General features: G+C 47.3%; 97 protein-coding genes, 9 tRNA genes, 3 rRNA genes, 1 pseudogene and 2 riboswitches (2 of these 112 running past the window's edge). Of the genes and pseudogenes, 94 read left to right on the top strand and 16 right to left on the bottom strand.

The features are described 5' to 3' along the window. The 29 genes from M1D71_RS22985 to yajC form a co-directional block, all read left to right on the top strand. On the top strand, positions 1-87 hold the end of the coding sequence (locus M1D71_RS22985) for a Spo0B domain-containing protein (protein ID WP_458123824.1). 654 nt of this gene lie to the left of the window's left edge; 87 of the gene's 741 nt are visible here — the last part of the coding sequence; its start codon lies off the left edge, out of view; it ends in the stop codon at positions 85-87. A 17-nt stretch (positions 88-104) separates the two neighbouring features. After that, entirely contained in the window at positions 105-1,415 is a 1,311-nt protein-coding gene (gene obgE, locus M1D71_RS22980; protein WP_458123823.1) for a GTPase ObgE, read from the top strand. Positions 1,416-1,641: 226 nt separating this feature from the next. After that, positions 1,642-2,079: an ACT domain-containing protein gene (locus M1D71_RS22975; protein ID WP_017692625.1), complete on the top strand. Its 438-nt coding sequence runs from the start codon at positions 1,642-1,644 to the stop codon at positions 2,077-2,079. Between the two features lie 58 nt (positions 2,080-2,137). Beyond that, on the top strand, positions 2,138-3,424 hold the full coding sequence (locus M1D71_RS22970) for a homoserine dehydrogenase (RefSeq protein WP_458123822.1): 1,287 nt from the start codon (positions 2,138-2,140) through the stop codon (positions 3,422-3,424). Positions 3,425-3,539: 115 nt separating this feature from the next. Then, a complete protein-coding gene (thrC, locus tag M1D71_RS22965; RefSeq protein ID WP_036673546.1) occupies positions 3,540-4,610 on the top strand; it encodes a threonine synthase in 1,071 nt (356 codons plus the stop codon). Continuing rightward, a complete protein-coding gene (thrB, locus tag M1D71_RS22960; protein WP_458123821.1) occupies positions 4,607-5,575 on the top strand; it encodes a homoserine kinase in 969 nt (322 codons plus the stop codon). The genes thrC and thrB overlap by 4 nt, the downstream gene beginning before the upstream one ends. Continuing rightward, positions 5,572-6,444 carry a prephenate dehydratase gene (pheA, locus tag M1D71_RS22955; protein WP_458123820.1) on the top strand — a complete coding sequence of 291 codons (873 nt, stop codon included), beginning with the start codon at positions 5,572-5,574 and terminating at the stop codon, positions 6,442-6,444. Before thrB ends, pheA begins: the two co-directional genes overlap by 4 nt. Positions 6,445-6,592: 148 nt before the next feature. Further along, complete coding sequence (gene ilvE / locus M1D71_RS22950; RefSeq protein WP_458123819.1) at positions 6,593-7,477, top strand: branched-chain-amino-acid transaminase; 885 nt, start codon at positions 6,593-6,595, stop codon at positions 7,475-7,477. A 195-nt stretch (positions 7,478-7,672) separates the two neighbouring features. Further along, positions 7,673-9,292: a LysM peptidoglycan-binding domain-containing protein gene (locus M1D71_RS22945; RefSeq protein WP_458123818.1), complete on the top strand. Its 1,620-nt coding sequence runs from the start codon at positions 7,673-7,675 to the stop codon at positions 9,290-9,292. A gap of 540 nt (positions 9,293-9,832) precedes the next feature. Further along, positions 9,833-11,385: ribosomal RNA gene (locus M1D71_RS22940) — 16S ribosomal RNA — on the top strand. 367 nt (positions 11,386-11,752) lie between these two features. Beyond that, positions 11,753-14,679 (top strand): 23S ribosomal RNA (locus M1D71_RS22935). An 81-nt stretch (positions 14,680-14,760) separates the two neighbouring features. Further along, positions 14,761-14,877, top strand: a 5S ribosomal RNA gene (rrf, locus tag M1D71_RS22930). The 16S, 23S and 5S rRNA genes sit together here with 9 tRNA genes alongside, the layout of an rRNA operon. Positions 14,878-14,961: 84 nt before the next feature. After that, positions 14,962-15,037, top strand: a tRNA-Asn gene (locus M1D71_RS22925). 4 nt (positions 15,038-15,041) lie between these two features. Next, positions 15,042-15,113, top strand: a tRNA-Glu gene (locus tag M1D71_RS22920). 7 nt (positions 15,114-15,120) lie between these two features. Further along, positions 15,121-15,196: transfer RNA gene (locus tag M1D71_RS22915), tRNA-Val, on the top strand. Positions 15,197-15,217: 21 nt separating this feature from the next. Continuing rightward, positions 15,218-15,291: transfer RNA gene (locus tag M1D71_RS22910), tRNA-Met, on the top strand. A 27-nt stretch (positions 15,292-15,318) separates the two neighbouring features. Beyond that, a tRNA-Asp gene (locus M1D71_RS22905) sits at positions 15,319-15,396 on the top strand. 24 nt (positions 15,397-15,420) lie between these two features. Further along, positions 15,421-15,495, top strand: a tRNA-Gly gene (locus M1D71_RS22900). Between the two features lie 6 nt (positions 15,496-15,501). Next, a tRNA-Arg gene (locus M1D71_RS22895) sits at positions 15,502-15,578 on the top strand. 16 nt (positions 15,579-15,594) lie between these two features. Beyond that, positions 15,595-15,673 (top strand) — tRNA-Leu (locus M1D71_RS22890). A 7-nt stretch (positions 15,674-15,680) separates the two neighbouring features. Next, a tRNA-Pro gene (locus M1D71_RS22885) sits at positions 15,681-15,754 on the top strand. Between the two features lie 201 nt (positions 15,755-15,955). After that, the gene (locus M1D71_RS22880) at positions 15,956-16,648 is read left to right on the top strand and encodes a BofC C-terminal domain-containing protein (RefSeq protein ID WP_458123817.1); all 693 of its coding nucleotides are present in this window, start codon (positions 15,956-15,958) and stop codon (positions 16,646-16,648) included. 228 nt (positions 16,649-16,876) lie between these two features. Further along, positions 16,877-17,380, top strand: a complete 504-nt coding sequence (gene ruvC / locus M1D71_RS22875; RefSeq protein ID WP_017686765.1) for a crossover junction endodeoxyribonuclease RuvC — start codon at positions 16,877-16,879, stop codon at positions 17,378-17,380. Then, on the top strand, positions 17,377-17,991 hold the full coding sequence (ruvA, locus tag M1D71_RS22870; RefSeq protein WP_036616866.1) for a Holliday junction branch migration protein RuvA: 615 nt from the start codon (positions 17,377-17,379) through the stop codon (positions 17,989-17,991). The genes ruvC and ruvA overlap by 4 nt, the downstream gene beginning before the upstream one ends. Positions 17,992-18,046: 55 nt before the next feature. Continuing rightward, positions 18,047-19,057, top strand: a complete 1,011-nt coding sequence (gene ruvB / locus M1D71_RS22865; protein WP_458123816.1) for a Holliday junction branch migration DNA helicase RuvB — start codon at positions 18,047-18,049, stop codon at positions 19,055-19,057. A 72-nt stretch (positions 19,058-19,129) separates the two neighbouring features. Further along, a complete protein-coding gene (locus M1D71_RS22860) occupies positions 19,130-21,232 on the top strand; it encodes a SpoIID/LytB domain-containing protein (protein ID WP_458123815.1) in 2,103 nt (700 codons plus the stop codon). A gap of 7 nt (positions 21,233-21,239) precedes the next feature. Next, on the top strand, positions 21,240-22,268 hold the full coding sequence (queA, locus tag M1D71_RS22855; protein ID WP_458123814.1) for a tRNA preQ1(34) S-adenosylmethionine ribosyltransferase-isomerase QueA: 1,029 nt from the start codon (positions 21,240-21,242) through the stop codon (positions 22,266-22,268). A gap of 35 nt (positions 22,269-22,303) precedes the next feature. Beyond that, a complete protein-coding gene (gene tgt, locus M1D71_RS22850) occupies positions 22,304-23,440 on the top strand; it encodes a tRNA guanosine(34) transglycosylase Tgt (RefSeq protein WP_036616872.1) in 1,137 nt (378 codons plus the stop codon). Between the two features lie 67 nt (positions 23,441-23,507). Beyond that, positions 23,508-23,822 carry a preprotein translocase subunit YajC gene (gene yajC / locus M1D71_RS22845; RefSeq protein WP_458123813.1) on the top strand — a complete coding sequence of 105 codons (315 nt, stop codon included), beginning with the start codon at positions 23,508-23,510 and terminating at the stop codon, positions 23,820-23,822. A gap of 123 nt (positions 23,823-23,945) precedes the next feature. Here the strand turns inward: yajC and M1D71_RS22840 are convergent, their stop codons facing one another. Next, positions 23,946-24,338 (bottom strand): TIGR04086 family membrane protein, encoded by a 393-nt coding sequence (locus tag M1D71_RS22840; RefSeq protein WP_017686772.1) that lies wholly within the window; start codon positions 24,336-24,338, stop codon positions 23,946-23,948. A gap of 227 nt (positions 24,339-24,565) precedes the next feature. Between M1D71_RS22840 and M1D71_RS22835 the strand changes: the two genes are divergently transcribed. After that, entirely contained in the window at positions 24,566-25,279 is a 714-nt protein-coding gene (locus tag M1D71_RS22835; RefSeq protein ID WP_458127331.1) for a YetF domain-containing protein, read from the top strand. A 2-nt stretch (positions 25,280-25,281) separates the two neighbouring features. Here the strand turns inward: M1D71_RS22835 and spoVB are convergent, their stop codons facing one another. Then, entirely contained in the window at positions 25,282-26,904 is a 1,623-nt protein-coding gene (gene spoVB / locus M1D71_RS22830; protein ID WP_458123812.1) for a stage V sporulation protein B, read from the bottom strand. A gap of 228 nt (positions 26,905-27,132) precedes the next feature. On the opposite strand from spoVB, the gene M1D71_RS22825 reads away from it, so the two are divergent. From M1D71_RS22825 to M1D71_RS22800, 6 genes are all read left to right on the top strand, one after another. Continuing rightward, positions 27,133-27,372, top strand: a complete 240-nt coding sequence (locus M1D71_RS22825) for a post-transcriptional regulator (protein WP_036617497.1) — start codon at positions 27,133-27,135, stop codon at positions 27,370-27,372. A gap of 91 nt (positions 27,373-27,463) precedes the next feature. Beyond that, complete coding sequence (gene secD, locus M1D71_RS22820; RefSeq protein ID WP_458123811.1) at positions 27,464-28,714, top strand: protein translocase subunit SecD; 1,251 nt, start codon at positions 27,464-27,466, stop codon at positions 28,712-28,714. Beyond that, entirely contained in the window at positions 28,704-29,612 is a 909-nt protein-coding gene (gene secF, locus M1D71_RS22815; RefSeq protein ID WP_458123810.1) for a protein translocase subunit SecF, read from the top strand. Before secD ends, secF begins: the two co-directional genes overlap by 11 nt. Positions 29,613-29,685: 73 nt before the next feature. Continuing rightward, positions 29,686-30,645: a cation diffusion facilitator family transporter gene (locus M1D71_RS22810; protein WP_458123809.1), complete on the top strand. Its 960-nt coding sequence runs from the start codon at positions 29,686-29,688 to the stop codon at positions 30,643-30,645. 40 nt (positions 30,646-30,685) lie between these two features. Continuing rightward, positions 30,686-33,094 carry a single-stranded-DNA-specific exonuclease RecJ gene (recJ, locus tag M1D71_RS22805; protein ID WP_458123808.1) on the top strand — a complete coding sequence of 803 codons (2,409 nt, stop codon included), beginning with the start codon at positions 30,686-30,688 and terminating at the stop codon, positions 33,092-33,094. 37 nt (positions 33,095-33,131) lie between these two features. Further along, a complete protein-coding gene (locus tag M1D71_RS22800) occupies positions 33,132-33,644 on the top strand; it encodes an adenine phosphoribosyltransferase (RefSeq protein WP_145324024.1) in 513 nt (170 codons plus the stop codon). 155 nt (positions 33,645-33,799) lie between these two features. Here M1D71_RS22800 and uraA read toward each other — a convergent pair whose 3' ends face one another. Next, complete coding sequence (gene uraA / locus M1D71_RS22795; RefSeq protein ID WP_458123807.1) at positions 33,800-35,116, bottom strand: uracil permease; 1,317 nt, start codon at positions 35,114-35,116, stop codon at positions 33,800-33,802. A gap of 374 nt (positions 35,117-35,490) precedes the next feature. On the opposite strand from uraA, the gene M1D71_RS22790 reads away from it, so the two are divergent. The 16 genes from M1D71_RS22790 (at position 35,491) to M1D71_RS22715 (ending at position 53,848) form a co-directional block, all read left to right on the top strand. Then, positions 35,491-37,668, top strand: coding sequence for a RelA/SpoT family protein (locus M1D71_RS22790; RefSeq protein ID WP_145324020.1), 2,178 nt, complete (start codon positions 35,491-35,493; stop codon positions 37,666-37,668). Between the two features lie 12 nt (positions 37,669-37,680). Beyond that, entirely contained in the window at positions 37,681-38,142 is a 462-nt protein-coding gene (dtd, locus tag M1D71_RS22785) for a D-aminoacyl-tRNA deacylase (protein WP_458123806.1), read from the top strand. Positions 38,143-38,217: 75 nt separating this feature from the next. Further along, complete coding sequence (locus M1D71_RS22780; protein WP_458123805.1) at positions 38,218-38,385, top strand: hypothetical protein; 168 nt, start codon at positions 38,218-38,220, stop codon at positions 38,383-38,385. 238 nt (positions 38,386-38,623) lie between these two features. Then, the gene (locus M1D71_RS22775; RefSeq protein WP_458123804.1) at positions 38,624-39,130 is read left to right on the top strand and encodes a type 1 glutamine amidotransferase domain-containing protein; all 507 of its coding nucleotides are present in this window, start codon (positions 38,624-38,626) and stop codon (positions 39,128-39,130) included. A gap of 104 nt (positions 39,131-39,234) precedes the next feature. Continuing rightward, a complete protein-coding gene (locus tag M1D71_RS22770; RefSeq protein WP_458123803.1) occupies positions 39,235-39,681 on the top strand; it encodes a hypothetical protein in 447 nt (148 codons plus the stop codon). 475 nt (positions 39,682-40,156) lie between these two features. Further along, positions 40,157-41,425 (top strand): SEC-C metal-binding domain-containing protein, encoded by a 1,269-nt coding sequence (locus M1D71_RS22765; RefSeq protein WP_458123802.1) that lies wholly within the window; start codon positions 40,157-40,159, stop codon positions 41,423-41,425. A gap of 286 nt (positions 41,426-41,711) precedes the next feature. Further along, positions 41,712-41,876 carry a hypothetical protein gene (locus tag M1D71_RS22760; protein ID WP_458123801.1) on the top strand — a complete coding sequence of 55 codons (165 nt, stop codon included), beginning with the start codon at positions 41,712-41,714 and terminating at the stop codon, positions 41,874-41,876. A gap of 140 nt (positions 41,877-42,016) precedes the next feature. Next, positions 42,017-43,270 carry a histidine--tRNA ligase gene (hisS, locus tag M1D71_RS22755; RefSeq protein WP_017686789.1) on the top strand — a complete coding sequence of 418 codons (1,254 nt, stop codon included), beginning with the start codon at positions 42,017-42,019 and terminating at the stop codon, positions 43,268-43,270. Between the two features lie 214 nt (positions 43,271-43,484). Then, positions 43,485-45,263: an aspartate--tRNA ligase gene (aspS, locus tag M1D71_RS22750; protein ID WP_458123800.1), complete on the top strand. Its 1,779-nt coding sequence runs from the start codon at positions 43,485-43,487 to the stop codon at positions 45,261-45,263. An 18-nt stretch (positions 45,264-45,281) separates the two neighbouring features. Next, positions 45,282-46,040: a tRNA threonylcarbamoyladenosine dehydratase gene (locus M1D71_RS22745; RefSeq protein WP_336765245.1), complete on the top strand. Its 759-nt coding sequence runs from the start codon at positions 45,282-45,284 to the stop codon at positions 46,038-46,040. 432 nt (positions 46,041-46,472) lie between these two features. Next, complete coding sequence (locus M1D71_RS22740; RefSeq protein WP_458123799.1) at positions 46,473-47,771, top strand: NCS2 family permease; 1,299 nt, start codon at positions 46,473-46,475, stop codon at positions 47,769-47,771. Between the two features lie 79 nt (positions 47,772-47,850). Next, a complete protein-coding gene (locus tag M1D71_RS22735; protein ID WP_458123798.1) occupies positions 47,851-49,665 on the top strand; it encodes an ABC transporter ATP-binding protein in 1,815 nt (604 codons plus the stop codon). A gap of 153 nt (positions 49,666-49,818) precedes the next feature. Then, positions 49,819-50,484, top strand: coding sequence for a TetR/AcrR family transcriptional regulator (locus M1D71_RS22730; RefSeq protein ID WP_458123797.1), 666 nt, complete (start codon positions 49,819-49,821; stop codon positions 50,482-50,484). A 21-nt stretch (positions 50,485-50,505) separates the two neighbouring features. Beyond that, positions 50,506-51,333, top strand: a complete 828-nt coding sequence (locus tag M1D71_RS22725) for a DUF4097 family beta strand repeat-containing protein (protein WP_458123796.1) — start codon at positions 50,506-50,508, stop codon at positions 51,331-51,333. A 20-nt stretch (positions 51,334-51,353) separates the two neighbouring features. Further along, positions 51,354-51,524 carry a hypothetical protein gene (locus tag M1D71_RS22720; RefSeq protein ID WP_458123795.1) on the top strand — a complete coding sequence of 57 codons (171 nt, stop codon included), beginning with the start codon at positions 51,354-51,356 and terminating at the stop codon, positions 51,522-51,524. Between the two features lie 143 nt (positions 51,525-51,667). Then, complete coding sequence (locus tag M1D71_RS22715; protein WP_458123794.1) at positions 51,668-53,848, top strand: HelD family protein; 2,181 nt, start codon at positions 51,668-51,670, stop codon at positions 53,846-53,848. A 124-nt stretch (positions 53,849-53,972) separates the two neighbouring features. On the opposite strand, the gene M1D71_RS22710 is transcribed toward M1D71_RS22715, so the two are convergent. Both M1D71_RS22710 and M1D71_RS22705 read right to left on the bottom strand, forming a co-directional pair. Further along, a complete protein-coding gene (locus M1D71_RS22710; RefSeq protein WP_458123793.1) occupies positions 53,973-54,875 on the bottom strand; it encodes a DMT family transporter in 903 nt (300 codons plus the stop codon). Then, complete coding sequence (locus tag M1D71_RS22705) at positions 54,872-55,615, bottom strand: SDR family NAD(P)-dependent oxidoreductase (RefSeq protein WP_458123792.1); 744 nt, start codon at positions 55,613-55,615, stop codon at positions 54,872-54,874. Before M1D71_RS22705 ends, M1D71_RS22710 begins: the two co-directional genes overlap by 4 nt. 136 nt (positions 55,616-55,751) lie before the next feature. On the opposite strand from M1D71_RS22705, the gene M1D71_RS22700 reads away from it, so the two are divergent. Genes M1D71_RS22700 through crcB (M1D71_RS22685) form a run of 4 tightly spaced genes read left to right on the top strand, consistent with a single transcriptional unit; the run spans position 55,752 to position 58,780 of the window. Beyond that, positions 55,752-56,639, top strand: coding sequence for a LysR family transcriptional regulator (locus M1D71_RS22700; protein WP_458123791.1), 888 nt, complete (start codon positions 55,752-55,754; stop codon positions 56,637-56,639). A 42-nt stretch (positions 56,640-56,681) separates the two neighbouring features. Further along, positions 56,682-57,989, top strand: coding sequence for a replication-associated recombination protein A (locus tag M1D71_RS22695; RefSeq protein WP_458123790.1), 1,308 nt, complete (start codon positions 56,682-56,684; stop codon positions 57,987-57,989). Between the two features lie 33 nt (positions 57,990-58,022). After that, positions 58,023-58,424, top strand: a complete 402-nt coding sequence (gene crcB, locus M1D71_RS22690; protein WP_458123789.1) for a fluoride efflux transporter CrcB — start codon at positions 58,023-58,025, stop codon at positions 58,422-58,424. Beyond that, positions 58,421-58,780 (top strand): fluoride efflux transporter CrcB, encoded by a 360-nt coding sequence (gene crcB / locus M1D71_RS22685; RefSeq protein ID WP_458123788.1) that lies wholly within the window; start codon positions 58,421-58,423, stop codon positions 58,778-58,780. Before crcB (M1D71_RS22690) ends, crcB (M1D71_RS22685) begins: the two co-directional genes overlap by 4 nt. A gap of 131 nt (positions 58,781-58,911) precedes the next feature. Here crcB (M1D71_RS22685) and mnmA read toward each other — a convergent pair whose 3' ends face one another. After that, the gene (mnmA, locus tag M1D71_RS22680) at positions 58,912-60,036 is read right to left on the bottom strand and encodes a tRNA 2-thiouridine(34) synthase MnmA (RefSeq protein WP_145323983.1); all 1,125 of its coding nucleotides are present in this window, start codon (positions 60,034-60,036) and stop codon (positions 58,912-58,914) included. Between the two features lie 321 nt (positions 60,037-60,357). On the opposite strand from mnmA, the gene cymR reads away from it, so the two are divergent. After that, complete coding sequence (cymR, locus tag M1D71_RS22675) at positions 60,358-60,777, top strand: cysteine metabolism transcriptional regulator CymR (protein ID WP_076212458.1); 420 nt, start codon at positions 60,358-60,360, stop codon at positions 60,775-60,777. 362 nt (positions 60,778-61,139) lie between these two features. On the opposite strand, the gene M1D71_RS22670 is transcribed toward cymR, so the two are convergent. Next, complete coding sequence (locus tag M1D71_RS22670; protein WP_458123787.1) at positions 61,140-61,514, bottom strand: hypothetical protein; 375 nt, start codon at positions 61,512-61,514, stop codon at positions 61,140-61,142. A 132-nt stretch (positions 61,515-61,646) separates the two neighbouring features. Here M1D71_RS22670 and M1D71_RS22665 point away from each other — a divergent pair, with 132 nt between their 5' ends. The 14 genes from M1D71_RS22665 (at position 61,647) to M1D71_RS22600 (ending at position 77,546) form a co-directional block, all read left to right on the top strand. Further along, on the top strand, positions 61,647-62,798 hold the full coding sequence (locus M1D71_RS22665; protein ID WP_458123786.1) for a cysteine desulfurase family protein: 1,152 nt from the start codon (positions 61,647-61,649) through the stop codon (positions 62,796-62,798). 164 nt (positions 62,799-62,962) lie between these two features. Beyond that, positions 62,963-63,484, top strand: coding sequence for a PRC-barrel domain-containing protein (locus M1D71_RS22660; protein WP_458123785.1), 522 nt, complete (start codon positions 62,963-62,965; stop codon positions 63,482-63,484). Positions 63,485-63,494: 10 nt separating this feature from the next. Then, the gene (locus tag M1D71_RS22655; protein WP_017686815.1) at positions 63,495-63,704 is read left to right on the top strand and encodes a hypothetical protein; all 210 of its coding nucleotides are present in this window, start codon (positions 63,495-63,497) and stop codon (positions 63,702-63,704) included. Positions 63,705-63,998: 294 nt separating this feature from the next. After that, positions 63,999-65,066: an AI-2E family transporter gene (locus M1D71_RS22650; RefSeq protein ID WP_458123784.1), complete on the top strand. Its 1,068-nt coding sequence runs from the start codon at positions 63,999-64,001 to the stop codon at positions 65,064-65,066. A gap of 435 nt (positions 65,067-65,501) precedes the next feature. Then, the gene (gene alaS, locus M1D71_RS22645; protein WP_458123783.1) at positions 65,502-68,123 is read left to right on the top strand and encodes an alanine--tRNA ligase; all 2,622 of its coding nucleotides are present in this window, start codon (positions 65,502-65,504) and stop codon (positions 68,121-68,123) included. 129 nt (positions 68,124-68,252) lie between these two features. Further along, positions 68,253-68,513, top strand: coding sequence for an IreB family regulatory phosphoprotein (locus tag M1D71_RS22640; protein WP_017686818.1), 261 nt, complete (start codon positions 68,253-68,255; stop codon positions 68,511-68,513). 125 nt (positions 68,514-68,638) lie between these two features. Next, on the top strand, positions 68,639-69,055 hold the full coding sequence (gene ruvX / locus M1D71_RS22635; protein ID WP_145323974.1) for a Holliday junction resolvase RuvX: 417 nt from the start codon (positions 68,639-68,641) through the stop codon (positions 69,053-69,055). A 12-nt stretch (positions 69,056-69,067) separates the two neighbouring features. After that, positions 69,068-69,367 carry a DUF1292 domain-containing protein gene (locus M1D71_RS22630; RefSeq protein ID WP_017686820.1) on the top strand — a complete coding sequence of 100 codons (300 nt, stop codon included), beginning with the start codon at positions 69,068-69,070 and terminating at the stop codon, positions 69,365-69,367. Further along, complete coding sequence (locus tag M1D71_RS22625; RefSeq protein ID WP_458123782.1) at positions 69,368-69,682, top strand: DUF1292 domain-containing protein; 315 nt, start codon at positions 69,368-69,370, stop codon at positions 69,680-69,682. It abuts the gene before it with no gap. Positions 69,683-69,757: 75 nt separating this feature from the next. Beyond that, positions 69,758-70,798 carry an endolytic transglycosylase MltG gene (gene mltG / locus M1D71_RS22620; RefSeq protein WP_458123781.1) on the top strand — a complete coding sequence of 347 codons (1,041 nt, stop codon included), beginning with the start codon at positions 69,758-69,760 and terminating at the stop codon, positions 70,796-70,798. Between the two features lie 14 nt (positions 70,799-70,812). After that, positions 70,813-71,742, top strand: a complete 930-nt coding sequence (locus M1D71_RS22615; protein WP_458123780.1) for a peptidase U32 family protein — start codon at positions 70,813-70,815, stop codon at positions 71,740-71,742. A gap of 17 nt (positions 71,743-71,759) precedes the next feature. Continuing rightward, positions 71,760-73,088 carry a peptidase U32 family protein gene (locus tag M1D71_RS22610; protein ID WP_458123779.1) on the top strand — a complete coding sequence of 443 codons (1,329 nt, stop codon included), beginning with the start codon at positions 71,760-71,762 and terminating at the stop codon, positions 73,086-73,088. A 235-nt stretch (positions 73,089-73,323) separates the two neighbouring features. After that, on the top strand, positions 73,324-75,612 hold the full coding sequence (locus M1D71_RS22605) for a methyl-accepting chemotaxis protein (RefSeq protein ID WP_458123778.1): 2,289 nt from the start codon (positions 73,324-73,326) through the stop codon (positions 75,610-75,612). Between the two features lie 236 nt (positions 75,613-75,848). Beyond that, positions 75,849-77,546: a peptidoglycan D,D-transpeptidase FtsI family protein gene (locus tag M1D71_RS22600; protein WP_458123777.1), complete on the top strand. Its 1,698-nt coding sequence runs from the start codon at positions 75,849-75,851 to the stop codon at positions 77,544-77,546. Here M1D71_RS22600 and M1D71_RS22595 read toward each other — a convergent pair. Then, positions 77,525-78,721, bottom strand: a complete 1,197-nt coding sequence (locus M1D71_RS22595; protein ID WP_458123776.1) for an AI-2E family transporter — start codon at positions 78,719-78,721, stop codon at positions 77,525-77,527. The two genes, M1D71_RS22600 and M1D71_RS22595, sit on opposite strands and share 22 nt — an antisense overlap. A 174-nt stretch (positions 78,722-78,895) precedes the next feature. Between M1D71_RS22595 and M1D71_RS22590 the strand changes: the two genes are divergently transcribed. Continuing rightward, positions 78,896-80,299 carry a polysaccharide deacetylase family protein gene (locus tag M1D71_RS22590; RefSeq protein WP_458123775.1) on the top strand — a complete coding sequence of 468 codons (1,404 nt, stop codon included), beginning with the start codon at positions 78,896-78,898 and terminating at the stop codon, positions 80,297-80,299. Positions 80,300-80,394: 95 nt separating this feature from the next. Here M1D71_RS22590 and ilvD read toward each other — a convergent pair whose 3' ends face one another. The 3 genes and pseudogenes from ilvD to M1D71_RS22575 all read right to left on the bottom strand — a co-directional run bounded on the left by ilvD (position 80,395) and on the right by M1D71_RS22575 (position 83,811). Beyond that, positions 80,395-82,080 (bottom strand): dihydroxy-acid dehydratase, encoded by a 1,686-nt coding sequence (ilvD, locus tag M1D71_RS22585; RefSeq protein WP_036616973.1) that lies wholly within the window; start codon positions 82,078-82,080, stop codon positions 80,395-80,397. A gap of 317 nt (positions 82,081-82,397) precedes the next feature. Continuing rightward, positions 82,398-82,640: pseudogene (locus tag M1D71_RS22580) on the bottom strand (KGG domain-containing protein); the annotation flags it as partial. Between the two features lie 130 nt (positions 82,641-82,770). Further along, on the bottom strand, positions 82,771-83,811 hold the full coding sequence (locus tag M1D71_RS22575) for an acyltransferase family protein (protein ID WP_458123774.1): 1,041 nt from the start codon (positions 83,809-83,811) through the stop codon (positions 82,771-82,773). Between the two features lie 223 nt (positions 83,812-84,034). On the opposite strand from M1D71_RS22575, the gene M1D71_RS22570 reads away from it, so the two are divergent. The 6 genes from M1D71_RS22570 to mgrA all read left to right on the top strand — a co-directional run bounded on the left by M1D71_RS22570 (position 84,035) and on the right by mgrA (position 89,309). Beyond that, a complete protein-coding gene (locus tag M1D71_RS22570) occupies positions 84,035-85,000 on the top strand; it encodes a sugar kinase (protein WP_458123773.1) in 966 nt (321 codons plus the stop codon). An 88-nt stretch (positions 85,001-85,088) separates the two neighbouring features. Continuing rightward, on the top strand, positions 85,089-85,754 hold the full coding sequence (locus tag M1D71_RS22565; RefSeq protein ID WP_105407210.1) for a bifunctional 2-keto-4-hydroxyglutarate aldolase/2-keto-3-deoxy-6-phosphogluconate aldolase: 666 nt from the start codon (positions 85,089-85,091) through the stop codon (positions 85,752-85,754). Between the two features lie 90 nt (positions 85,755-85,844). Next, a complete protein-coding gene (locus M1D71_RS22560; RefSeq protein ID WP_458123772.1) occupies positions 85,845-86,609 on the top strand; it encodes an alpha/beta fold hydrolase in 765 nt (254 codons plus the stop codon). Positions 86,610-86,673: 64 nt separating this feature from the next. Next, on the top strand, positions 86,674-87,441 hold the full coding sequence (locus M1D71_RS22555; RefSeq protein ID WP_458123771.1) for an HAD family hydrolase: 768 nt from the start codon (positions 86,674-86,676) through the stop codon (positions 87,439-87,441). A 41-nt stretch (positions 87,442-87,482) separates the two neighbouring features. After that, positions 87,483-88,223, top strand: a complete 741-nt coding sequence (locus tag M1D71_RS22550; RefSeq protein ID WP_458123770.1) for an NAD-dependent protein deacylase — start codon at positions 87,483-87,485, stop codon at positions 88,221-88,223. 78 nt (positions 88,224-88,301) lie between these two features. Next, complete coding sequence (gene mgrA, locus M1D71_RS22545) at positions 88,302-89,309, top strand: L-glyceraldehyde 3-phosphate reductase (RefSeq protein ID WP_458123769.1); 1,008 nt, start codon at positions 88,302-88,304, stop codon at positions 89,307-89,309. A gap of 67 nt (positions 89,310-89,376) precedes the next feature. Here mgrA and M1D71_RS22540 read toward each other — a convergent pair whose 3' ends face one another. Then, entirely contained in the window at positions 89,377-90,351 is a 975-nt protein-coding gene (locus M1D71_RS22540) for an AraC family ligand binding domain-containing protein (RefSeq protein ID WP_458123768.1), read from the bottom strand. 153 nt (positions 90,352-90,504) lie between these two features. On the opposite strand from M1D71_RS22540, the gene M1D71_RS22535 reads away from it, so the two are divergent. The 11 genes from M1D71_RS22535 to ptsP all read left to right on the top strand — a co-directional run bounded on the left by M1D71_RS22535 (position 90,505) and on the right by ptsP (position 104,130). Further along, on the top strand, positions 90,505-91,686 hold the full coding sequence (locus tag M1D71_RS22535) for a galactokinase (RefSeq protein WP_458123767.1): 1,182 nt from the start codon (positions 90,505-90,507) through the stop codon (positions 91,684-91,686). 1 nt (position 91,687) lies between these two features. Next, positions 91,688-92,677 carry a UDP-glucose 4-epimerase GalE gene (galE, locus tag M1D71_RS22530; RefSeq protein WP_458123766.1) on the top strand — a complete coding sequence of 330 codons (990 nt, stop codon included), beginning with the start codon at positions 91,688-91,690 and terminating at the stop codon, positions 92,675-92,677. A 14-nt stretch (positions 92,678-92,691) separates the two neighbouring features. Next, entirely contained in the window at positions 92,692-94,290 is a 1,599-nt protein-coding gene (locus tag M1D71_RS22525) for a UDP-glucose--hexose-1-phosphate uridylyltransferase (protein WP_458123765.1), read from the top strand. Between the two features lie 150 nt (positions 94,291-94,440). Next, a complete protein-coding gene (locus M1D71_RS22520; protein WP_458123764.1) occupies positions 94,441-95,028 on the top strand; it encodes an MSMEG_1061 family FMN-dependent PPOX-type flavoprotein in 588 nt (195 codons plus the stop codon). Positions 95,029-95,120: 92 nt separating this feature from the next. Further along, the gene (locus M1D71_RS22515) at positions 95,121-96,284 is read left to right on the top strand and encodes an iron-containing alcohol dehydrogenase (protein WP_458123763.1); all 1,164 of its coding nucleotides are present in this window, start codon (positions 95,121-95,123) and stop codon (positions 96,282-96,284) included. Positions 96,285-96,564: 280 nt separating this feature from the next. Continuing rightward, positions 96,565-97,101, top strand: a complete 537-nt coding sequence (locus M1D71_RS22510; RefSeq protein ID WP_017686844.1) for a hypothetical protein — start codon at positions 96,565-96,567, stop codon at positions 97,099-97,101. A 63-nt stretch (positions 97,102-97,164) separates the two neighbouring features. Next, on the top strand, positions 97,165-98,712 hold the full coding sequence (locus tag M1D71_RS22505; protein ID WP_458123762.1) for a flotillin family protein: 1,548 nt from the start codon (positions 97,165-97,167) through the stop codon (positions 98,710-98,712). 164 nt (positions 98,713-98,876) lie between these two features. Next, on the top strand, positions 98,877-99,731 hold the full coding sequence (glcT, locus tag M1D71_RS22500; protein ID WP_458123761.1) for a glucose PTS transporter transcription antiterminator GlcT: 855 nt from the start codon (positions 98,877-98,879) through the stop codon (positions 99,729-99,731). Positions 99,732-100,020: 289 nt separating this feature from the next. Then, positions 100,021-102,072, top strand: a complete 2,052-nt coding sequence (ptsG, locus tag M1D71_RS22495) for a glucose-specific PTS transporter subunit IIBC (RefSeq protein WP_458123760.1) — start codon at positions 100,021-100,023, stop codon at positions 102,070-102,072. Between the two features lie 77 nt (positions 102,073-102,149). Then, the gene (locus tag M1D71_RS22490) at positions 102,150-102,425 is read left to right on the top strand and encodes an HPr family phosphocarrier protein (protein WP_036617010.1); all 276 of its coding nucleotides are present in this window, start codon (positions 102,150-102,152) and stop codon (positions 102,423-102,425) included. Further along, positions 102,418-104,130: a phosphoenolpyruvate--protein phosphotransferase gene (gene ptsP, locus M1D71_RS22485; protein ID WP_458123759.1), complete on the top strand. Its 1,713-nt coding sequence runs from the start codon at positions 102,418-102,420 to the stop codon at positions 104,128-104,130. The genes M1D71_RS22490 and ptsP overlap by 8 nt, the downstream gene beginning before the upstream one ends. Before the next feature lie 234 nt (positions 104,131-104,364). Here ptsP and gcvPB read toward each other — a convergent pair whose 3' ends face one another. The 3 genes from gcvPB to gcvT all read right to left on the bottom strand — a co-directional run bounded on the left by gcvPB (position 104,365) and on the right by gcvT (position 108,418). Next, a complete protein-coding gene (gene gcvPB / locus M1D71_RS22480; protein WP_458127330.1) occupies positions 104,365-105,855 on the bottom strand; it encodes an aminomethyl-transferring glycine dehydrogenase subunit GcvPB in 1,491 nt (496 codons plus the stop codon). Between the two features lie 74 nt (positions 105,856-105,929). After that, positions 105,930-107,285, bottom strand: coding sequence for an aminomethyl-transferring glycine dehydrogenase subunit GcvPA (gene gcvPA / locus M1D71_RS22475; RefSeq protein ID WP_458123758.1), 1,356 nt, complete (start codon positions 107,283-107,285; stop codon positions 105,930-105,932). Continuing rightward, a complete protein-coding gene (gene gcvT, locus M1D71_RS22470) occupies positions 107,282-108,418 on the bottom strand; it encodes a glycine cleavage system aminomethyltransferase GcvT (protein ID WP_458123757.1) in 1,137 nt (378 codons plus the stop codon). Before gcvT ends, gcvPA begins: the two co-directional genes overlap by 4 nt. Before the next feature lie 216 nt (positions 108,419-108,634). Then, positions 108,635-108,735: riboswitch (glycine riboswitch) on the bottom strand. 3 nt (positions 108,736-108,738) lie between these two features. Continuing rightward, positions 108,739-108,861: riboswitch (glycine riboswitch) on the bottom strand. A 343-nt stretch (positions 108,862-109,204) separates the two neighbouring features. Between gcvT and gcvH the strand changes: the two genes are divergently transcribed. The 5 genes from gcvH (at position 109,205) to M1D71_RS22445 (ending at position 115,183) form a co-directional block, all read left to right on the top strand. Continuing rightward, a complete protein-coding gene (gene gcvH / locus M1D71_RS22465) occupies positions 109,205-109,597 on the top strand; it encodes a glycine cleavage system protein GcvH (RefSeq protein WP_458123756.1) in 393 nt (130 codons plus the stop codon). A 417-nt stretch (positions 109,598-110,014) separates the two neighbouring features. After that, positions 110,015-111,469, top strand: coding sequence for a PTS mannitol transporter subunit IICB (locus M1D71_RS22460; RefSeq protein ID WP_458123755.1), 1,455 nt, complete (start codon positions 110,015-110,017; stop codon positions 111,467-111,469). A 38-nt stretch (positions 111,470-111,507) separates the two neighbouring features. Beyond that, positions 111,508-113,607, top strand: coding sequence for a BglG family transcription antiterminator (locus M1D71_RS22455; protein WP_458123754.1), 2,100 nt, complete (start codon positions 111,508-111,510; stop codon positions 113,605-113,607). Beyond that, positions 113,607-114,041, top strand: coding sequence for a PTS sugar transporter subunit IIA (locus M1D71_RS22450; RefSeq protein ID WP_427432352.1), 435 nt, complete (start codon positions 113,607-113,609; stop codon positions 114,039-114,041). Before M1D71_RS22455 ends, M1D71_RS22450 begins: the two co-directional genes overlap by 1 nt. Next, positions 114,038-115,183 (top strand): mannitol-1-phosphate 5-dehydrogenase, encoded by a 1,146-nt coding sequence (locus M1D71_RS22445; RefSeq protein WP_458123753.1) that lies wholly within the window; start codon positions 114,038-114,040, stop codon positions 115,181-115,183. Before M1D71_RS22450 ends, M1D71_RS22445 begins: the two co-directional genes overlap by 4 nt. A 61-nt stretch (positions 115,184-115,244) precedes the next feature. Here M1D71_RS22445 and M1D71_RS22440 read toward each other — a convergent pair whose 3' ends face one another. Continuing rightward, a protein-coding gene (locus M1D71_RS22440; protein ID WP_458123752.1) for a cysteine-rich CWC family protein crosses the window boundary here: on the bottom strand, positions 115,245-115,343 show its 3' end. 153 nt of this gene lie beyond the right edge of the window; only the last 99 of its 252 coding nucleotides appear in the window; its start codon lies off the right edge, out of view; it ends in the stop codon at positions 115,245-115,247.

Below are 115,343 nucleotides of genomic sequence, written 5' to 3'. Positions count from 1 at the left end.
GCCGTACTCAAAGGAAAAAAAGTCAGAACGGAGCAACTTCCGTCTGAGGATACGTTTATACAATTCAGAATGCCGTGTGGAATATAGGAAGAAGGGGTTAGCCGATGTTTGTAGATAAAGCGAAGATTTATGTAAAAGCCGGAGACGGAGGGGACGGAATTATTTCGTTCCGTCGTGAGAAGTATGTACCAAACGGCGGACCTGCCGGGGGCGATGGTGGCAGAGGAGCTGACATCATTTTCCGCGTGGATGAAGGTTTACGGACGTTGATGGATTTCCGTTACCAGCGTCACTTCAAGGCCCCTCGTGGTGAGAAGGGACGTAATAAAAGTCAGCATGGTGCAAACGCTGAGAACATGATTGTGCGCATTCCACCAGGAACGATCATTTTGGATGAAGACAGTGGAGAAGTACTGGCGGATATGACACGTCACGGTCAACAGGTTGTTATTGCTCGTGGTGGTCGGGGCGGACGGGGTAACATCCGATTTGCCACACCGAACAATCCTGCACCTGAACTTGCCGAGAATGGTGAAGAAGGCCAGGAGCGTTACATCGTATTAGAGCTAAAGGTTATGGCAGATGTTGGTCTGGTTGGTTTCCCGAGTGTCGGGAAATCCACATTGCTTTCTGTCGTTTCGTCAGCCAAGCCAAAGATCGGTGCATACCATTTCACAACCATTACACCGAATCTGGGTGTAGTCGGTGTAGGAGAAGGCCGAAGCTTCGTCATGGCCGATTTGCCTGGTCTAATTGAAGGCGCACATGAAGGAATCGGATTGGGACATGAGTTTTTACGTCATGTCGAGCGTACCCGTATTATTATTCATGTGGTGGACATGTCGGGTTCAGAAGGACGCGATCCATTTGAAGATTGGCAGAAAATCAATGATGAGCTGAAACTGTACAATCCGCTTCTCGCTGAGAGACCGCAGGTTGTAGCAGCGAACAAAATGGACATGCCAGACTCGGAAGCGAACCTGGAGCAATTTTTGTTGCAAGTTCGTGAGGTGCAGCCGGATATTGAAGTGATGCCTATTTCATCCCTGACTCGTAAAGGGATTCAAGAACTCTTGTATCGTGCCGCTGATCTGCTGGATCAGATTCCGGACGAGCCAGTGGTTGAAGAGGTGGCAGACGTATCCGAACGTAAAGTGTACAGCTTGGACAAAAAAGAGGACGATGGGTTCCGTATTGTACGTGAGAATGAAATGTTCATTGTTGAAAGTGCCAAGATTGATCGCATGATGAAACGGATGCAACTGAACTCGCATGAGGCTATACTGAAACTCGCACGTACACTGCGCCATATGGGTGTGGATGCTGAGTTGCGTAAGCGCGGAGCTGTAGAAGGCACCATCGTGCGCATCGGAGACTTTGAATTCGAATTCGTGGAAGGCAGCAGTTACTACTAAGTAGCCGTCTTCCGTGGAGAAAGATAGATATATGAACGCAGAGAAGTGGGAAGTTGACCCACCGCTCTGCGTTTTTTTGTTTTTTCCTGACATGGGAGAGGGATTAACTTGTATACTGTGAGGAACGTATTTCAAAAAATAGGCATGTCATGTATTGCCCTTTTGGCGTAGATCCTATATAATGTCCACTATATGAATACATGAGTCTTTGAGGAGAGGACGTTCTGTGAACGAACGCTATTACTTAGTACGGGAAGATATTTTACCAGAGGCTGTGGTGAAGACCATGCAGGTCAAAGAGCTACTAGCTTCCGGTGATGTGAAAACAGTGCATGAGGCGGTTGAACAGGTCGGATTAAGCCGGAGTGCCTTTTACAAGTACAAGGATGGAATTCATCTGATCAACCAGCTGGAGCGTGAGAGAATTGTGACGATCTCCATTGATCTGGAGCATCAGTCGGGGATCTTGTCTCGTGTGCTTGGACATGTAGCTGGTTATGGGGCCAATGTACTTACAATTAATCAGAGTATCCCGCTTCAGGGAAGAGCCAATGTAGTCATTTCAGTGGAGACGACGCATCTTCACGGCGAAATTGGAGAAATGCTGGATCGGATGCAAGATATGCCTGGCGTGAGACGAACGCGTATTGTAGGCCAAGGTTAATTAGGCTTTATCATACAGGACTGACAGACAAGAATAGACATTAGGGGGTAGATCGTTAGTGAAACCGGTAAAAGTCGGACTGTTGGGTCTGGGAACTGTCGGAACGGGAGTCGTTCGCATTGTGGAAGGAAATCAGGAGGATCTGAGCAGTCAGGTTGGATCGCCGATTGTCATCGAGAAGATCGCAGTGAAAAATACAGAGAAAGACCGTGTCATTGCTGTAGACCGCGCCAAGCTTACAGAAGATCCTTGGGAAGTCATTCGTCATCCGGATATTGATGTTATCGTTGAAGTCATGGGCGGCATTGATCAGACGAAGGAGTATATTCTTGAAGCGTTGGAGCGGGGGAAACATATCGTAACAGCGAACAAAGATCTCATGGCCCTGCATGGTTCAGAAATTTTGGCGAAGGCGCAGGAAAAACAATGCGACGTGTTCTATGAAGCGAGTGTTGCGGGAGGTATTCCGATCATTCGTACCCTGATTGAAGGTTTCTCTTCTGACCGGATTACCCGTATCATGGGGATTGTGAACGGAACAACGAACTTTATTTTGACCAAAATGAGTCAGGAAGGCGCATCCTATGAACAAGTACTGGCCGAGGCACAGGCGCTGGGATACGCTGAAGCGGATCCAACTTCGGATGTGGAAGGACTTGACGCAGCCCGCAAAATGGCGATCTTGAGTACGCTCGGTTTCCGCACCAATGTGGAGTTGAAGGATGTAACCGTTAGAGGGATATCCTCTGTAACCCGTGAAGACATCACGTATGCCAGAAGACTTGGCTATGAGATGAAGTTACTTGGTATTGCAGATCGTGTTGGCGATGAGATCACGATTAGCGTTCAGCCGACTATGGTTAGACAAAATCATCCGATTGCTTCAGTCAATGGTGTGTTCAACGCAGTTTATGTACACGGTGAAGCTGTAGGCGAGACCATGTTCTACGGTGCGGGTGCGGGAGAACTGCCAACGGCAACTTCTGTTGTAGCTGACATTGTGGCGGTTACCAAAAACCTTAAACTTGGCGTGAACGGTCTCAAAGCGATTGTGCCTTATAAGACGAAGCGACTGCAAAGCGACGAGCAGATCATGTCGAAAAACTTTATTTTGTTGCATGTAGATGATAAAGCCGGTGTACTGGCACAAATTACACAAATTTTCGCAGAATATGATGTCAGTCTGGCTTCGGTTGTTCAACAGCCGAATGAGCATAACCCGGATGCCGAGATCATTATCGTTACACATAATGCAAGTAAGGCAAGCATGGATAAGGTCTTAAAACATTTTGAATCACTCAGCGTTATTCGCCGCATTAAGAGTGTTTATCGGGTGGAAGGATAATTGTCCGTATTCCATACTGCATCTCAATTATTTAAGTTATAACGTACAATTTAATTATATCCGGTTCAACAGGTCATCATTTCAGATTATTAAAACATAAAGGAGTTTACCCACAATGAGATATCAAGGACTTTTGCAAACGTACAGAGAGCACCTTCCGGTTAATGAAAATACACCCCTGCTTACGCTTCAGGAAGGAAACACACCTTTGATTCATGCAGAGAATCTGTCTGAGGAACTCGGTTTGAATGTTTACTTCAAATACGAAGGTTTGAACCCTACGGGTTCTTTCAAAGACCGCGGCATGGTTATGGCTGTTGCCAAAGCGATGGAAGAGGGCAGTCGCACAATCATGTGTGCATCCACAGGTAATACATCAGCAGCTGCAGCGGCCTACGCCGCACGTGGTGGTCTCAATTGTATCGTGCTGATCCCGAATAACAACATTGCACTGGGTAAACTGGCTCAAGCCATGATCTATGGAGCTAAGGTGATTGCGATCAATGGTAACTTTGACCGTGCGCTGGAGATTGTGCGTGAGATTACAGCTAAACATCCGATCACGCTTGTGAACTCCGTGAATCCGTTCCGTATTGAAGGACAGAAGACAGCAGCGTTTGAAGTTATTGAACAACTTGGCGAAGCTCCTGACGTTCTGGCTATTCCGGTCGGTAATGCGGGCAATATCTCAGCGTATTGGAAAGGTTTCAAAGAATATAAAGAGGCAGGCAAATCCAGCACGCTGCCACGCATGGTTGGTTTTGAAGCCGAAGGTGCGATGGCTATTGTCAAAGGTGAGCCGATCCTTGAACCTGAAACGGTAGCAACAGCGATTCGAATCGGTAATCCCGCGAGCTGGAAAACGGCAGTAGCTGCAGCTGAGGAATCGGGTGGACAGATTAATTATGTAACGGATGAACAAATCCTGACAGCTTATCGTACGCTTGCTTCTCGGGAAGGCATCTTTGCTGAACCAGCATCTGCAGCTTCCCTTGCCGGTGTATACAAACTGAAGAGTGAAGGGTACTTTAAAGGCGGAGAGACTGTGGTTTGTGTACTGACAGGCAATGGCCTGAAAGATCCTAACATTGCAATTAAAACGGTAGCGACTGAGCCGCTTGTTGTTGAAGATACGGAAGAAGCGGTAATGGCGGCTATTGCACAACTGGAGCAGCAATCTGTATGAGTTTGCGAGAAAAGGTAACCGTAAAAATACCTGCAAGCACAGCCAATCTCGGTCCGGGGTTTGATACCCTGGGCATGGCATTGTCTTTGTATGCCTGGTTGGAAATGAAGCCTGCCGAGCAGACGACATTTCATCTTCACGGCAATCATTTGACAGGTCTGCCTACGGATAAAACGAATTTGATCTATGAAGTTGTACAGATGGTATTCCAAGAAGCAGGGGTATCCGTGCCTGAATTGGAGATTTCCATGTATTCCGATATTCCACTGACACGTGGGCTCGGGAGCAGCGCATCTGCCATCGTTGGTGCGCTGGCAGCAGCGAATGCATTAATCGGCTCTCCTTTATCCGATGCCAAGCTCCTGGATATGGCCACATCCCTCGAGAAGCATCCAGACAATGTAGGAGCCTCGCTATATGGTGGTATTATTGCAGCTGCTTGGGATGGTGAGCGGGTAGATCATATTCGCATTGAACCACACCAGGATTTGCAGGCTTTGGTTATTGTACCTGAATTCCAACTGTCTACTTCCAAAGCAAGAAATGTGATTCCAGAGCAATTTGGCATGTCTGATGTCGTGCATAACATTAGCAGATCCTCGCTGCTCGTTGCAGCTTTGGCAAGTGGACGACTGGACATGATTCAGAAGGCGATGTCAGATCGAATTCACCAACCATACCGGGCATCATTGGTACCGGGCATGGCTGAAATACTGGAACATGCCGTTGATCATGGAGCTTTGGGAGCTGCCCTGAGCGGAGCTGGACCGACCGTGTTGACTTTGGTCGATCGTCATGACACCCGCAAAGCGGAATTGGAACACTATTTGCTGAACACCATGGAGCGGGAGGGCATATCTGCTTCTGCACTGTGGCTCGATCCGGATCTGGACGGTGTAACCGTGCTGCCTGATCAAGACGAACGTCCTTTTTTGGACAGAATCAAAGGGGAAGTTAATGCATGAAACGAATTGCAGTATTACCTGAAGGCTCAGTCTCTCATGAGGCAATTGATTTCCTTTTCAACGGAGAACCGATAGATTTGCTTCATTCCAAGCTGATTTCGGACGTGTTTCGAGCAACGGATAGCGGGAATGCACAATACAGTGTTATTCCGATTGAGAATACCATTGAAGGCTCCGTTAGTCTTCATATGGACTGGCTTGTGAATGAAGTGGATATTCCGATGCAAGCAGAGTGGGTATACCCATCCATCCAGAATGTTATTGGACATGGCTCGGAATTTAAGACAGAGAGTGGCGAGTATGACTTTGGTAGAATCACCAAGATTATGTCTCACCCTGTGGCTATTCCACAGTGTCAGAATTTTATTCGCCTGCATTCGCCTGGGGCAGACCTTGAAGGCGTGAATAGTACGGCTGAAGCTGTTGAAATTGTGAAAAAAAATCCGGGTAAGGGCTGGGTGGCGATCGGTACAAAGCTTGCTGCCCAGAAGCATGGCTTGGACATTATGGCTGAACGGGTTACAGATCATGACAACAACTACACCCGTTTTGTGCTCATCGGACATGAACCTGTGAACATTCCACGTGAACCGGATCATGTAAAAACCAGCTTGCTGGTGACGTTGCCAGAAGATGCACCGGGTGCGTTGCATCAAGTATTGTCGGCTTTTGCATGGCGGAAGCTGAACTTGACCCGTCTCGAATCTCGTCCAACGAAGAAACGATTGGGCAGTTACTATTTTTACATTGATGTTGTGGAAACGGTCGATTCGGTATTGCTGACCGCAGCCATGGCAGAGATTGAAGCATTGAATTGTCAGGTGCGCGTTCTGGGTAGTTATCCTTGTTATACATATCCTTCGAGGTAATCGACCTGATGGTGGTTGGGAATGTTAGAAGGTTGTCATAAGTCGGGATAGAATGAGCGAGTAATGGCTTGTCATTTGGTGTACAATGGACGGGTTAATAGCGTTTCGGAGTTTAGGGAATGGATATTTTATGGAGGTGCAGTCATCCGTGGCAGAGCAATGGATCTATTTGGATGGTCAGTATGTGACCAAGGAGAACGCAACCGTTTCGGTATATGACCATGGATTTTTGTATGGAGACGGGATTTTCGAAGGTATTCGGATCTATAACGGAAACATTTTTAGATGTAAGGCCCATCTGGATCGTTTGTATGATTCGGCGAAATCCATCAGTTTGAATATCCCGCTGTCTATTGATGAGATGCTGGAAGTGATGGCCGAAACAGTACGACGTAATGATATGCGTAACGGCTATATTCGTCTTATTGTATCGCGTGGCCCTGGTAATCTGGGATTGGACCCGCTACGTTGCCCTAAGGCATCCGTAATCATCATCGTGGAGCAATTGGCGATCTATCCGGAAGAAGCGTATCTTACAGGGTTGAAAGCAGTGTCCGTATCCCAACGCCGGAACATTCCGGATGCATTAAATCCAAAAATTAAATCATTGAACTATCTGAATAACATCCTGGTTAAAATTCAATCCAACTATTCAGGTGCCGGTGAAGCGATTATGCTGAATTCCCAAGGGTACGTTACTGAGGGTTCAAGTGATAACATCTTCATCATCAAAAATGGTGTAGTATACACGCCTCCTTGTTATCTCGGAGCACTTGAAGGGATTACACGTCAAGCCATTATCGATCTATGTGGCGAGCTTGAGCTTGAATTAAAAGAAATTCCATTCACCCTTCATGATGTGTATATTGCAGATGAAGTCTTTTTCACCGGGACAGCTGCAGAAGTTATTGCCGCATACGAAGTGGATGGAAGAACGATTGGTACGGGTGTAGCAGGTCCGATAACGCTGAGACTGCTGGAAGCATTCCGCCAGATCGTTGACAAAGATGGCTACAAAGTGTGGGAATCTTAAGTTTGAATTGAATAGCATAGGGAATAAGAATCCTCCTTGTCCGATAAAATTCAGCATACCTGGTGTATGAGGATTTTAGAGACAGGAGGATTTTTTTTGTTTAGTTGATGTCATTAGCCCGGTTTCTGCATAGGATGTAGTAACGGTATGGGCGAATGTACTGCCCAAGTATGACGTCTAGGAGGTTAGTTCCCTGTGAAAATACACATGGTGAAAAAAGGCGACACATTATATCTGCTGTCCCAAAAATACAATGTAGCGCTGGACAAATTGATTGCGGCTAATCCGCAAATCACAAATCCCGACAAGCTGGACATTGGTATGAAGGTCAAAATTCCTGCAGAGCCAGTAACACCGAAGCCTGAAGGCGTGCTTCACAGTCACAAGGTTCAGCAAGGGGATTCGTTATGGAAGTTGTCACAAGCTTGGGGAGTTCCTTTGAAAGATATGATCAATGCCAATCCACAGTTGAAAAATCCGAACGCTCTGCTGGTGGGGGAAACAGTTTATATTCCATCTATGCACGCACAAGGAAACAACGCATCTAATTCGGGTGCCAGCAACATCGCTGCTCATGAAAAGTTGTCGCCTGAAGGTAAGGAATACACGGGAGTAAAAGAAGAGCCTGCACCACCGGTACCTGTCGCGCCAAGTCCTCCTCCGGTATCAGAGGTTCCAGTACCCGTCCCACCGCCAGCTAACCCGGTAATGCCGAATGTAATGCCAGAACTGGAGATGCTGCCACAGTTGCCTGAGCTTCCTGAAGTGAAACCCGAAAAGGAAAAGCACAAAAAGGAAGAGGCTAAACCCGAAGTTCATGTAAAACCGGTAGCAGAAACCAAGGAATACACAATGCCCAATCTTTCACCTGAAATTATGCCTTTGCCAGTAATGCCTAATACCAAGTCTCCGGTTGAGGTTGCACCATCAACGAAAAAGCCTTGTGGTTGTGGTAATAAATTGCATCATGCGCCAGCGGAGCACCCTTATGTTCAAATCCCGGTACCTGCACAAGAGGTGTACGTTGTTCAGCAAGACATGTACACGGCAGGAGCGAGCAATAATGCGCCATTTCCAGGTATTCCGGAAGTGAGTCCTTATGGTGGCAGTGATCTGTCGAACAGTCCGTGGACTGGGGCGGAGCAAAGCCATAACCACAACAACGTTATGCCAAATGTGTTCGCAGGCATGCAAAACAATTCATTTCCAATTGCACCAGCTGCCCATGTAAACAGTCCATTCCCAACCTATACAGCACCTAGCCATATGAATCATCAGCCACCGTTCATATCTCCGTATTCGATGCTTCCGTACCCGCCATGCGGATGTGGTTCACATACACACATGCCTCAGTATACTTATCCTACTCATGGTTATCAGGATTCGGCTTGGAATATGTACGGTCCTTCGTATGGTATGCCACCTGAAATGTCAACATCAACGATGCCGCATCAGCCCATAGAGTATGCTTATCAGAATCCATATCCTACACAGAACATGGTCCCTCCGTCCCCGCTTGGTGCTTTTGGTGATTTGTACCCTCCACAGGGCCAAGGCAAGGGTGGTAAAAAGGAGGGACGTGACGACGCAAACTTAAGTCAGGTAGCAATGGATGAGGCTGGAGCGGATTCGGAGGCAAAGTCCAAGCAAGACGGGAATAAGCCGGCAGCTGCGAAACGCAGAACAAACAACAAAGCTCCTCTGAAGAACAAATCCAAGGTATCCGTGTCCGGAAAAACATCCAGAGAAGGTGCAACATCTTCCAACCAACGGAAATCCAATAAAAAACGTCGTAATCCATGGATTCAAAACTAACCTAATGGATTGCAATTGGTGAAGTAGTAGGTACTTGTTATATCAGGCGAGAAGCCAGCTTTGTAAGAAAGAGCTGGCTTCCCGTTTACCAGGGTAGACATTGAGTTTCACATAACGGAGATAAAGTGTTCAGGACTGCTGGAGAGCATTTTGTTGCGAAAGTATTGTGAACCCTTTCAGAAGTGTGTTAGAATATTTGTACCCTATGAGCGCACCATTATGATAGGACAAGGTAGGGGATATTAGTGGCGGTTTTAGATAATGCAAAACTATTAAAGAAAAAATGAAAATAACTGTTGCATTAGATTCAACCATATGATATATTATTTAAGTCGCCGCTGAAACACACGGCTGACACGGGAAACACAATGAATGATGAAAAAGAAGTTTGATCTTTGAAAACTGAACAACGAGTGAGTAAACATTCTGCTTGCAGAATGAACGCGAAAGTTTGAAACAAGTCTTGGCTTGAATCGACTGGAGCACAAATGAGATTTTTAATCTCGTCAGATTCAAAATGAGCTTATCGCTCTTTTCAATTTATTGGAGAGTTTGATCCTGGCTCAGGACGAACGCTGGCGGCATGCCTAATACATGCAAGTCGAGCGGAGTTGATAGGAAGCTTGCTTCCTGGATACTTAGCGGCGGACGGGTGAGTAACACGTAGGCAACCTGCCCTCAAGTTTGGGACAACTACCGGAAACGGTAGCTAATACCGAATAATTGTTTTCTTCGCCTGAAGAGAACTGGAAAGACGGAGCAATCTGTCACTTGGGGATGGGCCTGCGGCGCATTAGCTAGTTGGTGAGGTAACGGCTCACCAAGGCGACGATGCGTAGCCGACCTGAGAGGGTGATCGGCCACACTGGGACTGAGACACGGCCCAGACTCCTACGGGAGGCAGCAGTAGGGAATCTTCCGCAATGGGCGAAAGCCTGACGGAGCAATGCCGCGTGAGTGATGAAGGTTTTCGGATCGTAAAGCTCTGTTGCCAGGGAAGAACGCTTGGGAGAGTAACTGCTCTCAAGGTGACGGTACCTGAGAAGAAAGCCCCGGCTAACTACGTGCCAGCAGCCGCGGTAATACGTAGGGGGCAAGCGTTGTCCGGAATTATTGGGCGTAAAGCGCGCGCAGGCGGTCATTTAAGTCTGGTGTTTAATCCCGGGGCTCAACCCCGGATCGCACTGGAAACTGGGTGACTTGAGTGCAGAAGAGGAGAGTGGAATTCCACGTGTAGCGGTGAAATGCGTAGATATGTGGAGGAACACCAGTGGCGAAGGCGACTCTCTGGGCTGTAACTGACGCTGAGGCGCGAAAGCGTGGGGAGCAAACAGGATTAGATACCCTGGTAGTCCACGCCGTAAACGATGAGTGCTAGGTGTTAGGGGTTTCGATACCCTTGGTGCCGAAGTTAACACATTAAGCACTCCGCCTGGGGAGTACGGTCGCAAGACTGAAACTCAAAGGAATTGACGGGGACCCGCACAAGCAGTGGAGTATGTGGTTTAATTCGAAGCAACGCGAAGAACCTTACCAGGTCTTGACATCCCTCTGACCGGTACAGAGATGTACCTTTCCTTCGGGACAGAGGAGACAGGTGGTGCATGGTTGTCGTCAGCTCGTGTCGTGAGATGTTGGGTTAAGTCCCGCAACGAGCGCAACCCTTATATTTAGTTGCCAGCACTTCGGGTGGGCACTCTAGATAGACTGCCGGTGACAAACCGGAGGAAGGTGGGGATGACGTCAAATCATCATGCCCCTTATGACCTGGGCTACACACGTACTACAATGGCCGGTACAACGGGCTGCGAAATCGCGAGATGGAGCCAATCCCAACAAAGCCGGTCTCAGTTCGGATTGCAGGCTGCAACTCGCCTGCATGAAGTCGGAATTGCTAGTAATCGCGGATCAGCATGCCGCGGTGAATACGTTCCCGGGTCTTGTACACACCGCCCGTCACACCACGAGAGTTTATAACACCCGAAGTCGGTGGGGTAACCGCAAGGAGCCAGCCGCCGAAGGTGGGATAGATGATTGGGGTGAAGTCGTAACAAGGTAGCCGTATCGGAAGGTGCGGCTGGATCACCTCCTTTCTATGGAGAATCGTTTCCTGTAACGGAAACATTCAAATAAGCAGGTTCTTAGAACCTGCAACCGCAATTCATTTCGGTCCTTCACCTTGGTGTGGATGAAATGAAGAGCAAAACACTCACTCGTTGCTCAGTTTTGAGAGCTCAAACTCTCAAAACAGCTTGCTTTTGCATGGAGCTTGTTCTTTGAAAACTAGATATCGAAACGAAAGTAAATGCGAATTAGAACATTCCTTTTTAGCTGAACTTGTGTAAACAAGTTTCAATAAAAACGGTAGTTAATTGCTTTTGCGATGGTATTGAATGGGAGCGACTTTTGGCTTTGCGAAAGCAAAACAAGGGAAGCGAGCAGTCAAAACCGGATCAATATGGTTAAGCTACTAAGAGCACACGGAGGATGCCTAGGCGCTAGGAGCCGATGAAGGACGTGGCGAACAACGAAACTGCCTCGGGGAGCTGTAAGCAAGCTTTGATCCGGGGGTGTCCGAATGGGGAAACCCAGCTGGGGTAATTTCCAGTTACTCACAACTGAATACATAGGTTGTGTAGAGGCATACCAGGGGAACTGAAACATCTAAGTACCCTGAGGAAGAGAAAACAATAGTGATTCCGTCAGTAGCGGCGAGCGAACGCGGAGAAGCCCAAACCAGAGAGCTTGCTCTTTGGGGTTGTGGGACGTCTCACATGGAGTTACAAAGGAACCGGTTAAGCGAAGAGGTCTGGAAAGGCCCGCCAAAGAAGGTAAAAGCCCTGTAATTGAAAGTCTGTTCCCTCCGAGACGGATCCCGAGTAGTGCGGGGCACGTGAAACCCCGTATGAATCCGGCAGGACCATCTGCCAAGGCTAAATACTTCCTAGCGACCGATAGTGAAGCAGTACCGTGAGGGAAAGGTGAAAAGCACCCCGGAAGGGGAGTGAAATAGAACCTGAAACCGTGTGCTTACAAAAAGTCAGAGCCCGTTTTAGGGGTGATGGCGTGCCTTTTGTAGAATGAACCGGCGAGTTACGTTCCCGTGCAAGGTTAAGGTGAAAAGCCGGAGCCGCAGCGAAAGCGAGTCTGAATAGGGCGAATTAGTACGTGGACGTAGACCCGAAACCGGGTGATCTACCCCTGTCCAGGGTGAAGGTGCGGTAACACGCACTGGAGGCCCGAACCCACGCATGTTGAAAAATGCGGGGATGAGGTGGGGGTAGCGGAGAAATTCCAATCGAACTCGGAGATAGCTGGTTCTCCCCGAAATAGCTTTAGGGCTAGCCTCGGAAAACAGAGTCGTGGAGGTAGAGCACTGATTGGGTGCGGGGCCCGCAAGGGTTACCAAGCTCAGTCAAACTCCGAATGCCATAGACTTACTTCCGGGAGTCAGACAGTGAGTGCTAAGATCCATTGTCAAAAGGGAAACAGCCCAGACCATCAGCTAAGGTCCCAAAGTGTGTGTTAAGTGGGAAAGGATGTGGAGTTGCACAGACAACCAGGATGTTGGCTTAGAAGCAGCCATCATTTAAAGAGTGCGTAATAGCTCACTGGTCGAGTGACTCTGCGCCGAAAATGTAACGGGGCTAAACACACCACCGAAGCTATGGCTTGATGCTTGCATCAGGGGTAGGGGAGCGTTGTATAAGGGTTGAAGGTGTACCGTAAGGAGCGCTGGACATTATACAAGTGAGAATGCCGGTATGAGTAACGAAAAGATCAGTGAGAATCTGATCCGCCGAAAGCCTAAGGGTTCCTGAGGAAGGCTCGTCCGCTCAGGGTAAGTCGGGACCTAAGGCGAGGCCGAAAGGCGTAGTCGAAGGACAACAGGTCGAAATTCCTGTACCACCGTAAGCCGTTATGAGCAATGGGGGGACGCAGTAGGGTAGTGACGCGGACTGATGGATGTCCGTCTAAGCAGTAAGGCTGATGTGTAGGCAAATCCGCACATCGTAAGGCTGAGCTGTGATGGGGAGTGAAAATTACAGTAGCGAAGGTCATGATCTCACACTGCCAAGAAAAGCCTCTAGCCAGGTGATGGTGCCCGTACCGCAAACCGACACAGGTAGGCGAGAAGAGTATTCTAAGGCGCGCGGAAGAACTCTCGTTAAGGAACTCGGCAAAATGACCCCGTAACTTCGGGAGAAGGGGTGCCCCGGTAGTGTGAATAGCACGAGGGGGCCGCAGTGAAAAGGCCCAAGCGACTGTTTAGCAAAAACACAGGTCTGTGCGAAGCCGTAAGGCGAAGTATACGGGCTGACGCCTGCCCGGTGCTGGAAGGTTAAGGGGAGTGGTTAGGGAGCAATCCCGAAGCTGTGAACCGAAGCCCCAGTAAACGGCGGCCGTAACTATAACGGTCCTAAGGTAGCGAAATTCCTTGTCAGGTAAATTCTGACCCGCACGAATGGCGTAACGACTTGGGCGCTGTCTCAACGAGAGATCCGGTGAAATTTTAATACCTGTGAAGATGCAGGTTACCCGCGACAAGACGGAAAGACCCCATGGAGCTTTACTGCAGCTTGATATTGAATTTGGGTACGATCTGTACAGGATAGGTGGGAGCCTTTGAAACGTGAGCGCCAGCTTGCGTGGAGGCAACGTTGGGATACCACCCTGATCGTATCTAGGTTCTAACCTGGTACCGTAATCCGGTGCGGGGACAGTGTCAGGTGGGCAGTTTGACTGGGGCGGTCGCCTCCTAAAGAGTAACGGAGGCGCCCAAAGGTTCCCTCAGAATGGTTGGAAATCATTCGAAGAGTGCAAAGGCATAAGGGAGCTTGACTGCGAGACCTACAAGTCGAGCAGGGACGAAAGTCGGGCTTAGTGATCCGGTGGTACCGCATGGAAGGGCCATCGCTCAACGGATAAAAGCTACCCTGGGGATAACAGGCTTATCTCCCCCAAGAGTCCACATCGACGGGGAGGTTTGGCACCTCGATGTCGGCTCATCGCATCCTGGGGCTGAAGTAGGTCCCAAGGGTTGGGCTGTTCGCCCATTAAAGCGGTACGCGAGCTGGGTTCAGAACGTCGTGAGACAGTTCGGTCCCTATCTGTCGTGGGCGTAGGAAATTTGAGAGGAGCTGTCCTTAGTACGAGAGGACCGGGATGGACGTACCGCTGGTGTACCAGTTGTTCCGCCAGGAGCACCGCTGGGTAGCTATGTACGGAAGGGATAAACGCTGAAAGCATCTAAGCGTGAAGCCCCCCTCAAGATGAGATTTCCCAGTATGTAAGACCCCTTGAAGACGACGAGGTAGATAGGCTGGGGGTGGAAGTGCAGCAATGCATGGAGCTGACCAGTACTAATCGGTCGAGGGCTTATCCAATAGCAAGTTTTAAATCGCAACTTTCGTTTCGAATCTAGTTTTCAGAGAACAACAACTCTGAAATGTAAGCTATGCTATGCGTTTGGTGGCGATGGCGGAGGGGTTCCACACGTACCCATCCCGAACACGACCGTTAAGCCCTCTAGCGCCGATGGTACTTGGACCGCAGGGTCCTGGGAGAGTAGGACGCCGCCAAGCGAACTCTTTCATCATACATAGAATACAGGCTCTGCATGTGGACGTTGTACGATGAGTTGCATTTGCACTGCAAATGCATATTATTCCCTGATAGCTCAGTTGGTAGAGCACTCGACTGTTAATCGAGTTGTCACAGGTTCGAGCCCTGTTCGGGGAGCCAGTAAGGCCCGTTGGTCAAGGGGTTAAGACACCTCCCTTTCACGGAGGTAACAGGGGTTCGAATCCCCTACGGGTCATATAGATGGAGGCTTAGCTCAGCTGGGAGAGCATCTGCCTTACAAGCAGAGGGTCGGGGGTTCGATCCCCTCAGCCTCCACCATATAACTTATTTTTATAACGACGCGGGGTGGAGCAGCCCGGTAGCTCGTCGGGCTCATAACCCGAAGGCCGCAGGTTCAAATCCTGCCCCCGCAATTATACTTTCCTTTGAGAAAGTGATCTGGAACCGTGGTGTAGTTGGCCTAACATGCCTGCCTGTCACGCAGGAGATCGCGGGTTCGAATCCCGTCGGTTCCGCCATTTTTATATTTATTAATACCGTATGCGGAAGTGGCTCAGCGGTAGAGCATCGCCTTGCCAAGGCGAGGGTCGCGGGTTCGATTCCCGTCTTCCGCTCCAATATTTGCGCCCTTAGCTCAGCTGGATAGAGCGTTTGACTACGAATCAAAAGGCCGGGAGTTCGAATCTCTCAGGGCGCGCCATTATAACTTCAAATTTGCCGGCGTGGCGGAATGGCAGACGCGCTCGACTCAAAATCGAGTGGGAAACCGTGGAGGTTCGAGTCCTCTCGCCGGTATATATAACGGGATGTAGCTCAGCTTGGTAGAGCACCTGGTTTGGGACCAGGGGGTCGCATGTTCAAATCGTGTCATCCCGATCTCGAAAAAGTACTATCTTATTATAGATAGTACTTTTTTATATTCACTTTTATAAATCGCGATATTGCAAGTTATTTACTATCATGACAAGCTCTCTAAAATAACATATCCAGGGTTCCCCTTCAGACGACAGGTTAGTTTTGCATAAAGCCTCGTTTTTTAGGTCACAATAGGTTTAAAAAGTGATAGAAGGGGTTCATGTGAACACGTTTAACTTCAGGAAACAATTCAAGAGACGTTGGCGACGCTGGAAACGAACACTATGGATGACTACGGCTTTGCTTGCAGTAACGATACTGGCTTACAGCGGTTTGCCTATCTCATCTACGATTGAGCGATTACTGACGACTAATTTTAGTGAAGCAACCACTGTGATGGGACCTGTTACACAGGAAACAAGATCTGAACAGGAAATCCAAGTACTCATGGAGCAACTTGATTCTGATCCGGATCATTTAACAAGTGTGGTTTTGGAAACGCAGTACATCTGTGGAGTGGAGACCGAGCAGTTAGGGAAAATGGCTAGACCACAGTTGAAGATGCTGCTGGTTCAACATCCGGAATGGGTTGCTACCGTTGGAACATCAGACGAGCTACATTTAAAACAACGTGTAGATGACCTTTCACTGCTCTGTAGACAGCAAGCGTATATAAGTATAGATGCCGTAGGTAATCTTAATTTGTACGAGGGTAAGCCAGCAGAAGAGAAGGTCATTCGTACGTTCTTTCAGTTAGATGTTGGGACGTTGGAGAGTTCTTTGCCTGAAGGAGTACTGGAGCAATTGCAGCAGGGTATTCGGATCCAGGATAAAGACGAATATGACAGCGTGATCTCTACGTTCAGTGACTATGCAGTGGATGAAGATCATCATTTAATCCGAAATGGCGGGTAACGAGTATCAGACAACACTCAACAAAATACGTGGTGTGTTTAAGGACATCGAAGAGATGTCCTTTTTGTCGTTTGAACTATAATACATGAAAATTCGAAATAACATGTAAAAAATTCATGAATAAAGGCGAGTAATCAGTTAGACAAAGTTTTTCCTGCCGCAGGGTCTATCTTTTGTTATAATGAAATGAACGATACATATGTTCGCTTTTGTGAGGGAGAGATGGTTTTGCGTTTTTTGGGAATTGACCCGGGGATTGCGATTGTTGGTTTTGGTTTTGTGGATAAAATCGGCAGTAAGGTGGTACCCGTACAATATGGATGTATTCAGACGGAAGCTCATACCCCTGAAGAGGAGCGGTTGCTTCACGTATATGAAGGTATGGTGCAATTAATTGATAAATACAAACCGGACGCAGTAGCGCTGGAGAAACTTTTTTTCAACCGGAACGTTACAACAGCGATGTCTGTCAGTCAGGCTAGAGGCGTCATGGTGCTCGCTGCCGCGCAGAAGGGTTTGCCTATTGCAGAGTATACGCCAATGCAGATCAAGCAGGCCGTTGTTGGGTACGGTAAAGCGGAGAAGAAGCAAGTACAGGAGATGGTCAAAATGTTCTTGCGTCTTCAGGTCGTTCCTAAACCGGATGACGTAGCGGATGCACTGGCTGTGGCCGTGTGCCACGCGCACTCTTATACATTAAATTCCAAGTTGAATGAGGTATTGCGAAAATGATTGATTTTCTAAGAGGACAGTTCATTCATGTAGAGAATGATTATATTGTGCTGGATGTTCATGGTGTGGGGTATCGCGTATTCTGTCCGAATCCATTTGCGTTTGCGAAGCAAGAAGGCGAAATTACGGTGTATACTCACCATCATGTGCGTGAGGATGCGATGTTGCTGTTTGGATTTGTTACACGGGATGAACAGCGTTTGTTCCGTAAATTGATTGAAGTATCTGGTATCGGTCCAAAAGTGGCACTGGGCATACTCGCTGGAGGTACACCAGAACATGTGGTTACGGCGATTTACCAGGAGAATCTTACGTTCTTGACCAAATTGCCAGGCATCGGCAAGAAGACTGCACAACGCATGATCCTCGATCTCAAGGATAAGCTGGACAGCTTTGGTGCGGCAGCATATGCAACAGGTTTGTTTGCTCCTCCATCGGAAGAGTCGGGAAGTGGTTCAGCCTGGGATGAGGCACGTGAAGGTCTCAAGGCACTTGGGTATACTGACAGTGAGCTTGATAAAGTATGGCTCAAATTGAAAAAGGATGTTACTACAGCGGATTCCGTTGATGTGTTGATGAAAAAGGCGCTGCAAATGCTGTTTACGGGATAAGACAATTTGCATATTATAATATAGCTGTAGCCTGCAAAAAAAGGTAGGGATGAACATGGATGATCGGATTATTTCCGCGAACCTGATGATGGAGGACCAAAATGTTGAGTTGAGCCTTCGTCCCCGGTATCTGAATGAATATATCGGGCAGAATCAGGTGAAGGAGAATTTAAAGATATATATTGAAGCTGCCAAATTTCGTAATGAGGCATTGGATCACGTTTTGTTATATGGACCACCTGGACTTGGTAAAACAACACTTGCCAATATTATTGCCAACGAATTGGGCGTTAACTTACGAACTACATCAGGTCCAGCCATTGAACGCCCGGGTGATCTTGCAGCATTGTTAACCAATCTGCAGGAAGGCGATGTCCTGTTTATTGATGAGATTCATCGTTTGCATCGTACGGTTGAAGAAGTCATGTACCCGGCTATGGAAGATTCCGCATTGGATATTATGATTGGTAAAGGTCCAAGTGCACGTTCCGTTCGGCTGGATCTGCCACCATTCACTCTAATTGGGGCTACAACGCGTGCTGGCTTGCTGTCTGCTCCACTTCGAGACCGATTTGGTGTTATCAGTCGCTTGGAATTCTACACGGTTGATGAGCTGGCCTATATCGTCTCACGCTCAACTGAAATTTTGGGTGTGGAGATCATCGGCGATGCTGCGGAAGAGATTGCATTGCGCTCGCGTGGGACACCGAGGATCGCGAACCGTTTGCTAAAACGAGTACGGGACTTTGCACAGGTGCGTGGTGATGGGATTATTACGCAGACACTGGCAGAAGAAGCGCTGCAACGTCTCCAGATTGATCCGCGTGGGCTGGATGATATTGATCATAAGATGCTCAAATCGATGATCAATAGTTTTCGAGGAGGCCCTGTAGGTCTGGATACAATTGCTGCTACGATCGGGGAAGAAAGTCAGACCATCGAGGATGTCTATGAACCGTATCTGCTTCAGATTGGAATGATTCAACGTACACCAAGGGGCAGGATCGTGACAGATCTCGCCTATCATCACTTGGGTCTGCCTGTTCCACCAAGAGACGGGAAATAATCGAGCCAGTTGAATATTCACCACACCATTGAAATAATTACGTGTTAACCTGATATAAAATGAAAGAAATGCATGGAGAGGAGTCTGATTGTGGGAAAAGCAATACGAACGAAGAAGTGGAGTCGTCGATTGAAGGTACTGGCGGCAGCTCTTTTGACAGTAGGTTGTCTACAAGTACCTGCTTATGCAGCAGGAAATGATGGACAGACGATCCGGGTAGCCATGTTTGCGAATTTGGGCAGTACGTATAAATCAACTACACCGCTCATTACGCTTGAATCGACGGGACAATGGAGTATCCAATCAGAGAGTGGCGCTAATTTAAGCCTTCCGACAGGGCAAGTCCGTTTCAGTGCTGATGGATTCCGAGTGAAGGTGTTGGAAACATCGGACTTTAAGGCAGCATCTGCAGCGGCAAAGTTGTTGCAGGCAACCGCGGATAAGCCGTTGTTGTTCACAACCTCTCTGAATGGTAATGCCATCTACCAGCTCTATACGGGCAACTATGCAACAGAGGCACTGGCTGGACAAGCTGTTACACGGGTACAAAAGGTAGCAGCAGCTCAATTGGCGGGTCAGAAGCCAGCTGTAACAGGAAGTAAGCGCCTGTCTGCTGGAACCTATGGTTCGATTCAGGAAGCAGAGGCAGCACAAGGCAACCTTTTGGCAACAGGAGTCAATGCTTATCCAGTCCTTCAATTGAATGGGGGAAGTCAAGCATATTCGGTATGGGTTGGTGAAGCTTCAACGGATGCGGAATTATCCACATTGAAGAACAGTGTAGAAGCCAAAGCTCCGGGGGTAAGCCTTACACCTGTCAACAATAGTGCAGGGCTAATCATCCGTCAGGATGCAGGATTAAGTACGGATGCACTCAAAACAGCTCCGCATTACACGATTGCAGGTAGTGAATCCAAAGCATTGGTACAAGGAAATGGAAATGGTATCAAAGTCGTGGAACGATCCCAACGAACGTATCGTGGAGATATGGAAATCAGCATCTTGAGCGGTGACCTGGCGTTGGTCAATGTTGTTCCGCTAGAGCAATACCTTTACTCGGTCGTAGGCGCAGAGGTGTATTCCTCTTGGCCTGCTGAGGCTCTGAAAGTTCAAGCCGTAGCTGCTCGATCTTACGCCCTTCAACAGGGTGAACGCTTTAAAATTGCCAATGTGGTGGATACAACACTTAGCCAGGCCTATAACGGGATTGGTTCGGAGAATGATAAAGTATCCAGCGCAGTGGATGCAACGGCTGGAGAAGTGGTCAAGAGCGGTGGTAAAATCGTCGAAGCGGTGTTCTCCTCCAATGCGGGGGGCCAGACAGCTCATCCTTCTGAGGTATGGAACGGCGGAGCAGGTGTGTTCACCAATGTGGTTAGCTCAGGAGATACATCAGCCCAGGCAGGATTACATACGTGGTACCATGTGCTGCTCAATTCAGGTGTTAGCGGGTATATTCGTGAGGATAACATCAAAGAATTAACGACCAAGACCGAGGCGGGACTGGCGAAAGTGACGGTAACGGCTCAGAATACCAATGTGCGTCCCATTCCGTTAATTCAATCCACTGTTGAACCTGTAGCTAAAATGAATCCAGGCAACGAAGCCGTTGTACTGGCAAAAGTCGCTCAATCCAATGACTATGCTTGGGTGAGAGGACCTTTCACGTCTGCCCAGTTGGTTAAGTCCCTTCAGGGTAAAACGACAGCATCTGTTCCTGCGTCAATCTCAACTTTGGAAGTAACCAAGCGTGGACCTTCCGGAAGAGCACTTGAAGTTACTGCCAACGGACAAGCTATGACGGTGAAATATGCCGATACATACCGCTCTGCGCTCGGTGGATTACCGAGCACTTTATTTGATATTGCAGGGACCGGAAGTTATACTGTATTAGGCGCTGACGGCAAAACAGCCAGTAAAACCGGCTCAAAAGGTGCCTCTGTACTGTCTTCCTCAGGCACAGGAACATCATCCGGTAATGCACTTGTGGTTATGAGTGGTGATGGTCAAGCGAGAGCGGTAACGCAGGGTCAGACCTACATGTTCATCGGTCAGGGCAATGGCCACGGATTGGGCTTGTCCCAATGGGGAGCCAAAGGCATGGCAGATGAAGGGTATGATTACCAGGCAATATTGAAACACTATTATCAAAATGCGACTATTGTTAAGGAATGAAACTAAAATGAATGTGAACTTATATGATTTTGAATTACCAGAGCAATTGATTGCACAGACGCCGTTGCTTGATCGCACGGCATCCCGGTTGCTTACCTTGAACAAAGATAGTGGTGAGATTAATCATCAAACGTTTCCTGATATAATCGACTTTCTGGAGTCTGGCGATACACTGATTCTGAATGATACACGTGTTCTGCCAGCCCGTCTGTTCGGTACAAAAGAAGATACCGGAGCAAAAGCTGAAGTATTATTGCTTAAAAATGTCGAAGGCGACACGTGGGAAGCTCTGGTTAAGCCAGGGAAGAAGCTGAAGGCCGGTTCGGTCATCGTATTCGGTGATGAACTGAAGGCAATCATTAATGAAGAGGGCGAAATGGGAGCCCGTACACTTACGTTTACGTATGATGGGATCTTCCAGGAGATACTGGACCGTCTGGGCGAGATGCCGTTGCCACCTTATATCAAAGAGACCTTGGATGACCGCGAAAGGTATCAGACTGTATATGCCAAGCATGAAGGATCGGCGGCTGCACCTACAGCGGGACTGCATTTTACGGATGAATTGTTGGATCAGATTCGTGCCAAAGGTGTTAATGTGGCCTTCATTACGCTTCATGTAGGACTGGGAACGTTCAGACCGATGTCGGTCGACGTCGTAGAAGATCATGTCATGCATGAGGAGTATTACTCCTTGTCACAAGAAACAGCAGACCTGATTAACCGGACCAAAGAGAATGGACACCGTGTTTTTGCGGTGGGTACAACGAGCTGCCGTACTTTGGAAACGGTAGGCAGTAAATTTGAAGATGGATTACTGCAAGCAAGCAGCGGATGGACGAGCATTTTCATCTATCCAGGCTATTCCTTTAAAGTGATCGATGGGATGCTTACGAATTTTCATCTTCCGAAATCCACGTTGGTTATGTTGGTTAGTGCACTTGCAGGCAGGAAACATATAATGCAGGCATATGAGGAAGCCATCCAAGAACAATACCGTTTCTTCAGCTTCGGCGATGCTATGTTGATATATTAATATAACGATTAACTTTTAGAGGATGATTAAAACCAATGGCAGCAATTACGTATGAACATATCAAAACTTGTAAACAATCCGGTGCACGTCTGGGGCGTGTGCATACACCTCACGGTATTATTGAGACACCGACCTTTATGCCTGTAGGTACACAGGCGACCGTCAAAACAATGAGCCCTGAAGAGTTAAAAGAAATGGATGCTCAGATTATTTTGAGTAATACCTATCACCTGTTTCTCAGACCAGGACATGAAATCATTCGTGAAGCTGGCGGATTGCACAAATTCATGAACTGGGATCGTCCAATTCTGACGGACAGCGGCGGATTCCAAGTATTTTCTCTTAGTGAGATGCGCAAAATTACAGAAGAAGGCGTTAACTTCCGCTCCCATCTGAATGGAGACAAGAAGTTCCTTTCTCCTGAGGTGGCAATGGAAATCCAGAATGCACTTGGCTCCGATATTATGATGGCTTTCGATGAATGCCCACCGTATCCGGCTGAATATGAATATGTAAAAAAATCACTCGAAAGAACGAGCCGCTGGGCAGAACGTTGTCTCGAAAGTCACGCTCGTCCACATGACCAAGGTCTGTTTGCCATCGTACAGGGAGGCATGCATGAAGATCTTCGCCGTCAGAGCGCCGCAGATTTGACTTCCATGGATTTCCCGGGGTATGCTATTGGTGGACTGAGTGTTGGAGAACCGAAACATTTGATGTATGGTGTATTGGATTACACATTACCTTTGTTGCCGTCCAATAAACCACGTTATTTGATGGGGGTAGGTTCGCCCGATGCGTTGATTGAGGGATCAATTCGTGGAGTGGACATGTTCGATTGTGTTCTGCCTACTCGTATTGCCCGTAACGGAACAACGATGACCAGCCAGGGACGACTGGTAGTTCGCAATGCCAAGTTTGCAACTGATTTTGGGCCACTTGACCCTGAATGTGATTGCTATACTTGTCGCAACTATTCCAGAGCTTACCTGCGTCATTTGATCAAAGCAGATGAAACATTTGGCCTGCGTTTGACGACGATCCATAATCTTCATTTCTTGCAGAATTTGATGCGTAATGTACGTAAAGCCATTATGGAAGATCGTTTGCTTGATTTCCGGGATGAATTTTTCGATCAATATGGTCTTCATGACAATGACAAAGGTTTCTGATTGAGGCTTTAAGGAAACCTTCGTAACAAGCAATATCTGTATGTATAGTCGATAAGGGGGAGTTTGAATGTTTCAGGGAATGTCTTTAACAGCAACGGGAGCAGGCGGTGGAATTGTATCTTTGATCGTACCTTTGGTACTCATGGTTGCGATTTTCTACTTCTTGATGATTCGTCCACAGAACAAAAAGCAAAAGCAACGGAATTCCATGCTGAGCCAATTGAAAAAAGGCGATAAAATTGTAACGATTGGTGGCCTTCACGGCACGATCGCTGAGATTACGGACGATGTGGTTGTATTGCGTGTAAACGATGTAACTAAGCTTACGTTTGACCGTAATGCAATCAGTACGGCTGTAGCTCGTGACACGGCTGTTGAATAGTTACTGTAACATAGAATAACGAGGGTGCGTTTGTGGCGTATTCCCTAGTAGAGAACCAGTCTCCTTGGAGATCGGTTCTCTTTTTGTTTTTATGAGGGAAGGTCGATGTACTTCACCAGTGAATTAGGAACGATGCGTGTTAACGCCGAACATGCCACCAAGAGCTGAAATGAAGAAGGCACTGAGCAGTTGCAAACTATCTTTCCAATTAAACGAAGCATCCAGTGCGAGAAATCCGATCAACAGCACAAGGAGTCCATATACGATTCCGGTAATCCCTCCGTAGTACCATCCTTTTTCACCAGAGCGTTTGCCTGCCACAAAACCACCGACCAATAACGACAAGCCATGAACAACATAGGTATAGAGCGAGAGGTCCTGTTCCCGCATTCCGCTCATCCACAGAAACAAGGAGAGAATTAATGCTCCGATAAACATCCATACAAAAGCCTGACAGAGGCCTGACAGAATCGGATTGGACACTCGAAACGAAACCAAGCGGCGGATCAATTGCATGAAGCAACCCCCTTGTACGAGTTATAAGTTAATACAGTGTATGGTCAAGCCTTCGGACTTATGAACTGAATTTCCATTAAATGAACGGATTATTTCTGCATGAGCATGTAAGGTTCAGGTCAAAATAGGGATTGCACTACAACTAACTGTAAAAAACTCAGTTTCGAAGGAGGACCCCTGTTGTGAACTTCCCAGATGTCGGATCACATATCTTTCGAACCATTCTCATGTACTTTCTTGTGTATTGTGCTATTCGGGTTATGGGTAAACGCGAGATCGGTAAACTATCTATGTTTGATCTGGTCGTGTCGATTATGCTCGCTGAGATGGGAGCTTTTGTCATAGAAGATATCGATAAACCACTTTTTCATGGCATTGTACCCATGCTGACTGTCATTTTAGTGCAGATTGGGATGGCTTATGCAGGTCTTAAAAGTCGGGGGCTTCGCTTAATGATTGATGGCAAACCTACCGTATTGATCTCCAAAGGCGTTCTTCATCGGGATGTGATGCGTAAACAGCGATATAACCTGGATGATCTGTTGTTACAGCTCCGTGAACAGAATGTAGATAGTATAGGTGAGGTTGATTTCGCAATATTGGAGACCACAGGTAAGCTGACCGTCTTTCCAAAAGATCAGACTGCTTCTAATGGCAGCAGTTCTTCGAACTCTGACTCAGAAGGGTCTTCTTCCAGTAAATCCAAAGCAGGGAAAAATGAAATCGACGGATTTCCAAATATCAAATATGAAGGTCTGCCACTGCCTCTGATTATGGACGGTAAAGTTCAGGATCAGAATCTGGAACTCATCCAGAAAACAAGATTTTGGCTAAAAAATGAGATTCAACAGAATGGAATTCTGGAATTTAAAGATGTATTTATATGCTCTATCGACCACAATGGCAAAGTGTATGTAAGTCCAAAAGGTGATAAAAAATGAAGTCATTTGCCTGACCGACGTTTGAACCACGAACCTATAAAAGGAGCACGGGACAGATCATGAAAGTCAATCATTTTGGTCCAGCCCATAACAATGAAATAAACGATAAGTCCGACTAAAGGCGCGAGAAGCATTCGCACCCAGAAAGGCAATATCATGACCGTCTCTTCGTACACAAGCAGGGTCGCTGCTCCCATAATAAACATGCCAGCACCCGTTTTGACCCAATCCATGATCTTGAAGCGGAACTGTAGTAGTTTACGAACGCTTTGGATATGTAATAGCGTAACCACAGTAGAATTCACACAGATAGAGATAACCGCACCGAAGATGCCATACTCGGGCCGGGAAGCGAGCGTTAAAATTAACGTGACTTTGATAACAGCACCGATAAATGTATTTAGCAGTGCTTTCCCTGGACGGTCAAGGGCTTGTAACGCAGCTTGAAGAGGAGCTTGAATATAAATGAACAAAGCAAAAGGAGCCATTAGCTTCAGCATGCTTCCGATCGATGCATCATTATACAGAACAAGACACATCGGTTCGGCAAGCACATACATAAATACAGAAAACGGAGCACCTGTCACAAGTGCCAAGCGTAACGCCTGATGCATTCTTTTGTGAATCAGTGCGCGATCTCCCTGAGCAGAAGCTTCGGACAGTGAAGGCACGAGTGATGTCGCAAGCGATGAGGTTAGTGCGCCTGGCAGCAGTAGCAAAGGGATAATCATGCCTTGTAGTGCACCATACTGTGCTGTGGCGAGTCCTTTGGATATGCCTGCCAGAGCAAGACTCTGGGCAGTAACGATGGTTTCAGCCAGGTAGGAGAGGGAGCCAACCAAACGACCTGCTGTAACGGGAATGGAGATCGCAAGCAAACGCCGAATGAGTCCGGTCTGCGGAGCACCCGTATCTTTTATAACAGGCGTTACTGTGGTTATAGGCTTGGCTGAGAGATTGGACATGTTCTGATGCTTGGCAAGCGGTAACTCTTTCTTCTGTCTGCTGTACTTCCACAATAAGACAAGCATACCGCCGAATTCTCCGACGAGTGCACCGAGCATGGCACCAGCAGCAGCCTGGGCAATACCGTGGGGGAGAAGAAGCCAGGCAAACCAAATGACACAGACGATGCGAATGATGGTTTCGACAATGGATGAAATGGCAGTAGGCATCATGTTTTGTTTGCCTTGGAAGTAACCTCTGTAAACGGCAGATACGGCGATAATGGCAATCATGGGACTCATACTAACGAATGTATGATACACCCGCTCATCAGTGAGCACGTACTTGGTCACCCATGGGGCAAATATAATGCACAAAAACATGAATACTACGCCAAGCGTCAGTGTGAAGCTTAAGCTTATTTGCAGGATACGCTGGGGGGAATAACGATTGGCACCGGTGTCAGCTTCGGCTACGAGCTTGGCTACGGCGAGCGGAATACCACCTGTAATTAATGTCACCAGTACGATAAAAAAAGGATAGCTCAATTGGTAGATGCCAACACCTTCTGCACCGATGACTCGTGGCAGCGCTATGCGCGGGATGAAACCAAGTATTCGATTAATTATGCCTGCCGCGAGCAGGATCATGGCCCCCTGGATAAATGTCTGTTTCTTCAAGACTACCCCTCTTTCCCGGTTGAAAGTACAGGTTATCATCATAAACGGGACAAAGCCGTTGTTCTTCATCCTATGCCAGTCCTTTATCTTCTCATGACAACTTGGACACGATTAACAAAAAGAACCATAACCAGCAAGAAGGAATATGATTGGGCGAAGTCGAATGTTGTAATATTGATGCCGTTATAAAGGCTTGGATGTACGAAGGGAGGCTCCCCGTTGGAAGAAATGAATGATGTGGAGTTGGAACAGTCAATAGAGATGCTCTGCCGTAGCAAGGCGGAGGAATTAAGGCTTGTCGGTTACGAATATGTCACCAGCAAAGATGTCTGGAATTGCGTCAGTCATAAATATGAAAAACAGGGCATTCCACCGCTTCACCAGCTGGTGAACGACATTTTGTCACTGAAAGCAACAAGCTTTATGAACTTTATGACCGTGTCTGCATACCGGGGGTCCTCTTTCTAGACGAAAGGGATCTTTTTTGTTGAAAATTGACTGCTTTTTACGGCATCGCTATAATAGGAATATTGAGAACGAAAGGGGATCTAGGAACGGCATGAAAAGAATTATCAGTTTCATTCTGGTCGTGCTTGTCACCACAGGGGTAATGGTGGGAACAAGCCCGGAGCTGCTCAAAAATATACGCTTGGGCCTTGATTTAAAGGGAGGCTACGAGATCTTATATGAAGCAGAGCCGCTCGATGAGGGACAACAAGTCACCAAAGCATCACTGGTGCAAACGGCCAAGAGTCTTGAAAGCCGCGCCAATGCGCTCGGAACAAGCGAACCGGAGGTAACTACTGAAGGAAGCAACCGGATTCGTTTGAAGTTGGCAGGAGTTACGGACGAGGCTGAAGTTAGAGCCAAAATGAAAGAACCAGCCGTTTTGACCTTCCGTAGTAAAGCTGAGAATGACAAGGAAGGCGAATACACGAAAATTGAGCTTCGCGGAAATGAATTTGTTGAGAATGCAGCCAAAGTTGTGTTCACTCAATTGAATGAGCCTATGATTGACATTCAAGTAAAAGACAAAGCCAAATTTTCCGAGATTACCAAACGTTTGATCGGACAACCTCTCGCTATTTATTTGGACGATGAGTTGCTCTCTGCTCCAACCGTTAGACAACAGTTGACAGATGGTTCCGCTCAGATTTCGGGTGCTTACACACGTGACGAAGCAAACCAGCTTCGTGACACCATTAACCTGGGTGCATTGCCACTGAAACTTACAGAGAAATACTCACAAAGTGTTGGGGCAACACTGGGTAAGCTTTCTCTGGATCAGACGATTAAAGCTGGATTGATTGGCTCCGTTATCATCCTAATCTTCATGATTGGGCTCTATCGTATTCCAGGTATTATTGCGAGTTTCGCCTTGATCGCACATACATGGCTGGTACTTGCGATCTTCTATATGGGAGAGTTCGTACTTACCCTTCCAGGGATAGCAGCATTTATCTTGGGTATAGGAATGGCCGTAGATGCCAATATCATCACCTACGAACGGATTAAGGAAGAGATGCGTAGTGGCAAGTCGATCTTGTCTTCGGTTAAAGCAGGTGGTAAACATTCCTTCCGTACGATCATTGATTCTAATGTCACTACCATTATTGCTGCTTCGGTTATGTTCTTCTTGGGAACAGGTGCGGTTAAAGGGTTTGCACTCGTGCTGATCTTTGACATTGTCACCAGTATTATCACGAATATTTTCTTCTCCCGCTTCCTGTTGACCCTGCTCGTACGGGGTAACGTGTTGAAGAAGCCTAAGTACTTCGGAGTGAAGGAGAGTGAAATTCGTGCGCTTTAATTGGAATTTTGATTATGTTAAAGGTAGTAAGATTGCCTATACGTTTTCCATCATCCTGACAATTGCGGGTATTATTAGTCTCTTGTCTCTGGGATTGAATTATGCGGTTGATTTCCGCGCAGGCTCCAATGTAGATATCAGTGTATCCAAGTCGATTACTGCTGAGCAGATTAATCCGATTGTCAAGGATATCGGTGTGAACGAGGGTGACGTTACGATTACTCCGGGTTCAGACAGAGTGAATGTTCGCTTCTCCAAAGAACTGGATGAGAATCAAGAAAGTAAGTTCAAGCAGGAATTTACCAAATTAGATCCGGCTGCCTCTTACGAAGTAAATACGGTTGATCCAGAGATGGCAAAGGAACTTGAGCGTAACGCCATCTATGCCGTTCTTATTGCGAGTATCGGGATCATGATCTATGTAGCGATTCGATTTGAATGGCGCTTCGCTTTAGCCGCGGTCGTTTCCATATTCCATGATGCTTTTGTCGTGATAAGTGTATTCTCTCTCTTCCGTCTCGAAGTGAATCTGACCTTTATTACTGCTGTACTTACTATTGTCGGATTCTCCATCAACGATACGATTGTTATCTTTGACCGAATTCGTGAGAATCTGCGTTTTGCCAAAAAGTCTTCTAAAGCAGACTTGCGTGCAATAGTTAATCACAGCTTGTCTCAGACGATGACCCGTTCACTGAATACAACGTTTACGGTGTTTGCTGCATCACTTTGTTTGTTTATTTTTGGTGGTGAATCCATTCGCATGTTCTCGCTTGCGATGGTCATCGGGACATTTTTCGGCGCATATTCTTCAATCTATATTGCAGCTCCACTATGGTTTACACTTAAATCTAAACAAGTCACTAAACCTAAAGTTGAAGCCAAAACATCCAACTAAACACTTTATTGTGAAGCCGCGTCTGCCAGGCGCGGTTTTGCAACTTTATGTACAGAATTAAGGGGGAATATTCATGACCAGAGAACATATCCCATCTGCTCAAGCTGCCACATGGAGCGGTATTGCTGGTAATATGGGACTTGCGGTGATCAAGGCTGGGGTCGGTTATATGGCAAACAGCAAATCGTTGCTCGCAGACGGCTTGTATTCTGCTTCTGAAGCTGGTTCTGCCCTGGCTGGTCTCTTTCCCTCCAAGTCTGTACGCCATAAGAGCAAGGCACGCAGGGAACGGTTTAAAGAACATTCACGTGTTGCTAGACCGGGACTCTCAGTATTGTTATCTGTGTTGATCCTTATGGGCGGCTTGCAGCTTGCCATCTCCGCATTGGGTAGTCTGTCCGGAAGTGAGCCTGAAGCGCCAGGGAAGTCGGTGCTTTTGGTGGCTGTAGCAGCTCTGGCTGTGAAGGAAGCGATTTTTCAATTTCAGTACAGATATTTCCGTAAACGAAACCAGTCTCAGGCGCTGGCATATGCACAGCAACATCGCCGCGCACTTTATTGCTCGCTCACCGTATTAATCGGTATTATCGGTTCGATGACGGGAGAAGAGACGGGTCTGAGCATGCTGCTCTACCTAGACCCCACGGCTGCGTTGATTGCTTCCTGTTTTGTGCTCCACAAGGGTTACAGAATGATTGTGGACACAGTCTATGGTTCACTCGTTCAGGAACTGGAGCAGGAAGAAGCGTCAGATTTCAAAGAGACCGTACAGCGGGTATATGGCATCATTACCATTGAGCACTTGGTTGCACGGGAACAGGAACATGACGTTACGATTGAGCTGGTCATTAGTGTGAATCCGAGGATTTCAATACTGGAAGCACAGGAGATTGCTAATCGGGCGAAGACACTACTGCTAACCCGTTTTAGTCATGTGAAAGAAGTACAGATTCAAGCGATACCTTATGATCCAGGCTATCCTTATAAATCCAATCATGAACTGCCCGATCACGAAGCGACATTAATTCAGTAGTGAAGCGCGGGTCCAGTAGATCAGGAAAGGAGCGTTATCATTGCTTTATTCGCAATACCGGTGGAATACACCAAATATCGATATGGAGGCGGCTGCGGGACTCTCGCAGGCGCTTTCCGTTTCACCCCTTGTGGGACGTTTGCTTGTGAGTCGAGGAGTGCACAATGAGAAGGAGGCAGAACGTTTTTTGCATCCTGATCTGAATCAGATGCATGATCCGTATCTGCTACTCGGCATGAATGAAGCTGTACCTCGAATCAAGCTGGCTTTGGAGCGGGAAGAACATATTTTAATCTATGGTGATTATGACGCCGATGGCGTATCCAGTACATCGCTGATGATCCACCTGATGCGTCATCTTGGGGCCTCGTATGATATATATATCCCTCATCGCTCGAATGAAGGGTATGGGTTGCACAACCATGCGTTGGATTGGGCCCATCAGCAAGGCGTTTCATTGATTATTACCGTGGATACCGGAATCAGTGCTGTTGAACAGATTGCCTATGCGGCAACGCTCGGCATCGAAGTCATTGTGACAGACCACCACGAGCCGCCTGAAATTTTACCGGAAGCTTATACTCTTATTAATCCGAAACTTCCGGGATGTCCGTATCCTTTTAAAGGTTTGGCAGGTGCGGGGGTAGCCTTAAAGCTGGCTCAGGCATTGATCGGGGAAGTGCCCGGTGAATGGATGGAAATTGCTGCTATCGGCACGGTTGCCGATCTGATGCCTTTGGAAGGTGAAAATCGGGTTATCGTCAGTTATGGGATAGAATCTATGCGTGGTTCACGTCTCCCCGGTGTAAGTGCATTGCTTGAAATTAGTGGTGTGGACCAGAGTCAGGTGACTTCGATTAATATTGCCTTCGCCATGGCACCACGTATTAATGCCAGTGGACGTTTGGATCATGCGGGGCGGGCGGTGTCGCTGCTCACAACCGAGAGTCTGGATGAAGCTCATACGCTTGCCGGTCAGCTTGATCTATTGAATCGGGAGCGGCAGCAAGTTGTAGAGGGCATATTACAAGAAGCAACGGCACAGTTGGAACAAAAGATAGAGCTTCGTTCAGGATCAGTTCCAGATGTGATCGTATTGGCTGGTGAGGGCTGGAATGTCGGAGTGGTTGGTATTGTGGCTTCCAAATTGCTGGACCGCTATTACAGACCTACACTTATTCTTGGGATTGATCCCGAGAGTGGCGTCTGCAAAGGCTCTGCGCGCTCCATTGAGGGCTTGGATATCTATGAGGCACTCACAGTCAATAAACACACGATGGACCATTACGGAGGGCATCCGGCTGCAGCAGGTATGACATTGCATCGGGATCAACTGGAAGAACTTGAGGCGGGCTTGAATGAGTTTGCTGCAACCGTGTTGACCGAAGAGGATTTTGTACCTCAGCGTCTTGCGGATGATGAATGCAGAATTAGTGATGTTCCGCTGAAAGTGATCCAGGAGATCGACAGATTGCAGCCTTTCGGGATGAGCAATCCTTCGCCACGGTTTGTGTTGAGAAGCGTGACTGTGAAGGAAACCAGAACGATGGGACGAGAGAAACGCCATCTGAAACTGGTACTTGAACAGGATGGTCAGCAACTGGAAACTGTCGCATTTGGCAAGGGAGCTTTGGCAGAGTTTCTTCTCCCAGGTACCGTAATTGATGTGATGGGAGAACTGTCCATCAATGAATGGAATGGGATGAGAAAACCTCAATTGATGCTTCAGGACATTCATGTTCCTCAGGTCCAGGTGTTTGATTTGCGTGGCAATACCGAGCCGTTGAATGCGATGAAACAGTTCTTGAGCTCATTAGAGGTGCATCTGCGATACAAATCAGGTTCTATAGGTGCTATTGTTCGGAAAGAAACCAATGTTTCCGAGGGAAATTCATTGTATGAACCTTGCCTTTGGGTATATGATAGAAAGGTCGGGTTATTTCCGTGTAATGCTGCTGCACAGCATTATGGACAGGAACAAGTCCGGACGTTATTTGTGTTTGATACGCCGGAAACCCCGGAACAACTTGATGCCATGCTGGCTTTGTTCAGTGGAGCAGAGAATATCATCCTTCTGCACGGATCAGGCAACCGCCGAGATCGCCTTCAGATGCCTTCCAGAGAACTCTTCAAGCGTATTTATATGCAGGTGTTGAAATGGAAAGCTGAACCCGTGGAGGAACAAGAGATTACTCCTGTGCTCAGTCGTCAGTGTGGTTGTTCGCCGCGCATGATTACGATGATGTTGGATGTATTCGAAGAGTTATCCTTCATTACCCGTGATAACGGCAAAATTGCGTTTGTGGATAACCCGCCTAAGCGTGAACTAACCGCTTCGCGTCATTATCAGGCGCTCGAAAGCATGGCCGAGACAGAACAGGTGATGCTGGATGCATCCACGCCGCAACTGACACAATGGATGATATCCCGGATGAAGGGCGTATCTTAGATGGAAGTTTGTGTATTTATTTTAGGAGGAGATTATTTTGGATTTTAAAGATTATATTCGTGTCATTCCTGACTTTCCACAACCGGGAATCAGCTTTAAGGACATTACGACATTGTTGAAAGATGGAGAAATGTACCGCAATGCGATCAATGAACTGAAAGTGATGGTTTCTGATCTCAAAATTGACGTCATTGCTGGACCTGAAGCACGTGGTTTCGTTGTGGGCGCCCCTCTGGCGTACGCTCTTGGTGTCGGCTTTGCACCGATTCGCAAAAGTGGAAAACTGCCTGGAGAGACGATTGAAGTCGGTTATGATCTCGAGTATGGCAAGGATACACTCGCAATGCACACAGATGCGATTGAGAAAGGTCAAAATGTCCTGATCGCAGATGATCTGCTCGCAACGGGTGGAACGATTGCTACTTCCATCAACTTGATTGAACAGTTGGGCGGAAAAGTTGTCGGTGCTGCCTTCCTGATCGAACTGTCTGATCTGAACGGTCGTTCTAAATTGCCCGAAATCGATGTATTCACATTGATGAACTATTAAGCTTAAATCTCCACACGCACTGCTGTGATGAAACATGAATTGCTTTCCCCGTTTCCCGGGAAATAATATACAGCATTAATGATTATCAAAAAGCCTGTTCCTTCATCCGTTAAGGTTGAAGAGAACAGGCTTTTTTTGCTATATATGTGAAAGAATTAATCGGGCGTTTTTTCAGTGATAGGCTGTTTTCTGGAGTCTTCATTCAACCAACCCAGCACTTCAAACAACTTAAACAACAAGCTCATCAGGATTCCAACGATGGTTGCGAGTGCCATCCCTTTTAGATGAACGCCGTAGAAAATAACTTCTGTACCACTCAGTCCGATGACCAGTACAAGTGTAGTAAGAAGCAGATTGGTTGGTTTGGCAAAGTCAACTTTCTGTTCAACCAGAATACGCAGACCGGATGCGGCAATTACCCCGAACAGAAGCAGGGATACGCCACCCATAACGGGTACAGGAATGTTGGCTACAAGCGCCGAGAATGTTCCTGAGAAGGAGAGTACAATTGCAATAACCGCTGCGCCTCCAATAACATATGTGGAGTATACCCGAGTCAGAGCCATAACACCGATGTTCTCACCATAGGTTGTATTCGGGGTTGATCCTACAAACCCGGACAGAATGGTGGATACGCCGTTACCAAGCAGGGAACGATGAAGCCCAGGGTCTTTGGACAGATCTTTGCCTACGATGCTGCTTGTTACAAGCAAATGTCCAATATGTTCTACGATAACCACAAGCGCTACAGGCAAAATGGTGAAGACAACAGACCAGTCAAATGTAGGTGTAGTCACGGTTGGCAGTGAGAGGAAATCAGCGTTTCCAATAGCCTGTTTATCAACCAGGCCCATAGAATAACCAAGGATATAACCCACTACAATACCGATTAGAATATGAATGATTTTGGGGAATCCACGGAATGTTACGGCACCAATGACAGTGATCCCGAGCGTGGCCATGGAGAGTATAATAGGTTTCGCCTGAGGAATCCAGTTGGGATTAGCTACAGGATCGGAATTAATTAATCCGGCCATACCAGCTGCAACAGGTACAAGTTCAAGACCAATGAGGGCAACAATGGCGCCCATAACTGCCGGTGGGAATACCACGTTAATCCAGCCTGTTCCCGCATATTTCACAATAAGAGCTACAAGGCAGAAAACAATTCCTGTTATTATAAAAGCTCCAAGAGCCATGGAGTAGCCGTTCTCTGGATGTGTTTTTAACACTGAAGTGACAGGAGCAATAAAAGCAAAGCTGGAACCCAGATAGGCGGGAATTTTTCCTTTACACATCAGTATGTACAACAGGGTTCCAATTCCGTTCATCAGCAATATCATACTAGGGTCGACACCGAACAGGTTCGGTACAAGCACCGTGCTACCAAACATGGCGAACAAATGCTGAAGGCTAAGCAGTGAACCTGAGCCGAGTGGCATCTTTTGATTAACCTGAATTTCGCGTTGCAATGAATTTCATCTCCTTTTCCGAAACACAAACTTTCAATAGATTACAGAGTTTCTCCTAATTAAGCAATAACATTTTTGACGTAGCACCGCGATAGAATTTATATTTTCATGAAATTTCCTTCTATTTCAGCAAATAACGGCAATAATACATAATAATTAAGAAACATCTTCAATCACTTGTCGCTCTTAGGGGGAAGTACTTAGAAGTAGTGCAGATCATCAATATAAAAATTGGATAAGTACTCTTATTCGTCAGTAGTTGACGGGAAACGGGCGAAGCGTCATAATTATAGGAAATTACTTTTACGGGGAACCTGTGTTGAGACATTGTCACGGGTTCCATTTGGTATAGAAAGGACACGGAACAGATCAGAATGGGCATAGAGCAATTACTCGAGAAGGCTGGGGCATATATCAAAGAACCCGATCTGGTGCGCATACGAGAAGCTTACGAATTTGCTGATCAGGCCCACCATGGACAGACGCGAAAATCGGGAGAACCGTATATTCTGCATCCGCTTGCGGTTGCCGACATTGTTGTGAACATGCAGATGGACACCATCTCCATAATAGCAGCGCTTCTTCATGATGTAGTAGAGGATACTACGGTTTCACTTGAAGAAATCCGCAATCATTTCGGCAATACGTGTGCCATGCTTGTTGACGGCTTGACGAAGCTGGAACGTATTCAGTTTCGCTCCAAGGAAGAACAGCAGAACGAGAACTACCGCAAAATGTTCATCGCCATGGCGCAGGACATCCGTGTCATCGTGATTAAATTGGCCGACCGTCTGCACAATATGCGGACACTCAAGTTTCAGTCGGAAGAAAGCCAGCGCCGGATCTCTTATGAGACGCTGGAGATTTTCTGTCCGATTGCGAACCGGTTGGGTATCTCTGCAATCAAATGGGAAATGGAGGACATCGCCCTCCGTTATTTGAATCCGCAGCAGTACTACCGCATTGCGAACCTGATGCACAAAAAGCGTGCGGAACGTGAGCAATATATTGATACGGTTATGGACGGAATTACGAACAAGCTCGATGAGATGGGAATTCAGGCAGACCTTTCAGGCCGCCCGAAACATATCTACAGCGTGTTCAAGAAAATGACCACTAAAAACAAGCAGTTTAACGAAATTTACGACCTGCTTGCCATCCGTATTATTGTGGATAATATCAAGGATTGTTATGCTACCTTGGGCATTATACACACGCTATGGAAACCGATGCCTGGACGCTTTAAGGACTATATTGCAATGCCTAAGGCGAATATGTATCAATCGTTGCATACAACGGTAGTTGGTCCCAATGGTGAACCAACGGAAGTTCAGATTCGGACATGGGATATGCACCGGACTGCCGAATTTGGTATTGCTGCTCACTGGGCCTACAAAGAAGGCGCTGCGAATGGAAATCATTTTGAAGATAAAATTACGTTCTTTCGTGAAATTCTTGAACTTCAAAACGAGGCACAGGATGCGTCAGAATTTGTAGAATCGCTTAAAATGGATTTCTTCTCTGATTTGGTATTTGTATTTACGCCAAAAGGAGAAGTTATCGAATTGCCGATTGGCTCTGTTCCTCTGGATTTTGCTTACCGAATCCATACGGAGGTTGGTAATCGCACCATTGGTGCCAAAGTGAATGGTCGAATTGTTCCGCTTGATTACCATCTGAAGACAGGCGATATCATCGAAATTTTGACGTCCAAACATTCTTACGGACCGAGCCAAGACTGGATGAAAATTGCGAAATCTTCTCATGCACGAGCGAAGATCAAGCAATGGTTCAAAAAGGAACGCCGTGAAGAAAACGTTGAAAAAGGTCGGGAGAGCTGTGAACGTGAACTGAAACGCATGGGGCTTGATCCTTCTGCGTGGATGACGGATGACAAGTTGATGGAAGCTGCCAAAAAGTATGCCTTTAACGATATCGAGGATATGCTTGCGGCTGTTGGATTCGGTGGGATTACCGCTGCACAGATCGTGACCAAAGCAACCGAGAAATTGCGTAAAGAGCAGGAAGAATCCAGTTTGCTGGAATTGAATTCCGAGATGCGCGAGCTGAAGCCTGCTCCTGAACGCAAAAATCGTCCAACCAATGGCATTCGTGTCAAAGGCATTGATAACTTGCTTGTTCGTTTTGCACGGTGCTGTAATCCTGTACCTGGGGATGATATCATCGGTTATGTTACACGGGGACGTGGCGTTTCTGTTCACCGGAGTGACTGTCCGAATATCCCGTCAAGTGCAGATGGAGAAGAAGCAGCTCGTGTTATCGAGGTCGAGTGGGAAGAGAATATTGAAGCCAACTACAGTGTAGATATTGAGATTACAGGCCATGACCGCAATGGATTGCTCAATGAGGTGCTTCAGGCTGTTTCCGAGAGTAAGACAAATATTTCTGCCGTCACGGGACGGACAGACAAAAATAAATTAGCATTGGTGCACGTGACCATTCTGATTCGTAATACGGATCATCTGCAATCCGTTGTAGAACGGATCAAACGGGTGAAAGATGTCTATTCGGTGCATCGGATTATGCAGTAAGGAGCCTGTAAGATGAGGGTGCTTGTACAACGCTGTAAAGAGGCTCAGGTTACCGTGGGAGACGAGCTGACGGGTAAGATCGAATCCGGATTAATGCTGCTCGTGGGCATTACCCACGAGGACACCGAGAAGGATGCTCAGTATCTGGCTGACAAAATTAGTGGGTTACGGATTTTTGAGGATGAGCAGGAGAAGATGAACCTCAGTCTGCTTGATGTAGGCGGTGCTGTGCTGTCTGTTTCCCAGTTCACCCTGTACGGGGATTGTCGTAAAGGGAAACGTCCAAGCTTTGCGGCCGCGGCCCGACCCGAAGCGGCAGAACTGTTGTATGAAACGTTTAATCAACTGTTGCGTGAGAAAGGTATTCGGGTTGAAACCGGCCGTTTCGGAGCGATGATGGATGTGTCGTTTACCAACTGGGGACCCGTGACTTTGATGCTTGAAAGTCCGATTCGTCAGGAACCGCGTGCATAATTTCATGGAGTACAGGCCATAATAAGGATAATTCGTTGATGACTACTTATTAATCAAAGGAGTATCCACCCTATTATGCGCCAATCTGCAAAAGAAACACGTACGCGTACGGAACCTTTGGTATTTCCTGGAAACCTGTATGAATCATTACACCTTGCCCGTGCCGCTGCTGAATGTGTTGCAACGATCTGGGCACTTCAGGATTCGGACAAAGGGAAGCAAAATCATCTTCCGCGATCTTGAGTGTTTACACAGATATAAAAAAAGTCCTGGCTCGTTATCGAATCAGGACTTTTTGTTGTGTATTATTTGTTTTCTAGCCTTAACTTGTGCAATTTGCATCAGTGAATACAAATGGAGTTGTTATAAATTGCTCTGGTGAGGGTAATAACAAAATGAGGCACAACGAAGTGCCAATGTACTGCAAGACCAAGACCCGATTCCTAAAGAAAGTTCGAACACGGAAAGGAGAACATACGTTATGAGTAAAGTTGCTTTTTTATTGGCGAATGACTTTGAAGATTCGGAGATGCAGGTTCCGTATGACGAGGTGAAGAAAGCTGGTCATGAAGTGGAGATTATCGGATTAAAAGCCGGTGAGACTCTTAAAGGTAAGGGAGGAAAGGCCTCCTATACTACAGATAAGGCGATCGCTGATGTATCCTCTTCAGATTATGATGCAGTCGTAATTCCTGGTGGATCATCCCCTGAGAATTTGCGGAGTGATGCAAACATTCTGAAATTCGTTACCGAGATCAACAGTGCGAAGAAACCAATCGCAGCGATCTGTCACGGTCCACAGATTCTGGCCAGTGCCAATCTGTTGAAAGGACGAACCATTACGTCCTATCCGCCACTTAAAGATGACATGGTGAACGCAGGAGCAGAGTTCAAAGATCATGAGGCTGTAGTGGATGGAAATTTTATTACATCCCGAACGCCTGAAGATGAGCCCGCGTTTGTGCGGGAACTGCTAAAAGTTATTTAACTTAACGAAGTTTAACTGACATACATGGATGTATCTTAACTACGTTACATCGTGAAGTTTACAAAGTTCGCGTTGCATTTTATTCCGAAAAAGGAGGGTTTGATATGACAAAACATATTCAGGCGTATTTTCGAACCGAAGACGAGGCAGAAGAAGCAAGAACTTCTCTTCAGACGTTCCGTACAGAGCATTTGGAAGTAGGTCAACTGGATAGTGCGGTTGGCAGAGACACACGTGTGATGGTACCATTGGTGCCATATAATACAGCAGGTGGTGTAGGCACCAACGGGGCAATGGGTGTGGGTGCTGCCCCAGGTGTTCCAGCCAGCGAAAATGTGATCCCTGTAGTAGCCAATGTGGATCGTGATACAGAACGAGATTCTCGTGACAGAGTGAATGAGGATGGTGACATGCTTGATGCTGCGGACGTGTCCTCGGCCGATTATGATGATCTGCATTATGTTTTGTCTGCCAAAGTAAGGGATGAGGATTATGACGAGATTGTTCATAAGCTTCGTTCGAACCATGCCTATGTGGAAGAGTTGAATTAACGTGTAGATACTTCTTAGCCCTTGCACTGCTTGACTATACAGTCGAGCGATGTGCAAGGGCTTTTTAAGCGTGAGTATATTAAAAAACCTAATTATAAAGCGCTATCATTTTTGTAATATTACTGTAATATTAGTTACATAAGCCTTTAACATAGTGGGCTTATAATAACACACATGACCCCCTTTTTTTATATATCCTTTGAGCCTGCACACCGTGTGCAGGCTATTTTTTTGGATGAGAATGTATATGTTTTGAGGGAAGTGAAGCGAAGTTTACCCCTTTATATAAATTTTTGCTAGAATAGAGAAATGGATTTTGAATAATCTAAAGCCGATTTTATTCATAAACATCAGTATGTTCAAGAAACATTGTAAGTTATATAGAATGCCTCGTTTGAGAAAATGACACCTATCATACTATAGCAAGAGTGTCCTCATTCGAATGGCTGGTGACAGATTTAAGGAGGAATTAGTTTTGAGTAAGGTTGGAAGAAATGATATATGCCCATGCGGAAGCGGCAAAAAATATAAGAAATGCTGTCTGGGCAAGGAGGCCTCTGCGGTAGAATCCATACTGCAACTGATATCAACGGAGCAGCCTGTTCAGGAAACCTCGGCTCAGCTTGAGAGCAAGCTGACCCTGACCAAGCTGAAAAAGATGGTGGAGCGCGAACTGAAATGGGAGCATCCGACTCATGAACAGTTGGCTCTGCAGCTTATTGAGAACATGAAGGACCAATATGAACAGGAGTTGATTTTGGAAGCTCTGGTGCTATGGAACGGATATTCTCGCCAGACCCGTCCTACTGTGAAGAAGACAGGCTCGTTCTGTGCCGCAATTGAGTATTTGCTGTCGGAGGAATACGGCTTCAATGTCTCAAAGGCTGAGCTGGCCTCTAAATATGAGGTAACGACAGGAACGATCTCCCGAAAGATTAAGGAGATGTTTAATTACATCGAAGAATACGGTATGGGCGGCGAAACGGACGAGCTGATGATGCTGAACGGCCCAGGCACACCGAAGGAAAAAGCGCAGGCTCTGCTGCATAAGGCGATGGAAGCCAGCTCTACCAAACGCAAAATACAGCTGGCCGAAACGGTGCTGGAGATTTATCCTGACAGCCCTGAGGCGTATCTTATTCTGGCTGAGGAATCGGACAATGAGCAGGATGCACGGGCGTACCTTAAGGCCGGAATCGCTGCTGGCGAACGCGAACTGGGCGAACTGTTCTTTGAGAAGAACAAAGGGCACTTCTGGGGGCTTCATGAGACTCGCCCCTATATCCGGATATGCAAAAGCTACGCCGAATCCTGCTGGTTTGGCGGAGATGCCAAAGAAGCGGCACAAATCCTGGAGCATATTCTGGAGCTTAATACGGAAGACAATACCGGAGCACGTTACCTGCTCGCTGCTGTGTATTTGTACAGCAACCAATTGGATCAGGCAGAGCAATTGCTGAAGAAGCATGGAAAAGGTGAAGCCGCTACTGCCTTTGCTTATGACCAGATCATTCTGGAGTATAAGAAGAACGGAATCACCTCCCAGCTCAAAATGCTGTACCGTGCGGCCCGGGGTGTGAACAAGCATGTGCCTGATTACCTGTTGGGTTTGAAGAGGCTGCCGCATAACCTCCCTGATTTTGTCGGAAGAGGCGACTCCAACGAAGCAATTGAGTATGTCATTATGCACTCCCGTCTATGGGCGAGCGCGCCGGATCTACTGAAGTGGATGCTGAAACAATAGAGTTACGAAGCTATAGAGGTTGGAATTCATTGGAGGAATCCAGCTTCTATTAGCAGAGATTTCTGTGGACTCTCTATCCCGTAAGGCGTATGAGTAATTTTTTTGTGTTGTCTTTTCGTGTTAACCCTTGACTTTAGTACTGCGGTTCATTACAATCAGAAAATAATACGTTGACTATAGTCAATTAAAGTCGTTTCTTGAACTATATTATTGATTTGATGACGGGACCAAGTACTCCGTGCCCACATGACCAGAGAGGAATCCCCAGGCTGTAAGGATTCTCTTGATGAGCGGACGAATGACTTCCCCGAGAACAGACAGCGAACACAGCAGACTTGATCTGTTGACAGTAGCTGGCCTGCGCAGGACGTGCGTTACACGTAGAGCGGAATATCTGCTTGATCCAGGGGAGTTTGACAATCTAGATCATCAGAAGAACCTGAACGGCTAAAGTGTCAGGGTTCCGGAATGTGGGTGGTACCACGGGTGAATGTATATTACACAATCTCTCGTCCCTTTGTTTGCTGTATACAGCGACAGGGCGAGGGTTTTTTTTGTTATATAGAGAAAATCAATGCTGGAGGGATCAAGATGGCTTTTCAAAAACCGACTGGAACGCAGGACTTACTGCCTGGAGTTGTCGAGAAGTGGCAGTATGTAGAAGAAAAAGCACGAGATCTATGTCGACGGTTTAATTACCGTGAGATTCGTACACCGATCTTCGAACAGACTTCTTTATTTGTACGCGGTGTAGGAGAGACTACGGATATTGTTGAGAAAGAAATGTATACCTTTGACGACAAAGGCAATCGCAGCATGACTCTCCGTCCGGAGGGAACAGCGGGTGTTGTCCGCGCGTATGTAGAGAACAAAATCTATGGTGAACCGGATGTGAGCAAACTCTATTACATCGGTCCGATGTTCCGGTATGAGCGTCCGCAGGCAGGCCGTCAGCGTCAGTTCCACCAGTTTGGTGTAGAAGCCATCGGTGCGCTGGATCCGGCGATTGATGCGGAAGTGATCGCACTGGGCTACCAGTTGTGCGTAGAGCTCGGCTTGAAGGATGTCAAAGTGGAGATCAACTCCGTGGGTAACTCAACCAGCCGTGCAGAATACCGTGAGACATTACTCGGGTTCCTCAGACCGATGAAAGACAGTCTTTGCAAGGACTGCCAGTCCCGCATGGAGCGCAATCCACTGCGTGTACTCGACTGCAAAGTCGATCAGGACAAATTCGTAGGGGCACCGTCCATACTAGATAGCCTGGATGAAGAGTCTTTGAATCACTTTGCCAAGCTGCAGGCATACCTGGATGATTTCGGAGTAGATTATGCTGTGAATAATCGTCTGGTACGTGGCTTGGATTACTACACGCTGACTGCTTTTGAATTAAAAGCCCAAGGTATTGGAGCGATTGATACGGTTGGTGGTGGCGGCCGATACAATGGTCTCGTTGGGGATATCGGCGGACCTGATCAGCCTGGCATCGGCTTCGGTATTGGCTTGGAGCGCATTCAACTGATTCTGGAACACCAAAACATTGAGGTTACTACACTGGCTCCACTGGATGTGTACTTTGTTGCTCTGGGAGAGGCAGCTGATCGTGAAGTGAACCGTTTGTTGTTCAAACTTCGTCAGTCTGGACTGTCTGGTGAACGCGATTATCTGGGCCGCAAGATGAAAGCACAGATGAAATCAGCTGACCGTTTCAAATCCCGCTATACTGCCATCCTTGGTGATGACGAGCTGGAGCGTGGTGAGATTGCCCTCAAGTCGATGGATACAGGTGAACAACAAACCGTGAAGCTTGATGATCTGGTAGCGGCTATACGCGAAGGTAAATAAGCACGAAGTGTAACAATAAGTATAAAACATTCAAGTAAAACAATTGATCCGGCAAAATTGCTGAGGTTCACCGGCGATTCCGACGAATCGGAAAAGTTGGCGGGCAAGAGGCAACATGCCTTTTCGAATACATGGTCTACAGCAACCGGGCTGTTAAAGAGCAGGCACGAACTGCCCACACAGAACGGAAATTCACATAATGAGGAGTTTGGTTATGAAAAGAAGTCATCATTGCGGCGCATTAACACCCGCACACATCGGTGAAACAGTAACATTGAACGGTTGGGTTCAGACCCGCCGTGACTTGGGGGGCGTACTCTTCATCGACCTGCGTGATCGCAGCGGGATTGTACAAGTTGTCTTTAACCCGGCTTACTCCGGTGAAGCTCTGCAAATCGCAGATCGCGTACGTAGCGAGTATGTTATCGCTGTAACGGGTAAAGTCGTTAAACGTGATGCAGAGACTGTTAACAAAAACCTGCCTACAGGCGAAATTGAAGTTCAAATTACAGAAATCGAAGTACTGAACGCGGCCAAAACACCGCCATTCTTCATTGAAGATGGTGTCGAAGTCGACGAATCCCTTCGTTTGAAATATCGTTACCTGGATCTGCGTCGTCCTGAAATGTTCGAAACACTGAAACTGCGTTCCAAAGCATCCAAAGTGTTCCGTGACTACCTGGACGGAGAAGAGTTCGTTGAAGTGGAAACACCGATCCTGACCAAGAGCTCCCCGGAAGGTGCGCGTGATTATCTCGTACCGAGCCGTGTGCATGAAGGTGAATTCTTCGCCTTGCCACAATCCCCACAAATCTACAAACAATTGCTGATGGTGGGTGGAGTTGAGCGTTATTATCAGATCGCTCGCTGTTTCCGGGATGAGGATCTGCGTGCAGACCGTCAACCAGAATTCACTCAAGTCGACATCGAGACTTCCTTCCTGCAACAGGATGACCTGCTGCCAATGATGGAAGAACTGATGGCCAAATTGCTACGTGAAACGAAAGGTATTGAGCTGGAACTGCCTTTCCAACGGATTACGTATGCGGATGCGATGGGGAAATACGGTTCAGACAAACCAGATCTGCGTTTTGGTATGGAACTGGTTGAAATGAACGATATCGTAGCCAACAGTGGTGTAAAAGTATTTGCTTCTGTCATCGAAAAAGGTGGAGAAGTGAAAGTGCTGAACGCCAAAGGCTGTGGTACATGGAGCCGTAAAGAGATCGATGATCTCGGACCATTTGCTGCACGTTACGGTGCGAAAGGTCTGGCTTGGATTCAAGTGAAAGACGGCGAGTTCAAAGGGCCAATCGTGAAGTTCTTCACGCCTGAAGAAATCGAAGCAGTCAAAGAACGTACAGGTGCTGAAGAAGGCGATTTGTTGCTCTTCTCCGCAGACACCAAAAAAGTGGTTGCTGACGTTCTGGGCGCATTGCGTCTGAAAATCGGCCGTCAACTCGGACTGATCGATGACAGCAAATTCAAATTTGCTTGGGTTGTGGACTTCCCACTCCTTGGATATGATGAAGATGCCAAGCGTTATGTGGCAGAACACCATCCGTTCACACGTCCAAAAGACGAAGATGTACATCTGTTCGACACAGATCCGGGTGCAATCCGAGCTCAAGCCTATGACCTTGTTCTCAATGGTTATGAAGTAGGTGGCGGTTCGATGCGTATCTACAAACGTGATGTTCAAGAGAAAATGTTTGCTGCCCTTGGACTCTCACCAGAAGTAGCCAATGAGAAATTCGGTTACCTGCTGGAAGCATTCGAATATGGAACTCCACCGCATGGTGGTATTGCCTTTGGTCTGGACCGTCTTGTGATGTTGCTGGCGGGTCGCACGAATCTGCGTGAAACGATTGCCTTCCCGAAAACGGCAAGTGCAACGGATCTGCTCATGAATGCACCTTCCGAAGTGGATGATTCTCAATTGGAACAACTTCACATCCGTGTAGCCCGCAAACCGGTAGCGGAAAAGAAATAAAGGAGGCATCGATTCTCAATGCTCCATCAATTTTCAAGAACAGAACTTGCGATCGGACCTGAAGGTCTGAACACATTGAAGAATAGTACAGTAGCCGTGCTCGGTATTGGCGGTGTAGGTGGTATTGCTGTAGAAGCTCTTGCCCGCAGCGGTGTAGGTCGCATCATCCTGATTGATAAAGACGTAGTGGATATCACCAACATTAACCGCCAGATTCATGCTCTGACCACAACTGTAGGGCAGAAAAAAGCGGATCTGATGGTGGAACGTGTGAAACTGATCAATCCGGAATGTGATGCGATTGCCCTGAATATGTTTTACACGGAAGAAACGTATGAAGAATTATTCAAATATGAACTGGATTATGTGCTGGATGCATCCGACACGATTATCTACAAAATCCATCTCATTAAAGAGTGCCTGAAACGTAAAATTCCGATGATTTCCAGTATGGGTGCGGCAAATAAAATGGACCCGACGAAATTCCAGGTTGCAGATATTTCGAAAACGACCATGGACCCGATTGCTCGTGTTGTACGCACGACACTTCGCAAAGACGGCATCAAAAAAGGTGTGAAAGTGGTCTTCTCAACTGAAAAGCCGATGAAACCGCGTGCTGATGTTACAGAGAAGATTGTTCCCGAGAATGCACCGGAAATTCGCAAGGCCAAACAACCACCTGCGAGTAACGCATTCGTACCTCCGGTAGCCGGACTGATTATGGTCAGTGTTGCCGTTAAGGATTTGTTAGAAATTGCAGAGAACAAGCAGCAGTAATATGCTGCCAACAGAACAGCGTGGATGCCGACAAGGCATCTGCGCTTTTTTGTGTGATCATACTTCGAACTCAAAGCAATCGGACGTCAATCGTCCATGATAGCCGAACTACATCCCCGCATAAGTGTCAGAGCTACGTCATGTACTTCAAAGTGAAAACCGTGTATGATATTGATTGCTGCGCGAAATGATGATACATACATAAAGAATTTGCGGCATATAGGTTCAACTTAACTTTTTACACGAGAACGGAGAGGACAGAAAAAAGCTGGAGAAGCGAAGCGTTCGCCTTTATCACCAGATTTTCCCTTTGGAGAAGGAAATGCAAAAAAATCTGGGGATAACAGCGATCGGAAGGTTATTCTGTCATCGGAGTGGCAAGTGTAAACATTCTTTAGTTGAATTTATATATAGAGAGGGGAATAGAACGAAATGAAACACGGATGGATGACCAGACGTCTTGGCATGGAGCCAGGAGACCAGTGGAAAAAGGAAGTTGTGGCGGGAGCCATCTCCTATTTTGCCGTGGTCTATATCGTTATGGTCAATGCTACAATTCTTTCCGATGCCGGAATGCCCTTGCAGGCCGCCATGGTTGGAACCCTGCTAACGTCCATTGCAGGCTGTTTGCTCATGGCATTTGGCGGGAAATCACCGATTATTGTTGTGCCTGGAATGGGGATTAATGCATTTTTCACGTATACACTTGTACACTCGATGAAATTAAGCTGGCAAGAAGCGTTGGCCGTGGTAACCGTTACAGGTATACTGTTTGCCATTGTTGCGTTTACGTCACTATACAAAATGATCAGCGAAGCGATTCCAAAGAATCTGCAGCACGGGATTACGGTGGGGATTGGCTTGTTCCTCACATTCATTGGTTTGCAAAAAAGTGGAATTGTCATCGCACACCAGACCACGTTTGTCGCGATTGGGCACTTCAATGATCCGAATGTCATTACAGCCTGCGTTACGCTGGTGCTTGCCTTGATTTTATTTATACGGAATGTACAGGGCGGACTTCTCATCAGTATTCTGATCGGGACAGGCCTTGCCTATGTACTTGGAGCAGTGAACCCGGGTGAATCCGTATCAGCGATGGATGCGCTGCGTCAATACGGCGGCTTGTTTGGCGAATTGTCTTTGGTGAAGCTGGCTGATGTAGCGTTCTGGATTGCGGTATTTTTGCTACTGCTGATTGTGGTGTTCGAAAATATCGGATTAATTACAGCTCAGACACAGATGATTGGTCGTCCGGAGCGGTTCAAAGGAAGTCTGCGCGCCCTATCGATTAGTACCGTGCTGGCAGGCGTATTCGGAAGTAGTCCTCCAGTTGCCGCAGCCGAGACTACAGCCGGGATTGCGGCAGGTGGACGCACAGGGTTAACTCCGCTCGTTACAGCCGTTTTGTTTGGGGCGACCTTCTTCTTCATCCCGCTGCTCGGTTATATTCCAGACAGTGCGATTGCACCCATTTTAATCATTATTGGTGGCCTGATGGTGCAAGGTGTGAAGGATATGGACTTTGGTGACTTTACAGAGGCTTTCCCAGCATTTCTAATCATGGTCATGATTCCATTTACATATAGCATCGTGGACGGTATGGCGTTTGGATTTATTGCCTATCCATTAGCGAAGCTGGCAGCAGGTCAAGGGAAACAGGTGCCTGTGGTCATGTATGGCATTTCCATTCTCTTTTTAGCCAATTTTGTGTTGCATGGCGTTTTGTAATAAGAGAAGGCAGAGGGAACGTCATGTAAGTTCATACGTATGATCTCTGGTGAGCAGATGGAGAACGGGAGGAACGGGAATGGAAGAGCAGCAACAAGCAGGGCAGAATGAACCGAAGGTAGGAAAAAAGGGGTTTAAGGATTTCGTCAAGCTTATCGCTTCTACGAACCCGCCAAAACTGATCCTGATTCTGGCCCTCATCTTAACCCTGATTCAAACAACAGCCGGACTGATCGTGCCATTGATGACCAAAGGTCTGATTGATGGACTTACTACTTCGGCACTAAACAAATCTGTTATTTTGTTATTGCTTGGGGCATTTGTGATCCAGGCAATTGCCTCGGGCATCAGTATTTATATGTTAAATTACGCCGGACAACGTGTGGTCGCAACGCTTCGTACCAAGCTGTGGAACAAGGTATTGTCGCTGCGAATGCCATATTTCGATCGCAATCGCACGGGCGATACGATGAGCCGGATTACGAATGATACAAGTCAGATCATGACGTTGATCGCGGATTATCTGGTTTCCTTTGTATCCAACATTGTCGCTGTTGTAGGTGGCGTGGCGTTACTATTTTACTTGGATTGGGTGATGTCGCTCATTATCCTGAGTCTGGTACCACTTACGCTGTTGATTTTGTTGCCGGTCGGGAAGAAAATGTACAAGATCTCCAAGAAACAACAGGACGAGATGGCAGGTCTTACGTCTGTACTTAGTCAGGTTATTGGTGAGATCCGCTTGGTGAAAGCCTATGGAACGGAGAAACAGGAATCAGAAGCAGGAGATTCGCGGATTCGTAAAATGTTTGCTTTTGGCTTGCAAGAGGCACGTATCCTTGCGCTGATCGGTCCTTTGTTTACATTTGTCATGACTGCGGTGTTGGTCGTTATTCTGGGTGTGGGGGGAATGCGTGTAGCTTCTGGCATGTTGTCACCTGGTGAATTGGTAGCATTCATTCTGCTTTTATTCCAGGTCATTATGCCAATGGGACAATTCACGACGCTATACTCCCGTTTGCAAAAAGTTGTAGGTGCAACGGAGCGCATACAAGCTATCCTTGCCGATGAGGAAGAGCCGCATGACAGTACCAAGGTAGCTCCAAAAGGAAATGAGACGATTGCATTCCATGATGTACACTTTTCCTATGTTACAGGTGAGGAAGTGTTGCACGGAATAAATCTGACGGTACCTACACGCAAAGTGACGGCGATTGTCGGTCCAAGCGGTAGCGGCAAATCAACGCTGTTCTCTTTGATGGAGCAGTTCTATATGCCAGATTCAGGCTACATTTCATATGGAGGACAAGCGATAACGGATTATTCTTTGGCCTCTTGGCGAAGCAAGATCGGGTATGTATCACAGGAAAGTCCGCTTATGGCAGGCACAATCAAAGACAACATCACGTACGGATTGGATCGTGAAGTTACGATGGATGAGATCCGGCGAGCTGCTGAGATGGCCTATTCTGCCGATTTTATCGACAAGCTGCCACAGGGTTATGACACGGAAGTGGGTGAGAGAGGAATCAAGTTATCCGGGGGCCAACGTCAGCGGATTGCTATTGCTCGTGCCTTATTGCGCAGTCCGGATATTCTCATGTTGGATGAAGCGACATCCAGTCTGGATAGCACCTCTGAGTATGAAGTACAACAGGCTTTGTCCAATCTGATGGAGGGCAGAACCACAATCGTGATCGCGCACCGATTGTCCACAGTTGTGGATTCCGATCAGATTGTTGTATTGGAGCATGGACATGTTACCGGAACCGGAACACATGCGGAATTAATCAGCAATCATAAGGTATACCGTGAACTGGCTCAGAAACAGTTCGTGGCTCAGGAGGATGAAGGCATGGGAACTAGTAGCGGTAAAATACGAAGCGAAGAGTAACACTAGTTATATTGAAGAAGGATTTTCGTAATTACCTGCTCAGGTAATTCAACGGAAGTCCTTTTTTATTTTTCTAAATTCCTCATATTGACAGTAGAACCAACATACTCTATATTATAGATACCGACCGTTGGTATGTATAAGGAGGGAGTTATGGCTAGAAATAAATACCCTGAACAGACACTGGATCAGATATTGGTCGTTTCAACACAGATGTTTACCAAAAAAGGATACGAAAAGACCAGCATTCAGGACATTATAGATGAATTAGGCATGTCTAAGGGCGCAATATATCATCATTTCAAGTCCAAGGAGGACATTCTTAGTGCGGTAATGGAAAAGGAGCTTGGGCGAGCAGAAGACATGTTTATGGAACTCATCCAGAACACGCATGCTCCGAATGCCAGACAGAAGCTCATCAGTATTTTGGAAAATATTATCGTTGATCCTGGAATTCAGTCTAACTCAATTGATCAGGTTCTAAGCACTCAGATCAAGAATCCACAGTTTGTACTTGGTGGAATCAGGAAGGGTGTTCTAAAAGACGCACGAATTATTGCCAATATCATGGAGCAAGGCAAGAGTGATGGATCGATTTCTGTCGAATATCCGCTGGAGTGCGCTGAAATCTTCATGCTGCTCGTTAATATCTGGATTAACCCTCTCCTTTTTGGACGGGATCAGGCACAGACATTGGAGAGACTCAAGTTTCTACAGCACATGATGAAGCTCTTGGGAGCGGATATCGTAAGCGAACAACTCATTCAGCGAATTACGAATCGGCATGCCAGCACGGGAGGGTATGCGGAGGCGGAATAAAAATACATATGATTGTTTGAAATGGAGAGGGAAAAGATGTTGAAAAGTAGTGAGCTTGCCATATGCAAGAGCATAGACATTGATCAATCCATTCATAATATACAGCTAAATTGGTTGTCAGGAGATATCAGAGTTCTTACGAGTGTGGATGAACTGATTCACGTCATACAATATGCGGATACGTGGTTTTCCAAGCGAAGCCTGATGCAAGTTAACATTCAAGGGGTTACCTTAAGCATTGCGGACGGGAGAAAAAGGAGGGGCCTCGTTGGAATAAATATCGGTAGAACAGCATTGGAGATATATCTACCTGCTCGGGTCTTTGATACTATTTTTTTAAACTCCACGGGAGGACAACTCCAGTTGAATCGGTTTCAGGCCAATCGCTGTCGATGCAACATCACCTCAGGTTGTTTAGACCTAGCGGGAAGGATGGAGGAGCTTGAACTGCACGCAGTAGCATCCGTGGTAAAAGGACAACATCTTAGTGCAGATAGACTCATTCTTCAGTCCACTTCAGCCAAGATCGATATTAGGGGAGAATTCCGCCACTTGCAATATACAACTACAGGCAGAGGATTGAACATGGATTGTCTCAAGATGCCGGAGAGCTTGCATTCCGTATCCACAGGAGCAAAAGTAGTGGTTTCCATTCCAGATAACGAAGGTTTCGAAATTTTGCTTAAAAAAAGATCGGGAATATTAAAAAGTGATTTTGATTTGACTCCCCTTCATAGAGACAGCAACTATTTCATACACAAAATCGGAAAAAGTGAATTCAAAATAGATATTAGAGGAGGAGCTTTTCTTCTAAAAGCCAGGAAAAGTGAGACTGACCTTATGTACTGAAAACAAAGGGGGCAGATAAAATGGCTGGTTGGATCGTAGGAATAAGCTTTTCCACCATCGTATTGCTGATCGGCATTTATGGGACATTGAACAGCAGACGCAGGCAGGTCAGAAACAAGTGGGCCTGGTGGTTTATTTTGTTCGGTTGTTGTGCGCTTGTCAGTGCCATCATTAATTATCAATTCAGATAAGCTTCATGCCTTACAAAAGTAAGCCCTACAAAACGGAAACGGATGTGGCTTTCAATTGCCCTATATGATATAGTAAGTATCCTTTTGTATTGCCAGATCTAGGCGATGCAGAACAAAACATATTCTTAGGAGGTAACTGAAACATGTCAGACAGCTTTCAAAGTGCCTATCAAGAAGAAGAGTACAGGTTAGAGCGAACGATGGAGGAAGTGGACAGTCAGCTGGAACGACTGCAGAATATTCCGGTTTATACCGGCCATGACTTCACAGAACAAGTGCTGGAAGCTGGACGCGAAGAGCGCCGCACCGCCTTGTCCAAGAGCGCGCAGCAACCCTATTTCGGACGCTTGGATTTCGAAGAGCAGGGCAGTGGTGCACGGAAACCGCTGTATATTGGCAAAATCGGCGTAGACCGCGAAGAGGTGGGAGAGCATCCGCTCGTCATCGATTGGCGTGCTCCTGTCGCCAGCCTGTTTTACTCATTTACGGGAGGCGAAGCCTCCGCTACGTATGAAGCCCCGGAAGGGCTTATCGAAGGTCTGGTCTATCTGAAACGAAACGTTGTCATTCGGCAGCGGATATTGGAACGTGTGGCAGATACATATAACCGTGACAGTGACCAGCCAGCGGTATCCGATGAATTCCTCGTTTATCGTCTGGGAGAGAACAAGGATAACAAACTCCGTGACATCGTATCTACGATTCAGGCGGAGCAGGATCTGATCATTCGTGCGGCGAGAAACACCGCATTGATCATTCAGGGTGTGGCCGGATCCGGGAAAACAACGGTTGCCCTGCATCGGCTTGCCTTTTTGCTGTATCAGTATAAGGAGCAGGTATCTGCGGAGAAAATGGTTATTTTTGCACCCAACCACATGTTCCTGGATTACATCTCGGATGTGCTCCCTGAACTCGGAGTAGGGGACATTCAGCAGCGGACATTCCCGGATTGGGCAATGAACCTGCTGGGGCTGGAGATGCCTTTGGCGGATACGTCGGAGACATTGAACACCTGGTTTGAAACACCTGATGCACGGCCTGAATTGAATGATGATGTACCTGGACGTTACAAAGGATCAATTCGCTTCATGGAGCTTATTCGAGAGTGGCTCTCGGGCATGGAAGAAGATTCCGTACCGGGTATGGACTTCTGTCCATGGGATGGTAAGGTGCTCAGCAAGACGGAGATCGAGAACTGGTTCGGTCAGGAATACAAGCATTATCCACTGGCCAAACGCAAAGAACGGGTCATGGCGCGTGTTCACCGCTGGATTGAGATGGAGCTCAAGAAACCGATGCCAGAAGCTGTGCGCAAAGAACGCAAGAAAAAAGCGTCCACTCGTGAGAAAGCCTATACCAAGAAATGGCCTCAATACGAGCCGCTTACACTATACAAACAGCTGTTCAAAGCTGCAAAGGGTGGTTCTGTGCCAGCGTCACTCAGCGGGCTTATTCCAAAACTAGTCATGAAACAAACGACAGCAGATCTGAAACAGGATATCGTCCGTGAAGAAGATTTGCCTGCATTGGTATACATTCATACACTGGTCCATGATATTGAGGGTTCGGAGCGGTTCGATCATGTCGTGATCGATGAAGCACAGGACTTTTCACCTTTTCATGTGGCATTATTGGATCAGTTCGTCAAAGGGCATTCCTTCACCATACTGGGTGACTTGTCCCAAGGAATTCATGAGTACCGTGGTGTTCACGCGTGGGAAGAGATGAGTGCTCTGTTTCCTGAGGAACAGAATGCATACTTTGCCTTGACGCGAAGCTATCGTTCGACGATGGAAATTATCGATTATGCGAATACGATTCTGGAACGTGGCGTCAAGAGCGGGATTACGGCGATACCTGTTTTCCGGAGTGGTGATCCGGTTCGGACGTTAGCTTATGGAGGCGAAGGGCGGACGGCGAGTCTTGAAGAGGCTTTGAAGGTGTTAACGGTCAAAGACTACCGAACGGTCTCCATTCTGACCCGTACACTGCATGAAGCAGAGGAACTTCATCGTGAACTGCAGTCTGCAGGCTGGGATCTGAACCTGATCGATGGTGGGAAAAAGCAGTACACAGGTGGACACTCCGTTTTACCAGTCTATCTGTCCAAGGGGTTGGAGTTTGATGCCGTTATTGTGGCAGACGTAGATCAGAAGCATTATTTGCCGAATGCGGGTGATGCGAAGCTGTTGTACGTTGGTTGTACACGGGCCTTGCACGAACTGTGGTTGTTCCATGATGGTGAATTGCCGATCTATGCGGCTGCAACACATAATCCCGACGGCGAGCCAGTAACCATTCAGGGTTGGCCAGAGCTTGGTTAGATAAAGTTTGCTTATACAACAAAAGGCATGACGTTTATGGGATAGATCCATAAGCGCTTGCCTTTTTCTGCTTTGTGCGAGAATCCGCTTAATTTTCCGACGAAGAACGACGGGGAGTTCAGGGTTATGTTACGCTATTTCTCATTCTGGATGAGCGACGGTTCACCAGGAATATACCGACACCAATGAGTAATCCACCTGCCAATGCAAACCACTGAACGTACTCTCCCAGCAAAATCCAACTCGACAATACACCAAAGAACGGTGCCAGAAACAGATACGAACTGGTTTGGGCGGGGTCACTATGTTGCAGCAAATAAAACCAGAGTGAGAACTGGATGATGGAGCAAACAAGCGTTAACCAGAGCAGCACCATAACCGAGGTGGTGTTCACCATAAAGTGAGGCTGTTCAGTCCATACGCTCAGCAGAAGCAGCGCAGCCCCTCCTGCAAGCATCTGATAGGCTGTTAAGACAAAGGTATCGTAGGCATCGCCCCAACGTTTGATGAGCAATGTCGATACTGCAAAGGAGATCGCACCGCCAAATCCAATCCAGGTTCCAGGGTTAAAGCTCATATGCCATCCAAAGGTTAATATAATCCCCACGAAACCGAGCAGAACACCAATCCATTGACTGAAACGGTAGGTCACTCTATATAAGAGAGCACTGAGGATAATGACCAGCAACGGATTGGTAAACGTAATAATGGCCGATTCACCGGATGTAATCCAGTTCATGCTGTAGTAGGCGCAGCCCATCACTCCTGCGGATTGGAACAGGCCAATGAGGATTATTTTCAACCAAGACTGCCACGCGGTAGGTAAAGGACGTTTACGCAGGAACCAGGCCATCAATCCACCAGCCAGTACATAACGTATGCCCATGAGCAGGAAAGGTGGGGCATATACCATGCCGATCTTACCAACTGGAAAAGAAGTTCCCATGATCAACGTTGTCATAATGATCAATAGTGTATATTTCAATGGTTTGATGATCCGGGTATCCTTTTCATGACTGGAGCTCATAACGTCTGTCCACTATCTACAGTAATTAGCTGTCCGGTCATGGAGTGCTGTTCAAGCGCAGCACAGATCATGTGTGCGATATCCTCAGGAGAGGCAATTTTCTGCAATAACAGCTCTCCACCGAGACGATGCATTCGATCCTCGTTTCCAGCCCACCACCTTGTAGCAACCGCGCCAGGAACGATAGCATTCACCCGAATATGTGGTGAGAGAGCGTGCGCAAGTGATAAGGTCAGACCGTGAACTGCCGCTTTGGAGACGGAGTAAGGAAGGGAGGAGCCTGAACCCGTACTGCCTGCGATGCTGCCCAGATTTACGATAGAACCACCGCCAGCCCGCTTCATATCTTCCGTCACGGCACGAGCACAATGAAACATGCCTTTCACATTTACATCAACCAGTTCATCCCAGACGTCATCTGTAACTAATTCCAGATCGTGCAGGGGGATATGATGAGTGATGCCGGCGTTATTCACAAGCGCAGTGATTGGGCCATGGGTTTCAGTTATTGTAGTGACCATCCGCCGGACATCAAGGTCATCGGCAACGTTGGCTTGAACGGCCAATGCATGACCTCCTGCATCCAAAATATGTTGAACTGTCTCGTTTGCTGCATCCCGTGAGCGGGAATAGTTGACGGCAACCCGCGCTCCACGCTCAGCCAGCATCAGACTTACAGCACGACCTATACCCGTTCCACCACCAGTGATCAAAGCAACTCTATTTTTCCAGTATGTCATGCTGAACACTCCTTATCATCATCCAGTCAGCTGACTGGTTTGGGATCTATATGAATTGTAGTCCGGTTTACACATGAAGTATAATGATTGGTAATGAAGTGGATATCATTTTGAATGATGTCAGAGTGGAGGGACCATGGAGAGCGGGGATCTTAGAATATTTCAGTGTGTTGCACAGGAAGGAAACTTGACCAAAGCTGCTTCTAAACTGGGGTATGTGCAATCGAACGTAACGGCACGAATCAGGCATCTGGAAGCAGAAGTGGGTACAACGTTGTTTATTCGTCATAATCGAGGCATGACGTTATCTCCAGCTGGAGAGATGCTGCTGACCTATGCGGATAAAATCATTGGTTTGCTAAATGATGCTTCCAAGGCGCTTCGGGCGACGAGTACACCATCGGGGCCGTTGCGAATAGGGTCTACACAGACGGCCGCAGCGGTACGTTTACCTGAGCTTTTTGCAAAATACTATAAACAGTATCACGACGTGTCCTTGTCACTGGCAACTGGCAACTCGCAGATGCTTATTGATCAAGTGATTGGGTATGAATTGGAAGGAGCGTTTATTGGCTGTGCCTGTGATCATCCTGATATCGAGTCTATCGATGTATTTGATGAAGAGTTATTTGTAGTTTCGTCGGGCGTGGGATCAGAAGATGAACTTACCCGTAAGCCGATCCTTGTTTACAGCATGGGATGCTCCTACCGACAAACGTTAGAGGAGTGGTTGCTCTCAAGTGGGGTAAACCGTCCGGTGATTATGGAATTCGGTACATTGGAAGCGATTATCAGTGGAGTAGCATCGGGTATGGGGATTTCTCTGTTACCGGAGATTGTAATTCGGCAGCAAATTGAAAATGGCAGCCTTCGCAAACATTCGCTCCCCTCCGGCATAAGCCACATGATGACTTGGTTTATTACACGCAAGGATGCGTTTGTCAGCAGTGCGCTTGGTGCATTTATGGCTATGTTACCGCGGGAGTATGATATGATAGAGAGTGGAGAACCACCAGAAGCGTAATTGTACACAAGTCAAGGCAATCCGTTAAGGAAGTGATGAGCAATGGATTTATTTTCGTTTCAACAGGATTCAAAGCCACAAGCTAGATTGCTTGCGGACCGCATGCGGCCAGAGCACCTGGATGAATATATTGGACAAGAACATATCATTGGACCGGGAAAATTACTCCGGCGCGCCATCGAGGCTGATCAGATTTCGTCGATCTTGTTATACGGTCCCCCAGGATGCGGCAAGACAACCCTGGCACATATTATTTCCCAGCAAACACAAGGACAGTTCGTTCGCCTGAATGCAGTGGAAGCTTCCGTCAAGGATGTGCGTGAAGTCATTGAGCAGGCACAAACGAACAAACAGCTGTATGGAACGAAAACCATTCTGTTCCTCGATGAGGTACATCGGTTTAACAGTTCACGTCAGGACGCGCTATTGCCAGCGGTAGAGAAGGGCACGATTATTTTTATTGGCGCGACAACAGAGAATCCCTTTCATTATGTCAATGGGGCCTTGATGAGTCGCTCCACCCTGTTCCAGCTGGAATCGTTGAACAAGGAGCATTCCCTTATTGCAATGCGCAGAGCATTGAGCGATGCGGACAAAGGTCTCGGATTCATGGAACTGCAGGCGGACGATGAGGGGCTTGAGCATATTGCCACGATGGCCAATGGGGATATTCGGCGTGCGCTTAACGCGCTAGAACTGGCTGCGTTGACCACGCCACCGGAGAAGGATGGATCCATTCATATTACGCTTGATGTGGCAGAAGAGTCTATTCGGCGACCGATTGTGAAGGCGGATGAATCCACACAGTATGATGTGCTGTCTGCATTTCACAAGAGTATTCGGGGTTCCAGTGATGCTGCGCTGTTCTGGTTTCTATACGCGGTGGAGAAGCTCGGCATGGACCCGATGACCTTTATTCGGCGTCTGATTGCAGCGAGCAGCGAGGATATAGGACTTGCGAACCCGCAAGCGATGACTCAGGCGATTGGAGCACTTGATGCGTACCGGAATAACGGCTGGCCCGAAGCCAAGCTGAACATTGCACAAGCGATTCTGTTCGCAGTGGAAAGTCCAAAATCCAATGCGGTGTACACCGCCATTTCCAAAGCCATGAACGCCATGGATGAGGTGAAATCGGCAGAAGTTCCGCTTCACTTGCGAGATACGCATTACTCGGGTGCCGTAAAACTGGGACATGAGGGCTATCACTATCCACATAACTATCCAGGGCATTACGTGAAACAGGAATACTTGCCAAAGCAGCTCTCACGCAGAGTATTCTATGAGGCCACGGAGCAGGGTAACGAATCGAAGATTAGGCTGAACCAACAACGACGCAGGGAATTGTAAGATCAGATAGATCACTCGGGAGATGCACATAACATGAAAGAAATTTTATATATAGGAGCAGGTGGATTTCTCGGCACATCGACCCGATATGCCATACAGTTAGGGATACCAGCTGCTCATGTAGGCTTTCCTTGGGCGGTGCTGCTAATCAATGCGATTGGCAGCCTGTTTTTGGGTTGGTTCTTTACCATCGCTGTTCCGGATAAAATAACCCCACAACTTCGACTTGCGATTGGCACAGGTTTTACTGGCGCATTTACGACATTCTCCACATTTACACTGGATATTGTTCGTTTATCTGAAGGGGGAGAATGGGCTAAGGCAGCAATTTATACACTCGTAAGTGTGTTGGCGGGAGTGTTACTCTGTGCGCTGGGAATCAGACTCGGACAGCGTATATTGGGTTCACGAAGCCAAGAGGGGGATGCCTCATGATCCTATGGATTGGTTGTGCAGGTGTGTTGGGGGCGGTTATGCGTTACAGTCTGGGAAAATGGGTCTCTGGCTTGCTGGGAACGGCTTTTCCGTGGGGAACATGGATTATCAATATCAGTGGTTCACTTCTGCTTGGGCTGTTATATGGGTGGCATCAATCTGCATTGGTCTCAGATGGGGTCTGGGTGATCTGGGGAACCGGATTCTGTGGTGCATACACCACATTTTCGACCTTTGGCTATGAGACGGTAGGGCTTATGGGTCGACAACGATACGCCAGAGCGGTGCTCTACGTCGTAAGTTCGGTTGTAGTTGGGGTATTGGCCTCATTGGCAGGAGTCTGGTTGACTGCATAACGAACTAATTTTATTTTTTTTGCAAAGAAAAGCAGGAAAAAAGCCATCCTTCATGGTATACATGAAAGACGGCTTTTTTAATAGGGATACACGGTATTGTGTATAATCCGCATTTTAATGGACAAGCTCTATTACTGCATTGCGGGTACAGGTACTTTTTGCACTTGATCGATCGTACCTCCGCCGAGGCATACCTCTCCGTCGTAGAAAACAACGGCTTGTCCTGGCGTAATGGCTTTTTGTTGCTGGTCAAATTGTACATCCACACTTCCATCTTCCTGCCAGGTCAATGTAACACCTTGATCCGGCTGACGATAGCGGAACTTGGCAGTACAACGAAATGGTACATTAGGCATGTGCTCTGCACCAGCAATCCAGTTCACACCCGTTGCGGTTAGACCTGTGGAGTACAGACTTGCGTGGGCATCACCCTGAACAACAAGCAGTTGGTTCTTCTCCAGATTCTTGTCTGCAACGAACCAGGGCTCACCATTGCCGGAACCACCAATGCCAAGACCTTGACGCTGTCCAAGTGTGTAGTACATCAGACCGTCATGGCGGCCTTTGACTTCACCAGTCGCGATATCAACCATGTCTCCGCCTTTGGCAGGCAGATAGTTACTCAGGAACTCTTTGAAGTTGCGTTCGCCGATGAAGCAGACACCTGTACTGTCTTTTTTCTTGGCGGTATACAAGCCAGCGGCTTCTGCAATTTTGCGTACTTCCGGTTTAGGCAGGTGACCAATCGGGAACATGGCTTTGGACAACTGGTTCTGATTGAGTGCATTAAGGAAATACGTCTGATCCTTGTTGCTGTCCACGCCGCGCAGTAGCTTGAACGTACCATCTTCTTCAATCAGACGAGCGTAGTGTCCTGTAGCTACATAATCTGCGCCGAGATCCAGAGCTTTGTTCAGGAATTCACCAAATTTGATCTCACGATTACACATGACATCCGGATTTGGCGTGCGGCCCGACTTATATTCATCAAGGAAATAGGTAAATACTTTATCAAAATATTCTTTCTCGAAGTTGACAGTGTAGTAAGGAATGCCGATCTGTTCACATACGCGGCGTACATCCTCTGAATCTTCTTCAGCGGTACAGTGGCCGAACTCGTCGGTGTCATCCCAGTTTTTCATGAAAATGCCGATGACATCGTAACCCTGCTCTTTCAGCAGCAGTGCGGTAACGGAAGAATCGACGCCTCCGGACATGCCAACGACGACCCGTGTATTTTCAATTGTTTTGGACATCGTTATCACCATTTCTATATATAAATGTGTTTCGTTTCTTATTCTAGCATAACCGGACTCAAGATACGATACACCCGGCCAATTTTGGATAGTGTCCACCACAGACGCACATTTTGGAATATCGTCAATCTTTCTTTACCATAAAGCATGCAGATATGTTAACATTAGCTGAGGGTTATGATCGGAATACGGAGGATTAGAAGGTTAAAGCTTAGTTCTATGAATCTCTGCTGTGGACAGATCGTGAACCAGACGGTTATGGACCACAGGATAAAATATAAAGTTTCCAATCGTTTCTGAAAATTGAAAGAGGTGACTCCTTTGAAAATATCGACAAAAGGCCGTTATGGCCTCACGATCATGATGGAGCTGGCTGCCAGAACAGGCGAAGGTCCTACATCACTTAAAAGCATTGCTGAGCGCAACCAGCTCTCGGAACATTACCTAGAGCAATTGATCGCTCCACTGCGCAATGCAGGACTGGTTAAGAGCATTAGAGGTGCTTACGGCGGTTATATCCTTGCAGGTGATCCTGCAACCGTGACTGCAGGCGATGTGATCCGTGTACTGGAAGGGCCCATCTCTCCAGTAGACTTCACAGAGGAAGATGATCCGGCGAAGCGTGATCTGTGGTTGCGTATTCGTGACGGCATTGCCGAAGTGTTGGATTCCACAACACTGAAAGACCTGATTACCTTCCAGGATCAGGACAAAAAAGACAGCTACATGTTCTATATTTAAGGTCATTAATTCGCATCACAGAAGACATACTAAAGCCCCCAACTTGGGGGCTTTAGACATGCCAATAGAGGTAGTTCAAAAAAGTCCACTTTTGATTACGAACGATGCCTAGCGGCATCATCAGCATCGAAGTTGAAATTTAGCCGAAATGTCCGTTGCTCACGTAGTTTCCCTACGCTCCGCTACTCCATTTCTAGCTGCATTCCATCTTCTCGGTACTGAAAACCAGACTTTTTAAAAACGCATCAATGGGTACTTTGTTCTTCGAATTCTACAGATTATTTTAATTGAGCAGGGGTTATGTATTCAGCCGCGGGATTTACAAGATGGTCAAATGTGAACTTAACTGGATAACTTGTAAATCAGCGACTTTTTAAGGTTTCTATATCAGCTTCCATGCGTAACTGACGGCGATTCAAAATATCGATGCTGTGCTGATGGGTATTCAATTCGGTAGTTACTTTGCGTTCAGAGGCGGAGTGGGAAGCGTCAAGACGTTTCGTAACGGTCAATGTTTCCAGAACAGCTTGTTGAAGAAGCGGAATGTTTTTAGTTTGTTCCTCAATGGCATTAAGTCTGTCATCGACAGTGTCTAGTCTGCTCTCTACTGCACCGAGTCTCTCTTCCATAGCATCGAGTCGGTGGTCTATTTTTTCAAGATGTCCATCAATACTGTCGAATCGTTTGTCCATTTGTTGAAGCTGATTCAGAATCTGCCCGAGAATGGGATCACTCATGTCTCTCTCTCCTTTTTGAAATGGATATAGAATATTATACACGAAGATGTGACAATAGAGCATTCGTTTAGATTTCCAATTTTAATAGTATGCCATGAGATAGAAATTTAACATATAACGGGGTGAAGATAAATGAAACGAATTTATTTGGATCACGCCGCATCGACACCTATGCATCCACAAGTCGCAGAAGCGATGATGAACGTCATGACAGGGCAATATGGCAACGCATCAAGTATCCATGCCTTTGGGCGTGAAGCCAAACGGACCGTCAGCGGAGCAAGGGATGTCATTGCGGCGTCTTTGGGCTGTTTCCCGGACGAGTTGGTATTTACCGGAGGCGGCACGGAGAGTGACAATCTGGCAATCTTTGGAGCAGTCTCAACAAGACAGGATAAGGGGAAACACGTTATTACGACGGTAATTGAGCACCATGCTGTTTTGCATACGTGTCAGGAATTGGAACGTCAAGGCTATGAAGTAACCTATCTATCTGTTGACCATGATGGACGAATAAGCCTGGATGAGCTGCGAGAGGCTATCCGACCGGATACGGTGCTGATTACCATGATGTATGCCAACAACGAAGTGGGCACGATTCAGCCTATACGCGAGGTGGGTGAGCTTGCCCGTCAGCATGATATTCTGTTCCATAGCGACGCGGTTCAGGCTCTGGGCAGCCAGAATATTTCCTGCAAAGAACTGCCTGTGGATCTGATCAGCTTCTCTGCCCATAAAATCAATGGACCTCAGGGCGTGGGTGCACTCTATGTACGGCGAGGGATTGTGCTGGAAGCTAGAGCTCATGGTGGGCTGCAAGAGCGTCAGCGGCGCGCAGGTACAGAGAACATAGCTGGCATCGCCGGATTCGCAGAGGCCCTTAAAATTGCTACAGCACATACGGAGACGCATCGTCAGCATGATCTGGAATTACGGAAACTTCTGCTGGATCAGCTCAAAATTCATGTGGGGACGGAGCACTTTCATGTGAACGGGCACCCGGAGTATACGCTGCCAAACATCCTGAATATCAGCTTTCCGGAAGTGTCCACAGAGACGATGTTAATGAATCTGGATATGGAAGGGATCGCCGTTGCAAGCGGCTCGGCCTGTACTTCCGGTTCGCTTGAAGTATCTCACGTGCTCAAAGCGATGGATCTGCCTGAGACTTTTTTACACTCTGCGATTCGATTCAGCTGGGGATTGGGTAATACTACGGAAGAAATCATGATAACCGCCGAAAAAATTGGAACCATTCTTGGGCGATTGCGTAATAGACCCTGAGGGGAACTTTACACATGGAACAGAAGGAGGGAAGAAGTTCCATTTCATCGGTTGGATAGAAGCGGTTTTGATGATCGGCGTCTGATTGCCACTCATCAACTTTGGGCATACCTAGCAATAGCGCCGCGCCTATTTAATGATAAGAAGATGAGGAGGACCCAACGATGAAGCTTCAGGAAATGATCGGACTTGCCGTTTTTGATGTTGAGGACGGGAAGCAGGTCGGTAAAATCCAGGATTTCATTGTGAATGATGATTGGCAGATTGAAGGCATTGAACTTGAGAACAAAGGCCTGTTTACCAATCATGTCAAAATCGTGCAGTGGCAAGACATCGTTGCCTACGGCGAGGATGCCGTCATGATCCGTAATCAACAGGCTGTCCGCAAGAGGGGAGCCGACGACATAAAATACACGTACCTCCTCGGTCGGTCTAAATTGAAGGAGATGTCCGTGCTCACCGAAGAAGGTTTGCTGCTTGGACGTGTCTCTGATGTTTATTTTGACCAAGAGTTGGGAAATACAATAATAGGGATTGAAATTACGGACGGTTTTGTGTCCGATCTGATTGAGGGCCGTAAATGGCTGCCATGTACAAGTGATATGTCCATCGGGGAAAGTGCCATTATGGTGCCGCCGCTGAGTGAACAACGCTTGGAAAATGCCATTCATTCTGTTAATGGATAGGTGAATGAATATGAAATGTCCAAACTGTAGTTCCAAAGATATCGGGAAAATTGGTTCCCACCAGTTTTATTGCTGGGGATGCTTTATTGAATTAACGGTGAACGGTGAGAAAATGTCTGTATATCAGGTGGAAGAAGACGGTACGCTGAGTTCCCTGGATGATCTCTTTTTCGGGGACGAGCTGCCGCAAGACTTCCCTCATCTTCACGCTTCTTCTTAATAAGCAGCATAACTTCCTCTATATGCGGTTTCATGACAATCTCTGTCATGGGATGTTGTCATCCATTGTTGGCAGATGTATATAGATGCAGTTACATAATGGTTCGGAAAAGATATGGTTAATTATATGCTAACCCGGACCGCAAGATGCGCTTCCTTCTCTGATGAAGGAGGCGTTTTTTTGGTTCCGGAAAAAATGTGAGGATTGCTGCTTTCCACTTCTGCGCTGTGTTAATAAATATTACCTTTCCTACATATACTGACTCTCAGAGCCAGTCCAAAAGGAGGGATGCACGTGGAGCAATTAACTAAACACAAGCTGTTCCGTTACGCGATCTGGCTGCTGCTCGGGTTGATTATTCTTTATTTTATATGGCTGCTGCGGCCTTTACTGCTTCACATATATGCTTTCCTGAAAACAGTACTGGCCCCCTTTATCGTAGCCCTTATCATATCCTATGTACTCAATCCGATTGTCAGCATGCTGGGAGGGCGCAAGGTGCCGCGTACGATCGCGGTATTGCTCATATATGCCTTTTTCCTGACCTGTATCGGTGTCATCCTGATGAATGTCATTCCGGTATTGATTGAACAGCTGGAAGAACTCAACGAACATATGCCGGAGCTGTCCATGCGTGCCCAGAGTCTGATGAACAATATGGATCACAAATTAATGCCCCCAAGTATCCGAACAGGCATGAACAGCTGGTTCTTTCAGATGGAGGATCGACTAACTCAGGGAATTGCCGTGCTCATGGACAATATCGGGGCGACCATCAATGTGTTATTCAATGTGTTTATCGTGCCTTTCCTGATCTTTTATATGTTAAAAGATTTTGAGGTATTTGAGCGCACCATTGTGGCGTATCTTCCGCGTTCACGACGTAAATCAATTGTATCAGTGATGAAAGAGATTGATGCTGCGCTGGGAAACTACATACGAGGACAGTTTATTGTCTGTGTCATTGTCGGTATCTTTGCCTACATTGGTTATATCGTCATTGATATGCCGTATGCCCTGCTGCTTGCGAGTATCGTGGCTGTATTTAACATCGTGCCCTATCTTGGGCCATTCCTGGGCGCTGCCCCTGCCGTGGTCATGGCATCGACGGTATCATTTAAAATGGTGCTATTTGTTGTCATTGTGAACACACTGTGCCAAGTTCTGGAGAGCAACGTTATATCTCCTCAGGTAGTGGGACGTACGCTGCATCTGCATCCACTGTCGATTATATTTGCGCTGCTCGTCGGAGGCGAATTGGCAGGCATTGTAGGTCTGATTCTGGCAGTGCCCGTTTTTGCCGTCCTGAAGGTTATCGTGCAGCACTTTTTCGCCTATTACATCAAACGAAGGACCGACTAAATAGTAGTGTTAAAACATCAAGGAGGCCGCGTTGACACCCGCTTGTGCTACCGATATAATGAGTGTGTATGTTTAGAACATGAAATCGATGATGGAATAAAGTACGCCGAGGGTTCCTTTCCTCAGAGAATAGACTTCTTCGGATCAGGGTGAGCCTGAATCGATGGCTGGAAGAGTCTTGAAAGATGAAGCGGCGGAAAGCTAATTTCGGAGTGCAGGACAACCCTGCCGGGAGCGACCGTTATTTCGCATTAACGAGGAGATTGTTTGTTGATCCGGGCAGCAAGGGATGAACAGCAATAACCAGGGTGGTACCGCGATAACATCGTCCCTGATTATTCAGGGGCGTTTTTTGTGTTTATTTTTACAAAAGCAATGTTGACCAACCGGAGCGAATACGCAACGGACTATTATAATTTAATGGGGGCATCCAGTATGAAAGCCAGTGAAATCCGGTCCAAATGGATAGAGTTTTTTGCAAGTAAAGGTCACAAAATCGAGCCGAGCGCATCGCTCGTGCCGCACAACGATCCTTCTCTTCTGTGGATCAATGCGGGTATGGCACCGCTCAAACCATACTTTGACGGACGTGAGAAACCAGAGAACCCGCGTCTTGCGAATTCCCAAAAGTGTATTCGTACCAATGATATCGAAAATGTCGGCAAAACGCGCCGTCACCATACGTTCTTCGAAATGCTCGGCAACTTCTCCATTGGTGATTACTTCAAGGAAGAGACTGTTACATGGGCATGGGAGTTCCTGACCAGCAAAGAGTGGATCGGTTTCGATCCGGAACGCCTATCCGTTACGGTATATCCGGAAGATGAAGAAGCTTTCAAACTGTGGAATGAAAAAGTGGGACTGCCTGCGGAGCGTATCATCAAATTGGATGAGAACTTCTGGGATATCGGTGAAGGCCCATGTGGACCTTGTACGGAGATCTTCTATGACCGCGGCGAAGCTTACGGAAACGACATGAGTGATCCCGAAATGTATCCAGGTGGGGAAAATGAACGTTTTCTGGAAGTGTGGAACCTGGTGTTCTCCCAGTTCAACCATAACAAAGATGGTAGCTACACACCGCTTCCTAACAAAAATATTGATACAGGTGCTGGTTTGGAGCGTTTAGCTTCCATTCTGCAAAATGTGGATTCCAACTTCGACACAGACTTGTTCCAACCGATGATTCAGAGAACAGCCGCTCTTGCGGGTGTGAAATATAACGACAGCGTAGAGATTGATGTTGCACTGAAAGTCATTGCCGATCATATCCGTACCGTTGCTTTTGCAGTGGGTGATGGCGTTCTGCCAAGTAATGAAGGACGTGGATATGTCATCCGTCGTTTACTCCGTCGTGCAGTTCGTTATGGAAAAGTACTTGGACTTGACCGTCCATTCCTGTATGAACTGACAACAACCGTTGGTGAAGTAATGGGCATGTACTACCCTGAAGTAGTAGAAAAGCAAGAGTTCATCGCTAAAGTGATCAAAACCGAGGAAGAGCGCTTCCACGAAACACTCACAGATGGTCTGGCTATTCTGGCTGATATCAGCGGCACTGCCAAATCCGAAGGGCGCACTGTTATTAGCGGACCTGAAGCTTTCAAACTGTATGATACGTACGGTTTCCCGTTTGACCTGACAGAAGATTATGCCGCAGAGCATGGTCTGACTGTGGATCGTGAAGGTTTTGATGCTTCCATGCAAAAACAACGTGAGCTTGGACGTGCTGGGCGTCAAGAGAACGAGAGCATGAAAGTTCAAGGCGGACCACTTGCCGATCTGGAGGTTAAAAGTGAGTTTGTTGGTTATACTGACCTGTTGACGGAAGCAAAAGTGGTAGCCATCGTTGCAGGTGACGCTCTTGTTGACACTGTAGGCGAAGGACAGACATGCCAGGTTGTACTGGACAAGACTCCATTCTACGCAGAAAGTGGCGGTCAAGTAAGTGACCAGGGCTTGCTGCTTGGAGCTGCTGTAACAGCGAAAGTACAAGGTTTGTTCAAAGCTCCGCAGGGACAACACGTTCATCTGGTAACGGTAGAATCCGGTGAATTGCGTGTGGGTGAAGTTATCCGTGCTGAAGTAGATGCAGCCAAGCGTGGCGACATTATCAAAAACCATACAGCTACCCACTTGCTGCACAAAGCACTCAAAGATGTGCTAGGAACTCACGTAAACCAGGCGGGATCGCTCGTTGAGCCACAGCGTCTGCGGTTTGACTTCTCTCACTTCGGCAGCATCACGCCAGAAGAGTTGACAGAGATTGAGCGTCAGGTAAACGAACAGATCTGGAATCGTCTGAACGTGAACATCGAGCTGAAAGCTATTGATGAAGCGAAAGAAATGGGTGCGATGGCCCTGTTTGGTGAAAAATATGGAGATATTGTACGTGTCGTTCAAGTCGGAGACTACAGTTTGGAACTTTGTGGCGGCTGTCACGTAAATAATACTTCAGAGATCGGAATCTTCAAACTGGTGAGCGAGAGCGGAATTGGCTCCGGCGTACGCCGAATCGAAGCTGTAACTGGCCGTGGCGCATATCTGTATGTGGAAAGCCAGTTGGAACTGCTCAAGCAATCAGCATCGTTGCTCAAAGCGAATGTGGGTGATGTACCTAAACGGATTGAAGGTCTGAACCAACAACTGAAAGAAGCAGCCAGAGAGACCGAATCCCTGCAAAGCAAACTCAGTGCCATGGAAGCAGGTCAACTGACCGATCAAGTGGTACAAGCAGGAAATACACAATTGCTGGCAGCACGCGTAGATGCTCCGAACATGGACGCGCTTCGCACGGTGGCAGATGAGTTGAAAATCAAATTGCCTGACGCCGTACTCGTATTGGGTGCCGCAGCCGATGGCAAAGTGAATTTTGTAGTAGCTGTACCTGCTGAACAGGTAAAACAAGGTCTGCATGCAGGCAAAATCGTCAAGGAAGTCGCGGCAGTATGCGGCGGTGGCGGTGGTGGACGTCCAGATATGGCACAAGCCGGTGGTAAGGACGCGACCAAGTTGGATGAAGCGTTGAAACTGGCGGTTTCGTTAGTTAGCCAGTAAAGGACAAGCAAAAAACACAATTGCCTTATCCTTTGTTTACTTGTGGCAGTCAGAATATGTTATTATATAAACAGAAATCAATTCGGCAGGACATGGTCCCCATGTTCATGCAGGAGCGAGGTGTCATCAATGGACTCCATGGATAAGACGGTTAAATTTAATGTGAAAGGTGACGAACAGGAAGCATCATCCAAAGAGATTCTTCTCACGGTTTATGATGCATTGGTCGATAAGGATTATAATCCGATCAACCAGATTGTTGGGTATCTGATTTCCGGAGACCCGGCATACATTCCTCGTCACAACAACGCACGTAGTCTGGTCCGGAAAAAGGAGCGCGATGAGCTGATTGAAGAGCTTGTACGTTCCTATCTGGCCAATCACCGGTAATGTACGCCGCTTCCGCTGTGTTGCAGCTATGCAGGCAGCGGGAAATGAACCGACAGAAGACAGCCTGAAGCTTGAGAAGGCGATTAATCATCGACCTGAGCAGGCTTGAGGATGGGAGAGCATGGATGAAAATATTAGGTTTGGACTATGGGGACCGAAGAATCGGGGTTGCCGCGAGTGACGCCTTCGGTTGGACTGCCCAGGGATTGGAAGTGCTTGAACGCCGCCGTGATGAAGGCGAGTTCGCTCGGATTGCCGATCTTGTGCGTGAGCACGAGATTAGTGAGATCGTAGTCGGACTTCCCAAAAACATGAACGGCACCGTAGGACCGCGCGGTGAGATATGTATTGCTTTTGCCGAACGCCTGCGGGGCGAACTGAATTTACCTGTTCACCTTTGGGATGAACGGCTGACAACCATGGCAGCAGAACGTACGCTGATTGAAGCGGATGTCAGTCGGAAAAAACGCAAGCAGGTTGTGGACAAAATGGCCGCAAGCTTGATTTTGCAAAATTATTTGGATGCCAATAGTAGAAGGTGAGGGGGATCAACAATGGCTGAAGATCAACTGGGTATGGAAGAAGAAGCGGAGATTATTTACATTGCGGATGACGAGGGTAATGAAGAGGAATTCGAAGTCATCATGAAGTTCGAAGTAGATGGTTCGGAGGCCAAGTACATGATGGTTGCTCCGGTTGAACCTGAAGATGGCGAAACGGATGTATATGCATTCCGTTATGAAGAAGAGGGCGACGATATCAAACTTTTCGTCATCCAAGATGATGCCGAATGGGATATCGTCGAGGAGACGTTTAATACATTTCTTGCTGAAGATGAAGAGGAAGCGAACTAAATGATGGAATATAGCCGCAAAGACCTGAAATGGACAGATTCACTGCGTCTGGCATTCGGTGCTCATGTTGAGCTCGAGGAAGAGAACGGTAAATCACAACCGTATGACTTGTTGGCTGAGTTCGAAGTGAACGGTCAGCAGTACGCGGTGCTCCGCAGTTCGTTGCGACCTTATGACGAGGTTGAACTTCTGCGGGTATCACCTGGAAGTGAAGACCAGATCATGCCAGAGTTAGTCACGATCGACGATGATGATGAGTGGGAGAACATCTCGGAACTGTATGATGAATGTACACTCCCCATTGACGAAGATTAATCAGCTTCAAATAGAAGAAACCGGGAGGGCGGAGAAGTCCGCTCTTTTTGGTTGTGTAAAGGAGTTGTTTTTTTTTTGAAAGGGAAAGCAATAGTAGTCATACTGCTTATCATTGTAGTTCTTGCCGGAGGCGCGGGCGGATACGTATGGAGCATGATGCGTCCTGTGGAAGCTTCTACAGAACCGATCGTATTCGAGATTAAGAGCGGATCGGGAACTTCGAAAATCGCGGATCAGCTTCAAGAAGAAGGCCTCATTCGAAGCGGGTTAACGTTTAAAGGGTATTTAAAGTGGAAAAAACTAGGTTCTAATTTCATGGCGGGTACATACTCTATGAATCCTGGCGTGACATATGATGAGATTGTTAGCAAACTGAGCAGTGGCGAAGTTGTACCGGAAGACATGATGAAATTTACAATTCCGGAGGGGTATACTGTTCTGCAAATGGCGGACAAGTTGTCTGCGGAGGGTGTAGTTGATCAGGATGAATTCATTAAGCTGGCCAATGACCCTTCGGCCTTTGATGTAGATATCGTCAAAGATATTCCAGTGGATGAAGAACTTCGCTACGTATTGGAAGGATATCTGTTCCCGGAGACGTATGAGCTGAAAAAGGGAAGTTCCACCCATGATGTGATGCAGCGGATGCTGGAAGAATTCCAGACCAAGATTAATTCCATTCCTGATATGGAAACCAAGCTCCAGGAAAAGAACCTTTCCTTGCATGAGTTGCTGACGATTGCTTCACTGGTAGAGAGAGAAGTTGTAGTGGATGAGGAACGTGCTCTGGTTGCAGGTGTAATCTATAATCGGCTCAATCAGGATATGAAGCTGGAGATTGATGCTACCGTGCAATATCTGCTCGACAAGCCGAAGGCGCGATTGTTTTTCAAGGATCTGAAGGTGCAAAGTCCCTATAATACGTATCTGAACAAAGGCTTGCCACCAGGCCCAATTGCCAGTCCAAGTCTTCCGTCCATTGAGGCAGCGCTAGATCCGGAAGCTTCGGAGTATTTGTTCTATGTGACGAAAAAGGATGGATCGTCCGGACATCTGTTTGCCAAAACGTATAAGGAACACCAGCAAAATATAGCCAAAAGTAAGGCTGCGCAATAAGCGGAGGGGATTATATGAGTAAGAAACATGAACTGCTCGTTACAGCAGCGAATGTGAAAGAGGCAGAAGCGCTGCTTCAGGCTGGAGCAGATGCTTTGGTCATTGGAGATGATCGATTCGGCATGCGTCTTCCAGGCAGCTTCAGCGTGGAAGAGACAGCAGAGGTGGTTGCCATTGCAGCCAAACATCAGGCGCGCGTGTATGTATCCATGACCAATCTGATGTCTAACGATCTGTTGAAAGAATTGCCTGAATATGTTCAGGCTTTGGGCAGAATCGGTGTTGATGGTGTGGAGTTTAATGACCCATCCGTGCTGGCTACCATGAAGGAATACGCGCCACATGTTAAGCTGCACTGGAACGCGGAGATGACTTCAACGAATTATGCGACAGCCAACTATTGGGGAACCAAGGGAGCTAGTCGTGTTGTGCTTGCCCGTGAGCTGAATATGGACGAGTTGACGGAAATGGTTCCTTTTTTGAAGGTGGAAGCTCAGGTTCAGGTGCATGGCATGACGAATATTTATCATTCCAAGCGTAGTTTGGTGCAAAGTTATATGGCCCATCAAGGACGGCCAGTCGAGGGACATCTGGGGAAAGAACGCGGATTGTTCCTGATCGAGGCTGAACGTCGGGATGAGAAATTCCCGATCTATGAGGACATTAACGGCACGCACATTATGAGCTCGGAAGACATATGTATTCTCGAAGATCTTCATCTGTTGATGGAGGCGGGTGTGCACAGTTTCAAAATTGAAGGTATGTTAAAATCGCTTGCCTACAATGAAGCGGTTGTGCGTGCATACCGGGCAGCGATTGACAGTTATGTAGCTGATGCTGATGCATATGCGTTCTCTGAAGAGTGGTTGGATGAAGTGCGGAAATTACAGGACCCTGAACGTGAATTGTCGTTTGGATTTTTCTATAAAGAACAAGTGTACTAATAGACGAGGTGAACAGAATGGAAACAGTGGCGGTACAGCGGAAGTTCTCGGGTAAACGTAACCGTCTGGACAAACCGGAGCTCCTAGCTCCGGCGGGTAATCTGGAAAAACTGAAATTTGCGATCCATTATGGTGCAGATGCCGTATATATCGGTGGACAGGCCTATGGACTGCGTTCCAACGCGGATAACTTTAGCTTTGAAGAGATGCGTGAAGGTGTGGAGTTTGCCAAAAAGTATGGAGCCAAAGTGTTCGTAGCGACGAACATCTATGCACATAATGAGGATGTTGAAGGTATAGAAACGTACCTGCAAAACCTGTACAATGCGGGAATCTCCGCGATTATTGTAGCCGATCCAGCTATTATTGAAGTAGCTCTTCGTGCTGTGCCGGGCCTTGAGGTACATCTGAGTACCCAACAATCCACACTCAACTGGCAAGCCGTGAAGTTCTGGAAAGATGAAGGTCTTCCGCGTGTGGTTCTTGGACGTGAGACCAGCTTCGAAGAGATTGAAGAGATCAAGGCGAATGTGGATATCGAAATTGAAGCCTTTATTCACGGAGCGATGTGTTCATCGTATTCCGGACGTTGTGTGCTCTCCAATCACTTTACGGATCGCGACTCCAACCGGGGAGGCTGTTGCCAGTCTTGTCGCTGGAAGTATGATCTGTTCGAGGATGCGAGAGAAGATACCGTGTGGGTCAGCGAAGAGGACATGCAGATGCAGGCACCTGCGCCATTCAAACTGGGCGAGAACCAGCTTCCCCTGTTCCAGGAACAGGATAATTCATTCTCCATGGGATCTAAGGATCTGTGTATGATTGGTCATATCCCAGAGTTAATTGATGTGGGCGTGGACAGTTTCAAGATCGAAGGTCGCATGAAATCGATTCACTACGTGGCTACCGTGGTTAACGTATATCGTCAAGCCATTGATGCCTATATGGCTGACCCGGAAAATTATGTTCTGAAGCCTGAGTGGGTTGAAGAAATGAACAAAGCGGCAAATCGTCCGCTCAATACCGGGTTTTTCTATGATACACCAGACCATGAAGATCATATCTATGAACCGGAAGAAAAGGCCGTACCTTTTGACTTCGCTGGCTTGGTCATGGGGTATGATGCTGAAACAGGAATGGCAACCATTCAACAGCGCAATCACTTCAAACCAGGACAGGAAATTGAATTTTTCGGTCCGGGAGGTCACTTTTTCAAACAGGTTGTCGGTGAAATACAGGATGAAGAAGGCAATGTTCTCGATGCTGCCCGTCACCCGTTGCAACGGATTAAAATGAAGGTAGATCAACCGGTTTCGTACTTCGATATGATGAGAAAAAAGAAATAGGCTCAAATACCTACATTGTGTCAATATTGTATTATGATTTAACAAAATAGTGTTATAAAATTTACATTTTGGACCTCCGTCTATCGGCATTTGGGGGTCTTTTTTTTATAGAAAAATAGGAATAAAGTTGTAAAATATTTCTGGAATGTGAAAGGTGAAAGAAGAAAGCTGTCGAATACTACATATTTATAGGGGAGAGAAAGAAAAATCCAACAAGTAAATTACTGGCAGGTGAATGGGATTGGTTCAAAAGAAGCAGAAAGACAGTGGGGAGCAAGTGACAAAAGCCGAGCAGGTTAATCCTGAGAAGGTTCAGAAAGTGAAGAAAGAAAAAGTAGGCAAAAGCAAAACGACAGGTAGTGGAAAAAGGTGGTTTAAGATTGACCGCAACAAGCTCAAGCTGGGCTGGATCAAGACTGATTGGGTGAAGAAACAATTGAAAAACCGGGATTGGAAAAACTTTGGGGGGGCTTCTTTCGAACAGATTAAGAAGGCAAATCCGGTTAAATCCGTAGGGGTTAAACTGTTCTTGATCTTCTTTGCGGGAATCATGATTTTTGTAGTGAGTTTGGGTCTATTATCCTATTCGAAAGCCAAGGGTACGATTGAGACCAATGCCTCACGAGCCAATCAGGAGACGATTGATCAGACCAAACAAAAAATGGACATCATTTTGGAGAGATTTGTTGACACATCCACACAGATTTTCTTTGATCCGGAAATGCAGTCCTTGCTACAAAAAATGTCAGATCAAAATCTGACTGCGTATGATACATTCATAAACTCAAGTTCAATCAACAAGCAACTGTCCAATGTTGCATTTACAAATAAATCTATGGAAGCGATTTATTTGGTACCTACGGACGATACAAAGTCCATTATGGGTACAGGTAGCAACAGTTCATCCATGGGCAACATTCGCCAGGAAGCATGGTACAGTGAGTTGATTGAGGCGGGCGGTTATCGTTGGCTTCCAACAGAGGTCAAGGAAGATGGATCAACCCCAACGTTTAAAATTGCACGTTCAATGAAAAACCTGCAGGGAACGACCCAGTCGTATGTTCTGGTTATTGAATTGAAACTGGAAGTTCTGGAGGAACAATTGAAATCGCTTGATCTGGGGCAAGGAGCTATTCTTCAACTGATTGCTCCGGATAATAAAGTGGTTGCATCCTCCATCCCGGATCGTACGGGCCAAGATACAGAGCTTGCATTTGTCAAAGAACTGACTGAACCAGAAGGTAGCACGAATACGGAGTATACGGTGGATGATAAATCTACTGAAATGCTGGCTGTATACAGCACAATGGATACAGCCAATTGGAAACTGGTTGGTATGATACCTACCTCTGTTTTGGTTCAGGATGCAAAAGGTATTCTGACCCTGACACTGTGGATGGCGCTGATTGATGCAGGTATTGCAGTGTTGATCGGGATCTGGATGGTGCGTATGATTGCTCGTCCACTCGGCAAATTGAAAGATCTGATGCAGGAAGGTGCAAAAGGTAATCTTAAAGTTCGTACCCCATATAGCTCCAAAGATGAAATTGGTCAGCTCTCATCGGCATTCAATCTAATGATGGAGCAGATCACGAAGCTGGTTGAACAAACCAATCGTTCGGCGCAGGAAGTATTGGATACGGCCTCCGAACTGAGCAGTGCATCCAAGAAAACAGCCGTATCTGCTTCTGAGATCGCCGTAGCTACAGAAGAGATTGCAGGTGGTGCAGGCAGTCTGGCAACTGAAGCAGAACGTGGTAATGAATTGACTGATAATATCTCTCGTCAGATGGAGAGTGTAATCGCTGCCAATGAACAGATGGGTGATTCTGCTCGTCATGTAGAGAAGTCCAGTCAGACAGGAACACAACATCTGAATCAGTTAATGACCAAAACCCAGAAGACAGAAGAAATGATTGGTGCACTGGTGAATAAGGTTGATTCCCTGAAAGAGAGTACATCTTCTGTTCTGAAAGTGCTTGAAGTGCTGCAAAACATAACCAAACAAACCAATATCCTATCCCTCAATGCGACCATTGAGGCAGCACGTGCCGGTGCAGCCGGACGCGGATTCATGGTAGTGGCTGATGAGGTTCGTCAGCTGGCGGCTCAATCCAGACAATCCATTGAGATGGTTGGAGAGATTACAGACAAAATCATGACCGAAATGAATGAGACTGTGGATGCTTTGTCGGCAGCATACCCGTTATTCAAGGAACAAATGGATGCTGTCAAAGATACCAACGTCATATTCGCTTCCGTACAGGAGCAGATGGGTGCATTTGTGGAACGTCTAGGTATGGTGACGGGGTCAATCGGAGATTTGAACAAATCTCAAAGTACATTGTCCGAAGCCATGAGCAACGTCAGCGCAGTAGCTGAAGAATCTTCTGCAACGTCACAAGAAGTAGCTTCACTGAGCAGTGAACAGCAAAATATCAGTAACCAGCTGGTCAATCTGTCTGGCAAACTGGAGAACGTGTCCACTGAGCTGAAAGAAACATTGTCACGCTTTACGGTGTAACAAGCCAAGGCTGAAATGAGGAGAACCTGTCCCGCACATGGGACAGGTTTTCTTTATGTTTACCGGATAATTCCAAGCCTTATCAGCAATAATATGTCAAAACGACAAAAGGTGAGATTTGGATGCATCTCCTGGCTAAACGGCGTATTTATATAGTTTGTATTCTTCTAACCCTTATCTTTGGGTTGCTTATATTGCGATTGGGATGGGTTCAGATCGTTCAGGTGAATCAGACCATGCCTGGATTTCACCGAACAGTACGTGAAATGTCTGTATTGCAGCGTGAGCGCGGTGTGATGCTTGATCCAGGGCGGGGACAATTTACGGATTACAAAGGCGAGGCATTGACCGGGAAGCTGCAATGGGGATTGATTCTATTTCCGCAAGCAGGTCCATTAGAGAAATTACGCAAGTATGGGGCATTAGAAGGCTCCGAGATGAGACAGTTGGCCGCTATATTACATACGGATCTGGATCAATTGAAGAAGGAGTGGAATCAGGAGAATATACCTCATTTCTGGACAGCAGGTTCACATCAGCCTGTTCATTTGTCCGAGGCTCAGGTGCAGCGCTTACGTGGTCTGCATCTGCAAGGCGCGGGTATATATCCGATGATGACAAGGTACCTTCATGGGTACACGGGAATGCAGTGGCTGGGTTATGTGACAGAACAGCCTGAATCTTTCAAAGGACAACCTGGACATCAGGATGAGGTAAGACAGCCTTTTGCCATGAAGTCAGGGGCAGCTGGCCTGGAGAGAACACTTGAACCCTTGTTGCGAGGAATTGGCCCTACACTTGTGTCACGTATGGTCTCGGGCGGGGGAGAGATTATACCCGAGATTCAGCCGCGCGTCATCGCACCAGCCAACAGCCATTATCCTTTACGTGTGGAAACTACTGTGGATAGCAAGTTACAGCAAGGGTTGGAGCAGCTGACAGAAGAGTCTGGATTACAAGAAGGGGCTGTTGTTGTGCTGGATGTCGCTAACGCAGATGTTCGTGCCATGATATCCCGCCCTTTCTATCAGCCGCAACATGTGGATCCCAAACAATCAGACTGGGGGAATCGTGCAGTACAGGGAGCCGTACCAGGATCCATTTTCAAAATTATCACTGCCGCTGCCGCTTTGGAGTATCATGCGGTTTCTAACGGAGAAGAGTTTCATTGTGGTGGCGAATACGGTAAGTATGGACTGTCCTGCTGGAAGGAGCATGGGCATGGGGACTTGAATCTGGAGCACGGATTCGCCGAGTCTTGCAACATTGTATTTGCAGAAACGGCACGCAGGCTTAGTATGGAGCAACTGGAGCAGACGGCAGATCGTCTGGGACTGGCGCGTCCGATTGGCTGGGAGGGTGAGCAGATGGCAGGAATGCCGGTGCTGCGACACTTTGATCATGAAGATCACGGGCGAGTCAGAACAGAAGCAGTTTCATCTACGGATGAAGGCGCCAAAATACAGACAGCAATCGGTCAGCGAGATGTCCTGGTCACACCTTTACAAGCCGCGAATCTGATCGTGACATTGTTGCATGATGGGAAGGTTAGTGCCCCGCGTCTTGTTGAGCGAATCCGGTATGCCGATGGTGGCACCATGCTGGAGATGCCTTTGCATGATTCGCCTTCAGCAGCAGGACAGATTGCTCCCGCAACGGCACATACACTGCTGTCCTGGATGGATAAGGTAGTCCGTGAGGGCACAGGAAAATCCCTGCAGCGTGCACGATGGCATGTTGCAGGGAAATCGGGTACAGCTCAGGTACAGAAAATTGGGAAGAAACGCAATCACCAATGGTTCATTGGTTATGGACCGATAGAACACCCCAGGTATGCAGTGGCTGTGCTTGTCCAAAACGTATCGCCTGATAGCCATCATCAGGCGACGGCTATCTTCAAGAAGGTCATGGACTACTTGGCTGAGTCTTCGTGATCCTTCCCAGGAACAGGAGGTTGTACCGTCGATTCGGCAGAATGTGCTGAGGCTGTGCTAACCGGTGAGTCCATGACCAATGGAGAAGACTCAAATTCATCTTTTGGCAAGTGAATCCACTTTTGCAGGTATCCTTGTTGTAACAGTTCTTTCAGAAGAATCAGGAGCACCGGGGATAACACAACACCGGCGAGGCCAAAGATCGAAAGGGAAATCAGCATAAACGAAAGCATCAAATATGCCGAAGATACACCGATCGAGTTCCCCGATATTTTCGGTTCCAACAATTGTCGTGTCAGCATCGTCACTACGAGAATGACGATCAGGCCGATGGCCAGGCTGCTATTGCCTACAATGAACAAGTAGACGATCCATGGAATGAATACAACAGGAACGCCAAGCAACGGTACCAGATCGAAGACTGCGCAGATGGCTGCAATTGTAAATGCGTTAGAAGTTCCCAAAATCAACAAACCTGCATAAATCAATATGAACGTAATGAGCATCATGATCATCTGTGCCTTCAGATACGAGCGGATCGTCTTGAACACGTGATTACGCATGAATTCGATAGCTAACTTCAATGTTTTTGGCGTTTTTGCACGCGCAAACTTGCGCCAGGATTCGATCTCGATACTTAGAAAGAATGCCAGAATTATCGCAATTCCGAAGTTCGTAATAAACGAAGAGAATGAACTGAGGAAGCCGACGACGAACTGTGCTCCGCTAGTTACCCATTTGGACAGGAAGCCGGTTAGCGTTGCAAAATATTCGTTCGCTTTTTCCATAATCCCATCAGGGAGAGCATCTGACTTGTCTTGAATGAACAGCACCAGATTGGTGAATTCACGCTGTATCATTTCAATGTACACGGGGAAATTATCTTGAAGATTGGAAATTTGTGAAATGATAATCAAGCCTACCCCAAAAAATGCAGCGACAATCAGTGCAAGAAACAAAAAGACGGAGATGGCCGCTCCAAGCGTCTTGGGTAATCCTTTGCGATGTAAAAATTTGGCCAGTGGTTCGATCATCCAATATACGATGAATGAGAGAAAAACTGGCGCAGCCAATTGATATAATTGACTGAAACTGTACATTATCACATACACGGTTAATACGAGTAACGCGATATCGAAGACGGTGCGCCCGTATTTTTTGTAAAGCGGCAGCATGGACATGGCTCCTTTGCAGGCAATCATTAGAATGTATTTATTGTACACGATAGCTAACTTTTTGGGAAAACAGGATTCAAGAAAAGTCTGAATTATGATAAAATTAAAGGCGGTTTATTTTAGATAGTGTCATTGTGCACCGTAATTCAGCATGAAAAGTGGGGAGCTTGCAACATGACAACGATACTTCATAGTATTCTACTGTGGTTATTGTATCTTTCATTTTTTTACGCCTTTATTCCGAGTTTGATTAGCAGGCTTTTCGGTTTTCGTGTGTTCAGACGGGGGAGAAGTGATACACAGTTTGCCTTAACCTTTGACGATGGGCCTGATCCGTACTATACGCCGCGACTACTTGATCTGCTCCGTCAGCATCGAGCGAAAGCAACATTCTTCGTCGTTGGGGAACATGCGGCGAGTCATCCGGAACTCATTCAGCGGATACATGAGGAAGGTCATCTTATTGGCATTCATAATTATATTCACAAAACGAACTGGCTCATGCGGCCGCGTACTGTTCGTAACCAGATTCAGCGAACAGGTCAGATTATCCAGGAAGTAACCGGAGTGAAGACTTGTTATTATCGTCCACCTTGGGGGATTATGAACCTGTTTGATTTTTTCAGTAAGAAAGAACGAAAGATTGTACTGTGGTCTTCCATGTTTGAGGACTGGAGAAGCCGAGTGGGTGCCCAAAGATTGACTGAACGGATGCTGAAGGAACTAAGAGGCGGCGAGGTCATGCTGCTGCATGATCGAGGAACAACCCTAGGTGCTGATGCACATGCGCCGGAGCAGATGCTTCAGGCGCTGGAAGTCGTCTTGCAGGAAGCCCAACGGTTAGGTCTGCAAAGTGTACGCGTCGATACGTTGATGGGAGGTGTTACAGTGAACGAAGCTCAGAACAAGAATAAACCACAGACACCGTTGAAGCTATGGAAGCGAATCGTTGTTGCCTTGTGGCTGGGTTGGGAGAAGTTGTTCCACTGGGTATTCCATCTACGGACGGCTTCGCCAGAAGATCCGATGCTGCACTTCCGATCTCGTGTATATCACGGAGCGCGAGTGGAGATGAATGACGGCCATGTCATTCAAAACGGAGATCAGGTAATTGAACTACATTTTGATAATCGGAAATTATTCGAACTTGGAGTGACATCACGCTCCAATATGCACTTGGCTATTCGCATGATCCGTACCATGGAACAGCAATTGCCGGATCTGGCGCGCATGGTTGCTTTCGAACCTGATTTACGTTCTGCCAAGGCCATATACGGTGTGAGTATGATTAACAGAGGGTCAGAAAAATTTGGCTTTACCATACAAGATCTACCCCCTGGACCGTTCAGTACTGCATCCAAAGTGTATCTGAAGCTGCTGTTAAGTGTGATCCATCCGGCAGGAACCAAACGTTTGAAACAGCGCACAGAACAATTGGTACCCAAGATGATTGCCATGCCGGTGGAGATGCTGTTGGAACGTTATGGTCAGCATATGACGATGGTGGCAGCAACGGCAGAAGAGTCCATAGAAGGTGCACTTGTGATCGAAAAAGAAGTACTTCCAGAGCAGAACTAATAAAAGAAAAGGGTTGCCCTTCGCCAAATCTGGCAGAGGAGCAACCCTTTATTTATTAGTCTGTATCCTTTACCTCAAGTAAAGGATAGCTTGAATTAGATACTCAGTACCCCACCGTTGCTTGCATTTGTAACCAGTTTGGAATAACGAGCCAGGTAACCGGTTTTCACTTTCGGTTCAAAGCCTTTCCAACCTGCGCGACGACGTTCAAACTCTTCGTCACTGATGTGCAATTCGATGATACGGTTGTTCAGATCCAGCTCGATGATGTCCCCTTCTTCAACAAAGGCGATTGGACCACCTTCAGCTGCTTCTGGAGAGATATGTCCGATACTGATCCCGCGGGATGCGCCAGAGAAGCGTCCATCGGTGATCAGACCCACTTTGGCACCCAATCCCATACCTACGATCTGGGAAGTTGGAGCCAGCATCTCAGGCATACCTGGTCCGCCTTTTGGTCCTTCATAACGGATAACGACAACATGTCCTTCTTTTACTTTGCCATTAGCAATGCCTTCAAGCGCTTGCTCTTGGGAGTCAAAGCAGATGGCAGGACCTTTGTGGTATCCGCCAACCGAAGCATCAACTGCACCAACTTTGATGATAGCGCCTTGTGGTGCAAGGTTACCAAACAATACAGCCAAGCCGCCTTTTTCGGAATGCGGGTTGTCCAGATGGTGAATAACGTTCGTATCCTGAATTTCTTTGCCTTCAACGTTCTCACGGATCGTTTTACCTGTTACTGTAATGCAGTCACCATGAATTGCGCCTGGTTTCTTGAGCAATTCGTTCAGCACTGCGCTTACGCCGCCTGCATTATGAACGTCTTCAATGTGAAGATCTGAAGCAGGGGCAAGTTTCGCCAGATGCGGAACGCGGTTGGCTACTTCATTGATACGCTCGATTGGATACTCGATGCCTGCTTCATGAGCCAGTGCCAGCGTGTGCAGTACCGTATTGGTAGATCCGCCCATCGCCATATCCAGTGCAAACGCGTTATCGATCGCTTCTACAGTAACGATATCACGTGGTTTCAAGTCCATTTTGATGAGTTCCATCAATTGGGTAGCGGATTGTTTAACAAACTCACGACGTTCAGGAGCAACGGCAAGGATGGTTCCGTTACCTGGCATAGCCAGTCCCATTGCCTCAGCCAGACAGTTCATGGAGTTTGCGGTAAACATACCAGAACATGAGCCACATGTTGGACAGCCGAACTGTTCCAGTTCAAGCAAGCTCTTATCATCGATTTTACCTGCTTGGTAAGCACCCACACCTTCAAATACGGAAGTCAGGGAGAGAGCTTTACCATTACTGTCACGACCCGCTTTCATTGGTCCACCACTTACAAACAGGGTAGGGATGTTTACGCGAAGCGCACCCATCATCATGCCTGGTGTGATTTTGTCACAGTTCGGGATACATACCATGCCGTCGAACCAGTGTGCAGATACAACGGTTTCCACGGAATCAGCGATAATATCACGGCTTGGCAACGAGTAACGCATACCAATGTGTCCCATGGCAATTCCGTCATCTACACCGATGGTGTTGAATTCGAATGGAACGCCACCGGCTTCACGAATAGCATCCTTTACAATTTTACCGAATTCCTGCAGGTGAACGTGGCCGGGCACGATATCGATGTAAGAGTTACATACGGCAATAAATGGCTTGCCGAAATCCTCTTCTTTAACCCCCGCTGCGCGGAGCAAACTCCGGTGCGGTGCACGGTCAAAACCTTTTTTGATCATATCGGAACGCATCTTCTTGGCTGACATGGTGTGTTTCCCCCCAAATATATAATATTGAGCAACATGAATGGAAAAGTAAAAGGCAGTGCATCTGTCGTTTAATTTCATCCGTACTCTAAAAAAGGACCGGCTTGCCGGTGTCGAGCTCACCGTAGTTTGTGAAATTCTTTGCTGCTTTAAACCCGTGAACACCCGGTTTTTCTATTGAGTCTATCACAACCGTCGTCATATTTCTACAATCAATAGAAAGAAGCCTCAAACCATTTTCATGGAATTAGACTTCTTGATTTGCGGGAAAGCTATGATTACGTTTTTATGTGGCGAGAGAGGTTCTGTTAGTTACTTCCGCCTTTGCGTCCAATTTCACGATAGAATTCCTTATTATGTGTTTCTGAGGTTGCTTCTCCGCCCTTGCGTCCAATCTGCTTGTAAAAGTCAGTGTCATGGGCATCTGAAGTCGCTTCTCCGCCTTTTTTTCCAATCATCTGATAGAAGCTTCGATCATGGTTTTTGGAAGTGGCCTTACCACCTAATCTTCCGGCTTCTTCACGACTCATCTTGCGTTCTGACGTCGGTTGACGTGCCATTACAAATCACTCCTTACAACGATAAGTTGTTTTTTGTAGCGCGTATCCCTCATTTACCACATCATTTCCAGCCTGAAACAACATCACCAGAATGGTACCGGTACCGAAGGATAAGAGATCCGTCAGCGCGTTAGACCGACCGTTTAAACACCTCATGCCGATTGAAAGAAAAGCGGGATATATCCGGTTCAATTAAGGGTTTGAACGCGTGACGTACAACTGGCAGAGCCAGTGTGACTGCAAATAGTACGGCGATGAGAAGTATGACTGGAATATACGCCGAGCTTCCCATATAACTGTAGACTCCAGACCAGATCGCGAGGCGAACGAGAAACCCATGCAGCAGGAACACATAGAGTGTGCGTCGTCCAAGGTCCGTTAGTCTGGAAGTTAAGGACGGTACCCAGGCCAAGAATAGCGCTGCCGATGCGATCTCCAGCAGGTAGACACCAAGTCGGAAGATGCCGGCATACCATTCGTGATGACCCAGTTCGGCGTACGTCATACTGCCAAGTAACCATCCTGATGAAATATTCAAACCGCCATACCCAATCCATACCAACAAGGCGGTGGAGAGGATAGCTGCAATTCTTCGCCCCCAACCGGGTAGCAAACGAGAACGGATGGATGCTCCATAGTCATAACCGATGATAAAGAATGGTAGAAATACAAACGTACGACTAAAGCTGAGCCAGAACCCGTCGACGGGCAAATAGCCGGCAATTACACCGAGTGCAATCGATCCAATCAACCGATACATCGGTTTCCATGAAATCGTAAGACGGAGTAAAAGTCTCCAACAGAAATGACTCGCGAGAAACCATAACAGCAAGTAAGGTGCAAAGAAAGATAGCCGCATATGGGGTGTATGGAACACGGTAAAGTCCATTAATGCGTACAAGGACTGAAACAGTACATATTGTAAGGCAATCTGCTTCAGAACGTTTCGCCCAGGCGCGCCTTGGAGCGAGTGTGTCGCAAAATATCCGGTTACCCATACAAAGAGTGGCATGTGAAACGTATATATCCACAGGAACAGAGCTTCCGCTCCTGCAAAGCGTGTGATGAGTGGTTCAAGTGCATTACCTGCAAGAACACAGACGATGAGCATAAATCGCAGATTGTAAAAGAAAGATTCCTGATCATCCCGGATCAGTGTCTGATTTTTCATGGTGTAGCCCCCTTATAGACCCTTATTGCAAAGGTCATTTGCATCTGTAATAAGGGTAATATGGATGTACATTCTCTATTGTGATTTATTTCACAATAGTAAGCGTTATCTTTTCTCAAAGCTGTGACAACAAAATGAACGCAACGGGATTGACAACGGTTGCATAGAGGATGACAATAGTAAAAGAAGATGAGGAAATGTAAATATAAGGAGGGAAGAACTCATGTCAACGATTCCCTATCCAAGCCCGGATATTATTACATTTGGGGAAAGTATGGGTTTGCTGACTGCCAAGGATACAAGAGGGCTGGAATATGCAGCCACACTGGACAAGTCGTTCGGGGGGGCTGAGAGCAATCTGGCTATTGGCGTATCCCGCCTTGGACATACCAGTGGTTGGTTTGGACGTTTGGGTAATGATCCGATCGGCAACATGATTCTAAAGGCCATTCGTGGTGAAGGCGTAGATGTATCCCGAGTCCGGTTAAGTGAACACGAGCCCACTGGTTTGATGATTCGTGAGAACGCTTCCGGGAAAGCCTCGGTGCATTATTATAGGAAGCTATCCGCTGCAAGTGCGATCACACCAGATGACCTGGATCCCGATTATATTGCCGGGGCTAAGATATTGCACGTTACAGGTATTACCGCAGCGATAAGCGCGTCCGGACTTGCTACGGTGGAAGCCGCCATACATATTGCCAGACAGGCAGGTGTGAAAGTAAGTTTTGATCCAAATCTGCGTCTCAAACTATGGTCAGCGGATGAGGCCCGTCCAGTTATACTGCGTCTGGCTGAACTGGCAGACTACTTTTTACCGGGTCTGGACGAGATGAAACTTCTATATAACGAAGAAAATGATCAAAAAGTACTTGAGCGTCTATCTGCCATGAAGGCCGTGTGCATCGTGAAGGGTGGCCCTGATTTGACCTACGTATTGGCGAATGGTACCCTAACGGAAGTTCCGTACTTTAAGGCGGATCATGTTCTGGATACGGTAGGGGCAGGAGATGGATTCTGCGCGGGATTTTTATCTGGTTTACTAAAAGGGTACTCCCCGCAGGAAGCAACTCGTCTCGGCAATTTGACCGGTTCCATGGTTATACAGGCTGTTGGTGATTGGGAGGCGCTCCCGACGTGGGAGCAGGTCGAGGCCAAGCTGAATAACGTTGTCCATGTTGAGCGCTAGTCGCTGCTGAAATCATATATGTCTCATCTTCGTTCTGAAATGTAAGGCTTGTATACACAACCATCACATTGATAAGGGAGAGATTGAAATGAAGAAGCTTCAGCTGTTGCAAAAAATTACGGATAATGGGGTTGTTGCAGTTCTGCGTGCAGATTCTGCTGATCAAGTCATTGCCATGGCCGAGCAAGCGATTGCGGGTGGCATTAAAGTTATCGAGATTACGATGACGGTACCCAGCGCACTCAAAGCCATTGAAAAATTAAGCCGCGTATACCATTGGAACACACAAGACCCAGAGAAATTTGCGATTATTGGTGCGGGAACAGTGCTTGAACCGCAGACGGCGAGAGCAGCGATCATGTCGGGTGCCGAGTTTGTAGTCGGACCTTCCCTGAACCCGGATACGGTTCAGATCTGCAACCTGTATCGAATTCCGATTCTGCCTGGTGTGATGACGATTGCTGACGTTCAACGCGCATTGGAGCTTGGTGTGGACATTGTGAAGTTGTTCCCAGGCAACCTGTATGATCCTTCGATTATCAAAACGATGAAGGGCCCTATGCCACAGGCAAATTTTATGCCAACTGGCGGGGTATCCTTGTCTAATCTGGGGGATTGGATCAAGGGTGGGGCGGTCGCTGTAGGGATCGGCTCTGACTTGACATCGGAAGCTGTGAAGACGGGTGACCTGAGTCATGTCCGTCGCAGAGCGGAACAATATATGGATGCTTACCGCAAGGCCAAGGCTGAATAGCACTTCAATATGGAGAAGGGAGCCTGATGAGCGAAGGCTCCCGCTTCTGTGAGCCGCGGCACCTGCGGAAGTGAAGAAAGGTGATTAACGTTGAGAAATCGGTATAATACAGGGCGCAAGAAGAGGGGCATCGGGAAATTCCTGCTCGTACTTCTGGCGCTCATTGTCATTGGTTGTGGATTTGTTGCGTGGAAATTATTCACACCATACGGTCCACAGGAAACAGCTCAAACGGCCATGGAAACAGCCAACCATGTGACGGTGAGCGAACAAGAGAACTGGATTGATTTTGTGCCAGACAAACCGACTGGGAAAGGTATACTTTTCTACCCTGGTGGACTGGTAAAACCGGAAAGTTATGCACCACTTGCGCATGAGTTGGCCGCTGCGGGTCATCACACCATTATTGCCAAAATGCCAGTCAACCTGGCAGTGATTAAGCAAAACTTGGCAGATGAGATTCTGGCCGCATATCCAGACGAACAATTCGTTATGGGGGGACACTCTCTCGGCGGGTCGATGGCTGCACGTTATGCATCCGCACATCCTGATGCACTTCAGGGCATCTTCTTTCTGGCATCCTACCCGGATGAAAAAGGAAGCGTAAAGTCACTGGGAATCCCTGCTTTATCCATTCTGGGAACTAAAGATGAGGTCGTGAATGTCACGAAGTACCAGAATGGACGTATGTATCTTCCAGAAGACACGGTGTATTACACCATTGAAGGCGGAAACCACGCCCAGTTTGGTGATTATGGTCATCAAAAAGGGGATGGCGAGCCGGAAGTGAGTGGAGAAGAACAGCTGAATCAGACCGTCAAGACGGTTCTGGATTGGTTAAGTACCATCAAGTAGATTTTGATTATTCTGCATTAAGGGCTGTACGCATTTATAGCATAACTTGATGGAGGTGATACGGATGACCATGCTTAAAGTACATGGAGCGCAGATCCCCTGTAAAGCTATCCTGTTCGATAAAGATGGTACACTGCTGGAATTCCTCCAGCTATGGGGGCCGTGGGCAGAGACATTGCTGAATCAGTTACAAGCTCGTATGAATGAGCTTGGAGCTTCATTTACGGTTGAACTGGAGCATGTTCTGGGGACCATCCATAATTCAGCAGGTCATATTGTCGGCTATGATCCGCAAGGCCCTCTGGCCATTGCGACTGTTGATGAGTGCACGGGATTGCTTGCCGGGCAGCTATATGCGGCAGGTATGCCATGGAATGAAGCGATCACAACGATACGCCAATTTTCAAGTGTAGCCATGCTAGAGGTTAGGCAGAGGAAACTAGCTGAACCGATGCCAGGATTGCTAGCTTTCTTGCAGAGCTGCAAGGCAGCAGACATATCATTGGCAGTCGTCACTTCTGACAGTACAGCGGCAGCAGAAACACATCTGGATTGGATGGGGATTCGTTCCTTTTTCACATCCATTGTGGGCTGTGATCGGGTGACTCAGGGCAAACCGGATGGAGAAGCAGCACTTTTGGCTTGCCGTGAATTACAGATCGACCCTGCGGAGGGCGTTGTTATTGGAGACAGCAATGGGGATATGCAGATGGGGCGGCACGCAGGCTTATCCTATACGCTCGGTTACTGTCAACAGTCAGATCAAGGATCTCATCTGTTTGATGCCCATGCCATTATTCGTCATTATAATGAGCTAAGCGTGATTATATAAGTCACCCTGGCCAGATTGAACTAGTAAAAGGAGGAGAGAGGATGAACGCAACAGAACAACTGGCTGCCTGGATTCAGGAAAGCTCCCGTATTGTTTTTTTCGGAGGGGCCGGGACTTCAACGGAAAGCGGGATTCCCGACTTCCGCTCGGCTGCGGGTCTGTATCAGACGGAACAGCATTCGCCTTATCCACCGGAAGAATTGTTAAGCCGACATTTTTTTGATCAACATGCCGATATTTTTTATGATTTTTATCGAGGCAAAATGCTTCATCCGGATGCGGAACCTAATGGATGCCATCGACTGTTAGCTCGTTTGGAGCAGGAGGGAAAACTTCATGCAGTCATCACGCAAAATATCGATGGACTGCACCAGAAGGCAGGCAACAGAAATGTTTTTGAGCTTCACGGCTCGGTTCATCGTAATGGCTGCATGGATTGCAAACATTTATATACGCTGAATGATATTATGCAATCCCAAGATACCGTACCTCGCTGTACCGCATGTGGTGGTGTGATCAAGCCGGATGTGGTGCTGTACGAAGAGGAGCTGGATCAGACGACATTGTATCGTTCCATTGATGCACTGTCTTCTGCAGATCTGTTACTCGTGGGCGGCACGTCACTGACGGTATATCCAGCCGCCCAGTTAATTACGTATTTTCAGGGAAAACATACTGTTCTGCTGAACGCTACACCTACCGCTTACGACCGCAGGGCGGATTTGCTGATTACAGAGCCGATTGGTGAGGTAATGAATAATGTGGACCAGCTTCTTGGTTGAACGTATGGACTGAATAACCGCATTCTCCGGCACAGGCCGGACACAAGAGGCGGAACCTGGGGAAAGAAGGGATTCATAATGGTCTACGTAGCAAGCGATACTCGCTATGAAACGATGAAATATAACCGCGTTGGACGTTCAGGTTTGAAGCTGCCAGCGATTTCACTGGGGCTGTGGCATAATTTTGGCGGTATTAATAACGCTGAGAATGGCCGTAATATGATTACCCGTTCATTTGATCTGGGCATTACCCATTTTGACCTTGCCAACAATTATGGTCCACCGGCAGGTTCGGCAGAGCAGCTATTTGGACAAGTACTGGCCCAGGATCTGAAACCTTATCGTGATGAACTGGTGATCTCCACTAAAGCGGGATACTATATGTGGCCCGGGCCGTATGGCGAGTGGGGCTCACGCAAAAATCTGGTATCCAGTCTGAATCAGAGCTTGAAACGTATGGGCTTGGATTATGTGGATATTTTCTATTCTCATCGTTATGATCCCGAAACGCCTTTGGAAGAAACGATGATGGCACTGGATCATATTGTTCGTTCGGGCAAAGCGCTCTATGTAGGGATCTCTAACTATCCCGCAGAGCAGACGAGACAGGCTGCCGAAATACTGAAAAGTCTGGGAACACCGCTGCTAATCCATCAACCGAAATACTCGCTGTTGGAGCGCTGGATCGAAGACGGTTTGCAGGACGTGCTGGATGAGTATGGAACAGGCAGTATTGCATTCTGTCCATTGGCACAGGGTGTGCTCACGAACAAATATTTGAATGGCATCCCGGAAGATTCACGCGCCAAAGGGCCGTCGGTATTCCTGAATGAGAACAACATCTCTCCAGAGACGCTCCGCAAAGTGCGTGCGCTGAACCAGATTGCTGCGGCCCGCGGTCAGAGTTTGGCCCAATTTGCACTCTCCTGGGTTCTGCGCAATGGCAGGGTAACTTCTGCGCTGATTGGGGCAAGCCGTCCTTCCCAGATTGAAGAGAATGTGGCTGCACTTAGCCAGTTGGAATTCTCTACAGAGGAATTGGAACGTATTGAATCCATTCTGTCTCCGGAGCCTGATGACAAATAAATAAAGTGTAAAAGGTGCATCTTAGCCATAATGGCGGAATGCACCTTTTTTCGTTGTAATATGTTGTTCACTGTTTATTTTGTAGGGTATTCTTCTGTGACCCCTGGTGTGACGGACGGGACAGTATTTTCTCTCGATACAAGCTGGGTGCTTCACCATGAAATCGTTTGAACTGTTTGGAGAAATACAGTGCGTCAGGTAGTCCAACTGATGCAGAAACCTGTTCAATGGACAGATCCGGGCGTTCACGGAGCAGTTGACGCGACTTGTCGATCCGCAGTTTTAGCAGATAGGTAACTGGGGAAAGTCCGGTTTCCTGTTTGAAAATACGGGATAGATATGCACGGTTGTATCCAAGACTCGCAGACATTTGTTCAATGGAGACAGGATAGGCATACTGGGTGGACATATATTGAATCATCTGTTTCACCGTACGCCGGATGGAGGATTCACCTGGAATTAAGGTTTGGCCCTGCGAAAGGTGATTCTGTGCTTCAGCTAGAATCATATATAACGTACCCAGTGATGTGAAATGGGAGCTCTCTTTGCGCTCGGCAAAAGCATCCTGCATCACGGATAGCCAATCGGATATTCCGCAGGATGACCCGGCATGAAAAACGGACTTTTCCGGGCGGAATCCGGCTTCTTCGGTATGTTGGGCAGCCTGGCTGCCTGTGAAGGCAATCCAGCGGTATTGCCATGGGTTGCGGGCATGAGACTGATAACTTACCAGTTGCCCGGGATGAATGAGGAAACAATCCCCTGCGGATAACTCGTAGGTGTGCAGTTCGGTACGGAACGTACCCACCCCTTTTTCTACATAATGCAGTAGATAATAATCATACAGTTTGGGCCCGAGGGCATGACCCGGAAGTGTCTGGCTTGCCCCGGCAAACAGGACATGCAGTGGTCCTTGTTCATAATAGACGGGATTGGAGGCAACCGAATAACTGAGTGCTCCGCTTTTACCGGAAGGTGGTTCCTGAATTTTCTCTATAGAAGATGCAAGGGAGTCTTTCTTGGAGTTTGAGAGATCTGCCATGGTCGTTTCCTTCTTTCTGGGATGCTCCGATCATTATACGCCTTAAGGTCACATTTATCCATATGAAACACACATGGTTGCATTACAAGAGGCACCGCTTTCTTATATAATAACATTAAGAAAACCACAACAACGAGGCGAGGTGCACCAGCAGTGAACGTAACTGAATTGAAACAAAAGTTTATTGAGAAATACGGAGTGAGTGGAGCGGACATCCGTGTGTTTCATGCCCCGGGGCGTGTGAATCTGATCGGTGAGCACATTGACTATAACGGTGGATACGTGCTTCCGGCAGCACTGGAATTCGGGACAACATTGATTATTCGTGAGCGTCAAGACAATCAATTGCAACTGGCTTCCACGAACATGTCCTACGAAGGGGCACTGAATACCTCCACAATAGGTAAGGAGAAAACCGGAGAATGGATCGACTATCCAGTTGGCGTCATGGTTGAACTGCAAGGGAAAGGCGTGAAGGTAACGAAAGGGTACGACTTCCTGTACCATGGGGAGATTCCAAACGGGGCAGGACTTTCATCGTCTGCATCTCTGGAGGTACTCACCGGATTCGCGATTCAGTCTCTGGAGGGTGTATCGGATATTGATACGGTTCAACTGGCGCTTCTGTCCCAAAAGGCAGAGAATGAGTTCGTCGGCGTCAACTGTGGAATCATGGATCAGTTCGCTGTCGCAAACGGTGCTCAGGATCACGCGATCCTGCTGATGTGTGACACACTGGAGTACGAAAAGGTTCCTTTCCGTACAGGCTCCTACAAATTAGTCATCGGGAACACGAACAAACGTCGCGGTCTGGTGGATTCGGCTTACAATGAACGTCGCTCCCAATGCGAGCAGGCACTTGCCATCTTGAAGGAACAGCTGCCTGCACTGAATTACCTGGCTCAATTGACGCCAGAGCAGTTCGTAACATTAAAGGATCAGATCAAGGATGAGAAAGTAAGAGAGCGTGCACAACATGTCGTGGAAGAGAACGCACGTGTGCTCGCATCGGTCGAAGCATTGCGGATCAATGATCTGGAATCCTTCGGCAAGCTGATGAACGCTTCACATGAATCGCTTCGCGACTTGTACGAAGTAAGCTGTGATGAGCTGGATGTTATGGTTGAAGAAGCTCAGCGGATTCCAGGCACGCTCGGTGCTCGGATGACTGGCGCAGGATTTGGCGGTTGTACCGTATCCCTTGTGCATGAAGACGATGTTGAGCGTTTTGTGAGCGAAGTGGGCGCGGCGTATGAAGCGCGTACCGGTCTCAAAGGTGATTTTTATGTATGCGGTGTAGGCGACGGTGTTAAAGAATTGAAGGAGGCGAAGTAAAATGGCAATTTTGGTGACAGGTGGAGCAGGGTATATTGGATCTCATACGGTAGCAGCATTGTTGGAACGTGGGGAAGAGGTTGTGGTACTGGATAACTTGCAGACAGGGCATCGTGAGGCGTTGCTCGGCGGTAAGTTGTATGAAGGGGATCTGCGTGACAAAGAAATTCTGGCGAAGCTGTTCGCTGAGAATACAATCGATGCGGTTATTCATTTTGCAGCGAGTTCCCTGGTAGGGGAGAGTATGAAAGAACCTGTTAAATATTATGACAATAATGTGTTTGGCACACTGTGCTTGCTGGAAGCCATGAACGCAGCAAATGTACGCCGCATTGTCTTCTCCTCTACGGCAGCGACCTATGGTGAGCCTGAGAAAGTGCCAATTGAAGAAAGCGATCGTACCGAGCCAACCAGCGTGTATGGCGAAACCAAGCTGATGATGGAGCGCATGATGTCTTGGTTTGATAAAGTACATGATATCAAATACGTTTCCCTGCGTTACTTCAATGCAGCCGGTGCTCATGACAGTGGCAAAATCGGTGAAGATCACCAGCCAGAGAGTCACTTAATTCCACTCGTACTGCAAACAGCTTTGAAACAACGCCCACACATCGCAGTATTTGGTGACGACTATGCAACAGAAGATGGAACATGTATCCGTGACTATATCCACGTGAGCGACTTGGCTGATGCGCATCTGCGTGCAGTAGATTATCTTCGCAAAGGTGAGAACAGCAATGTATTTAACCTGGGTAACGGTACAGGATTCTCGGTGAAACAAGTCATTGAGACAGCTAAAAAAGTGACTGGCCTCGATATCCCGGTTGTACAGGAACCACGTCGTGCAGGTGACCCGGCTGTGCTGGTAGCTTCCTCTGCGAAAGCGAGATCCGTCCTGGGCTGGAATCCGAAGTGGACCAATCTTGAAGATGTCATTCAAAGCGCTTGGGGCTGGCACCAATCACGTCCTGACGGCTACGGAAAAAACTAGGAGGCGAATACCTTATGTCACAGACTCATATTGCAGCAGGTGCCACAGAGCGGACACCGGAGCAGCAGGAAGCACTGCATGCCATTGAACGTCTGGTTGCATTTGCCTTGCAGAAACAATTAATCGAGGAAGCGGATTGGGATTATAGCCGCAACCTATTGCTTGAACAATTCGGATTCTCAGAGCCTTATGCCGGAGAGTTGGACACAACTGTGCCCGATGGTCCACAAGCTATGCTGGATACGTTGATTGATTATGGATTCACTATTGGACTCATTCCTGAAAATAGCGATACGTTCCGTGATTTGCTGGATGCCAAAATCATGGGCCATCTAATGGCTCGCCCATCCGAAGTGGTACGCGCATTCCGTCACACGGAGCAAACGGAAGGCATTGAGGCAGCCACCTCTCAGTTCTATGACTTGTCGATTAACTCCAACTATATCCGGATGGATCGGATCTCGAAGAACGTCTACTGGACACAGGACACGGCCTATGGAGACATGGAGATAACCATCAACCTGTCGAAGCCGGAGAAAAGTCCAAAGGAAATTGCCATGGCGAAATTGCTTCCGCCTCCGGTATATCCAAAATGCCAACTGTGTCGTGAAAATGTAGGCTACGCTGGTCGGGTGAATCACCCGGCTCGCCAAAACCTGCGTGTCATTCCGCTGGAGCTAAACAACGAGCCTTGGTTGTTCCAATACTCGCCGTATGTATACTACAACGAGCACTGCATCATTTTCCATCACGATCATGTGCCGATGAAACTGACGAAGGATACGCTGCGTAGACTGCTTGCCTTTGTCGGGGAGTACCCGCATTACTTTATCGGATCTAACGCGGATTTGCCGATCGTAGGCGGATCGATTCTGACACATGACCATTTCCAGGGTGGACGTCATACATTCGCGATTCAAAATGCACAGCCTGAGGCCGTCTTCCGCCATGCGGATGCACCTGGACTTACACTGAGTCTCGTAAAATGGCCGATGTCTGTGATGCGTCTGGCTTCACACGATCCTGCAGAGTTGCTTGAAGCAGGTAATGCTGTATATGAAGCGTGGAAGCTCTACAGTGATTCTGCTGCGGATATCGAGGCATTCAGTGAAGTAGATGGGGAACAGGTACCGCACAATACGGTAACACCAATCGTTCGTCGCAGTGCAGACGGTGGGTATGAGATGGATCTCGTCTTGCGTAACAACCGCACGAATGATGTGCATCCTGAAGGGATTTTCCATCCGCATCGTGAGATGCACCATTTGAAAAAAGAGAACATTGGTCTGATCGAAGTGATGGGACTTGCCATTCTGCCAGGTCGCTTGAAAGAAGAACTGGACAGTATCGCGGATATCCTCGCTGGAGATGCCAAGCTTGCTGAAGCGGCCAAAGCTTCCGATCATGTCTTGAACAAGCATCTGGGCTGGGCGGAAGAATTGATTGGACGTTTCGGTCCTAAGTTGGACAAAGAACAAGCCGTTGCTATTGTACAGCAGGAAGTCGGTTTGAAATTTGCCGAGATTCTGGAGCATGCAGGTGTCTACAAACATGATGAAGCAGGACGTCAGGCTTTCCGTCGTTTTGTGAGCAGCATGGGATACACTGAATAATAATTAACATAATCAACAAATCAAGAACACCCGCCCAATCAGGAGCGGGTGTTCTTGTCATGAGTACGCATTGGAATGAGCTTCCGAGCCAGTTATAATGGAGAGAAGTCCTAGAGTAACACAATGAATTGAGGAAATGGGGTTAATGAATTGGAAAAGAAGGCATTGAATATTCCATTGATTACAGATGCAGAGGAACTGCAAAGCATGGTGGGGGAACCCCATGAACATGTGCGTAACAAGGCAATCTCATTTGTGGATTCACATGTTCAGAATTTTCTAACCATGTCGCCTTTATTTTTCCTCTCTACGTCCGATCGGGATGGAAATAGCGATGTATCGCCACGGGGCGATGGAGCGGGATTTGTGAAAGTATATGAACCATATCGGCTCGTTTATCCCGAGCGCCCAGGCAATCGGCGGATAGACTCGTTGTTGAACATGTTGTCTAACCCTGGTATCGGTATGCTTTTTTTGATTCCGGGACTGAATGAAGTGCTGCGTATCAATGGTACAGCATCCATTACCAAGGATGAGGAATTCATCGCCAGTATGGGCTGGAGTGGTAAAACCATAGGTGCAGCTGTCATTGTGGATGTGGAAGAGTGCTTTATTCATTGTCCTCGGGCATTCAAACAGGCTGGGTTATGGGCCACCGAAACATGGGCGAACGCTGAGGATTTACCTTCAACGAGCGAGATGTTTCGAGCACATTTGGAGATTAACGGGTTGTTATAAAGTGAGTGACTATCGATTTGTTTTTCTATAAACAGGGTACTATAATTGGAGTTGCACAAAAATTCTAAACTCCATTGGAGGCGACAATAGATATGAGATCTTTCCAATTCTATAATCCAACCCGGCTGATTTTCGGCAAAGGACAACTGGAAGCATTGAAAACAGAAGTGCCGAAATACGGTAAACGGGTTCTGCTTGTATATGGTGGCGGCAGTATCAAACGCAGTGGGCTGTATGATCAAGTGATCGGTTTGCTTAAGGAAGCTGGAGCAGAAGTGACTGAACTGGCTGGCGTGGAACCTAACCCGCGTCTTTCTACGGTCCATAAAGGGGTAGACATCTGCAAAACAAATAACATCGACCTGATCCTCGCTGTAGGTGGCGGTAGTGTACTGGATTGTTCCAAAGCGATTGCTGTAGGTGCCAAGTATGATGGCGATATGTGGGATTTTGCTCAGCGCAAAGCTGTTGCACAAGACGCTCTTCCACTCGGTACGGTACTGACTATGGCAGCAACTGGTTCGGAGATGAACTCCGGTTCGGTTATTACGAATCAGGATACCCAAGAAAAACTGGGTTGGGGCAGTGCATACTCTTTCCCTGCATTCTCTATCCTGGATCCAGTGAATACATACACTGTTCCACTGGACCAAACGGTATACGGCATGGTGGATATGATGTCTCACGTATTGGAGCATTACTTCCATCTGGACGCCAACACACCGGTTCAACTCGGCTTCTGTGAGACGATTCTGCGTACCGTAATGGAAGCAGCACCTCGTCTGGTTGAAGATTTGGAGAACTATGAGCTGCGCGAAACAATTCTGTATTGCGGAACGATGGCATTGAATGGCGTGCTGAATATGGGTCTCGCAGGAGACTGGGCAACACATAATATCGAACACGCGGTATCCGCAGTGTATGATATCCCGCATGGCGGTGGACTCGCGATCTTGTTCCCACACTGGATGAAACATAATCTGGATGTCAATGTGGATCGATTCAAACGTCTGGCAATCAATGTGTTCGAAGTGAATCCTGAAGGCAAGTCGGACAGACAGGTTGCTGAAGAGGGTATCGATGCGCTTAGCAAATTCTGGACATCCATTGGTGCACCTAACCGTTTGGCAGATTACGATATCGATGATAGTCAGATCGACGTAATGGCTGACAAAGCGATGCTGTTTGGTCCATTCGGTAACTTCAAGAAACTGCAACGGGAAGATGTTGTATCCATCTACAAGGCTTCTCTGTAATTCTATAATCCCTGACAAGTGAACGGACACATGCTGTTGTCCGATAGCCGCAAGTCTCCTTCATGGGGGCTTGCGGTTTTTTTCATGTATTCGGGCTGTACACGTGAATAACGAAGGAACATGAAGCAAGGAGAACAGAATGTCGTGATAATACCCATTATCGGCTCCAGAATACATTTGAGGAAAGAATTTGAAACATTTTGATGTTAGCTACGTATTTATTTACATGTGGAATGCTCAGTTAGAATGAATTTGCGGCAGAGGAGAGGAGGAACAGGGGATGGAGACAATTTATTGGGGGTGTCTAATCGGAGGAGCAATATTTGCGGTTGTCAGCCTTGTGCTGGGTGACTTGATTGATGGCTTGCTGGACGGAGCTTTCGAAATGCCAGGTCTTGATTTTTTCAAACCCGTTGTGTTAGCTGGTTCCATTACAACCTTTGGTGGGGCAGGCATTATGCTGACACGTTATAGTTCATTAAGTGCGATGTCCGGTCTAATATTATCCCTGCTTATAGGTATTGCTGCAGCCATGCTGGTATTCTTCGCATATATCAAACCGATGCGTAACAGCGATGTCTCCATTGCATTTTCAATGAAAGAGTTATCAGGCAAAATTGGGGAAATTACCATTCCGGTGCCGGAAAAAGGTTTTGGTGAAGTGATGATCCGCTTTGCATCCGGTAGTACGATTCAGACAGCATCCAGCTTTGAACACCTTCCCATTGCGGCGGGAGCACGTGTTGTCGTGGTGGATGTCGTAGATGGTGTACTGCGAGTGTCGGAATGGGATGAAAATGTACTTAAAGATTTATAAACTAGTCTAATCACCTAATTAGTTTAAGCACTCATCATGAATGAATAAGGGGAGAGATGTGGAATGGATTTAAATTGGGATGTGTTGTTGATTCCTGCAGTTGTTATTGGTGTGATTCTGATTTTGGGTTTGGCTTTCTGGGCGAGATACAAAACGGTTGGACCGGATGAAGCGATGATCGTTACGGGGTCATTCCTGGGTAGCAAAAATATATCCGATGATGATTCTGGCCGGAAAATTAAAATTGTTCGTGGTGGCGGTGCATTTATCCTGCCGGTATTCCAGCAATCCGAGTTTATCTCCTTATTGTCCCACAAGCTGGATGTCTCCACACCTGAAGTGTACACGGAGCAAGGTGTTCCAGTTATTGCTGACGGTGTCGCTATTATCAAGGTTGGGGGCGCTGTAGAGGACGTTGCTACGGCAGCTGAGCAATTCATCGGTAAACCTGTAGAAGCGCTGAGAAGCGAAGCACAGGAGGTACTGGAGGGGCATTTGCGGGCCATCCTCGGTACGATGACGGTGGAAGAGGTGTATCGGAACCGGGATCGATTTGCTCAAGAGGTTCAAGGAGTAGCAGCTAGAGATCTGAAAAAAATGGGACTGCAAATTGTCTCATTTACCATCAAGGATGTTCGTGACAAACAGGGCTACCTGGACGCTCTCGGTAAACCGAGAATTGCGGCAGTGAAGCGTGATGCCGAGATTGCTGAAGCGGAAGCAATGCGTGATGCGCGTATTCAAAAGGCTAATGCGGAAGAACAGGGCCAAAAAGCAGAGTTGCTGCGGGATACCAATATCGCCGAGGCAGCCAAAGAGAAGGAACTAAAAGTAGCCACGTTTAAGCGGGATCAGGATACAGCAAAAGCGGAAGCCGATCAGGCATACCATATCCATGAAGCGCGTGCGAGACAGACCGTGGTAGAAGAAGAAATGAAGGTTGAACTCGTTCGTAAAGAACGTGAGATCGATCTGCAAGAAAAAGAAATCGTCGTACGTGAGAAGCAATATGATGCCGAAGTGAAGAAAAAGGCAGAAGCGGATCGTTATGCGGTGGAGCAGGCTGCCGAAGCGGATAAAGCCAAAAGAATGCGTGAAGCCGATGCAGTACAGTACTCCATCGAAACACACGCCAAAGCAACAGCTGAACAGAAGCGGCTTGAAGGTCAGGCCATGGCGGATGCGGAACTTGCCAAAGGTACAGCTGATGCAGAAGTTATTCGTTTGCGTGGACTTGCCGAAGCAGAAGCGAAGGAAAAACTGGCCGAGGCGTTCCAGAAGTTTGGCGAAGCGGCTGTACTCGATATTATCGTCAAAATGCTGCCTGAGCTGGCTGGAAAAATTGCCGAGCCGATTGCATCCATTGATAAACTGACTGTGGTAGATACAGGTAAAGGAGAAGGTGCAGCGCGTGTAAGTAACTATGTTACGGAACTTATGGCGACGGCTCCAGAGATGCTTAAAAGCGTATCCGGCATCGATGTAGAGCAGCTGATTAAAGGCCTTACCAAGTCCAAAACACCTGCGCCGGTTGCCATTCAACAGAGCGAGGCTGTGACAACCCCTTCCATAATCGACAAGATTGTGGAAAGAGCTGGGGTTGACGAGTAACAACCACTTCCAATGTTGCGGTATACTCTATTGACCTTAAGGCGAATTTTTGTTACTTTTTAAGCGAGACGTCCGGCGCGGTTTGCCCGCTCCGGATGTCTTTTCGTTCGTAACAGGGTGTGACTTATCACACCTAAGATGGTGTGAAAAATGAGGTGCAAACAATGAGCAGCCTGCATGTAGATAAAGCGCTAAATAATAATGTAATCATTGCACAGCATCCTGATCATGGGGAAGTCGTTGTCATTGGTAAGGGCATTGGTTTTAACCGAAAACCGAGTGATCACATTCCACTGATGGCTGTGGAGAAAATGTTCATTTTGAAAAACCAGCAGGAGCAGGAGCAGTACAAGCAGCTTCTTCCACAGGTGGATGAAGCCTTGATCGAGATTATTAACGAAGTCATTACGTATATCGCAGAGCGTACGGACGTTCCTCTGAATGAACATATCCATATTGCATTAACCGATCATATTTCTTTCGCGTTAAAACGCAAGGAACAGGGAATTGTCATACAAAATCCATTTCTATATGAGACCCGCGAGATTTATCCTGAAGAATATCGGATGGGAGAATACGCTGTTCGTCTGATCAAGGAGAGAATGGGAGTAGACTTGGGGATGGACGAGATTGGTTTTATTGCCCTTCATATCTATAGCGCAATGACCAACCAAAATATATCCCAGGTACGTGAACATTCACAATTGATCACTGATCTGGTGAACGTGGTGTCTGACCAACTTGATTATTCGTTTGAAACGGAATCGCTGGACTACTCCCGTTTGCTCACTCATCTTCGTTTCGCCCTTGAGCGTGTACGCCGGGGGGACAAAGTCGAAGAACTTCATAAATTGGATTCGCTGCTCAAGTTGGAGTATCCGGAAATGTACTCGCTTGCATGGAAGCTGACCAAAGTGATGGAGAAAAGGCTGAAATTGCCAGTTTATCCCGCGGAAGTAGGGTATCTGACCATTCATCTGCAACGGCTGAATCAACGGAAGGAAGAAGAGAATAAGTGAAATCATTCCAGTGATGGAATGCGGGAATAATTTTTTTGGTGTAAAGGCTTGCAATGGATTAGAACTGGTGCTACAATGGTCTCCGTAATCAAGCAACTGAATTAACATAAGCGACGTGTTACTGACTCGATCAGGCATGAGTTAATAAGAGTGTGATTGTTCTTACCTTATACAGGGTATGCTATACCCCAAGGTTGGCACAGTTCACTTTATTAATTCATGCCTTTTTTTGTGTTCCCTTGCTTGCATAACAACATATAAACTTAGACGAAAGGGTGTAAGCGAAGCGATGTTTAAGAAGCTTTTTGGTGTATTACAAAGAGTAGGTAAAGCGCTCATGTTACCTGTAGCCATTCTGCCAGCGGCAGGTTTGCTGCTCGGAATCGGAAACATGCTGGTTAATCAAGACTTTTTGCAATATGTATCTGCACTCGACACCCCTTGGGTGAACTCGATCGCAACAATTATGATGAACGCAGGTCAGATCGTATTTGATAATCTGGCATTGCTGTTCGCCGTCGGTGTAGCCGTTGGATTGGCCGGTGGCGAAGGGGTTGCGGGTCTAGCAGCCATCATCGGTTATCTGGTCATGAACGTCACACTGGGTACCGCAGTAGGGGTTACCCCGGCAATGATCGGCGAAGTACCGGGTTATGCCAGCATCTTGGGTATCCCAACATTAAGTACAGGCGTGTTCGGAGGTATTATCATAGGTATTGCCGCCGCGCTGTGTTACAATCGATTTTTCAAAATCGAACTGCCGTCTTACCTGGGTTTCTTTGCAGGTAAACGATTTGTTCCGATTATCACTTCGGTTGTTTCCCTCTTAATCGGGTTGCTTCTCGTGATTATCTGGCCACCGATTCAAAATGGATTGAATGCTGTGTCTCACTTCATGGTAGATACAAGCCCGACATTGTCGGCATTTATCTTCGGTGTCGTGGAACGGTCATTGATTCCGTTCGGTCTTCACCACATTTTCTACTCCCCATTCTGGTTTGAGTTCGGTGAGTACGTGAACAAAGCTGGAGACGTCATTCGTGGTGACCAGCAGATCTTCTTCAATCAATTGCGTGATGGTGCAAACCTCACAGCGGGAACGTTCCAAGTTGGTAAATTCCCGTTCATGATGTTCGGTTTGCCAGCGGCCGCTCTTGCGATGTACCATGAAGCAAGACCGGAACACAAAAAGTATGTTGCAGGCATTATGGGTTCGGCTGCGCTGACCTCGTTCCTGACAGGGATCACAGAACCACTTGAATTCTCGTTCCTGTTTGTAGCGCCAATCCTGTTTGCAGTACACTGTATCTTTGCAGGTTTGTCTTTCATGACCATGCAAATTCTGGGTGTCAAGATCGGTATGACCTTCTCCGGTGGGTTCATTGACTTCCTGATCTTCGGTATTATTCCGAACCGTACACCATGGTGGAACGTTGTTATCGTCGGCTTGATTCTTGCGGTAATCTACTACTTCGGATTCCGATTAATCATTCGCAAATTCAATCTCAAAACACCAGGACGTGAAGAGGCAACGCCTGAAACTGCGTCTGGCGGAAGCTCCGGTTCAACGGATGAGCTGCCGCATAACATTCTCGAAGCTTTTGGTGGTAAGGAGAATATCAAACATCTGGACGCTTGTATTACTCGTTTGCGGATTGAAGTCAATGAGAAATCCAATGTGAAAAAAGATCGTTTGAAGCAATTGGGTGCATCTGGTGTGCTTGAAGTGGGTAATAATGTTCAAGCCATCTTCGGAACACGTTCCGATACGATTAAAACTCAAATGCAGGATATCATTGCAGGACGAACACCAGCACCAACGCCAGCAGCTGCTAAACCGACTCCAGAAGAGGAGAAGGCTCAAGGTGAACAAGGCGAGCGTATCGTTGCTGAGGATATCGTAATGCCAGTTAATGGTGAGTTGCTGGACATTTCGAACGTACCTGATCCGGTCTTTGCTGAAAAAATGACAGGTGACGGATTCGCTATTTTGCCACATGATGGCACAATAACATCTCCTGTGTATGGTAAAGTGTTTAATGTATTTCCAAGCAAACACGCCGTGGGCATCATGTCCGACGGAGGCAAGGAAGTGCTTGTTCATATAGGTGTCAATACGGTGAAGCTGAAAGGTCAAGGCTTTAACGTACTGGTGCAGGAAGGTGATCTGGTATCGGCGGGTCAGCCGATTATGGAAGTGGATCTGGAGTATGTCAAAGCGAACGCTCCATCGATCATTTCACCAGTTATTTTCACCAACCTGCCAGAAGGCTCCACAGTGACCTTGAAGAAGAGTGGAGTGCTCAAAGTTGGCGATCAGCCAATCATTGAGATAAAATAAGAAGTGTTACGACGATGGCAAGCAAGTGTAAATATATGCAATGCCTAAACCAAATTACTGAAAGTGAGATGATTGTAATGCAACAAACATTTAGAATTACAGACGAAGATGGTATCCACGCACGTCCGGCGACAGCCCTGGTTAATACAGCTAACAAATTCAAAGGTGCAGAATCCTTTGCAGAAGCTAACGGTAAAAAAGTAACTTTGAAATCCATCCTGGGTGTTCTTTCCCTCGGTTTGGAACAAGGCGACACCATCAGCATCATCGTTGAAGGCGAAGGCGAAGCTGAAGCTCTTCAAGCTTTGACTGACGTTATGGTTAACGAAGGGTTGGGCGAAATTAATGCTTAATGTCTCCGGGATCGCGGCTTCGGCGGGTATTGCTATCGCCAAGGCGTTTATCTTGGAGCATCCTGATTACTCTGTAGAAAAACGCCAAATTACCGACGTTGACGCAGAGATCGCGAAACTCGACTCAGCTCTGGGCAAGTCCCAGGCTGAGCTTGAGGCGATCAAAGAGCGCACTTTACAAGAGCTTGGCGAGAAAAAAGCAGAGATTTTTGCTTCGCATTTGCTCATTTTGAATGACCCGGAACTGATTGATCCGGTTAAAGCTAGAATTGCAGATGACATGATCAATGCAGAATTTGCTTTGAACGAAACGGCATCGCAATTTATCTCCATGTTTGAGAACATGAAGAGTGCTTACCTGCAGGAACGTGCTGCAGATATGCGTGATGTTACCAAACGTGTGCTAAATCACTTGCTTGGTATCGACTTCATGAGTCCAGCTGAGATCAATGAAGAAGTGATCGTGCTTGCGGAGGATCTGACGCCTTCGGATACGGCACAACTGAACCGTCAATTTGTTAAAGGTTTTGCAACCAACATTGGTGGTCGTACTTCTCACTCGGCGATTATGGCTCGCTCTCTTGAGATTCCGGCTGTCGTTGGAACCAAGGACATCTTGGCTCAAGCGAAACAAGGCGATATGATTATTGTTGACGGTCTGGATGGTCACGTACTGGTTAACCCTACAGATGACGTTATTGCTGAATACCGTGCCAAACAGGAACAGTATGATGCACAACGTGCAGAGTGGAGAAAACTTCGTGATGAGCCAACGGTAACGGTAGACAACGTTCATGTTGAACTTGCAGCCAACATCGGTACACCGAATGATGTAACGGGTGTTCTGGAGAACGGCGGCGAGGCTGTAGGCCTGTACCGTACCGAGTTCCTGTACATGGGCAGAGACAAGCTTCCTTCCGAAGACATTCAGTATAATGCTTACAAAGCGGTACTGGAAAAAATGGAAGGTAAACCTGTCGTTGTTCGTACACTCGACATCGGTGGAGACAAAGAGCTTCCATACCTGGATCTGCCAAAAGAAATGAATCCATTCCTCGGCTTCCGCGCAGTTCGTCTGTGTTTGGACCGTCTGGATATCTTCCGTACACAATTGCGTGCATTGCTGCGTGCAAGCGTACATGGCAACCTGCGTGTGATGTTCCCAATGATCGCAACACTGGGTGAATTCCGTGAAGCAAAAGCTGTCTTGCTCGAAGAGAAAGAGAAGCTGGTTGCTGAAGGTATTGCTGTTTCTGACAGCATTCAACTCGGAATCATGGTCGAAATTCCTTCGACTGCAGTTCTGGCGGATCAATTTGCCAAAGAAGTGGATTTCTTCAGTATCGGAACGAACGATCTGATTCAATACACCATGGCTGCTGATCGTATGAACGAACGAGTGGCTTATCTGTACCAACCGTATAACCCGGCCATTTTGCGTTTGGTTAAAATGGTTATCGATGCAGCGCATCGTGAAGGCAAATGGGTTGGCATGTGTGGTGAGATGGCAGGAGACGAAACTGCAATTCCATTGCTGCTCGGTCTTGGATTGGATGAGTTCAGCATGAGCGCAACATCCATTCTGCCAGCTCGTAGTCAGATCACCAAGCTGTCCCGTGCGGATATGCAGGAACTGGCTACCAAAGCTTTGGATATGCAAACGGCTGAACAAGTCGTTGAATTGGTTCAAAGCATTCAAGCGTAATTTTGCCGGGGTATCCTCCGGATTTGAGGTTTTTCTTTTTCCGATAATGAGCTGCGTTCATGCAGCGATTTTGCCGGTATCCGCGAATCATGTGGATATCGGCTTTTTTTGTTGGGCGAATGTATAGGAAATAAAGGGGAGTACGAGGAGAGAGAGCCTGTAATGTATAGCCAAAAAATGCTCTTACTGGTGTAGTTAACATCAGCAAGAGCATGGATTAGAAACTCACTTAGTTTAACTGCAAGCGCAGTTCAGTACAGGTTTACGGGCTGCGGTAGTCTCATCGAGTCGAGTAACCGGTGTGCCATAAGGTGCGTTCAGTACCAGTTCTGGTGTCTCTTCTGCTTCTTTGGCAATCCGTATCATCGTATCAATGAATCCATCCAACGTTTCTTTACTTTCGGTTTCTGTCGGCTCGATCATAATGCATTCTTCGACGTTAAGCGGGAAGTACACGGTTGGTGGATGATATCCAAAATCAAGCAATCGTTTGGCAACATCCAGTGTACGCACACCATACTGCTTCAGTCCCCGTCCAGACATGACGAATTCATGTTTACATACGCCTGGATATGGAATCTCGTAGTAAGGGGTGAGGCGGGCCATCATATAGTTGGCATTCAGTACCGCGCATTCAGAAACACGGCGTAAGCCTTCCGGTCCATAGGTGCGAATGTAGGCATAGGCACGTACCAAAATACCGAAGTTACCGTAGTAGGCTTTCACCCGGCCAATGGATTGATCGCCTTCACGATCGAATGCATACATACCGTCATCATTTTTGATCACCATCGGCTTAGGCAGGAACGGAACCAGACGGCTCTTCACGCCGACTGGTCCGGCGCCAGGTCCACCACCGCCATGAGGCGTACTCATCGTTTTGTGCAAGTTCAGATGCACCACGTCAAAGCCCATATCACCCGGACGGGTAATGCCCATAATGGCATTGGAGTTCGCGCCATCGTAGTACAGTAAGCCACCAGCCTGGTGTACGATGGATGCAATCTCCTGAATGTCTTTCTCGAACAAACCAAGTGTATTCGGGTTTGTCAGCATCAATGCTGCCGTATCCGAACCGACGGCTGCACGGAGTGCGTCCAGATCAACCAGTCCGTCTGCCCGGGATGGAATCGTTACAGTATCAAATCCTGCAACGGTTGCACTTGCCGGGTTGGTACCATGCGAAGAATCGGGCACGATGACTTTGGTACGTTGTTCGCCACGACCTTCGTGGTAGGCACGAATCATCATAAGTCCCGTCCATTCTCCATGGGCACCCGCGGCGGGTTGCAGGGTCACCGCATCCATACCTGTCAGACCTGCAAGGTCGTTTTGCAACGTATATAACAGTTCAAGTGCACCTTGAATGCTGGATTCATGCTGGTACGGATGAATTTTGGCGAAACCATTATAACGTGCAACATCCTCATTAATCTTTGGATTGTATTTCATCGTACAAGAGCCCAGTGGATAGAATCCGTTATCTACGCCGAAGTTGCGGCGGGACAGAGCAGTATAGTGTCGAATAACATCTACCTCGAACACTTCCGGCAGTGCCGCTGCTTCTGAACGGAGCATTTCCCGGGGAATCAACGCATCGACAGCTTGACGAGGAACGTCACATTCTGGCAGGGAATAAGCGACACGTCCAGGGCTGCTGAGTTCAAAGATCAATGCTTGCTCCGATGCAGGGGATAAGGTTTGTGCGTTGAATTTTTCTGTCACAGATTGAGCTGAAGTGGAGACAGAGGTACCCGTTTCCGATTGTCCTTGTGCCGGTGTTGTCGTCGTTTCCTGAGTCACAGCGATCCCTCCAATGCTCGTGCGAATTCGTCAATCTCTTCCTTACTGCGTCGTTCGGTAACAGCAATCAGCATATGTCCGGCAAGCTCCGGATAATTACGTCCGAGTTCGTAGCCACCAATGAAACCCTCATCTAGCAGTTTCAGCTGAAGTGCATCCACGTCTGTTCCTTCAGGAAGCTTAATCACAAACTCATTGAATGTTGGTGCATTAAACGTCAGGCTAACTCCAGGAACCGCAGTTAATGTATTCAGGGTGTAATGACTCTTTTGCAGATTCAGATCGGCTACATCGATCATTCCTTGTTTCCCCATGATAGACATATAGACTGATGCGCTGAGTGCAAGCAAAGCCTGGTTGGAACAAATATTAGATGTCGCCTTTTCGCGGCGGATATGCTGTTCACGTGCTTGCAGTGTAAGTACAAAACCGCGCTTGCCGTTGCGATCTGTGGTCTGGCCTACAATTCGGCCAGGAATTCGGCGCATATGAGGCTGGGATACGGCGAAATATCCGCATGTCGGGCCGCCAAGTGAAGCGGCGATACCGAGGGGCTGCGCATCGCCTACTACGATGTCAGCACCCAGCTTGCCTGGAGCTTCCAGCAGACCCAGCGATAGCGGGTTAGCACTTACGACGAGCAGACCCTTGTGCGCATGCACGAGGTCAGCGGCTTGCTTCACATTTTCCACGGCACCGAAGAAGTTCGGACTCTGGATCATGACAGCAGCGGTATCGTCTGAGATGGCGGCTTGCAGGGCATCCCAGTCAGTGACGCCATCCTTATAGCCAATCTCGACAATCTCCAAACTCAATCCGTGCGCATACGCCTGCAATACCTGACGTGCTTCCGGATGAACGGTACGGGATACGATGAGCTGTTTGCGACGAGTTGCCGCTGCGACCAGATTACCTGCTTCCGCAAAGGCCGTTGCACCGTCATACATGCTGGCATTGGCTACAGCCATACCGGTTAATTCACAGATGTAGGACTGGAATTCGAAAATGGCCTGTAGTTCACCTTGGCTGATCTCAGGCTGATAAGGTGTGTAGGCAGTGTAGAACTCGGAACGGGAAATGACATGATTGATGACGGAAGGAACATGATGATCGTATATGCCTGCACCGAGGAAGCTGGCATGTGTTTCGAAATTGGCGTTGGCGCCAGCCTGTTTGGACATGTGACGTGTCAGCGCATATTCATCAAGTTTGGAGGATACGGGCAGCTCGCCCTGATAACGAATCTCCTGCGGAATGTCCTGAAACAGATCATCCAGTGTATCCACACCGATGGTTGCGAGCATGGCGCTCTGATCCTGCTCGGTCATGGGAATGTAACGGTGCTTGCTCATGCTTGATCAACTCCTTGGGTAGGTGTCTTTGACGTACGTATCCGTTTATGAAAAGGGGTCTTCACGACCACGGCTTTCAGCTTCTTGCCGCGGATCTCAATCTCAAGCGGGGTTCCGAGTCCAGCATGTTTGCTGTCGATGAGGGCAAGCCCCAGATTACGCTTCAATGTAGGTGATTGCGTACCTGTCGTCACTTCGCCAATCTGTACGCCTTCGGCGTAAATCGGATAGTGGGGGCGGGGAATGCCACGCTCCAGCACTTCGATACCGACCAGTTTGCGGGCGGGACCGTCATTTTTTTGTTGTAACAAGGCTTCGTGTCCGATAAAGGGTCCAGCGTTCAGCTTCACAAACATACCTACGCCAGCTTCGAGTGGAGAGATGGTTGCCGACAATTCCTGTCCATACAGAGGGAGCCTTGCTTCAAAGCGCAGCGTATCCCGGGCACCGAGACCTGCTGGTACAAGTCCGTGACCTTCTCCAGCCTGCATTAATCCATTCCAGACCGCAGAGGCTTGGTCCGCAGATACATATAGTTCAAATCCATCTTCACCGGTATAACCAGTACGGGATAACAGCAATTTTACTCCACAGACTTCGGCATTCTGCACAAAACGAAATGGTTCAATGGTGGATACATCCGTATCTGTAACTTTTCCGATAATATCTACAGCCAGTGGACCTTGCAGGGCGAGCAGCGCCGTCTGCTCCGAATCGTTGGTCATGCTTACACCAGGGATCAAGTGCTCTTGCAGCCATGCCCAATCCTTGTCGATGTTGGAGGCGTTAACCACGAGCATATACTGCTGATCTTCCAGCTTATACACGAGCAGATCATCCACCACACCGCCATTCGGATAACACATCAGGGTATACTGGGCTTGACCGGGAACCAGCGTGGTCACATCATTGGTCATCATTTGTTGCAAAAATGCTTCAGCCTGCTCACCCTGTACTGTGAATTCGCCCATATGGGATACATCGAACAGTCCAGCGCGCTCGCGTACCGCTTCATGTTCTTTCTGGATTCCGCTAAATTGTACCGGAAGCTCCCAGCCTCCAAAATCAATGCACCGTACGCCTTCATATTGCTGATATAGTGGGAAGAGTGGTGTTCTAAGCAAATCGGACATCAAATCACCTCGTCATGGGCCGTCAGCCGGCCGAATATGCAATCGTGGATCAATGAACCAGGGTATTTTTAAATTTTCATCTAGAGACCTTTAGTGGGTAAGTATGATAAGGCAGCTATGACAGCGCCGATCTGAATCCTGTTTTTCGTTTTTTGGGAAAAAGGAAAAGGACAGGCCAAAGAACCGGCATGCCAAGTAGCACGCTGTATTCTAAGGCTCTGTCCCTTGTACCTGAGAGTTACCCCGCCGCGTCGTACAGCAGGTTTCCCCTTGGGTGATCATAACGCCCGCACAGGGCGAATAGATGCTCTCCAGAGTTGCGTCCCGTAAAAGTCCTTTTGCCTGAGAGATTCACCTCCGCTTATCGGTGGTTTACTCCTTCGGCGTTACCTCATGTACATCCCGAGTCGGGTGTCGCGGGTAATCTCTCCCTTTACATTCATCCGCGGGTATAACATAGTCCAATAAACACGTTTACTCCTCTCATTAAAACGTGAATCCACTATCGATGTCAAGAACGATATCATAGAAAGTGATTAAAAACCGAATATTTAGTATAGTTTTAATATAATTGTTCGTGTATTTAAAAAGACTACGCTTACTATTCTAATATTCACCAGTATATGTAGAAAGAGTGTATTCAGGTTACGGTTTGAGGAGGGGATCAGCAAATAAATTGTAAGGTATCTTGACATTTGATTCATAAATATCATACGCTATGTTCTGGGAAAAAGGTTAAGGTCAAAGATCGCATGCACTCATTAATGAAAAGCGAGGCGGATATCGATGAGCGAATTGAAAAGTGATTTCCTGTACAGTGAAGAGCACGAATGGGTGCAAACCGTAGGGGAGGATACTGTACGTATTGGCATTACCGAGTTCGCGCAGCATCAGCTGGGTGACATTGTGTTTGTGGAATTGCCTGACCTTGAATCCAATGTAAAAGCAGAAGACAGCATTGGAACGATCGAATCGGTCAAAACGGTGTCGGACTTGTTTTCTCCAGTCACTGGTTCAATCATTGCGGTGAATGATTCGTTGCAGGACTCACCTGAACTGGTAAACAGCTCTCCTTACGAGGAAGGCTGGATGATCGAGATTCGTGTTGAGGGAGATCTGTCTGCAGCGTTGTCCACATTGATGAATGCAGATGCGTATCGCAAACATACCGAAGAATAGAATCAATGAACTTGTACTTATTAACATATGTTATTACAAAAATGAGATGTGCTTCGTGTTATTGCGACCTGTGTGAGCTTGATGCTTGCACAGGTTTTTTTGTGTTTTCCAAGGAACGATGTGAATACTGTTTAAGCAGATTGTGGATGCAAATTGTCTGATTAGATCAAGCTATAGGGTAGAAAATGATTTTGGAAATGATAAAAGTCATAGGCAAGAAAAGCCTTATGTACCAATGAGTTCAGCCATTATGCATAGATAAAAACGATTACATAACCTAATGTTGTCATCATTGTTCATGACGAAAGTACGCTTTCATTTCATTGAACAGGAGAGCATTCTCGCTTAGGATTACAGCAGGGGAGAAATGATACCCCTTTCATAATCATAATCACTTGATCCAAGGAGGATAATACAATGAGTAATTTGGACCAATCGTCCAATTCCAAAGGTGGGCTACGGGTTGGTGTTCAGCGTTTTGGCCGATTCCTGAGTGGTATGGTCATGCCGAATATGGGAGCGTTCATCGCCTGGGGATTAATTACGGCTCTGTTCATTCCAACAGGCTGGTACCCTAACGAGACGCTTGCACAGCTAGTCGATCCGATGATCAAATATTTGCTGCCACTGTTGATCGGTTACACCGGGGGTACGATGGTGCATGGTCAGCGTGGTGGTGTCGTGGGTGCCATTATGACCATTGGGGTCATCGTGGGTAGCGATATTCCGATGTTCCTCGGGGCCATGATCGCTGGACCTCTGGCAGCATGGATCATCAAAAAATTCGATAAATCGATCGAAGGTAAAATTAGAGCCGGATTTGAAATGCTGGTTAACAACTTTTCAGCCGGTATTATTGGCGGAATCTTGGGCATATTTGCGCTACTGGGCATCGGGCCTGCTGTAGAAGCAATTAGCAAAGTATTGTCTGCCGGAGTGCAAGGCTTAATGAATCTGGGTTTGCTGCCGCTGGTCAACCTGATTATCGAACCGGGTAAAGTATTGTTCCTGAACAATGCAATCAACCACGGTATTCTTACACCCATTGCAACAGATCAAGCGAGAGAATTAGGGCAATCCGTATTATACATGCTTGAATCCAACCCGGGTCCGGGACTTGGTATCTTGCTTGCTTATTGCTTCTTCGGACGCGGAATGGCCAAATCTTCTGCACCAGGTGCCGTTATCATTCATTTCTTCGGGGGAATTCATGAGATCTACTTCCCTTACATTCTGATGAGACCGATTCTGATTCTTGCCGCAATTGCAGGCGGTGTTGCAGGAACATTAACATTCATGCTTACAGGCGCAGGGCTTGTCTCAGCACCATCACCGGGTAGTATTATCGCTTATTCCCTTTTAACACCAAGAGGTGGATACCTCCCAATGCTCGCTGGGGTTCTTGTAGCAGCGGTTGTTTCCTTCCTTGTAGCAGCATTGTTGCTGAAAACGGGTAAACAAAAAGACGAAGATCTGGAGTCCGCATCCAGTCGGATGAAAGACATGAAGAGTCAAGGAACCGTGCCAAACGCTGGCATTACGGCTAACCAACGTGAAGCAGACAGAGCTGCGGATATGGCTTTTTCTACAGTGAAAACAGATGTGAAGAAGATTGTCTTCTCCTGTGATGCAGGTATGGGATCGAGTGCCATGGGCGCTTCCATTCTACGCAAGAAGATGAAGGCCGAGGGGATTGACGTTACGGTGACCAATACGGCCATCAGTGATATCCCGCCGGATGCAGATGTGGTGATCACACAACAAGTATTAACAGATCGTGCCCGCTCTGTGGCACCGAATGCAGAACATATATCCATCGACAACTTCCTAAAAAGCCCGGAATATGATGCGCTCGTTGAACGTCTGAAGTAATTGCAAGCATTCGTTTTCCCTGAGCCGGAGGCTGAGATATGAGTATTACCAAAAGACAACGTGAAATCGTGGAGTTTCTGCTGGAGCATCCACATGAGGTCACTGCCGGCGAAATTGCCGTTGAAGTAAAAGTCAGTACCCGAACCGTTCACCGCGAGCTGCAAATGATTGAACAATGGCTTGAACCTTTGGGGATGAGACTGGAAAAAAAATCAGGAACCGGAATCCGAATTGATTCCGGTTCGGATGATCTGACTGCATTGCGACAGCAACTGGAGGGTAAGGAATATGTAGAGTTTACGCCAGAAGAGCGTAAGCTCTTCATGCTTTGCATCCTGCTTGATGAGTCAGAGCCTGTGAAGTTGCTTGCTCTTGCTTCAGACCTGAAGGTGACTGTGTCCACGGTAACCACTGATCTGGACGATCTGGAGTCACGGATTCTTCAGGCTGGACTGAAGCTGGTTCGCAGGCGAGGATATGGTGTCAAGATTAACGGAAGTGAGACGTTTCATCGCACAGCCATAGCTGCACTTGCCCTCGAATTTCTGGATGAGTCCGACCTGTTCGGAAGACAGCCAGAACAAGGAGGCTCCATCGTAAACCAAAAACTGCTGGATATGATCGGACATGGTGATGTGCTAACGGTCGAAAATGCGTTATGGCAGCCGGATATCGAATGGCTGGAGAACATCCCGGAACGGCAATACATGAAGCTGCTGATTCAATTATCTGTTGCGGTCGTACGTATCCGTAAAGGCTTTGGCATTGGCCGTATATCTCCTCGGGAGAAGAAGGGAAATGAAATTGCAGAGCAGGGTGAGATAAAGGTTCCACCGTATCTGGCTTCCCGCTTGTGCAGTGTTCTATCTACCCAGCTGGGGCTGACATTCTCCCAGGATGAGCAAGCTTATTTTCACAGACTATTAATTGAGACAGAACAACGCATTCACTCTTCACGGCTGTTGCCAATAGACGACTTGATTTTACTGGACAGGGTACATTCGCTGATTGATCAGATGCAGGCTAGAACTCATTATGCCTTTCATGAGGATCGTTTGCTTCGTGAGGGTCTGATTGGTCATATGCAACCTGTAATGGAGCGAATTGAAGAACAGCAGATCATTCGTAATCCGTTGCTGCAGCAGATTCGCAAGGATTATGATTCACTCTTCGAAGATGTCAAAAAATCCGTGCATCAAGCTTGGCCGGGTGTGGAAGTTCCGGATGAGGAAATTGGTTTCTTGGTCATGCATTTTGGAGCTTCCATTGAGAGGTTGCGTGCATTGAAACGGGAAATCAGGGCGATCATTGTGTGTACAAGCGGAATCGGATCATCACGCATGCTTTCCAGCCGACTGACAAAGGAGATTCCCGAGATTCGGATCATGGACAGCGTGTCCTGGTATGAAGCTACCCGAATCCCTACAGATGAATATGACCTGGTGTTATCCACTGTCGATCTGCCGATGGATGAGCATCAGTATTACAAAGTGAGTCCACTGCTCACGGCAGAAGAGAGTGAGCGGCTGCGCCATTTTATCAGAACAACAACGTTACAACGCCAGCATAACAAGCCGCTTGAAACAGAGATTCAGACGACAAGTCGTTACTCGGACCCTGACGGAATGGAAGCTCTTCTGGTTGAAATTGTTCGGATTATTGGAAAGTTTCAGGTGTACCCGCTGGATAATCGAGATATCGGTTTCTATAAAACCGTATATGCGATGTGCAACGTACTCCATGGATCTGGTGTGTTGAAGGAACCGGAGGAGATTGCGAAACGGTTGGAGGCACGTGAAGCAGTGGGGAGTCAGAAGATTCCCGGCACAAGACTTGCGCTGTTTCATACACGCAGTGAGGGCATCTACAGGCCGTCTATCAGCCTATTTCAGCTCACTGAGCCACTCCTTCGTACGCCGGATGATCCGGCAGGAGTTACCCATATCCTCGTGATGCTCGGCCCCAGGGAATTATCCAAGGAAAGTCTGGAGGTTCTCAGTGAGATCAGTGCCCTGTTATTGCAGGAAGAAATGATTACATTGCTGGAAAAGGGAATCAGGGATGAGCTCATTCATTACCTATCCCAGGAACTCGTTGGATTTTATCGCAGTAAAACTGAAATTGGAGGTCAAAAATGATGAGTATGTTAACAACAGATAAAGTCATCATGAATGCGACGGCTCAGGACAAATATGAAGCGATTCGTATGGCAGGACAGATTCTGAAGGATGCGGGACATATTACCGCTGATTACATTGAGAAGATGATTGAACGTGAAGAGATTGTCTCGACCTATGTAGGGAACGGCCTTGCGATCCCGCACGGTACGAAGGAGTCCAAATCTTTCATTTTATCCACAGGTATCTCTGTCATTCAGTATCCACAAGGTGTTGATTTTGGCGAAGAAAAAGCCTATATGGTGATTGGTATCGCGGCTCAAGGCGGGGAGCATATGGAGATCTTGACTAGCATCGCGGTGATCTGTGCTGAAGATGAGAATATGGAGGCCCTGCGACTGGCCAAAACTGCCGAAGAAGTTATTGCTATTCTGGAAAGTGAAATGGAGCTATGAAGGCCTTACACTTTGGCGCAGGTAACATTGGACGTGGGTTCATCGGATTGATTCTGTCCCGTGCAGGATATGAGGTGATTTTCTCCGACGTGAATCAGGAATTGGTAACGGCTCTCCAGGAACGGGGAGAGTATACCGTAGAACTGGCTAACGAAAGTAAGGATCGGGAGACCGTCAAGGGTGTAAATGCAATCGATGGGACCCAGTTAGAAACGGTTGCCCAAACTGTGGTGGAAGCGGATCTGATTACAACCGCAGTGGGTGTAGGCGTACTAAAGCATATTGCACCAGGCATCGCGAAAGGACTTGAGAAGAGACTGAATTCAGGTTCTGCTCAAAACCCTCTCCACATTATTGCTTGTGAGAACGCAATTGGAGCCAGTACGCAATTGAAAGAACATGTATATGCTCTGCTCAATGAAGATGTACGTTCCCTTGCGGATCAGTACATTTATTTCCCCGATTCGGCCGTAGACCGGATTGTGCCTATTCAACATCATGAAGATCCTCTGCATGTACAGGTAGAGCCTTTTTACGAATGGGTGGTGGATCGTTCCCAGATGGCTCCTGCATTCAAACCGGTTGAGGGCATCGTATATGTCGATGACTTGGAGCCGTATATCGAACGGAAGCTGTTCACTGTAAATACAGGGCATTGTGTTGCAGCATATATCGGTAATGTGCACGGGTATGACACGATTCAGAAGGCTATTACTGACGAAAAGGTGAAATCCATTGTATACGGCGCTTTGCAGGAAACCGGGGCTGTTCTGGTGAAACGGTTTGGATTTAATCCTGACGAGCATGAGCAGTATATTGTCAAAATATTGGGAAGGTTCGTCAACCCGTATCTCACCGATGAGGTTACTCGTGTTGGTCGTTCCCCGCTGCGCAAGCTGTCTCCGAATGATCGTCTGGTTCGCCCGGCTCTTCAGGCCTATGCGGATGGAACTGAAACGACCTATCTGGCTATGGGCATGGCAGCTGCCTGCAAATTCGATGTCTCCGATGATCCGGAAGCAGTCGAACTGCAGGACATGATCCGCCAGAAGGGGATTGCGGCTGCACTCCATCATTATACGTCCATGGATGAGCATCATCCGGTGCTTCAACAGGCTGTTGCTCAGTATAACCAAATGTAAGAGCAGTGTTCGTAAGCTAATAGTATAGACAATGCATCATAAAAGAAGAGCCATACAGTCGTTAACTGTATGACTCTTCTTTTTGTTTGAGCACCTCGGCGTAGTCATCCAAACAGCGTTGACATATGCACGACTTTCGGCGCTGCTCTGGCGGAATGCG

The sequence above is a fragment of the Paenibacillus sp. Z3-2 genome (assembly GCF_054161325.1).
This window is presented reverse-complemented; position numbering and strand designations above follow the sequence as displayed.

Bases quoted from the DNA above. Each gene is read 5' to 3' on its own strand.
- M1D71_RS22840 (WP_017686772.1), bottom strand. From the start codon at position 24,338: ATGCAATTGATCCGCCGCTTGGTTTCGTTTCGAGTGTCCAATCCGATT.
- gcvPA (WP_458123758.1), bottom strand. From the start codon at position 107,285: ATGAGCAAGCACCGTTACATTCCCATGACCGAGCAGGATCAGAGCGCC.
- obgE (WP_458123823.1), top strand. From the start codon at position 105: ATGTTTGTAGATAAAGCGAAGATTTATGTAAAAGCCGGAGACGGAGGG.
- M1D71_RS22540 (WP_458123768.1), bottom strand. From the start codon at position 90,351: ATGGCAGATCTCTCAAACTCCAAGAAAGACTCCCTTGCATCTTCTATA.
- M1D71_RS22625 (WP_458123782.1), top strand. From the start codon at position 69,368: ATGATGGAATATAGCCGCAAAGACCTGAAATGGACAGATTCACTGCGT.
- M1D71_RS22615 (WP_458123780.1), top strand. From the start codon at position 70,813: ATGAGTAAGAAACATGAACTGCTCGTTACAGCAGCGAATGTGAAAGAG.
- ruvA (WP_036616866.1), top strand. From the start codon at position 17,377: ATGATTGATTTTCTAAGAGGACAGTTCATTCATGTAGAGAATGATTAT.
- M1D71_RS22570 (WP_458123773.1), top strand. From the start codon at position 84,035: ATGTCAACGATTCCCTATCCAAGCCCGGATATTATTACATTTGGGGAA.
- M1D71_RS22730 (WP_458123797.1), top strand. From the start codon at position 49,819: ATGGCTAGAAATAAATACCCTGAACAGACACTGGATCAGATATTGGTC.
- M1D71_RS22700 (WP_458123791.1), top strand. From the start codon at position 55,752: ATGGAGAGCGGGGATCTTAGAATATTTCAGTGTGTTGCACAGGAAGGA.
- M1D71_RS22450 (WP_427432352.1), top strand. From the start codon at position 113,607: ATGAGTATGTTAACAACAGATAAAGTCATCATGAATGCGACGGCTCAG.
- crcB (WP_458123788.1), top strand. From the start codon at position 58,421: ATGATCCTATGGATTGGTTGTGCAGGTGTGTTGGGGGCGGTTATGCGT.
- mgrA (WP_458123769.1), top strand. From the start codon at position 88,302: ATGGTCTACGTAGCAAGCGATACTCGCTATGAAACGATGAAATATAAC.
- M1D71_RS22600 (WP_458123777.1), top strand. From the start codon at position 75,849: ATGCCTGGATTTCACCGAACAGTACGTGAAATGTCTGTATTGCAGCGT.
- M1D71_RS22710 (WP_458123793.1), bottom strand. From the start codon at position 54,875: ATGAGCTCCAGTCATGAAAAGGATACCCGGATCATCAAACCATTGAAA.
- M1D71_RS22835 (WP_458127331.1), top strand. From the start codon at position 24,566: ATGTACTTTCTTGTGTATTGTGCTATTCGGGTTATGGGTAAACGCGAG.
- thrC (WP_036673546.1), top strand. From the start codon at position 3,540: ATGAGATATCAAGGACTTTTGCAAACGTACAGAGAGCACCTTCCGGTT.
- M1D71_RS22455 (WP_458123754.1), top strand. From the start codon at position 111,508: ATGAGTATTACCAAAAGACAACGTGAAATCGTGGAGTTTCTGCTGGAG.
- M1D71_RS22670 (WP_458123787.1), bottom strand. From the start codon at position 61,514: ATGAGTGATCCCATTCTCGGGCAGATTCTGAATCAGCTTCAACAAATG.
- mnmA (WP_145323983.1), bottom strand. From the start codon at position 60,036: ATGTCCAAAACAATTGAAAATACACGGGTCGTCGTTGGCATGTCCGGA.
- aspS (WP_458123800.1), top strand. From the start codon at position 43,485: ATGAAAAGAAGTCATCATTGCGGCGCATTAACACCCGCACACATCGGT.
- crcB (WP_458123789.1), top strand. From the start codon at position 58,023: ATGAAAGAAATTTTATATATAGGAGCAGGTGGATTTCTCGGCACATCG.
- ptsG (WP_458123760.1), top strand. From the start codon at position 100,021: ATGTTTAAGAAGCTTTTTGGTGTATTACAAAGAGTAGGTAAAGCGCTC.
- M1D71_RS22515 (WP_458123763.1), top strand. From the start codon at position 95,121: ATGAGATCTTTCCAATTCTATAATCCAACCCGGCTGATTTTCGGCAAA.
- M1D71_RS22735 (WP_458123798.1), top strand. From the start codon at position 47,851: ATGGAAGAGCAGCAACAAGCAGGGCAGAATGAACCGAAGGTAGGAAAA.
- thrB (WP_458123821.1), top strand. From the start codon at position 4,607: ATGAGTTTGCGAGAAAAGGTAACCGTAAAAATACCTGCAAGCACAGCC.
- M1D71_RS22630 (WP_017686820.1), top strand. From the start codon at position 69,068: ATGGCTGAAGATCAACTGGGTATGGAAGAAGAAGCGGAGATTATTTAC.
- M1D71_RS22665 (WP_458123786.1), top strand. From the start codon at position 61,647: ATGAAACGAATTTATTTGGATCACGCCGCATCGACACCTATGCATCCA.
- M1D71_RS22565 (WP_105407210.1), top strand. From the start codon at position 85,089: ATGAAGAAGCTTCAGCTGTTGCAAAAAATTACGGATAATGGGGTTGTT.
- M1D71_RS22460 (WP_458123755.1), top strand. From the start codon at position 110,015: ATGAGTAATTTGGACCAATCGTCCAATTCCAAAGGTGGGCTACGGGTT.
- dtd (WP_458123806.1), top strand. From the start codon at position 37,681: ATGAGGGTGCTTGTACAACGCTGTAAAGAGGCTCAGGTTACCGTGGGA.
- secD (WP_458123811.1), top strand. From the start codon at position 27,464: ATGAAAAGAATTATCAGTTTCATTCTGGTCGTGCTTGTCACCACAGGG.
- queA (WP_458123814.1), top strand. From the start codon at position 21,240: ATGAATGTGAACTTATATGATTTTGAATTACCAGAGCAATTGATTGCA.
- M1D71_RS22575 (WP_458123774.1), bottom strand. From the start codon at position 83,811: ATGAAAAATCAGACACTGATCCGGGATGATCAGGAATCTTTCTTTTAC.
- tgt (WP_036616872.1), top strand. From the start codon at position 22,304: ATGGCAGCAATTACGTATGAACATATCAAAACTTGTAAACAATCCGGT.
- M1D71_RS22725 (WP_458123796.1), top strand. From the start codon at position 50,506: ATGGAGAGGGAAAAGATGTTGAAAAGTAGTGAGCTTGCCATATGCAAG.
- M1D71_RS22705 (WP_458123792.1), bottom strand. From the start codon at position 55,615: ATGACATACTGGAAAAATAGAGTTGCTTTGATCACTGGTGGTGGAACG.
- M1D71_RS22660 (WP_458123785.1), top strand. From the start codon at position 62,963: ATGAAGCTTCAGGAAATGATCGGACTTGCCGTTTTTGATGTTGAGGAC.
- M1D71_RS22550 (WP_458123770.1), top strand. From the start codon at position 87,483: ATGAACGCAACAGAACAACTGGCTGCCTGGATTCAGGAAAGCTCCCGT.
- pheA (WP_458123820.1), top strand. From the start codon at position 5,572: ATGAAACGAATTGCAGTATTACCTGAAGGCTCAGTCTCTCATGAGGCA.
- alaS (WP_458123783.1), top strand. From the start codon at position 65,502: ATGAAAGCCAGTGAAATCCGGTCCAAATGGATAGAGTTTTTTGCAAGT.
- M1D71_RS22740 (WP_458123799.1), top strand. From the start codon at position 46,473: ATGAAACACGGATGGATGACCAGACGTCTTGGCATGGAGCCAGGAGAC.
- M1D71_RS22790 (WP_145324020.1), top strand. From the start codon at position 35,491: ATGGGCATAGAGCAATTACTCGAGAAGGCTGGGGCATATATCAAAGAA.
- M1D71_RS22715 (WP_458123794.1), top strand. From the start codon at position 51,668: ATGTCAGACAGCTTTCAAAGTGCCTATCAAGAAGAAGAGTACAGGTTA.
- M1D71_RS22445 (WP_458123753.1), top strand. From the start codon at position 114,038: ATGAAGGCCTTACACTTTGGCGCAGGTAACATTGGACGTGGGTTCATC.
- M1D71_RS22525 (WP_458123765.1), top strand. From the start codon at position 92,692: ATGTCACAGACTCATATTGCAGCAGGTGCCACAGAGCGGACACCGGAG.
- hisS (WP_017686789.1), top strand. From the start codon at position 42,017: ATGGCTTTTCAAAAACCGACTGGAACGCAGGACTTACTGCCTGGAGTT.
- M1D71_RS22640 (WP_017686818.1), top strand. From the start codon at position 68,253: ATGGACTCCATGGATAAGACGGTTAAATTTAATGTGAAAGGTGACGAA.
- M1D71_RS22655 (WP_017686815.1), top strand. From the start codon at position 63,495: ATGAAATGTCCAAACTGTAGTTCCAAAGATATCGGGAAAATTGGTTCC.
- galE (WP_458123766.1), top strand. From the start codon at position 91,688: ATGGCAATTTTGGTGACAGGTGGAGCAGGGTATATTGGATCTCATACG.
- glcT (WP_458123761.1), top strand. From the start codon at position 98,877: ATGAGCAGCCTGCATGTAGATAAAGCGCTAAATAATAATGTAATCATT.
- yajC (WP_458123813.1), top strand. From the start codon at position 23,508: ATGTTTCAGGGAATGTCTTTAACAGCAACGGGAGCAGGCGGTGGAATT.
- ptsP (WP_458123759.1), top strand. From the start codon at position 102,418: ATGCTTAATGTCTCCGGGATCGCGGCTTCGGCGGGTATTGCTATCGCC.
- M1D71_RS22590 (WP_458123775.1), top strand. From the start codon at position 78,896: ATGACAACGATACTTCATAGTATTCTACTGTGGTTATTGTATCTTTCA.
- M1D71_RS22605 (WP_458123778.1), top strand. From the start codon at position 73,324: ATGGGATTGGTTCAAAAGAAGCAGAAAGACAGTGGGGAGCAAGTGACA.
- ruvB (WP_458123816.1), top strand. From the start codon at position 18,047: ATGGATGATCGGATTATTTCCGCGAACCTGATGATGGAGGACCAAAAT.
- gcvT (WP_458123757.1), bottom strand. From the start codon at position 108,418: ATGTCCGATTTGCTTAGAACACCACTCTTCCCACTATATCAGCAATAT.
- M1D71_RS22760 (WP_458123801.1), top strand. From the start codon at position 41,712: ATGAGCGGACGAATGACTTCCCCGAGAACAGACAGCGAACACAGCAGA.
- M1D71_RS22695 (WP_458123790.1), top strand. From the start codon at position 56,682: ATGGATTTATTTTCGTTTCAACAGGATTCAAAGCCACAAGCTAGATTG.
- gcvH (WP_458123756.1), top strand. From the start codon at position 109,205: ATGAGCGAATTGAAAAGTGATTTCCTGTACAGTGAAGAGCACGAATGG.
- M1D71_RS22770 (WP_458123803.1), top strand. From the start codon at position 39,235: ATGACAAAACATATTCAGGCGTATTTTCGAACCGAAGACGAGGCAGAA.
- M1D71_RS22745 (WP_336765245.1), top strand. From the start codon at position 45,282: ATGCTCCATCAATTTTCAAGAACAGAACTTGCGATCGGACCTGAAGGT.
- M1D71_RS22720 (WP_458123795.1), top strand. From the start codon at position 51,354: ATGGCTGGTTGGATCGTAGGAATAAGCTTTTCCACCATCGTATTGCTG.
- ruvX (WP_145323974.1), top strand. From the start codon at position 68,639: ATGAAAATATTAGGTTTGGACTATGGGGACCGAAGAATCGGGGTTGCC.
- M1D71_RS22505 (WP_458123762.1), top strand. From the start codon at position 97,165: ATGGATTTAAATTGGGATGTGTTGTTGATTCCTGCAGTTGTTATTGGT.
- ilvD (WP_036616973.1), bottom strand. From the start codon at position 82,080: ATGTCAGCCAAGAAGATGCGTTCCGATATGATCAAAAAAGGTTTTGAC.
- M1D71_RS22510 (WP_017686844.1), top strand. From the start codon at position 96,565: ATGGAGACAATTTATTGGGGGTGTCTAATCGGAGGAGCAATATTTGCG.
- M1D71_RS22780 (WP_458123805.1), top strand. From the start codon at position 38,218: ATGCGCCAATCTGCAAAAGAAACACGTACGCGTACGGAACCTTTGGTA.
- M1D71_RS22860 (WP_458123815.1), top strand. From the start codon at position 19,130: ATGGAGAGGAGTCTGATTGTGGGAAAAGCAATACGAACGAAGAAGTGG.
- M1D71_RS22810 (WP_458123809.1), top strand. From the start codon at position 29,686: ATGACCAGAGAACATATCCCATCTGCTCAAGCTGCCACATGGAGCGGT.
- M1D71_RS22825 (WP_036617497.1), top strand. From the start codon at position 27,133: ATGAATGATGTGGAGTTGGAACAGTCAATAGAGATGCTCTGCCGTAGC.
- M1D71_RS22490 (WP_036617010.1), top strand. From the start codon at position 102,150: ATGCAACAAACATTTAGAATTACAGACGAAGATGGTATCCACGCACGT.
- M1D71_RS22555 (WP_458123771.1), top strand. From the start codon at position 86,674: ATGACCATGCTTAAAGTACATGGAGCGCAGATCCCCTGTAAAGCTATC.
- M1D71_RS22775 (WP_458123804.1), top strand. From the start codon at position 38,624: ATGAGTAAAGTTGCTTTTTTATTGGCGAATGACTTTGAAGATTCGGAG.
- M1D71_RS22610 (WP_458123779.1), top strand. From the start codon at position 71,760: ATGGAAACAGTGGCGGTACAGCGGAAGTTCTCGGGTAAACGTAACCGT.
- M1D71_RS22595 (WP_458123776.1), bottom strand. From the start codon at position 78,721: ATGCTGCCGCTTTACAAAAAATACGGGCGCACCGTCTTCGATATCGCG.